Source organism: Nonlabens sp. Ci31 (genome assembly GCF_012974865.1).
Lineage (GTDB): Bacteria > Bacteroidota > Bacteroidia > Flavobacteriales > Flavobacteriaceae > Nonlabens.
This window is the reverse complement of sequence record NZ_CP043633.1, coordinates 346,030-461,372: the sequence shown is the minus strand read 5'-3', so window position 1 is coordinate 461,372 and position 115,343 is coordinate 346,030. Positions and strand designations below refer to the sequence as shown.

Here is a 115,343-nt window from a genome sequence, read left to right as displayed (position 1 = left end):
GTATGGACGCTACATAAACTAACATCGTATACCAGCCGTATAAAGCAAGTGCTCTTCCATCAGTCCATCCCAAACCTGGATTGTCAGAAACAGTCTCACTTGTTAAATACAAAACCAGTATGGCACGCATTCCATAATAAGAAAAGCGCTCCCACATTTCTGTAAGAAATAGAATGTACAAACCTACCGGATGACCGAATAGTTGTTTTTGTTGAATTGCAGTTGACATATAATTAGGGTTAGTTGGTGGTTGTGATTATAAATTCTCTTTGATGAAATTGGTCATCTTGTTGTACAAGTGGATTCTAGTGTTACCACCGTAAATCCCATGATTTTTGTCTGGGTAGATAGCCCATTCAAATTGCTTGTTAGCTTGTACCAATGCTTCTACCATTCTCATGGTATTTTGAACGTGTACATTATCATCAGCACTACCGTGAACTAAAAGATACTTTCCTTTTAATTTATCCACGTGATTGATCGGGCTGTTTTCATCATAACCACTGGCATTCTCCTGTGGAGTCGTCATGTAGCGCTCTGTGTAAATAGAATCATAAAATCTCCAGTTGGTTACCGGTGCCACAGCTATTGCCATGCTAAAAGTATCATTCCCTTTTAATAAGCAATTAGAACTCATAAAACCACCATAACTCCAGCCCCAAATTCCTACGCGGCTCGCATCGATGTAATTCATAGCACCTAATTTCTTAGCAGCTGCGATTTGATCTTCTACTTCATATTTCCCCAATTCTTTTTGTGTCACTTTTTTAAAATCGGCTCCTTTGAATCCAGTTCCGCGTCCATCTATACAAACGACTATGTAACCTTGGTTTGCCAGCATGCTGTACCAAAAGTCATTTGCACCATACCAACTGTTAGCTACAGATTGTGAGCCAGGACCGCTGTATTGTGTCATGAATAACGGATAGGTTTTGTTAGGATCAAAGTCTTGAGGCTTCATGGTCCACATGTTCAAGTCATTGCCATTGATGTTAATGGTAGAAAATTCTTTTTGAGCTACTATATAATCGTTCAATTTGAGTTGAAGATTATTGTTGTTTTTAATTTCACGTACTGACGTACCATCCTTTGCATTGTTCAACGTATACACTGGTGGAGTAGTAGCACTGGAGAAGGTATTGATATAATAGGTAAAGTTTTTACTAAATGAAGCACTATTTGTACCTGTTTGAGAAGAAAGCTTTTTCTTTTTCTTTCCTTTTAAAGAAATGGAATAAATGCTTCTGTTGATAGAGCCATCTTCTGTACTTTGAAAGTAAACGCGTTTTGACTTGTCGTCATAACCATAATAAGAAGTAACGTCCCAGTTCCCTTTCGTGATTTGGCGTTTTTCTTTACCATCTGCATCGTATAAATAAATATGTCTCCAGTTGTCTTTTTCACTGGTCCATAAAAAGCTGCCATCACTTAAGAAAGTAAGGTCGTCTGTAACATCTACATACGCCATGTCAGTTTCAGTAAAAGCAATTTTTGACATTCCATCAGGCTCCACATAAAAGAAATTCAAAACATCTTGGTGTCTGTTCAATAACTGAGCAGCAAGTTTACCATTAGGCGAGTAATTGATTCGTGCTATATAAAATTCTTCATTACGTCCCAAAGAAACTTCTTGTCTTGTTCCCGTAGCTAAAGTAAATTGGTGCAGTGCAACAATGGCATTCTTTTCTCCAGCTTTTGGATATTTAAATACTTCAGGGTACTGGTATAAGTCTTTTCCATAAATATCCATAGAGAATTCAGGAACATCACTTTCGTCAAAAGAGATAAAAGCAATCTGCTCGCTATTTGGACTCCATTCATAGGCCTTTACAAAGGCAAATTCTTCTTCATACACCCAGTCTGTAACTCCATTAATCAATTTATTAGTCACTCCATCAGTAGTTACTTGGATTAAGGCTTCAGTGGTCAAGTCTTTATAATAGATGTCGTTTTCAAAAACATAGGCTACTTTTTCACCATCTGGGGAGAAAGAAGGGCTTCTGACAAACTCGTCGCTTAAAGAGGTTAACCTATTAGTTTCTAAATCAAGAATATGCACTTTATCGTACGTACTACGTCTGAAGATTTGGTTGCTTTCAGAAATGATCATCATTTGCTTTTCATCGCTACTTAAAATATAATTACTTATAGGAAGGTTGATGTCAGCGCTGTTAACCAGGGTTGCTGTTTTTTCTCCAGTGAGATAACTGTATTTATCTATGGTTTGTGTCCGATCACTGTTGTAGTTAAGAACTAAATATTCAGTTCCGTTGTTTAATGAGGCTAAAGATTGAAGACCTTCTGTGCGGAATTCTCCTTTATAAATATCTTCAACACTAATGTTTTTCTGAGCGGTAATGCTTTGACTTACAAATATAAAAGCCAATAAAAGCATGCAGTTTTTAATCATTCCTTAGTTTTAATTACGTGTGACCTCAATTCTACTAAAAATATCCCAATAAAGCTACGGTTTAGGCGATTATCCTGTTGCAGTAAATTCTCCTTAACCGATTGTATCTTTGTCGCTCAATTTTTATATGTATGCAACTGTTTACTGGATTTTCAAAACTTTCTAAATCTCAAAAAATAGATTGGCTGGTAGAGCAGCATCTTAATAATAGCCCTACTGCCAGAGAAACGCTTACTCAATATTGGAATGAAGATCAAAAATTACAGGACTTGCACGACGGTTTTAGTGAGAACACGGTAACTAATTTTTACTTTCCATTTGGATTGGCGCCTAATTTTTTGATCGATGACCAGTTGGTCACGATTCCTATGGCAATTGAGGAAAGTAGTGTGGTGGCTGCAGCTAGTAAAGCAGCTAAGTTTTGGATGGATCGAGGTGGTTTTAAAACACAGATCAAAGGCACTCTTAAATCGGGACAAGTACATTTGATGTATCATGGTTTGGGCAGTGAGATGGATGCTTTTTACGCTTTCGCGAAAGCGGAATTATTACAATCCCTCGAACAGATCAACGCCTCGATGAAAAAACGTGGTGGCGGTATTCAAGAATTGATATTAGTAGATAAAACCAAAAGCCTAGAAGGATATTACCAGTTGCATGCGACCTTTGAAACAAGGGACGCCATGGGTGCTAACTTTATCAACACCACACTTGAGCAACTCGCGACCACTTTAAAATTAAAAGCTTCTGAATTTCAAGGCTTTTCTAGCGATGTGCCAGAAGTAATCATGAGTATCTTGAGCAATTATGTCCCAGAATGTGTCGTAAACGTATCTGTTTCTTGTAAAATTGACGAGATAGGAACTGTAAATGGAGTAACAGGAGCAGAGTTTGTCAGAAAATTTGTGCGCGCCGTAGACATTGCCACCGTAGAACCTTATCGAGCGGTCACCCATAATAAAGGAATCATGAATGGTATTGATGCGGTAGTCATTGCTACAGGAAATGATTTTAGAGCGGTGGAGGCTGGGGTACATGCTTTTGCTTCTAGAGATGGACAATACCGAAGTCTTACTCGTGCGCGAATAATGAACGACAGCTTTATCTTTGAAGCAGATTTTCCACTAGCACTAGGAACCGTAGGAGGACTTACTTCTTTACACCCGCTTTCTAAATTAGCGATGCAAATTCTAGGCAACCCAACTGCTGAAAAGCTAATGAAGGTAACAGCCGTTGCAGGACTCGCTCAAAATTTTGCGGCATTACATTCTTTAGTTACTACAGGAATACAAGTAGGACACATGAAAATGCACTTGGTCAACATGCTGGAACAAATAGGAGCTACAGACGAAGAAAAGAACGTGTTGCGTAAAGAGTACAGCGATAAAACACCTAGCTTCTCTAGCTTGAGAGAGAGTTTGGAGAAAATTCGAATTTGAACTTGAACTTGAACTCGATCGTTTGGGGTTTTGTTAAGTCGTTGCAAGACTTGTCTTTTTAATTGTCAAGCTGTCGCAGGAAGGCTTTGTTATCAAAGTATCTCGATTTGTAACTCATTGATTTTCCATTAGAGTAAAAAAATCAAAAATCGTTCCTCCTATTTCTTGGATCCATATGGAGTATTTAAATGACTTTTACTTCTTAAAACCTGTCAAGTTGCCCGACAGTTTTTATCTTTTAATTTCAAGCTTTCTTCTATTGGGCGAAACCTTAAAGGTCGCTCCATCGCTTGTGCTTTCTCAACTTGTCAATCCGTTGCAAAACAACTTCCCTGTAATAGGATCTCAATTTGTAATCTATCAACTTTCCAATGGAGTAGAAAAATCAAAAATCGTTCCTCATTGATGGATATTTGATATGCAGAAAGTCAATCGTCGGTCGTTAACCAATCGGCTGTCTATTTTTTTTATATCCAGTCCAGTTGTTCTTTAGTAATTTCATGTTGTACATCTCCAGTGTGTTTGATCACTGCAGGTTCAAATAGCATGATATGAACTTTTTCGTGAGCGATAGGTTTGTGTTCCACACCGCGTGGTACGATGTAAAGGTCCCCTTCATTTAAGGTGATGGTTTTATCACGCAGCTCAATAATAAGCTGGCCTTTAATCACATAAAACAATTCATCTTCGTCCTTATGATCGTGCCATACAAACTCGCCCTGAAGCTTGGCCAGTTTTACCTGTTGACCATTGAGTTCTCCTATTATTTTAGGAGTCCACTGCTCCTTAAATAAACTCAGCTTTTCTTTAAGATTGACGGCGTTCATAGTTTTTCGGATATTTTATTGGGATGGGTGTAATAAATACGATCTGTTTGCGGAATTTTTGACTTGAAGTTTTCTAGTATTTTATCGTAAATCTTTAGTTCTGGATGTATGGCAATACCGCGTTCTTCCATGGAAAGACGTTGCAGACTGATGAGCATTTTTTCTTTCTCAGGAATGTGATCGTAGGATGATAACCGATCTATAGGTTCATTAATTACTAGATAACCACTTTTTGATTTGCCAGAATAAAGCATCATGCTCAAGTTCTCTGGAATCCATATGATTTGGGAAAGTCCTGGTAACAGCCAAAAGAAAACTCCTAAAACAACCATAATCGTTTGAGCAGAACCTATTCTAAATGTGGATAAAGCACTTTTTCTAAACAGGTAAATTAAGGTCACGATCATCAAGAAATTCCACGGCATTACGATCGTGTTCCAATCCAGTTTCCAAGGTCCTAGTTTCCAAATAATAACAGTGTGCAGCAGTAGGAGTGGGATGCAAGCAAGTTTTCGCGTAAGCGGTAGTAGCAGTAATAATCCAGCAACTATTTCTATGATAGCAAACCCATATCCTATGACATCATTGTAATTAAAGGGTAAGGAATAAAACCAAAATTGTGGCGCAATATCTTTTACAAAACCTATGTTGAGTTTGTGTAAACCACTAAATATATAAATCCCAGATGCGATGATCAATAATGCGGTGTACAGAATGCTGGAGTCGTATTTGAGTAAAATTAGTGCAGCAAATACGCCTAGATAAGCGATCATGTATGGGGTCAATCTGTGCAGGTCAAAGACAATAAGAACTACATACAAAAAGGCGGAACTAAGAAGCAGCCATTTGGCAATCCTAACATTAATAAATAGTCCTGTAACTGGTGATAAGAACATCATTACAGCCAGTAAAAAAGTCAAGGCGTCTGGAATTTGATAGTCAAACAAAGAAACTGTCAGTAAATCATGAGATTTAAAAAAACCATTAAAGCCTATCATAGCCGTAGCTAGCCAGCAAACAATGAGTGTGGCGTTGAGCACATAGCGATTTGAAAAGTGAAGGTTCAAGTTGGTTAATTTATATTCAATATATAAAAAAAACGAGGAATATGAATTCCTCGTCTTAAATTATAAAATTGTAGGTACTAGTTATCGTACGAATGTTTGTATTCTTGACCAGTAACAATCTTTAACATGTCTTTTTCTAGAGATTCTCTAGGTCGTTCTACATAGCGGCCTATTTCTGCTCCGTTGCGGTAAAAGATAAAAGTAGGTACGCGCTGGATGTTATAGTCAGAAACTAATTTTACAGGTTTTTTTTTAGAACGATCCACAGTGATCATGGTAAGTTGATCCATATCAAAATAGGCCGCCTCAAGGATATTATAAAATTGAGGAGTTTCTCTTTTTGAATCACCACACCAAGTACCCATATAAGCTCTTATTTCTACATCTACCAAGGCTAATTTAAGAGCATCGATTGTTTCTTGATCTGCCTCATATGTTGCTATACTGCTATTGAACCAAGAGTTATAAGGTGCTTGCATAAAAGCATCTTTTTGAACGATTCCAGTTAGGTTTCCAGAGGCATCTTTTGCATAAGAAGCACCTATATCCAGGGTACCATCTATTTGATTAGCAGCATTTATTTTATCTTCCATTGTGGTTGGAGTCGTGGTCGCCGTTTTATCTGTAGAAGCCTTTTGAGTCCCACAAGCAGTAAGTGTCACTGCGGCAATGAGTATATATATCTTTTTCATACTACTAAATTAATGATTTTTGCGTCATTTCACTTGGTTGTTGTACTCCTATTAACTTTAATACAGTAGGAGCAATCTCACCTAGAATCCCGTCTTTTACTTGTTTAATATCCTTATCGACTATAATAATCGGAACAGGATTAGTGGTGTGTGCTGTATTTACAGAGCCATCTGTATTGAGCATTACCTCGCAATTCCCATGGTCTGCGATGACTATCACTGTGTAATCGTTTTTGATGGCAGCAATGATGACTTCTTTTGCTGCGGCATCTACAGCTTCACATGCTTTTACCGCTGCTTCCATAGAGCCGGTATGTCCTACCATATCTGGATTGGCAAAATTGAGGCATATAAAATCGGCTGCTTTTTTATGGATCTCTGGAATGATACTGCTAGAAACACAATCTATAGACATTTCTGGTTGCAAGTCATAAGTGGCTACTTTAGGAGAGTTACACATCAACCTGCTTTCACCTTGAAAAGGTTCTTCTTGACCACCATTAAAGAAAAAGGTCACATGTGGATACTTCTCTGTTTCGGCAATACGTATCTGTGTCTTCCCTGCTGCAGAGAGCACTTCGCCTAGAGTGTTTTTAAGATTGTCTTTTTCAAAGATGATTTTTATGTTTTTGTAGCTTTCATCATATTTGGTCATGGTGACATAGTAAAGATCCAGCGCATGTGTGTTTTGCTCATGAAAATCTTTTTGGGATAACATTTGAGTTAGTTCACGGCCTCTGTCTGTTCTATAATTAAAGAAAATAACGACATCGCCTTCTTCTACTAAAGCTGCAGGTTCAGTACCGTTGAGCACCACTATAGGTTCTATAAATTCATCAGTAACCCCATTTTTATAATTCTCCTTTATCGCTGCAACAGGATCGTGTGTAGGAAGACCCATACCGTGTACTATTACATCATAAGCTTTCTTTACACGTTCCCAGCGTTGGTCTCTGTCCATCGCAAAATAACGTCCAGTAACAGATGCTAACTGTGCATTGGTACCGCTTATATAATTCATCAAATCTTCTACATGACCAGCGCCAGATTTAGGATCTACATCGCGGCCATCAGTAAATGCGTGGATAAAAACCTGTTCCACTTCACGATCGCTCGCCACATCTAGCAATGCTTTTAAATGATTGATGTGGGCATGAACGCCACCATCAGATAACAATCCTAAGAAATGTACTTTTTTAGAATTCGCTTTCGCGAAATCGAGAGCATCCACCAGCACTTTCTCTTCTTTGAGCGTGTCGTCTTTTATGGCTTTATTGATTTTGGCAAGATCTTGATAGACGATTCTACCCGCGCCGAGGTTCATATGACCTACCTCGCTATTTCCCATTTGTCCTTCAGGTAGTCCTACGTGTTCACCGTCGGTGCGCAAAGTGGCATGAGGGTATTTCTTATATAGGCTGTCTATAAAAGGAGTGTTTGCTTGCGCAATAGCACTTACTTTTGGGTCCTGGGTGATTCCCCAACCATCGAGAATCATTAAAATCGTTTTCTTGTTCAATGTATAAAAATTTGAACTCCTAAATTACGGAAATCGTAGGTTTTTAAGTCTAAATAAGCGAGTTGATTCATTCTTTTTCTACGAAAGCGATTGCGAAATTTTAGTTTACAGCATCAGTCTCAGCGTTCCATAGAGAAATGCCACTAAAGAATAGTGTACAAAAGCGGTAAAATTTATAAGCACATTTTTTCTCTTTATAAACACATAAAAATCGCTTTGACTTTTTTTTTAAAAAAGTCAAAGCGATTTTGCCTACTGCCTACTGCCTACTGCCTACTGCCTACTGCCTACTGCCTACTGCCTACTGCCTACTGCCTACTGCCTACTGCCTACTGCCTACTGCCTACTGCCTACTGCCTACTGCCTACTGCCTACTACCTACTACCTACTGCCTACTGCCTACTGCCTATTGCCTACTGCCTATTGCCTACTGCCTATTGCCTATTGCCTACTGCCTACTGCCTATTGCCTATTGCCTATTGCCCTCGCAATGATCCAGCCACCCGTCCAGGCGTTTTGAAAATTAAAGCCGCCGGTAATGGCATCTATATTTAGGATTTCTCCTGCAAGATACAAGTTATCTTGTTTTTTGGAAGAAAAAGACTTGAAATTGACCTCTTTTAAATCTACACCACCAGCGGTTACAAATTCTTCTTTAAAAGTGCTTTTTCCATTGATAGCAAATGTGCTTGCTGTTAATACTGTCGCTAGATTTTGAAGGTCGGTATTGGAACAATCTGCCCAGTTTTTTTCTGTGAGCTGAATGCTTTCTACTACGTATTTCCAAAGTCGTTTAGGAAGATCAAACAACCACTCGTTACCGACTTGTTTTTTACTATTTTTTCTTCTTTCAAAAAGACTTTCTAAACATTCTTGATGCGATAGGTAATTCAGCCAGTTGATAACCAAATCAAATTTATAATCTGATGAGTTCAGTTCTATGGCGCCCCAAGCGCTCATTTTTAAAATGGCTGGTCCAGAAAAGCCCCAATGCGTGATGAGTAAAGGTCCTTGAGATTCTAACTTTAATTGGGGTATTTCTACTCGAGCTTCTAAGGCTATTCCTGCCAACTCGGTTATTTTTTTATCAACTATATTAAAGGTGAAAAGGGAAGGAACTGCGTTTACAATCGTATGATCTAGTTGACGCATCATTTCCCAAACTTTAGGGCTGCTTCCTGCGGTTATTACAAGATGTTCACAAGTAAAAATATCTGTTTTAGTATGTAATTTCCAAGACTCTGTTTTCTCGATTGAGGCCACATTATGGCTGGTAAGAATGTCTATGTGGTGTTTTCGCGTAAGCGAGATAAAGCAGTCGATAATGGTCTGTGAAGAATTAGAAACCGGAAACATACGTCCATCCTCTTCAATTTTTAATTCTACGCCACGTTCTTCAAACCAAGCGATGGTGTCACCCGTCATAAAGCTGTGAAATGGCCCGAGCAATTCTTTCTCTCCACGCGGGTAATTAAGGGATAAAGGTTTGGGTTCAAACTCTGCATGAGTGACATTGCATCTTCCACCGCCTGAAATACGCACTTTTTGAAGTACGTCTTTTCCACGTTCCAATATCGCAATAGAATGATCGCTGGTCTGCTCTGCCAGATTGATAGCGGTAAAAAATCCAGCTGCGCCGCCGCCTATGATTATGGTGTTGTAGTTAGTTTTGTTCAAAAGTAGGAGTGAAAGAGGTGTTTAACTGATAAGCTCTATGAGCGGCAACAAAGTTAATGGAATCATCAAACAATTCTAGAACAAAGTCACGATCTATAAATGTGGCTAAATCATCTAAAATTTCATTGTAAGAAGACCAAGGGTAACTAATGATGTCTTCTACAAATCCATCCTTAACTGGATTGCAATGAACATATAAAATAACATTTTTCAAATAGGTTTCTGATGCTATAAGTTTCCTCTTAAAAGGCTTTTTAAATAAACTTCCCGAACGATTATATGCTTTGTTATATGCTTTTGCATAACCTATAAATAAATTTGCAAAGGCTCTTGAAATTTGAGTTTCTTCTATTTTTTTTGTTTTAACAACGAGATGAAAATGGTTTTTCATCAAACAAAAAGCGATAATCTCGCAAACTGGTGACAGGTGTTTTTCCATTTTATCGATAAAGAAAGGATAGTTGCGAGATTCCTTAAAAATATCAATCATGCCATTTGCTTGATTAAAAATATGGTAATATTTATCTCCTTCGATTCTATCGTTCATAATAACAAGGTAAGAACATCTTTCAAGTCAACCAAACATGCCAAGAAGAATACTTGGCCTGTTAGTTTCTAATTTAAAAGAAATTGTCGAAACCCGACATGCCAACTATTCGTGTTGGCATCGTCTGGATCAGGTCGGGGAGCTGATTTAAAAAAAGGGTTATTTTAAATCTTGAAACCGTGTACGAGATTATTTTTAGGCTTTTCGATGTCAACTAAACATGCCAAGAAGAATACTTGGCATGTTAGTTTCTAATTTAAAAGAAATTGTCGAAACCCGACATGCCAACTATTCGTGTTGGCATCGTCTGGAATGGTGACTTGACCTTTCAACTATTCGTGTTGGCATCGTCTGGAATAGAAAATGGACCTTTCAACTATTCGAGTTAGCATCTTCTGGATCAGGTTGGGGAGTTGATTTTAAAAAGGGTTATTTTAAATTTTGAAACCGTGTACGAGATTATTTTCAGGCTTTTCGATGTCAACTAAACATGCCAAGAAGAATACTTGTTATGTTAGTTTCTAATTTAAAAGAAATTGTCGAAACCCGACATGCCAACTATTGGTGTTGGCATCGTCTAGAATAGAAAATTGACCTTTCAACTATTCGTGTTGGCATCTTCTGAATCAGGTCGGGGAGTTGATTTTAAAAAAGGGTTATTTTAAATCTTGAAACCGTGTACGAGATTATTTTTAGGCTTTTCGATGTCAACTAAACATGCCAAGAAGAATACTTGGCCTGTTAGTTTCTAATTTAAAAGAAATTGTCGAAACCCGACATGCCAACTATTGGTGTTGGCATCGTCTGGAATGGTGACTTGACCTTTCAACTATTCGAGTTAGCATCTTCTGGATCAGGTCGGAGAGCTGATTTTAAAAAAGGGTTATTTTAAATTTTGAAACCGTGTACGAGATTATTTTCAGGCTTTTCGATGTCAACTAAACATGCCAAGAAGAATACTTGGCCTGTTAGTTTCTAATTTAAAAGAAATTGTCGAAACCCGACATGCCAACTATTCGAGTTGGCATCGTCTGGAATGGTGACTTGACCTTTCAACTATTCGAGTTAGCATCTTCTGGATCAGGTCGGGGAGCTGATTTAAAAAAAGGGTTATTTTAAATTTTGAAACCGTGTACGAGATTATTTTTAGGCTTTTCGATGTCAACTAAACATGCCAAGAAGAATACTTGTTATGTTAGTTTCTAATTTAAAAGAAATTGTCGAAACCCGACATGCCAACTATTGGTGTTGGCATCGTCTAGAATAGAAAATGGACCTTTCAACTATTCGAGTTAGCATCTTCTGGATCAGGTCGGAGAGCTGATTTTAAAAAGGGTTATTTTAAATCTTGAAAACGTGTACGAGATTATTTTTAGGCTTTTCGATGTCAACTAAACATGCCAAGAAGAATACTTGGCCTGTTAGTTTCTAATTTAAAAGAAATTGTCGAAACCCGACATGCCAACTATTGGTGTTGGCATCGTCTAGAATAGAAAATTGACCTTTCAACTATTCGTGTTGGCATTGTCTGGATCAGGTCGGGGTTTTAATACTCAATACAAATGTTCTTAGGTTCGGTAAAGAAGTCCAAAGCTTCAAAACCGCCTTCTCGTCCTACGCCGCTGTCTTTAACGCCGCCAAAAGGGGTGCGCAAATCTCTATTCAACCAGGTGTTGACCCATACGATTCCGGCTTCGATTTCTTGCGTCATTCTCATGGTTCTGGATAAATCGTTGGTCCATAAAGTGGCGCTTAATCCGTATTTGGTGCCGTTTGCTAGTTCTAGCGCGTGGGCTTCGTCTGTAAATGGCATGATGGTCACCACCGGTCCGAAGATCTCTTCTTGATTCAGTTTGCAATCGTTGGAGGATACTTCGATCACGGTGGGTTCTAGGTAATAACCGTTTTCATATTCTTTTACGATGACACGGTTTCCGCCAGTTAAGATGCGGTAGTTTTCTGGTTCCGCTTTCGCGAAAGCGAGGTACTCCTCAATCTTCTCTCTATGACCAGCACTGACCACTGCACCAACTTTGGTGCTAGATTGGTCTGGATGACCTACTCTCAGGTTCTTTACACGATCAACAAAGTCTGTTTTGAAGCGCTCGTAAATCTCTTGTTGCACAAAAATACGGCTGCCGCAAAGACAGATCTGACCTTGGTTGGCAAAGGAAGATCGTACGGTAGTGTCCAGCATTTTATCATAATCACAATCGGTAAAAATAAGATTGGGATTTTTACCTCCCAACTCCAGAGAAAGTTTCTTAAACATGGGTGCAGCCGTTCTCGCGATGTGCGCGCCAGTAGTTGTGCCACCAGTAAAACTAATGGCTTTGATATGTGGATGCGCGACAATTGCTTGGCCACAGATCGCGCCGTTGCCATGAATAATGTTGAGCACTCCAGCTGGTAATCCAGCCTTTTTAACAATCTTACCGAGTAAATATGCAGTCGCAGGAGTGACTTCGCTAGGTTTTGCTACCACGCAATTTCCAGCAGCAATCGCTGGAGCAATTTTCCAAGTAAATAAATACAAAGGCAAGTTCCATGGTGAGATACAACCTACTACCCCTATGGGTTTGCGTATCGTATAATTCATGGTGTTTTTACCTATGCTTTCGTGCGCTTTACTTGCGTATTGAGTAATGGCATGACCATAAAATCTAAAGTTAGAGGACGCTCGCGGTATGTCCACTGCCTGGGCTAGCCATACTGGTTTTCCATTATCACGAGACTCTGCTGCTGCGAGTTGTTCTAAGTTCTCTTCTATCAGGTCTGCGATGCGCAGCATGATTTTAGAACGTTCGTCAATGCTGGTATTGGACCAAGTAGGAAAAGCAGTTTTTGCTGCTTGATATGCTTTCTCGACATCATCTTCGTTAGAGTTAGGGATTTCTCCATAAACCGCACCAGAAGCAGGTTCATAATTATCCAGCCAAAAACCTGTTGAAGGAATGTGCTCTTCGTTATTGATGAAGTTTTTTATGTCCATTTTGTTCGTTTCTTTATTTATAGATTGGTTAAGGCAGCCTAGATATTTAATTTCATCGTGTTTACCTTTCCGGCCAAAACTCGCTACCGCTCATTTTGCCCACATTTCCTAAAATAGGGAAGGAGCTTATTGGTATTCTAATGTTTGAGAACACCTCTTGCAATTTTTTTAAAGGTATGATTAAATGTATCGTGATTTCCTTGAATCCATTTTCCGTTTTTGAAAAGGAAGGGAACTTCGCCACTTTGGTGTTCCTTTGTTTTAAAAGTTAGCTTGCCGCCTTCATTAGGCTGGCATTGGTAATCAAAACAATTCCTGCTATTTAAAGGTTTGATTATAAAATGTTTATTAAAGGCAATATCTAATTCTCTATCGGGCATTCTCATTTCGCCAAAGAGGATTTGTTCATTAATTTTTGCATTTTTTAGTGACCGGATCAATATGAATTTTGGCTGATTCTCTCGCGGAATTTCCACTCTTTTAGGATTGCCACGTTCTATTAAATAACTAATAGGATCTCTAAACTCGATATCTGCGCAGGTGGAAAATAAGAAGTGGTCTGTTATTTTGCAAATACTTTAGTTTTGAAATATATTTAACTGTAGCGTTAGAAACTGATTTCTTGTTTGTATAGAGCTAGATTTTAAAAGATCAAAATTCCATCCGTAATATAAAGTTACAAAACCGAATATTGATAATCCAATTTTAGGACTTATTCTAAATTGAGAATCTTCAAATGTAGTAAGGTAGTCAGCTGCTATTTGGGCTGCAAATATGGCAAAGCTCTCTTCATAAGAAGCTTTAAAGCCTAAAACATTTTTATTACCTAGTCTTAAATACTCTAAGCCTAACCCAGCATATTGCACTCTCATAACCATTGCGCCATATCCTGGTTCTTGTTTTGGATAAGATGTGACTAAATAGGAAACTTCGGCTTCGTAATCTTTTATAAAATTTGAGCTGACTCTAATCGCGTTGATATCTTCCCAGGGATCTAAATCAAAGCCTTTCTTTTCTCTTTCTTGAGCAATAGAAAGACAGCTTGAAAATAAAGCAAGGAGAAAAAGTATTTTAAATTTCACTTTGTTCATGAAAATAATTTTTGACTACTTTACCGTAATCTCATCCACAAAAATCCAAGCCTTACCATCATAAGGATACCCTAAATGCCATTCCGGTAATGTACCGTACGTTACGGCTGTCATTTTTACAAAACGTATGTTTTTTGCAGTTGTTTTTAATTGCACATCATGAATAGTAACGACTTCTTCTTTGCCTGTTTTTGGTAGCCTTTGAGAAAGGGTTTTGATCAGTTTTTTACTTTCGTCATACAATTCAAACCTCACACTTTTAGGATAAAAAATCCAGCTGCGTTGGTCTTTTAAGAAACTGGTACTGATTTGGTTGAGGTCTTTAGAACTACCTAAGTCTACCATGGCGATCACATCTTCTTTTAGTGTTCCTTGCCAGGAACCAGATCTAAAATCTTCTGTTCCTTTCATTCCGTCTATCAAGGCGTCGTTTCCACCAGCGCTGTATTCGTTTGCATAATCATGCGCTAACACTATAGACATATTTTTGTCGTATTTGTAAAAGTCGGTAGTAAGAGTGCGACTTATTTTGTCATCCTTTACCGCATTAACGGAGAGTTTTATAGGTTCTGAAATAGGTATAGGGCTCTCGTACAATTCAAAATCGCTGCCATTGATACTGTAAAATATTTCGGCCTCTGGGTCTATGGTGTTCAACGTAATTGTGGTCGTGTCAGAAAAGGAGATATTTCCTGATTCTATATAAGGAACTGCCGTGATTAATTCTTCAGTAATAGCGCTTACTGGTCGGTCCTCCATTGCTGTTGCCCATGCTGTGGGTTCTTTGCTCATTTCAAAAACAAGTGTTCCCCCTCGCGCAATCATATCATGTGTTATAAATGATTTGGAATATTTTTCATATTTAGGTTCCTGTTTAGCAGACATGGTTGGAATGTATTTGTTCCATTTAATTCCAGAAATATACTTTCCTGTTCCATTTGTAATTACTGTAAATTTTCTGTTATTTTCTAAATTGATCGTCGCCTTATGAAATAAAGGTGTTCCAATAATATATTCATTGCTTCCTGGAGTGACCGGATAAAAACCTAGCGAACTCAAAATATACCAAGCGCTCATCTGTCCACAATCTTCATTTCCAGAAATACCGTCTGGAACGTTGTGGTACAAAGTGGTTAAGATTTCATGAACTTTTTCTTGCGTTTTATGAGGTTTGCCTATAAAATTATACAAATAGGCTATGTGATGCGATGGCTCATTTCCATGGGCATATTGACCTATCAATCCCGTAATATCGGCTTGATGACGGCCGGAAGTTCTCGTTTTTGCAGTAAACATATTATCGAGGTGTTTTTCATAAGCCTCGTTACCTCCCATTAAATTGATATGTCCAGAAATATCTTGTGGTGTGTACAAACTGTATTGCCATGCATTTGCCTCGGTATAATTAAAGTTGACCTCTTCTGGTTTAAAAGGTGCAAACCAGGTATTGCGGTAACGACCCTGCAAAAACCCAGTAGCTGGATTATACATATTCTTATAATTTTGTGCTCTACGAGTATAGGCTATGTATTTCTCTTCGTTGTCCATCGCTTTAGCCATCTGTGCAATGGTCCAGTCATCATAGGCATATTCTAATGTTTTAGAAACGGATTCACTTTCTAGTTCTACGGGGATAAACCCATATTTCTTATAGGATTCTAGGCCCAATTTGTCTTGATTCGCACTGTGCATCATGGCTTCAAAAGCTTTTTCTATATCGTAATCTCTGATTCCTTTTAAATAGGCATCTGCTATGATGGGAACCCCGTGATAACCGATCATGCAACCGGTATAATTGCCGCTTAAATCCCAAATAGGAAGGATGCCGCCTTCATCGTATTTGGCGGTTAGTGTATTGATAAAATCATTAGTGCGTTTTTGCTCGATAATCGTGTATAAAGGATGCGCTGCTCTATAGGTATCCCACATAGAGAAAACAGTGTAATAATCAAAGTCTTTATTTTTATGAATTTCTAGGTCCATACCACGATAACGTCCATCCACATCTTGGTATAAATTAGGTGCCATCATGGTATGGTACAAAGCGCTGTAAAAGTTGACTTTGTTATCCTGATTTTCGTCTTCTATCAGGATTTTATTCAGCTGCTTTTCCCAAGTAGCGTTGGCAGCTTTTTTAATGGTTTCAAAATCTTTGTTTCCTATTTCGGTTTCAAGGTTTTGCTTTGCACCAGCTTCATCTACAGGGCTAATTCCTATTTTCATAGTGACTGGTTGGTTGTCAGGGTTTTCAAAATCTAGAGCTATTTTTTTAGGCGTCACCTCATATTTTGTATTCCAGTTTTTAATAGGATGCGATGTTTTGATATAGAAAAACAACATTTGATTGGTCGCCCAAGCGCTAGAAAAACGCTTTCCAGTAATTTCAGTATCTGATGTAAATTGTAAATCGTGCACCAACAATTTATCTCTGTGCTCTAAATCTAGAATCACATATTGATCCTCTGATGAAGGGAATTTATATTCATGCATTCCTGCTCGTTCGGTAACCGTTAACCTTACGTCTATGTCCGTATCCTCTAGATGTACTTCATAATATCCCGGGCTGGCTTTTTCATTATCGTGAGAGAATTTTGAGGAGTAGCCTTCCTTGCCATCGGCGCCGTTGTTTACGATAGGCTTATTAGTCGGCATGAATAGAATATCTCCATAATCGCTCACTCCAGTACCACTTAAATGAGTGTGCGAAAATCCGTAAATCACATCGTCACTATAGTGGTAACCGCTACAGCCATCCCAACCATCAAGACGCGTGTCAGGACTTAATTGCATCATGCCAAAAGGCATGGTTGCTCCAGGATAGGTATGCCCATGGCCTCCTGTTCCTATAAAAGTATTTACATATTCGGTTAATGGTCGGTCTGCAGCGGCAGGCGAGAAGTCGACTTTAGAGTCTTCTTTGCAGCTAGAAATTGTCGCTGCTATTACCATTAAAAAGGAATAAAATCTAGTTTTCATGTGGCTGTCAAGGTATAAAGCTTAAAGATATGGAAAAGGTTTTTTGTAAGCTTGCTTTCGCGAAAGCGGAACCACTATAAAAGCTTAATAAGTATAAGATTTAAAGATATGGAAAAGCTTTTTGCAAAATAGCTGAAGCGTTTACTGGGCCATACTTCTGTTCTGAATGTGCCGAAGTATCGAAATGCGAAAGCAGTATAACTTTAACTCTTAATTAAGCTATGAACTTTATCTTTGTAAAATGCTTACACCACTATCAGAACAGGAATTACATCAACTAGCGATGAATATCGTAGGGAAAGAAATGGAAGAGTTGGGATTTGAGTTTTTATCCATCAATTCTAAGCCTAAAAAAGATCCGCAGTTTGTGGCCTTAAAAGATAAATTTTTACATTTTGTAGTGGTGCGTGCGGTGACCTATCCTGCTAATCCAGTGCATTATGATGAGAAATTGCTTGATATGATGCGCAATCATGGAGATAAATATAAAGCCACTACCTATTATGCTGGGGTAGGTCTAGCTAATTCTCGAGATTATGAAATGCCAGTGCACCACGAAGATGATTACGTGGTGAATTTTGCCGGATTGATAGAAATCAAGTAGGCTTGCGGCATAGAATAAAGACGGTTTACTTCGACAGTCTTTTGTTGCGCACAAGTCACATAAAGAATAGAGAATACATGCTTTTACGAGTTGGTAAAGAAGGTGTTCTTAGAAAATTAAATACATACAATATGAGATTTTGTTTAGTTATTGCAATCACCCTTTTGTTTTTTTCCTGTAAAGAAAAAGAGACTGAGGTCTCTGTTCCAGAAGCACAACAGTTTGTGGGCAGTGCGATAGGAACAACGTATGCTATAAAGTTATTTGCAGAAGAAGAAATGCAAGTAAAACAAGAAGTGGATAGTATTATTGATATGTTTAATAATTCTATGAGTACTTGGGTAAAAGGCTCGTTGATCAATAGAATCAATGCCGGAGAAGATCGTGTTCTCGTAGGCAAACCTTTTAAAGAAGTTTTTGAACAAGCACAAGAAGTATATCGCAAGACAGACGGTTATTTTGACCCAACTGTTGGAAATCTGGTGAATGCTTATGGTTTTGGCGCTGATGGAAAACAAGAACGAATTCCTTCTCAAAAGCAAATCGATAGCCTCAAGCAATTGGTAGGTTTTTACAAAATGCAATTGGTCCCTTCTCAAGTAAAAGATTCTTTTTACATTACATCTGATCAAAAGGGAATGTACCTAGAGTTTAATGCGATCGCAAAAGGAACTTTGGTCGATTACATGGCCAGATTGTTAGATCAAAAGGGAGTGGAAAATTATTTGGTAGAAGTAGGCGGAGAAGTAGTTACCAAAGGAATGAATCTAGAGCGCAACGGAAAATGGTCTGTCGGAATAGACGACCCAAATCAAAAACCCATGCAACGCCAGTACATTACTGTGGTGGAATTATCTGATAAAGCTATGGCTGGAAGCGGTAATTACCGCAAGTTCAAAATAGATCCAGAAAGCGGTCAAGAATTTGTGCACACGGTAAACCCGCTGACTGGCAAGGCCCAACCCAGCGAAGTTCTAGGCGTTAATGTGATCGCAAATAATTGCACGCTAGCAGACGGTTTTGCAACTGCTTTTATGGCTATGCCTTTAGAGAAGTCTCGAGAGTTGCTGAAGAATTTGCCAGACTTAGAGGTACTTATTATGTATACAGATAGGAGTGGTTTATTGCGTTTTGAAACGACACCAGGTTTCCAAGGGTATGTGAAGCAGGCTGGGTGATATACTTTTACTAAGTTTATAATGGTTGATTGCCGCCTTAGGTTCTCCAAAGGGTAGAATTAATTCTACCCTTTGGAAAATGAGACCTAGATCGATTTTAAATCAATCTTGCAGCTCCATATCTACAGTTCCTTTCTGATGATATTCTTTCTGATTTTTTATGTACGTAGAAATATAATTCACGTCTTTTTTACTTACAGTAAAAGCAGTATAACCTCTAGAGCATTCAAAAAAATCACACTGTGTTATTTCAATTAAAAATCGAGAACTGGGAGCTTTTAAGTTTTTAGAAACTGAAGAAATGCTTATAATCGCTGGAATTTTTAGAAGCAAATGAACATGATCTTGCATTCCATTAATTACTAATGGAATTAATTCTAACTCTAAGAATTTATTCCATAAAAACTGATGTAGTTGTATCTCTACTTTATCTGTAATTAGGTAATCGCGATACTTAGTTGCGAATACAAGATGAATGTATAATTGTAAATTATTTCTAGACATGAAATAAAATTACAGATTATTTTCTAACGTATGGGTATGAGTTGATTGCCGCCTTAGGTTCTCCAAAGGGTAGAATTAATTCTACCCTTTGGAAAATAGGCTGGCATGTATATAAAAATATTGTGAAGTACTAATTTTTACTAACCACAGGAATCAACTCACCAGTGGCAAGTCGGTAACGATCTACTTGTTTAGCACCTAGTTCTTTTGTGTAATCGACGGCATTTACTGTAAAACCTACTTTCTCTAATCGTTCAAAATAATCCGTTCCATAAACTCGCACATGGTCGTATTGTCCAAAAATACGCGCACGTTCCTTAGGATCGGTAATAGAATCATCTTCAAAAGTTACCTCGCGATCATTTTCTAATGGTATTTGTAGAATCGCAGTTCCGCCGGGTTTAAGAACTCGGTAGATTTCTTGCATGGCCTTAAAATCGTCTGGAATATGTTCTAAGACGTGATTGCAAAGAATAAAATCAAATTCATTATCAGCAAATGGCAGGTGACAAATATCGGCAGACACATCAGCTAGTGGTGAGTTGAGGTCTGTTGTGGTGTAGTTGAGGGTCTCGCTTTCGCGAAAGCGTTTATAAAAACATTGCTCTGGTGCAAAGTGCAACAACTTTTGAGGCTTGTTAAGTAAATCGGTTTTGTGTTGCAAGTATAGCCATAACAATCGATGGCGTTCTAAGGAAAGAGTCGATGGAGAAAGTACGTTTTCCCGTACCTTTTCATAACCATAAGGCAAGAAACTTTTAAACGTCTTTCCATCAATAGGGTCTTCATAGTGATCCCCGCGGTACCACCAAGCGATCAATGGACGCACATAATAACTCGCGCTAATAAGCCAAGGTCTTGGGATGAGGTTGAGGAAGAATTTGAATAAACGTTTCATAATTGATTTGATCATTCCGCACTTGATGCGAAATCTGTTGGTATTATCGCAATTAGAGTTAATTCCCAAGCAAAACCTTACCCCAACCCTAAAGGGTGAGGTTTCTATAAATTAGGGAGCGACCTTTTGATTTTGATTTTACTTTTCATTTTATTTTTAAACCTAATCTTTCCATCTATAAGGATCTTCTTCATTAGAAGTTATCCCTAAAACTTCATACACATAATCAAAGGTGCTTAACAATCGAGGCTCGCCATCTACTATAGCGATATTGTGTTCAAAATGTGCGCTGGGTTTATTGTCTTTGGTTTTGATCGTCCAGCCATCAGGAAAGTGCTTGATGTTCTTAGTTCCTAAGTTGATCATAGGTTCTATCGCCACTGTCATTCCTTCTACAAATTTCTTACCGCGACCACGTTTGCCGTAATTGGGCATTTGTGGGTCTTCATGCATCACTCTTCCTAGTCCATGACCTACGAGTTCCCGTACGACTCCGTAACCGAAAGATTCACAATACTCCTGTATCGCATAACCTACATCGCCCACACGTTTTCCAGTTCTAAATTGCTCGATTCCTACGTATAAAGAGTTTTTTGTTCTGTCCAGAAGATCGATTGTTTCTTGAGGTACTTCTCCTACCGCAAACGTATAGGCATGATCACCATAAAAACCATCTACTATAGCGCCGCAATCTATGGAAAGTACATCACCTTCTTTGATCGCTACTTCTTTTGGGATTCCGTGAACTACTTCTTCATTTGGCGAAATAAGCAACGTGCTTGGACAGTCATACAAGCCTTTGAAACCCGGGATAGCACCATTGTCACGTATGTATTGTTCTGCTAGGGTATCTAGTCTTAGTGTAGTAACTCCTGGCTTGATTTCGGCAGCAATCATTCCTAAGGTTTTACTTACCATTAACGCCGCACGACGCATGATTTCTAGCTCTTCTTTATTCTTTGTTACGATCATATTTTATAGAAAGTGGCAAAGGTAGTCATTCCATAAAATCTGATTCTATAAATGGAATGGAAAGAGGATGCCTGTTCCGATTTATCTGGAACCTGAGGGAACCGCTTATGGCTCTATTTCAGTTTGTCATTCGGCTGCAGAGCAGAATCGGTTAATAGTATCTCGATAGATTTTCGGAAAGACTTTACCACTGGAGAAGCGTCTACCGGACAATAGAGCTTGCGAACAGTAAAAAAACGAAAAATATTAGGAGCCAACCCCAAAGGTTTTTGAAACCTTTGGGGTTGGCTGCATCTTACAAGGATGATTTTTCCTAAATTAGCCACATGAATATCAACTTAAAAGACAAAACAGCCCTCGTTTGTGGAAGCAGCACAGGAATAGGAAGAGCAACGGCAATACAGTTTGCTCAGGCAGGTGCTCGAGTGATTTTACTGGCTCGCAATCCTAATAAATTACAGAAAGTTCTCAATGAATTAGATAGAAGCCAGCGTGATGACCATACGTATTTAGTCGCCGATTTTTCTGATTATAAAGAGGTGGAAGATGTGGTTTCCGCTTTCGCGAAAGCGAATCCTATACATATAATAGTCAACAATACAGGCGGCCCTGCGCCAGGATTCTTAATAGATGCAGAAGTTGATGCTTTAGAACAAGCTTTTACACAACATGTAAAATGCAATCAGGTATTGATCCAGGCTTGTACTCCGGGAATGAAAGAAGCCGGTTATGGAAGGGTGATCAATGTGATCTCCACCAGCGTAAAAGCACCTATCGAATTCTTAGGTGTTTCTAACGTGATACGTGGCGCAGTTGCCAGCTGGGCAAAAACACTAGCGACCGAGTTAGGACCTCACGGCATTACCGTAAATAACATATTACCTGGTTTTACGGCAACCGATAGATTGGATAAAATCATCTCAGGAAAAGCATCTAGAGCTGAGCAGAGTGAAGAACAAGCTGCCGAAATAATGAAAAGCCATGTTCCCGCAAGAAGATTTGCCGAGCCAGAAGAAGTAGCAAATGCGATTACTTTTCTTGCTAGTGACAAAGCAGGTTATATTAATGGGATTAATTTACCTGTTGATGGTGGAAGGACGAAGAGTCTTTAGAAATTGAATTTGAACTTGAAAAAAAAAGAGTTAATTCTTCCCTTTGGAAATATAACTGACCGGCGCTGAGCCTGTGGAAGTAAGTACAGCTGAGATGGAACTTATTTCCATATTCATAAACCTGAAAACAAATAAAACTCTTTCAAAATAAGTTACATCAAATTAAGTCTTTGTACTTTGTACGCTATACTTAATACTAACTAAGTACTTAAAAATGAACAAAAAACTGCGTATCAACGGTCACTCACATTTACTTCCTTATCCGGAGCAAATTCCTGATTTTATGCGAGAAAAAGGTATTTTTTGGGTAGACCCCGAGCGCAAAAACATGTTACAAAAAGACTGGTCACGTCCAGTAACTGATTCTAGTTTCTTTCTAGATGAAAAGTTGGAGTGGATGGATAGGTATAAAATAGATCATGCTGTTGTTCTCAATTTGAGCCAATTGTACGGAAACGGCTTGCGACTGGAGGAGATGAAACAGGCTTTGCGTTTTCAGAATGACTTTAACGCTGGAGTGCAACGGGATCACCCTTCAAAATTTACCTGTGGTTTTGTAGTACATCCAGGCTATGTGCGTGGAGCCTTATGGGAAATGGAACGATGTGTTAAGGTATTAGGAATGAAACTACTTTGCCTGCCGACCCATTATATGGATACGATAGGTCAATGGCGGTGCATTTTTGATGAAGAAAACGAGCCTATTTTTGAGTTGGCCAGCGAGCTAAATCTCGCTGTAGAAATACATCCTTATGATGGAGAGAAATTTATTAAACTTCAAAACACTTCTTGGCGTTTTCACTTGATCTGGATGCTGGCTCAATGTGCAGACGCCTACCACTTTCTAACGTTGAACGGCTACGCTCAAAAATATCCAGGAATGCGGGTGTGCTTTGCGCATGGAGGACAACTAGCACAAATGAATTTAGGACGTCGAATCCAAGGCTTTGATGGGCGACCAGATTTATTTGAAGGGAAAACACATCCTAGAAAATCAGTGGGACACCCTAACATTTTCTTTGACACGCTGGTTCATGATACGGGTTCTTTACATCTTTTGGTTGAGAATCAAGGTGCAAAACAGGTTCTTGTTGGTCTCGATGACCCCTACCCGCTAGGAGAGATGGATAGTGAAAAACAGAGCAGTTACCCTGGTAAAATAATAGACCTTGCTATGGAGCGCGGCATTATTAATTCAGAGCAGGCAGATGATATGTGGGATGAAAATGTGGTGCAATGGCTTTTCGGAAATGATCAAGCGGCAAAAAAGACTTTTTATGAACGTGTGAGGTCTTAGATTTAGGGATCTAGAAGAATTCTCCATGTTTTGTGATGTTTGTTTGCCGCACCAATTAGGCTTTGGAATACGTTCATCCATTTATATTCAAGTAATCAGCGTAGCTAAACTCGGTGTAAGTCATTGTTACATCAAATTGGAACTTTAAAAAACATCAGAAATGAGAATAATTAAAATATTCTAGGAGATTAAGAGATATTTTTAATTCATACACTTCTAAAATCCTATTTTTGCAGACTAATTAGGTTACATGAATTACGCAGAAAATATATTAGGTACTATAGGTGATACGCCACTTGTTAAAATGAACAAGTTGGTAGAAGATATTCCAGCTTTAGTACTCGCAAAATACGAGACTTTTAATCCAGGTAACTCTGTAAAGGATCGAATGGCATTAACGATGATTGAAGATGCTGAGGCAGACGGTCGTTTGAAACCTGGTGGAACAATCATTGAAGGAACCAGTGGTAATACTGGAATGGGACTTGCTCTTGCTGCAATCATTAAAGGCTATAAGTTAATCTGTGTACTGAGTGATAAACAGTCCAATGAAAAAATGGATATTCTTAGAGCTGTAGGTGCTAAGGTTTATGTATGTCCTACTGACGTAGCTCCTGACGATCCGCAATCTTATTATTCAACAAGCAAGCGGTTGAGTGAAGAAATACCTAATTCTTGGTATGTGAATCAATACGATAACCCTTCCAATTGTAAAGCGCACTTCCAAAGTACTGGTCCTGAAATATGGGAACAGACAGAAGGAAAGATCACCCATTTTGTGGTAGGTGTAGGAACTGGGGGAACCATCTCTGGTGTAGGTTCTTATCTGAAAATGAAGAATCCTAACGTTAAAATTTGGGGAATTGATACTTATGGTTCTGTATTTAAAAAATACCATGAGACCGGCATTTTTGATGAGAATGAGATCCATTCTTATGTGACAGAAGGGATAGGAGAAGATATTTTGCCGCTTAATGTTCGTTTTGAAATCATCGATGGGTTTACAAAAGTAACCGATAAAGATGCTGCGGTTTACACTCGTAGACTGGCAAAAGAAGAAGGAATGTTTTTAGGAAACAGTGCTGGGGCCGCCATCAAAGGATTAAAACAAATTCACGAGGAAGTAGGCTTTACAAAAGACGACGTGGTCGTGATCCTGTATCACGATCATGGAAGTCGCTATGTAGGAAAGTTTTTTAATGATGAGTGGATGCGTTCCAAAGGATGGTTAAATGAAGATGGAACCTATCTTCCAGACGATAAATAGATGATGTGCCTAATGCATTCCGTTTATTAGTACCTCAAAGAATACAGCAATTATTGCTGATCTAAAACCTCAAAAGCGATAAGCTTTTGAGGTTTTTTTCTGTACCATTTAGGAATTGATGTGAGCCAAGTAGAAGCTTGCAGGAATTTAGTCGGAAAGATGAAACAATGTCGGAAGTGAAAAAGGGAGCTGATCTTGGGCTTTTTGTTCTTCTATTTTAAACATCATAATGCGCAGAAAGAATTTTGATTCTAAGGATGTTAGATTTTATTTCTATCTTTCCCTATGCGAGAAGATTTTATACATTATCTCTGGAAATTTAAAAAGTTAAGCGGTCAGGAACTGCTTACTACGGAGGGTAAGCGGGTAAAAATAAAAGCTCTGGGAATACATAATTTCTTTTCTGGGCCAGACTTCTTTAACGGTCGAGTAGAAATTGATGGTCAGGATTGGGCTGGGAATATTGAGATGCATATCAAAGCAAGTGACTGGTACCTTCACGGTCATGACGACGATCCAGCCTATGATAACGTTATTCTTCATGTCGTCTGGATGCATGATGCAGAAATCACAAGAAGAGATGGTATCAATATTCCTGTACTGGAAGTATCGCAGTATGTTGCTCCCGATTTAGTGCAATCCTACAACCAGCTTTTTGCCGTAAAAAACAACCAATTCATCAATTGTGAAAAGCAGTTTTCAGGCGTAGATTCTTTTAAGCGAGACCAGTGGTTAGAAAAGCTATTTTTTGAAAGATTAGCACAGAAGTCTGATCGTATAAAACACATGTTAGATCAAAATAATAACGATTGGGAAGCGGCCTTCTTTCAGTTACTGGCGAGAGGTTTTGGAACAAAAACAAATGCCGATGCGTTTGAACAGCTCGCCAGTAGTATGGACCAAGCCGTGGTGCGCAAATTAGCAAAAGATGCGTTTCAATTAGAAGCCGCTTTGTTAGGTCAGGCAGGCTTGTTGCAGGAAAGTAAAAAAGATCCTTATTATAAAGAGCTGGTGGATGAGTACGCTTTCGCGAAAGCGAAACACCAATTGCAACCATCTTTAACCCCCATGAAATTCTTTAGGTTGCGTCCGGCTAATTATCCTACGATCAGGATTTCACAGCTCGCGAGATTGTATCAAAGAAACCCAGTGCTTTTTGGAGCCCTTCTTCTTGCTAAAACCAGAAAAGAAATCCATCAGCTTTTTGAAGTAAAAGCAGCTAAGTATTGGGATACGCATCATGTATTTGATAAAAAGACAGAAGAAAGAGAAAAAGTACTTACTGCAGATTTTATCGATTTACTAATTATCAACTGCATCGTACCTATAAAATTTATGCATGCAAGAGCTATAGCAAAAGATATAACAGAAGAATTACTGGAGTTGATGTACCAATTGAAGCCAGAGAAGAATAGCATTACAGCGGGTTTTAAAAAGCTTTTTATGGTAGAAAATGCTTTGCAAACACAGTCTTTATTGCAATTAAAGCCCAACTACTGTGATGTGAATAAATGTTTGAGCTGCGATATAGGAGTCGCATTACTGCGCCCTTAATCGAGTCTCTTTCTAAATCTTGCGTAAGACCTATAAAGTATCAAAGCTATTGCCTAAATTTACGCCATGGGAATAGTTACATACTTGCGCACTATCATGGAGAAATACGGTTTCTACGTATCCACTCGTGTGGCTGAAAAACTAGGGATGAAAGCTCGCAGTGTGCGCATCACTTTTATCTACTTTACCTTTGCGACTTTAGGGGCTGGTTTTGCAGTGTATTTGATCATGGCATTTTGGATCAAAATCATGGATCTTGTTTATACAAAACGCAGCTCTGTTTTTGACCTTTAACTTTATAATCTGTGCTTAGTAAACTTAGAATAGCGATTGCTTTATTGTTTCTCGTGCTTTTTGCGGGAGTTTTGGGTTTTAAATTATCCATGGAGCTATCCTGGGTAGACGCCTTGTATATGACAGTAATTACGATTACTACTGTAGGCTATAGGGAGATAGGTAATCCTTCTCCAGTAGCTAAGTTGTTCATTGTTTTCTTTATTCTTATTAGTGTTATTGTCGTAGGTTACGCAGTATCTGCTATTTCAGAATATTTATTACTTCGTAATAATCCGGCAGAACTCAAGAAGAAAAGAAAAATTAAACATTTAGAATCTATGGAAAATCACATTATCGTTTGTGGATATGGTCGTAATGGAAAGCAAGCTATTCAAAAATTGCAAGATTATAATAGAGAATTTATTATTATAGAAAAAGATCAACAGGTTATAGATGACGCGCCTCTGGACGAGCAAAACTTTTTTAGAGGGAATGCAAATGAAGATGATGTTTTAATAAGTGCGGGTGTAGAAAGAGCTTCTACTCTGATCACCGCATTACCAGAAGATGCAGATAATTTATTTGTAGTTCTCAGCGCAAGACAACTCAATAAGGGTCTTAAGATCATCTCTCGTGCCAGTGAAGAGAACTCTTATAAGAAATTAAAGCTCGCTGGAGCTGATAATGTAATTCTTCCAGATACCATAGGTGGACAGCATATGGCTTCCTTAATTGTGAGTCCAGATTTGATTGAATTCTGGGACAATCTTAGTTATGGAGGTAGTGAAGGAGTGAATTTAGAACAGATTTCTTACGAGCAAATGTTTGACGAAGTAAGAGAATGCAACATTATAGACCTTAATTTAAGACAGGAAACTGGATGCACGATTATAGGTTACAAAGCACCCGACGGTAATTATACGGTAAATCCAGATCCTACATTGCAGCTAGCACCAGGCTCTAAGATCATTGTTGTTGGGAATACAAAGCAAATACAAAAGTTGCAAAGAGTTTACAGAATTAACAATGAGATTACATAAATAGTCTCAAAGCTTTCAAAAAGCAAGATTTTTGTGCATCTTGCCGCCTTAACATAAAACCAAATAATAATTGATGAAAAATCTAAACAGAATTTTCTTGTCATTGCTGGCTATAATGCTATCAACAGCTGTTTTTGCACAAGAGCAAAAGGATGAAAAAGGAATAGATGAAAAGATAGACGATGCCTTCGGTTGGGCTACTGGTGACTACGTTAGCGGCGTTTTTTATCAAATCCCTTTTGGATCCGTTGAAGATGACATGACGATCGAGTTAGATGTTTTTGACCGATTGGCTATTCTAGATGTAGATGACCCTGATGCTATTCCGACTTATAATTCTGATAACGGAATTCAGTATGAATTGGTACAAGACAGTTTAAGGGTAAGTAGTATTTCTCTTCCAGGGCAACAAGTGGCGGAAGAGCTAAAATTTAAAGCTCCAAATAATAAAATCATCGTTAATGGAGGTATTTTTAAGATAGCAAAAGCTGATGTATCCTTTGGGGATAAAGTTGAAGTAACTGCTTATGCTCCTTTTACAAGAATCTACTGGGTATTATTTCCATTAATCTTAGGAGCTTTATTCTTTACCATATATTTTAAATTCATCAACTTTTCAGGAATATGGAGAGCTATCCAAGTGGTACGCGGCAAATATGAAGATATAGAAAAGCACGGTGCCGAAATGCTATACGGTGAAGATGGTATTGCAAATGGTGTCGACATTAATAAAATAGACAGTATAGAAGATCACATCGATGAAGTTAGTGATGAAATTACTATTGATGGTGACATCAAGGATACCATTAGAGATGAAAGCTCTGAAGGAGAGGTGACTCACTTTCAAGCATTGACTGCAGCACTTTCTGCTACGGTAGGATTAGGTAATATCGCTGGTGTTGCTATTGCAGTTTCTGTAGGTGGTGCAGGAGCAACGTTCTGGATGATCATTGCAGGGTTCTTAGGAATGGCCTCTAAATTTGTAGAATGTACGCTAGGTGTAAAGTATCGCGATGTAGGTCCTGATGGGACTATTTACGGAGGCCCTATGTACTACCTTACCAAAGGACTTAAGTCTATGGGTCTGGCTGGTCTAGGTAAAGTTCTTGCTGTTGTGTTTGCGATCATGTGTATAGGTGGTTCCTTTGGAGGTGGTAACATGTTCCAAGCTAATCAGGCTGCTCAAATGGTAGAAAATATAACTGGAGGAACGGATTCCTTTATGTACGGTTACCGTTGGGTCTTTGGACTTTTGATGGCCATCTTTGTTGGAATTGTTATTATAGGAGGTATTAAATCTATTGCTAAGGTTACCGATAAAATCGTTCCTTTTATGGTAGTGACTTATGTAGGAGCAGCCATTTGGGTGATTATTGCAAGATATGATATGATAGGTGATGCCTTTATGCAAATCATTGATGGAGCATTTAGTCCAGAAGGAGTTGCCGGTGGTGCGATAGGAGTTTTAGTACAAGGTTTTAGAAGAGCAGCATTCTCAAATGAGGCTGGTGTTGGATCTGCATCCATTGCACACTCTGCTGTACGTACCAAATACCCTGCAAGTGAAGGCTTGGTAGCATTGCTCGAGCCATTCATTGATACGGTAGTGGTTTGTACCATGACCGCAGTAGTTTTAATTATTACAGGAAACGTGAATCCAGAAAATGCTGGACTTGCTGATGCTGATGCCATCCTTTTAACATCTGATGCTTTTGCATCAGTGATTAGCTGGTTCCCTTATGTACTTACTCTTGCAGTGGTATTATTTGCTTTTTCAACTATGATTTCTTGGTCTTATTATGGATACCAAGCTTGGGCTTACCTATTTGGAAGAACAACTAGAACCGAGTACACTTACAAGATCTTGTTCTGTATATTTGTGGTGATAGGATCTGCAGCTAGTTTAGGAAACGTGATCGGATTCTCTGATGCGATGATCTTTTCCATGATGGTTCCTAACATGATAGGTATTGTACTTCTTGCGCCTAAGGTCAAGAAAGAAATGACTAAATATATGAACGCAATCAAATTGAAACGAGAAGCTATCGATTAAGTAAGTCTTATGAAAAATTTTAAATCCCTCTTTGCATTTGACAGGAAACAGCAAAGAGGGATTTTTGTGTTAATGTTATTTTTAATTGTCGTGCTAGCGTGTTTTTTCTATGTAAAACAAATGCCTAAAAAAGCCTTGGTTTTAGAAAATACAGCAGTTTATCAGCGTAAAGTAGATTCTCTTATAGCCTCACAACAAAGTAAAAGAGATACCATTTACCCCTTTAATCCCAATTATATTACTGATTATAGAGGTTATAAACTAGGACTTAGTGTAGAAGAATTAGATCGATTACACCGCTTTCGCGAAAGCGGGAAATTTATCAATTCAAAGAAAGATTTCCAGCAAGTCACACATGTAAGTAGCCAGTGGTTAGATAGTATAGCTCCTTATTTTAAATTTCCAGATTGGGTGACCAACCCTAAGAGCTCTTATACAAACAACTACACAAAGCTTAAAGATCGCAAAGTGGTAGCAAAAGATATCAATGTGGCAAGTCGGGAGGAACTTAAAAAAGTATACGGGATAGGCCCGGCGCTATCTAACAGAATCATACAAGAAAGGGAACGCCTCAAAGGCTTTGTTGATATTTCACAGGTAACAGCTGTTTATGGACTTACGGATTCTACCATGATGCAGTTGAAGAAGCTTTTCTATGTGGCGCCGCGATTAGATTTTTCTAAAATAGCATTGAATACGGCTACAGAAGAAGAGTTGTTATCTATTCCATATTTTGACGACTATCTAGTAGAAAAGCTCGTGGAGCAGAGAACCTTAAGGGATGGTTTTAAAAGTTGGGATAAAGTCATGTTAACATCTAGGTTCCCGCAGGAAAAATTAGCTTTAATTCAGCTATATTTGTCATTAGATTAATAAATTCAGTCGTAACTGAGAATTTCGCATTTAAAAACTATTTTAAATGTTTTTCAATAATTATATTGTAACAACTATATGTATTCAAAATATTTTACTGAGGAGCATGAAGCCTTCAGACAAAGTTTTAGAGATTTCTTAAATAAAGAAGCTGTTCCTCATATTGAAAGATGGGAAGAAACTGGTCATATAGATCGGGAGATTTTTCAGAAAATGGGAGAGATGGGTTATTTCGGTCTCTATTATCCTGAGGAGTATGGCGGTCTTGATTTAGATTTTTTCTACACCGTTATTTTTCTAGAGGAAATGCAGCGTATCAATTCTGGTGGCTTTGCGGCTGCAATGTGGGTGCAGGCATTTTTAGGAGCTCAACATTTATTGAAAGAAGGAGATGAGCGCATCAAGCAAGAATACTTAGTTCCTACACTTACGGGTGAGAAAATAGGATGTCTTGGTATTACGGAGCCTTTCGGAGGTAGTGATGTAGCTGGAATGAGAACTACAGCTGTAAAAGACGGAGATCATTACATTATTAATGGTTCAAAGACCTTCATAACAAATGGTGTTTACAGTGATTACTTAGTGATAGCTGCAAAAACAGACTTGGAAGCAAAAGGTAGAGGGATCTCTATTTTTGTAATGGATCGTGAGACACCAGGTATCAGTGCGACTAAGTTGAATAAACTAGGATGGAGAGCAAGTGATACAGGAGAAATAGGATTTGATAATGTACGCATCCCTGCTGAGAATTTGATGGGAGAAGAAGGGAAAGGTTTTCCTTACATCATGCAACATTTTGCTTTAGAGCGTTTGATCATGGGAATTAATTCTCATGCGCGTGCGGAGTATGCTCTTGAATACACCATAGGTTATATGAAAGACCGTACTGCATTTGGTAAGTCATTAGACACTTATCAAGCCTTACGTCATAATCTTGCAGATATGATGAGCGAGGTAGAAATGTCAAAATGCTTTAATTATGCCATTGCAGAAGAGCTGGATAAAGGTCTTTATCCTGTAAAAGAGGCAAGTATGTCTAAACTTCTTTCTACAAAAATTGCAGACGAAGTGATTTATAAGTGCCTTCAGTATTTAGGGGGTTACGGTTATATAGAAGAATACCCGCTGGCTAGAATGTCACGTGATAGTCGTTTAGGTCCTATAGGTGGTGGTACGAGTGAGATTATGCGGGAGATTATTGCAAAAATGACTTTGGACGGTAAGGATTATAAACCTGCTGCAAAGTAGGCGTAGCGTTTTGCTTTTCTGCCTGCCGACAGGCATGGAGCGAAAGTGAAAATAATACAAATATCAAATCAAATAAATATCTTTGAGATTGTAAAATAATATGTATTTTTGCGATCCCAAAGAAAGGAGGTGATGACACTATGTTAATAATACCAGTAAAAGACGGAGAAAATATCGACAGAGCTCTAAAGCGTTTCAAAAGAAAATTTGATCGTACAGGAAAAATGCGAGAACTACGTAGAAGACAGCAGTTTACTAAACCATCTGTTGCAAAACGTGCTCAAAACATTAAAGCTTCTTACATTCAAGGACTTCGTGACGCAGAGAATATCTAGAGAATTTTTCCTTTAGAATATCATACCGCTAGTTGTAAATTTATACATTTACAATTAGCGGTTTTTTTATGGATCTTACTTCGTATATAGAATATCTTCAATTAGAGAAAAATTATTCTTCTCATACCATCTTAGCTTATGAGAAGGATTTAAATCAATTTAATTTTTTCCTGAGAGAAGAAGGGGTCTTAGGTATAAATGAGGTGAACTACAGTTTGATTAGAGGTTGGGTCACCAGCTTGCTAGAGAATGGAGGTTCTAATCGCACAGTGAATAGAAAGATGTCTTCGTTAAAGTCTTATTTTAAATTTCTTCTTAAAGTAGGAGAGATAACCTCAAGTCCAGCGGCCTCGTATAAAAGCCTTAAAGTTTCTAAAAAGATTCAAATACCTTTCTCAACAGAGGAGGTGTTGAAATTGCTGGATTCTTCCTACGATAGCACAAACTTTGTAGAGTCACGAGATTTTTTAATTATTGAGCTCTTTTATGCGACAGGCATAAGAAGAGAAGAGTTGATCAATATAAAGCTCAAGGATGTTGATCTGGTGGGTCAGACGATTAAAGTTTTGGGTAAAAGGAATAAGGAGAGAATCATACCCTTAGTATATTCCATTAAAAGTCATATAGAACAGTATGTAGTATTGCGCCAGTCTAAAGTTCAACCGTTAACTGATGAATTATTTACAACCTCCAAAGGAGTTAAAATGTATCCAAGTCTTGTTTATCGAGTGATAAAATCATATTTTAGTAAGGTTTCTTTGAAGGTTAAAATAAGTCCCCACGTATTGAGGCATACGTTTGCAACTCATTTGCTAGATCGTGGTGCAGATTTAAACGCTGTAAAAGAATTACTAGGTCATGCTAGTTTATCATCAACACAAATTTATACGCACTCTAGTATGGCGACGTTAAAAGGTGTTTATGGTAATGCACACCCTAGGTCTAAAAAATAATTAATCTAAAACTATGTATTATGAAGGTAAACATGCAAGCAGTCAATTTTGATGCCGATTTAAAACTGATCAATTTTTCTCAAAACAAATTAGATAAGTTGGAACAGTTCTACAGCAAAATCATCAACGCAGATGTGTATTTAAAGGTGCAAAAGACCTCTGCTCCAGAAAATAAAATAGCTGAAATAAGACTTTTTGTTCCTGGAGATGATATGGTAGTAAAGAAGACTTGTAAAACTTTTGAGCAGTGTATAGATGAATGTGTGGCTTCTTTAGAGCGTCAATTGAAAAAAAGAAAAGAAAAGTTAGCCGCACACTAAAAAAAATATTAAAAAAGATTTTGGTAATTAAAAAATAGGCTTACATTTGCAGTCCGTTAGAAATAGCGGGCTTTTTTTATGGCTAAAAAAGTATAAAAGCCGATGTAGCTCAGCTGGCTAGAGCAGCTGATTTGTAATCAGCAGGTCGTGGGTTCGAGTCCCTCCATCGGCTCTTTAAAATAGTAAGGTCTTAATAGACTTTTTGGGGAGATACTCAAGCGGCCAACGAGGACGGACTGTAACTCCGTTGGGAAACCTTCGCAGGTTCGAATCCTGCTCTCCCCACTTGATTTTATCTGGGAAGATAATTTGAAATAATGAAAACCTTTTAGTTGTAAAACTAATAAATGCGAGAGTAGCTCAGTTGGTAGAGCGTCAGCCTTCCAAGCTGAATGTCGCCAGTTCGAACCTGGTCTCTCGCTCTAAATTAAACTCTATTTTTATTGGGTTTAAAGTCATGTTGTCCATTTCCTTAATAATAGGGGTTTTGCCGGTGTAGCTCAGGGGTAGAGCGTTTCCTTGGTAAGGAAGAGGTCATGAGTTCAAATCTCATCATTGGCTCTTTTAAATAAAAATAGGTCTCAAAAGAGGCCATTACTAGTATAGACTGATTTGGTTTTAGCTCCGTGTCTGTCTTTTTAAAAATTGAACACTAATATAAACTAAGATTATAAATTATGGCTAAAGAAACGTACGATCGTTCGAAACCCCACCTTAATGTAGGAACTATTGGTCACGTTGACCACGGTAAAACTACTCTTACTGCAGCAATTACAAAAGTGCTTGCTGATGCTGGTTTCTCTAAAGCGACAAGTTTTGATCAAATTGACAACGCTCCTGAAGAAAAAGAGCGTGGTATTACTATTAATTCCTCACACGTTGAGTATCAAACTGCCAATAGACACTACGCGCACGTAGATTGTCCTGGTCACGCCGATTATGTTAAGAACATGGTTACTGGTGCTGCCCAAATGGATGGTGCTATTCTTGTCGTTGCCGCTACTGATGGTCCTATGCCACAAACACGTGAGCACATCCTTCTTGGACGTCAGGTAGGTATTCCTCGTATCGTTGTATTCCTTAACAAAGTGGATATGGTAGATGATGAAGAGCTACTTGAATTAGTTGATATGGAAGTGCGTGATCTTTTAAGTTTCTATGAATATGATGGTGACAACGGTCCTGTTATTTCTGGTTCTGCTCTTGGAGCACTTAATGGTGAACAAAAATGGGTTGATTCGGTACTTGAATTGATGGCTGCTGTTGATACTTGGATTGAAGAGCCTGTCCGCGATATGGATAAGCCTTTCTTGATGCCTATAGAAGATGTTTTCTCTATTACAGGTCGTGGTACTGTTGCAACTGGTCGTATTGAGACTGGTGTAGCTAACACTGGAGATCCTGTGGAGATTATCGGTATGGGTGCACAGAAGTTGACTTCTACCATCACAGGTATTGAAATGTTCCGTCAGATCCTTGATAGAGGTGAAGCAGGAGATAACGCAGGTATCTTGTTAAGAGGTATTGAAAAGTCTCAAATTTCACGTGGTATGGTAATTACTAAGCCGGGTTCTGTAACTCCTCATGCTAAGTTTAAAGCAGAGGTTTATATCCTTAAAAAAGAAGAAGGTGGACGTCACACTCCATTTCACAATAACTACCGTCCTCAGTTTTATGTACGTACAACTGATGTAACAGGTAACATTTCACTTCCTGATGGAGTTGAGATGGTAATGCCAGGTGATAACTTGACAATTAATGTTGATCTTATCCAGCCTATCGCATTGAACCTAGGTCTTCGTTTTGCTATCCGTGAAGGTGGTAGAACTGTTGGAGCCGGTCAGGTTACTGAGATTTTAGATTAATTTCTAATTGATTATATTAAGTATCCTATCTATTTTTAGATGGGATACTTTCCCTTTATATAGGGAAGGCAATAAATTGTTCATTTAAGAGTGATTTTTTTGCGGGCTTAGCTCAGTTGGTAGAGCACTGGTCTCCAAAACCAGGTGTCGTGAGTTCGAGTCTCTCAGCCCGTGCATTATAAATATAGTTTACTTGAAACGATACTGGTTTATTGTTGATGTTTTAGGTTAGACGTTTAGAACATTACTATTATGAGTTTGATAACATACGTAAAAGAGTCTTATAATGAGTTAACGAATCACGTGACTTGGCCTACATGGGCTGAAACACAAAAGTTAACAGTCACAGTTGCCGTATTCTCCATTATCTTCGCGCTTATTGTAGCTGGTATTGATTATGTTTTCAGTGCTGCTATTGAGAATTATTTTAGTTGGATTAAGCAAAATTAATATTCGATATGTCAGAAGAGAAGGATTTGATGAAGTGGTATGTTGTTCGTTCGGTAAGCGGTCAAGAAAATAAGATCAAGGATTATATAGAGTCAGAAATAGCTCATCATGATCTTGGAGATTATTTAAAAGAAATACTTGTTCCTACGGAGAAAGTGGTGCAGATAAGAGATGGTAAGAAATATAATAAGGAACGTGTTTACTTTCCTGGTTATATTATGGTAAATGCCCGATTAGAGGGGGAAGTCCCACACATTATTAAATCTGTTAACGGGGTTATTGGCTTTTTAGGTGAAACTAAAGGCGGAGAACCGGTGCCTTTAAGAAGGGCTGAAGTAAATAGAATGCTAGGTAAAGTGGATGAACTTGCAGAGCAAACTGATAATATTGCTATTCCTTTTAAGGGTGGTGAGACAGTAAAAGTAGTAGACGGTCCGTTTAATGGATTTAATGGTACTATTGAAAAAGTAAATGAAGAAAAGCGTAAGCTAGAAGTTATGGTTAAAATATTTGGCCGTAAAACTCCTTTGGAGCTTAGTTATATGCAAGTAGAAAAAGTATAAATGTTACAATTTATAAGTGATAAATAAGGCTTCCACTTTATTATCATTAAATAAGTGAAATTAATTAGAAATGGCTAAAGAAGTATCTAAGGTTGTAAAATTACAAGTTAGAGGTGGCGCAGCAAACCCATCTCCACCTGTAGGACCTGCACTTGGTGCGGCTGGTGTGAATATCATGGAGTTTTGTAAGCAGTTTAATGCTAGGACTCAGGATAAAACGGGTAAAATATTACCTGTATCGATTACAGTATTCAAGGATAAGTCCTTTGATTTTGTGATCAAAACACCTCCAGCAGCAGTACAAATCCTTGAAGCATTAAAGCTCAAGGGTGGAAGTGGAGAACCTAACCGTAAGAAAGTTGGAACTGTCAGTTGGGATCAGATTCGTTTGATCGCAGAAGATAAGATGCCAGACCTCAATGCATTTACAGTAGATAGCGCTATGCGAATGGTAGCTGGTACTGCTAGATCAATGGGTGTGAACGTTAAGGGTGGAAACGCTCCTGCTTAAAACTTGTAACAATGGCAAAATTAACAAAAAATCAAAAAGAGAATCAAGCTAAAATAGATAGGTTAAAAACTTATTCTGTTGCTGATGCCTCTAAATTAGTAAAGGATGTTACAAGCACGAAGTTTGATGCTTCTGTAGATTTAGCCGTAAGGTTAAATGTAGATCCACGTAAAGCTAACCAAATGGTTAGAGGTGTAGTTACATTACCGCACGGTACAGGTAAGGACGTTAAAGTGCTTGCATTAGTAACACCAGATAAGGAAGCTGAGGCTATAGAAGCTGGAGCTGACTATGTTGGTCTTGATGAATACTTGGATAAGATCAAAGGTGGATGGACTGATGTAGATGTAATTATTACCATGCCTAGTGTTATGGGAAAATTAGGTCCCTTAGGTCGTATACTAGGTCCTAGAGGTCTAATGCCTAACCCTAAAACTGGTACAGTTACTATGGATGTAGCAAAAGCAGTTTCGGAAGTTAAGGCTGGTAAAATTGACTTTAAAGTCGATAAGACTGGTATCATACATGCAGCAGTTGGAAAAGCATCTTTTGATGCTGAGAAAATTGCAGGTAACGCAAGAGAATTAATCAATACACTAGTTAAATTAAAACCGACAACGTCTAAAGGTATTTATATCAAAAGTATCTTCATGTCTAGTACGATGAGTCCTAGTATTGAGATAGACACTAAACGTTTTGCAGAAGACTAAAAATCTAGATCATGACAAGAGAACAAAAAGCAAATGTTATTCAAGATTTGACTGCTACGTTAGGTGAGAATTCAACTATATATCTAGCAGACATATCTGGCTTAAATGCATCGGATACAACAAATTTACGTAGAGCTTGTTTCAAAGCTAATATAACCATGTCGGTAGTTAAGAATACCCTTCTTGCTAAGGCTATGGATGCTTCAGATAAAGACTTTGGTGAGTTACCAGATTTATTAAAAGGTAATACATCTATCATGCTTGCTGAAGTTGCAAATGCACCAGCTAAGGTTATTGAAAACTTCAGAAAGAAGTCTGATAAGCCGTTGCTTAAAGGAGCTTATATTGAGGAAGCAATTTATGTAGGTGATGATAAGATCAGTGCATTAAGTAATATCAAGTCTAAAGAAGAAATGATCGGACAAATTATCGGTCTACTTCAAAGTCCTGCTAAAAATGTGATATCAGCACTTCAATCAGGTGGTGGTAAACTCGCAGGAATACTTAAAACTCTATCTGAAAGATAGAACCCAATTTAGTACGCAATTAATTATTTATAAATTTTATTAAAACGATAGAAAAATGGCAGATTTAAAAGATTTCGCTGAGCAGTTAGTTAACTTAACTGTTAAAGAAGTAAACGAATTAGCAGACATCCTTAAGGATGAGTATGGTATTGAACCAGCAGCAGCGGCAGTTGCTATGGTTGGACCAGCTGCAGGCGGCGGAGACGCTGTCGAAGAGCAAACAGAATTTGATGTAATCCTTAAAGCTGCAGGTGGTGCTAAACTAGCTGTTGTTAAACTTGTAAAAGAACTTACAGGAGCAGGATTGAAAGATGCTAAGGCACTTGTTGACGATGCGCCATCTCCAATTAAGGAAGGTGTTTCTAAAGATGAAGCTGAAGCACTTAAAGCTCAGCTGGAAGCAGCTGGTGCTGAGGTTGAGTTGAAGTAATTCTTCTTACCTAAACATTATCGGTTTAGACCTGTGAGCGGCGCTCACAGGCCTAGACCATTTTGCGTATAAAGATGAGACGTCGTCGATAACGCTTTTTTTAATCACTTAATACCGTGCATTGATGCTAGCAACAAACACAGAAAGAATTAATTTTTCAACGGTAACTAATAAGGCAGAATACCCTGACCTGCTGGATATCCAAATAAAATCCTTTCAGGACTTTTTTCAGTTAGAGACTAAATCGGACAAAAGAGAAGTAGAAGGCCTTTATAATACCTTCATGGAAAATTTTCCTATCACTGATACTCGTAATCAGTTCGTATTGGAATTTCTTGATTACTTCGTAGATCCACCTCGTTATTCTATTCAAGAATGTATAGAACGTGGACTTACTTACAGCGTGCCTCTTAAATCGCGCTTGAAATTATATTGTACTGATCCAGAACATGAAGATTTTGAAACCATCGTTCAAGATGTATATCTTGGTACTATTCCTTACATGACTCCATCCGGTACTTTTTGTATCAATGGTGCAGAGCGTGTGGTAGTATCTCAATTACACAGATCTCCTGGTGTCTTTTTTGGACAGTCATTCCATGCAAATGGAACTAAATTATACTCTGCCCGTGTTATTCCTTTTAAGGGATCATGGATAGAATTTGCGACAGATATTAACAGTGTCATGTATGCTTATATCGATCGTAAAAAGAAATTACCTGTAACAACACTTTTCCGTGCTATCGGTTTTGAAAGAGATAAGGATATCCTTGGAATCTTTGATCTTGCCGAAGAAGTTAAAGCTAGTAAAACAGGACTTAAAAAGTACTTAGGACGCAAGCTCGCTGCTCGTGTACTAAGAACATGGCATGAAGATTTTGTTGATGAAGATACTGGTGAAGTTGTTTCTATCGAACGTAATGAAATCGTTCTTGATCGCGATACCATTCTTGAAAAAGAACATATCGATGAGATTCTTGAATCTCAAGCTAAGACCATACTTCTTCATAAAGAAGATAATATGTCTGCTGATTATGCCATCATCCACAATACATTACAAAAGGATCCTACCAATTCTGAAAAGGAAGCCGTAGAACATATATACAGACAATTACGTAATGCTGAGCCGCCTGATGAAGAAACAGCTCGTGGAATTATAGATAAATTATTTTTCTCTGATCAGAGATATAATTTAGGCGAGGTAGGTCGTTACCGTATGAATAAAAAACTAGGTCTTGATATTCCTATGGATAAGCAAGTGCTTACCAAAGAAGATATCATTACCATTATTAAGCACTTGATTATGTTGATCAACTCTAAAGCAGAGATTGATGATATTGATCACTTGTCTAACCGTCGCGTACGTACCGTTGGTGAGCAGTTGTCTCAACAATTTGGTGTGGGACTTGCCCGTATGGCTCGTACTATTCGTGAGCGTATGAACGTAAGAGATAACGAGGTATTTACACCTATTGACCTTATTAATGCAAAGACGCTGTCTTCCGTTATTAATTCTTTCTTTGGTACCAACCAGTTGTCTCAGTTTATGGATCAAACAAATCCATTAGCAGAGATTACGCACAAACGTAGATTATCAGCACTAGGACCTGGTGGACTTTCAAGAGAAAGAGCAGGATTTGAGGTACGAGATGTACATTATACACACTACGGAAGACTTTGCCCAATTGAAACACCTGAAGGGCCGAATATCGGTTTGATCTCTTCACTTGCAGTATTTGCAAAAGTGAATGGAATGGGATTCATTGAGACTCCTTATAGAAAAGTTACTAATGGTGTTGTAAACTTAGAAGATGAGCCTACTTATCTAAGTGCTGAAGAAGAAGAAGGACTTCACATTGCACAAGCTAACTTACCTCTTACTAATGGTAGGATAGATCAAGAAAAGGTAATTGCACGTATGGAAGGCGACTTCCCGGTAATTGATGCTACTGAAGTTGTTTATGCTGACGTTGCTCCTAATCAGATCGCATCCATTTCAGCATCCTTAATTCCTTTCTTGGAACATGATGATGCCAACCGTGCACTGATGGGATCTAACATGATGCGTCAGGCAGTGCCGCTACTTAGAGTAGACGCTCCTATTGTAGGAACCGGTCTAGAAAGACAAGTTGCTTCAGATTCAAGAGTATTGATCAATGCAGAAGGTGATGGTGTTGTTGTGTATGTAGATTCACAAAAAGTAGTGATCAGATATGATCGCACAGAACGTGAGGCTTTGGTGAGTTTTGAGCCAGAGGACACTTCTTATAACTTGATAAAATTCCGTAAGACGAATCAAGGTACAAGTATCACATTGAAGCCTATCGTTCAAAAAGGCGACCGAGTTGATAAAGGACAAGTACTTTGCCAAGGTTATGCAACTGAAGCAGGAGAACTTGCTTTAGGTCGCAACATGAAAGTGGCATTTATGCCATGGAAAGGTTACAACTTTGAGGATGCAATCGTAATTTCTGAAAAAGTAGTTCGTGAAGATATCTTTACATCTATTCACGTAGATGAGTATTCTCTTGAAGTTAGAGATACTAAATTAGGTAATGAAGAACTTACTGCAGATATTCCTAACGTAAGTGAAGAAGCTACTGCTGACCTTGATGAACACGGAATGATACGTGTCGGAGCAGAAGTGAAGCCTGGAGATATATTAATAGGTAAAATTACTCCTAAAGGAGAAAGTGACCCTACTCCAGAAGAAAAACTTCTTAGAGCTATTTTCGGTGATAAAGCTGGTGATGTAAAAGATGCTTCTTTAAAAGCTTCTCCATCACTAAGAGGTGTAGTTATCGATAAGAAACTATTCTCCCGTGCTGTAAAAGATAAGAGAAAGAGAGCACAAGACAAAGAAGATATTGCGCGACTAGAACAAGAATATCAAGGAAAATTTGATGGTCTTCAGGAGCGTTTAATTGAAAAATTATTTGAAATTGTAAGTGGTAAAACATCGCAAGGTGTATTTAATGATCTTGGAGAAGAAGTTCTTCCAAAAGGTAAAAAATACACACTTAAAATGTTGAACTCTGTAGATGACTTTACTCATTTAACTTCAGGAACTTGGACTACAGGTGGTGAGGTGAATGATATGGTTGCCGACTTACTTCACAATTATAAGATTAAAGAAAATGATCTTCAAGGATCATTGCGTCGTGAGAAGTTTACGATCTCTGTAGGAGATGAGCTTCCGGCTGGTATTATCAAACTTGCTAAAGTTTACATCGCTAAGAAGCGTAAACTTAAAGTAGGAGATAAGATGGCAGGACGTCACGGTAACAAAGGTATCGTTGCACGTATTGTACGTCAGGAAGATATGCCTTTCCTTGAAGATGGAACTCCAGTAGATATCGTATTGAATCCGCTTGGTGTACCTTCTCGTATGAACATTGGACAGATTTATGAAACCGTACTAGGTTGGGCAGGAGAGAAATTAGGTAAGAAATTTGCCACTCCTATCTTTGATGGTGCGACATTAGATCAGATCAACGGTTATACAGATGAGGCAGGTATTCCACGTTTCGGACATACGTATCTATTTGACGGTGGTACTGGTGAGCGTTTTGATCAACCTGCAACAGTAGGTATTATCTATATGCTTAAACTAGGTCACATGGTAGATGATAAGATGCACGCGCGTTCTATCGGTCCATATTCATTGATTACACAGCAGCCACTTGGTGGTAAAGCACAATTTGGTGGTCAGCGATTTGGAGAGATGGAGGTATGGGCACTGGAAGCATATGGTGCTTCTAGTACTTTACGCGAAATCTTAACTGTAAAATCAGATGACGTTATAGGACGTGCCAAAACTTACGAAGCTATCGTAAAAGGTGAGCCTATGCCAGAACCTGGTCTTCCAGAATCATTTAATGTATTGATGCATGAGTTGAAAGGTCTAGGATTAGATCTAAGACTGGAGGATTAATTTTTCTGTGAGGTTGGATGTTTGTTTCGCTTTCGCGAAAGCGCAATAATCAAACAACCTCGCTACTTTAACTTAAAATAGTACCATTATTATGGCTAGACATAAAGACAACCCAACACAAAAGAAATTTTCAAAAATTTCAATCGGTCTTGCATCTCCAGAATCTATTCTTGCTGAGTCAAGAGGTGAGGTGTTAAAACCAGAAACGATTAACTATCGTACGCACAAACCTGAAAGGGATGGGCTTTTTTGTGAGCGTATATTCGGTCCTGTAAAGGATTATGAATGTGCTTGTGGAAAATATAAGCGTATACGATACAAAGGAATCGTTTGTGATCGATGTGGTGTAGAGGTTACAGAGAAAAAAGTAAGACGTGATCGTATAGGACATATCAATCTTGTGGTGCCAGTGGCGCACATTTGGTATTTCCGTAGTTTGCCTAACAAAATTGGGTACCTACTAGGGCTTCCTTCAAAGAAGCTGGATATGATCATCTATTACGAAAGATATGTGGTGATTCAACCAGGTATCGCAAAGAATGCTGAAGGTGAAGAAGTTCATAATTTAGATTTCCTTACAGAAGAAGAATACTTAGATATCTTAGATACGCTTCCACAGGAAAATATGTATTTAGAAGATTCAGATCCTAATAAATTCATCGCTAAGATGGGTGCGGAGTGTTTGATCGATTTACTGAAACGTATCGATTTAGATGCTTTATCATATGACCTGAGACACAAAGCAAATAATGAGACGTCTAAACAACGTAAAACTGAGGCTTTAAAGCGTCTTCAAGTAGTTGAGGCTCTTAAGGATTCTAATGAAAGACGTGAAAACAAACCAGAATGGATGATCATGAAAGTGGTTCCAGTAATTCCACCAGAATTACGTCCATTAGTACCGCTAGACGGTGGTCGTTTTGCAACGTCTGATTTAAATGATTTATACCGTCGTGTGATCATACGTAACAACCGTTTGAAGCGATTGATGGAGATTAAAGCTCCTGAGGTAATCCTTCGTAACGAGAAACGTATGCTGCAAGAAGCAGTAGATTCACTACTTGATAATACAAGAAAATCTAGTGCGGTAAAGACGGACTCTAACAGACCGTTGAAATCCCTTTCTGATTCCTTAAAAGGAAAGCAAGGACGTTTCCGTCAGAACTTACTCGGTAAGCGTGTGGATTATTCTGCTCGTTCGGTAATTGTTGTAGGACCAGAGCTTAAATTATACGAGTGTGGAATTCCTAAGGACATGGCTGCAGAGCTTTATAAGCCTTTTGTTATCCGTAAACTTATTGAGCGCGGTATCGTTAAGACAGTTAAGTCTGCTAAGAAAATTATAGATAAGAAGGAACCAGTGGTTTGGGATATTCTGGAAAACGTTCTTAAGGGACACCCAGTAATGTTGAACCGTGCTCCTACGCTTCACAGATTAGGTATACAAGCATTTCAACCTAAACTTATCGAAGGAAAAGCGATCCAGTTACACCCATTAGTATGTACGGCATTTAATGCCGATTTTGATGGAGACCAGATGGCCGTTCACCTTCCGTTAGGTCCTGAAGCTATACTAGAATGTCAGTTATTAATGCTGGCTTCACACAATATTCTGAACCCTGCAAACGGTAGCCCAATTGCGGTGCCTTCACAGGATATGGTATTGGGTCTGTATTACATGACCAAACTTCGTAGATCTGAACCTGGACATATTGTTAAAGGTGAAGGACTTACTTTTTATGGGCCTGAAGAATTAGTGATTGCTTTTAATGAAAAGCGCGTAGATATTAATGCTCCTGTAAAATGTAGAATCAATCTTCTTCAAGAAGACGGTTCTTACAAAACGCAGATCATTGAAACTACTGCAGGCCGTGTTATTTTTAATCAAAAGGTACCAGATGAAGCTGGATACATCAATGAAGTATTAACTAAGAAAGCTCTTAGAGATATTATCGGAGATATATTAAAGGTTACAGATGTTCCAAGAACAGCTGCTTTCCTTGACGAAATTAAGGACTTAGGTTATGGATTTGCATTCCGTGGCGGATTATCATTCTCCCTTGGAGATATCATGATTCCTGTAGAAAAGCAATCGATGATCGATGCAGCAAATACTAAAGTAGATGCTATACGTGGTAACTACAGTATGGGTCTTATTACTCAAAACGAAAGATATAATCAAGTAATTGATGTGTGGACTGCGACTAACGCGCAGCTTACTGAATTGTCAATGAAAAACATTAGGGAAGACCAACAAGGTTTCAACTCGGTGTTTATGATGCTTGATTCTGGAGCCCGTGGATCTAAAGAACAGATCAGACAACTTACCGGTATGCGTGGACTTATGGCAAAGCCTAAGAAATCGAATGACGGTGGTGGAGCAATTATTGAAAACCCAATTCTTTCTAATTTTAAAGAAGGACTTTCAATTCTTGAATACTTTATCTCCACTCACGGTGCGCGTAAAGGACTTGCAGATACCGCCCTTAAAACGGCAGATGCTGGTTACTTAACACGTCGTTTGCACGATGTTGCTCAAGACGTGATCGTAAATCATGAAGATTGTGAAACCTTAAGAGGTATTGAAGTTTCGGCATTGAAGAAGAACGAAGAAGTAATGGAGAAACTTGGAGCGAGAGTTCTAGGGCGTACTGCACTACATGACGTTATTGATCCTGCCACTCAAGAAGTAATTGTTGCTGCTGGTGAATTAATTGTAGAAAAAATCGCTGATATCATCGAAGCTTCTGATCTGGAATCAGTAGAAGTAAGATCTGCTCTTACTTGTGAAGCTGCAAAAGGTGTTTGTACTAAATGCTACGGACGTAACCTTGCTACTAACCGTCTTGTTATGAGAGGTGAAGCTGTAGGTGTAATTGCTGCACAATCAATTGGAGAACCAGGGACACAGCTTACGTTGAGAACTTTCCACGTAGGTGGAGTTGCAGGTAACGTGTCTGAAGATAGTTCTATTGTTGCAAAGAATGATGGTATTCTTGAGATTGAAGATCTTAAAACAGTAAAAAGTGAAGACAGTGAAGGTAAAGCAGTAGAGATAGTTATATCTCGTACAGCAGAATCTAAATTACTTCATGAAAAAACTGGAATGCTGTTGAATTCAAACAACATCCCTTACGGTTGTGAACTTTATGTGAAGCCAGGAACTAAGGTTAAAAAAGGAGATCTTCTTGCGAAGTGGGACCCTTTTAACGGTGTTATTATTTCTGAATTTGCAGGTAAGATCAAATTTGAAAATATCATACAAGGTGTGACTTTCCAAGTAGAAAGTGATGAACAAACTGGATACGAAGAGAAAGTAATTTCTGACTCTAGAGATAAGAAATTGATTCCAACGCTGCATATTTTAGACAACAAAGGAGACAATGTTATTTCTTATAACTTACCAGTAGGTGCTCACTTGATGATCAACGATGACGAGAAGATCAAAGTCGGTAAAGTATTGGTTAAGATTCCACGTAAATCTGCTAAAGCAGGTGATATTACTGGAGGTCTTCCACGTGTAACAGAATTGTTTGAAGCACGTAACCCTTCTAATCCTGCTGTAGTAAGTGAGATTGATGGTGTTGTTTCTTTCGGTAAAATCAAACGTGGTAACCGTGAAATCATAGTAACTTCTAAAACGGATGAAGTGAAGAAGTACCTAGTAAAACTATCTAATCAAATTCTTGTACAAGAAAATGATTACGTAAGAGCTGGTATGCCATTATCTGACGGGTCTATAACTCCTAAAGATATTCTTGCAATTAAAGGACCAAGTGCTGTACAACAGTACTTAGTAAATGAAGTACAAGAGGTATACAGATTACAGGGTGTAAAGATTAACGACAAGCACTTTGAAGTGGTAGTTCGTCAAATGATGAGAAAGGTGAGAATCGTTGATTCTGGTGATGGTATGTTCTTAGAGAATCAATTGGTTCATAAAGAAGATTTCATTCTTCAAAACGACAGACTTTATGGTAAAAAAGTAGTAGAAAGTGCTGGAGATTCTGTAAACTTAAAAGAAGGACAAATTATTACTTCTAGAGAGTTAAGAGATGAAAACTCTATATTACGTAGAGAAGATAAAGCGCTAGCAACTGCTCGTGAAGTAATGCCTGCAACTGCCGAACCGGTTCTTCAAGGTATTACTCGTGCATCGCTTCAAACGAAGTCATTCATTAGTGCAGCTTCTTTCCAAGAGACTACTAAAGTATTGAACGAGGCCGCAGTAGCAGGTAAGGTAGATACATTAGAAGGTCTTAAAGAAAATGTAATTGTAGGTCATAGAATACCTGCAGGTACTGGAATGCGTAACTATGAAGATATCATTGTTGGTTCTAAAGAAGAATTTGAAAAACTTCTTCACCAAAAAGAAGAGCCTAAAGTAAATTATAACTAATAGTAATGGCAAAAGATCAAAATCCTGACCATAAAATCAATATTGAAATTGATGGTGAAGTCGCAGAGGGACAATATAGTAACCTTGCAATCATCAACCATTCTGTTTCTGAGTTTGTTGTAGACTTTGTAAATATTATGCCTGGTAACCCTAAGTCAAAGGTGAAATCCAGAATAATATTAACTCCTCAACATGCTAAGCGGCTGGCCAAAGCACTACATGAAAATGTAAAAAAGTTTGAGCAAGCTCATGGAGATATCAAGGATTATGAACAACCGCCCGTTCCTTTAAACTTTGGCCCAACAGGTCAAGCATAATATGAAAGCCTGATGATTTATCATCAGGCTTTTTTTATTTTAAAAAATTACAATGGCCTTACGACGAAGATATCAAGCGGTGTTCCACTCATAGGAGCTTTCTAAGTATTCATCTCATAATAGTTTTTCTCTGAAGCACTATTATGCTTTTCTTTTGTCTGAAATAGCGTTACAGCCCATTTCAAAACGCGCTAGGTTCCAAGAAATTAAATACAAACGATATAACCTATAGCCTCTGGTTCAACAGCTATATGAAACCATCTAAAATACGAATTGACGCAACAAGTGCTTACAATCCAAGTATACAGGACTCCACGTTGAATCTAATAAAGGTTGGAATGGATAGAGGGATTCTTCATCATTACTTTATCTTCAATAAATTAAAATTTAACAGCCCTTCTGATCTTTAGTAAAATTGAGTTTTATAGCTGTCGAACGTTTATTATACGAGTGCTGCACAGATTTTCAGTACTGTTGAAGTAGTTTTATAACCGAAGTAAAATGAAATGATTTGCATCAGGCGGTTCATCTCTAAGTATAGAATATAGGTATGGTCAACATCAGACCATCAAGAAAGCTGTATTTTTATATATTAACCGATTATAACTCAAGTTTTACCTTTAAGACAGAACCTGTTAGCAATAATTTCTTGCATGAAGAAACTAGTAAGTTGTTTATTATTTTTCGCTTTCGCGAAAGCGGTAACCGCACAACAAGATCCACAGTACAGTCAGTATATGTACAATCCTATAGTGGTGAATCCTGCCTATGCGGGAAATAGAGGAGTGGCAAGTATTGTTGGTCTTCACAGAAGTCAATGGGTGGGACTTGATGGTGCGCCACGTACTCAAACCTTGTCTTTCCATACACCTCTTTCCAATAGTCGGGTAGGTGTAGGACTTAGTATAGTGAACGATCAAATAGGCCCTTCAGATGAGACTTACGTCGCTGCAGACTTTAGTTATACCCTACCAATGGGAGATGAGGCTCGATTGAGTTTTGGATTTAAAGGGGGTGTTCATGTTTTAAATGTAGATTATAGAAGGTTAAACCCTTTTGTTCCCGGAGATCCTAGATTGTCAGATAATGTAGATAATAAACTTGCTCCTACCCTAGGTTTGGGCTTGTTTTACCATACAGATAAACTTTATTTGGGATTAAGTAGCCCCAATCTGTTACAGACGGATCACTTTGATGGTACTGAAAATAACAGTAATACTACTTATATAGCACAGGAACGGGCGCACTTATTTGCAACTGCTGGTTATGTATTTGATTTAAATGAGGATGTTAAGTTCAAGCCAGCTGCGATGTTGAAGCTCGTTCAAGGGGCTCCACTACAAATAGATCTTACAGCAAATTTTTTATTCAATGATAAATTAACCTTAGGACTAGCTTACCGATGGAGTGCCGCGGTGACGGGTCTTTTAGGGTTTCAGATAAGTGATCAAATGATGATAGGATTTGCATATGATCGGGAGACTACCGCACTAGGAAAAACTATTTTTAATGACGGGAGTTATGAATTATTTCTAAGATTTGAATTAGTTAACAATTACGAACGTATCATCACCCCACGTTTCTTCTAATAATCAATATAGAATTTTAACATGTTTAAAAGGCTTATCATATTTATTCTTCTGGTCTCCTCTTTTTTGGGACATGCGCAGACCTATCAGGTAGAAAGAGGAAACAGTAAATACAATGTCTTTGCCTTTATTGAGGCTCAAAAGATTTACTTGAAATTAGTGGAGGATGGTTATGTTACTGCTGAGATACTTGCAAAACTAGGAGATACTTACTATTTTAATGACGATTTAAAGGAAGCTCAACAATGGTACAGAAAGCTTTTTGTAAAATATGAGGATAGTGTAACTCCAGAATATTTTTTCAGATATGCGCAATCATTAAAAGCAGTGAATAGATACGATGAGTCAGATCGATTAATGGCTAAGTTCAGTAGTTTTAAAGGTTTTGACATGAGATCAAAAAGGTATGATGAAGCACTTGGTTACCTTCAACGCATAGACTTTCAATCAGGTAGGTTTGAAATTGCAAACACTAAGGAGATCAACTCCTATACAGCTGATTTTGGGCCTGCATTTTATACTTCAAACAATCAAGTGGTTTATGCAACTGCAAGGGATTCTGGATCAATACTAAGGGAAAGACATTCGTGGAATAACCAGCCATTTTTGCAATTATATACCGCTGACGCTGATGATAAGGGTATGTTAAGCAACCCTAAGCGCATGTCTAGTTCAATCAATACTAAATATCATGAAAGTACACCTGTCTTTACTGCCGATGGACAGACCATGTATTTTACGCGCAATAACTATGATAATGGCGTGTATCGTCAGGATAAAGAAGGTACTAATAAATTAAAAATATTCAGGTCTTATAAGAACAAAGGCAAATGGTCGAGGCCAGAACAACTTCCTTTTAATAACGACGAATATTCCGTTGCGCACCCAGCTTTAAGCCCAGATGGTAAAAAATTATATTTTTCCAGCGATATGCCTGGAAGTATGGGGTACGATCTAGAAAATGAATTTACAGGCTCAGATATATGGGCGGTAGATATCATGGATGATGGAACATTTAGTGCGCCTAGAAACCTTAAAACCATCAACACTCCAGGTAGAGAAACTTTTCCTTTTATTAGCAAATCAAACATTTTGTATTTTTCTTCCTCAGGCCATCAAGGATTAGGAGGATTGGACGTTTTTGCCAGTGTTATAAGCCCTGATGGTAGCATGGGCAAGGTGGTTAACATAGGTAAGCCGATCAACACAACATACGATGATTTTGGTTTTATTGTAAACGATGATACTAAAATAGGATACTTCAGTTCCAACAGACCTGGTGGTAGGGGAGATGATGATATTTATAGATTCCTGCAGTTAGAAGATCTTAGGGAGAAATGTCAAGCACTGGTCCTGGGTAATGTATCTGATCAGAAAACCGGTGAGCCTATTAAGGACGCAACAGTAGTGCTTATGGATGTTGATAATAATAAGATCGATCAACGAGTTACTAGTGGTGATGGATCTTATACTTTTACATTAAATTGCGATCAACCATATATCCTGCGAGTAGAAAAGGAAGACCATACCTCAGATGAAGAAGTCATTACTACGACGACGACTTCGGGAATTATGCATATCTCGCTAGAAATAGAAATCAATCGCATCCCTGTGGCAGATTGTGACGACATAGGGCCATTACTAGATATTAAGCAAATATATTTTGATTTTGATAGGTTTAATATTAGGTCTGATGCAGCCTATGAGCTTTCCAAAATCCAAGCTTTTATGGAGTTATACCCTCAAGTTAGCGTTGAGATACGCTCTCATACCGATAGTAGGGCTCCAGATCAATACAACCAAATACTTTCAGATAGAAGAGCACAGAGCACACGCAACTGGCTGATCTCAAAAGGCATTGATGCTGCTCGTTTAACCGCAAAAGGTTATGGGGAAAGAAGATTGCTCAATCAGTGTACTAACGCTGTGGCATGTTCTAGTGAGGAACACCAGTTGAACCGCAGATCAGAGTTTATTGTTTCTAGTTTAGAGAAGTTCAAGGATTGCGATTGATACATTATTAAAAAAGTCACCTCAATCTAATGGAGGTGAAGTGACTTTTTTAATGTACTTAAGGTTATTTTTTAAAACCGTATGAGTAAGATGAAAAATAGGTTTGTTCAAGACAAATAAAGAATCATAAGCTTCCGAAAAACCTTTGTTTTCCACCCAAATCTGAGAGTTGAAAAAATCATAACGGCAGTTTAAACGCAAGGTGTTTAAAGTAATTCTGCTCTCTTAACTACCAGAAGCTAAGTCGTGAAAGCAAAACAATTATCATACAGCTGCAGTTGCAGCAGGCTCAAATTCTGAAATAAAATGAAACTTGATACTCGGGTATTTTTGTTGTGTCATTTGCAAGGAAAAGGAGGAGTCAGCGAGAAATACCAACTGTCCTCTTTTATCTTTGCATAAAAACTTAGATTTCACTCTTTTAAAGTCCGTAAACTCCTCTGGTTTTGCTACAGATTCATCTACCCAACAAGCTTTGTGTACATTGAGATTTTCATAAGAACACTTTGCTCCATATTCATGTTCCAGTCGGTATTGGATCACTTCAAACTGAAGCGCACCGACCGTACCTATTACCTTGCGACCATTGAGCTCCAAAGTAAATAGTTGCGCAACACCTTCATCCATTAGCTGATCGATACCTTTTGCCAGCTGTTTAGACTTCATAGGGTCTGCATTGTTGATATACCTAAAATACTCTGGTGAAAAGGCAGGAATTCCTTTGTAATGAAGTTCCTCCCCTGAGGTTAGCGTATCGCCTATTTTAAAATTACCCGTATCGTGTAATCCTACAATATCTCCTGGGAATGACTCGTCAACTATTTCCTTTTTCTCTGCAAAAAAGGCATTTGGACTAGAGAACTTTAAATTCTTATCCAACCTTACGTGCTTGTAGGCTTTATTACGTTCAAATACACCGCTCACCACCTTTATAAATGCCAGTCTATCTCTATGTCTAGGATCCATATTGGCATGAATTTTAAACACAAAACCACTGAAATCTTTTTCCTCTGGTTTTACAAGGCGCTCTTCGGCTTTCTTAGGACGAGGAGCAGGAGCGATTTCTATAAAACCGTCCAGCAGCTCCTTCACTCCAAAATTATGCAGCGCACTACCAAAAAATATAGGTTGCAACTCGCCATTTAAATATTCCTGTCTATTAAACTCGGGATAAATTCCAGTGACCAGTTCCAGTTCTTCTCTAAGAGTGGTTGCCGCCTTGTTTCCTACAAGTTCATCCAGCTTAGCGTCTGACAAATCTGTGATAGCGGTAGTGTTGTGTATGTCCTTAGAAGAGGCACCGGTAAAAAGATTGATGTTCTTTTTGTGAATGTTATATATCCCTTTGAGATCATAACCCATTCCTATAGGAAAGCTCAATGGCGTCACTCGCAGCTCCAGTTTTTGCTCTATTTCATCCATAAGATCAAAGGCGTCTTTACCTTCACGATCCATTTTATTGATAAAAACTATAATAGGAATTTGACGCATTCTACAAACTTTTACCAGCTTTTCAGTCTGTTCCTCTACACCTTTTGCAACATCGACTACAACGATCACACTATCTACTGCGGTAAGTGTTCTAAACGTGTCTTCAGCAAAATCTTTGTGTCCAGGAGTATCGAGAATATTAATCTTATTGCCCTTATATTCAAATGCCAGAACAGACGTTGCCACAGATATACCGCGCTGGCGTTCTATTTCCATAAAATCACTTGCGGCTCCTTTTTTAATCTTATTGCTTTTTACAGCCCCAGCTTCTTGAATAGCTCCACCATATAACAATAGTTTCTCTGTCAGTGTTGTTTTTCCTGCATCTGGATGCGATACAATACCGAAGGTCCTTCTCCTTGCGATCTCTTCTGTAAATTTCATGTGTCTAATTAATCAGGTTGCAAAAATAGAACAATGTATTTACTATAGAATAGAATTTTGCATATCAGGTTGTTAAATCACTGTATGGACGGGATAATTTGCTTGGTATCTAGTCAAGAAGTTTGTTTTAATCCTAAAACCACCTGCTAAGTTAATGGAGGGGCTGACTTGAGTAAGTCAAGTACAATGACTTCTGTTATTTTCTCGCTTTCTGATTTATTTTAAAACAAACGTTTTCACAGGACGTGATTCCGTATGAAAGCGGAACAGCCATTCAACCTCCTCTTAATAGAGTTCTTTTCATTAGGTAGCAATTATTAAATTATTTATTGAAAAACAAAGTTTTAAAAGTCGGTCAGTAATGACTAAATTGCTTTTATTATAAAGAGATTCAAGCATAGGTTTGTAAATCTTATCATTTGATCCACTTTTAAACAATAAAATATGATTACGCTTAAAGATCTTGCAGCTACACTTGGAGTATCTGTTTCTACCGTGTCTAAAGCATTAAAGGACAGTCCAGAGATAAGTAAGGATACCATTGCGCGTGTCAAAGAAATTGCAAAAGAGCTTAATTACAGACCTAACACTCTAGCCTTAAGCCTTAAGAATAGAAAGACTAAAACAATAGGTGTTATTATTCCAGATATATTGAACGCATTTTTTGCTCGTATACTTTACGGAATAGAGCAAGAATCAACCGCATTAGGTTATAACATCATCACTTGTTTGTCAAATGAATCTTTTGAAAAGGAAAATAACAGCCTAAATTTATTAGCAAACGGCAGCGTGGACGGATTTATCATGTCCATTGCTGAGGAAACCCAATCTAACGGTGAAGTAAAACACTTAAAAGAAACCATTAATCAAGATGTGCCTATTGTTATGTTCGATCGAGTGGCAAATGATGTAGAATGTGATAAAGTGATTATTGATGATTTTAATGCTGCTTATAAAGGAACAGAGGTTTTGATAAAAGAAGGTCGTAAGAAAATTGTTTTGATCAATAGCTTGGGAGGGTTAAGCGTAGGTAAACTCAGAGTACTGGGTTACAAAAAAGCATTAGAACAACACGACTCCTACAAAGGGGAAGCCTTAGTTATCAATATAGATAGTAATGAGGCATTGTTAAACGATCAACTAGAAAAAATATTTACAGAGCATAAAGACATGGACGGACTTCTTTGTATCGATAATGTTTCTGGAATAATGTCTGTCAATATTGCACAACGTTTAGGAAGAAAAGTCCCTAAAGACTTATCTGTTTTAGGGTTCAGCTCAGATGAGATTTCACATCTATCCTATCCACAACTCTCCACAGTAACTCAACATGCCGAAGAGATTGGTCAACAATCGGTACGCATGCTTGTGGAGCGCCTAGAAAATAAAACCAAAGGTCATACGACTACTGCCACTGTAGATTTCTCCATAGAACTAAGAGGAACCACCTTACCTAACTAATATTTCAAAAGTACATTTCTAAGGAAATAAAGCTGTGCAAAAGCAATCCCTGCTGGATCATTTTGTAATGAATGATGCTATTAAACTACTTAGTAAATGTTTAAGGAATCAATTGTTTTCCTTTTGTACTTTTGTTGAATAAATTATATAAATTATCGAACAAGTAATCTTAGTAAATGAGAACGATGAGCAAGTCGGTCTTATGGAAAAAATTGAAGCTCACGAAAAGGCATTATTGCACCGGGCGTTTTCTGTTTTTGTAGTAAACGACAAAAATGAAATTATGCTACAGCAGCGAGCCTTGGGAAAATATCATTCCCCTGGTTTATGGACCAATACTTGTTGCAGTCATCAACGAGATGGAGAAACTAACATCGCAGCAGGAAAGCGCAGACTCATGGAAGAAATGGGATTTGTAACCGAGCTTAAAGAACTATTCCATTTCATTTATATAGCTCCTTTCGATAATGGACTTACAGAGCATGAATTTGATCATGTGATGATAGGTCATTTCAACGGCGCTCCGCAAATCAACCCAGAAGAAGTTGCTTCTTATAAATGGATGACCGCTCAAGATATCAAAGAAGATATGATACAGCAACCAGAAATTTATACGGAGTGGTTCAAAATTATTTTTGAAAAATTTTATACCCATATATCATGAGACTAACCGCATATAGAAAGGCCCATTTTAATGCCGCTCACCGTTTACACCGCAAGGACTGGAGTGATGAGAAAAACGCACAAATTTTCGGTTTGTGTAACAACCCTTATTTTCATGGTCATAATTATGATCTAGAAGTAGGCGTTACTGGAGAAGTAGATCCTGAGACGGGTTATTTGATTGATCTTAAAATCCTTAAAGACATCATCAAAGAAGAGGTAGAAAATGCCTTTGATCATAAGAACTTGAATGAACAAGTTCCAGAATTTGCTAACCTAAATCCCACGGCAGAAAACATAGCTTTTGTTATTTATAATAAGATTAAAGCAAAATTGGATCCCAAATACGATCTAGAGATCAAACTTTTTGAGACAGAACGCAATTTTGTTCTATACAAAGGGGAATAGCTTAAAGTAGTTTGCGGTAATTTTATTTTTTACAAAACAAGAATGCAGTTGCTCTTGTAGCTAAGTGGAATTTGATAAAACTGCTCTAATTTTAAAGCCCAAAGCTTTCTAATATATATCTATGTGAATGAATAAGGCTTTTATTCACTATTTTTGCAATAAATTAAAATTATTATGGCAAGTATTAAAGATCTTAAACAAGACATTAATTTCGTATTAGGAGATATCATTGAAGCAGCACTTATTTCTCAAGCAGTTAACCCAGAGAAAACAGCTGAATCTGAAAAAATCGTAGACGACTCTATAGCAACTTTTGATGAGTTGATTTCGAGAGTAAACAACCGCAAAGTAGAAAGTCGCAAAACACACCTTAAAGCAGTGAAAGCTGATTTAGAAACTAAAGGAAAAGGACTTATAGATAGAGTAAACGCTCTATAAGTTACTCTTATAACTTTTAATTAATTCAGACAGTTGTTTTCCATAAACAGTTGTCTGAATTTTTTTTGGCATTTTTTGATAGACACTATCTAATAAAATAGGATTAGCCTCGCTAGCTTCACTAATTAATATATAAGGAGCCACTTCCTTTTCTTTATGTAATTGTGCATAGTTAATAGCATACAATACTTTTTTCCTTAAATACTTGTCATAAGCAGTATTGATAGAATCAGATATTGCAACTGTTCGTGTCTCATCAGTAAGAGACATGCTTCTTTTTACCAAGTCCGTGTACACTTTATTAAGCCTATTACTATTCTTCTTATAAACGGTATAAATATCTTGATTTTTAGAGCCACTAATAACTGCGTCTTTTTCAAATTTATCCCAAGAAGAATTAATGGTCATAGTGGTGTCTTCTGCAAAGAATAATACTCGGTCATTAAACTCAGTACCATCTTTAACATCTAGATGCAAGTACATGATTTCTGTTTGATCTAGTCTGGTCATTAAGGTATAATCAGAGTTTCCATTAAACATGGCAGAATCTACATCTATTAAAACAGAATCTTGTAGCCGCTGTAAGTAAATTTTACCAACCTTTATCCCGTCGACTGTTCCAGAGACAGAGAAATTATTGGAATTAGAATTGCTACAAGCGATAATAAATGTGAGGCCTATAAGAAGGAAAAGCACTTTTTTCATGGTAAAAATTTAATGGTTGCAAATATGCATCATAAGTTTAACATACGGCAATAAAACCAGCTAGGAAGTGGCTGCTAGTTGCATTAAAAGGGTGCATGCAATGGCACCTATAGTGCCGACTACATAGCCAAAAACAGCCAGTAAAACTCCTACAGTTGTTAAAGACGGATGGAACTCTGCTGCTACCACAGGGGCACTCGCTGCTCCACCTACGTTAGCCTGACTTCCCACAGCAAGGAAAAAATAAGGTGCTTTGATCAATTTTGCTACTAGTATTAAAAGTCCCGCATGAATAGCCATCCATACCAAACCAACCCCTAATAACCACGGGTTATCTACTACTTGCCTGAGGTCCATCTTCATTCCTATGGTCGCGACTAAAATATAGATAAAAATACTACCTATACGGCTGGCACCAGTCCCCTCATATTTTTTCAAAGGTGTAAAGGAGCATATAATCCCTAAAACGGTAGCTATAGAAATAAGCCAAAAGAACTGACTGGTCAAGAAACTTAAATAAATATTACCTGCAATAGCCTTATGTCCATCTAATGATGCCGAAATAAAATCAGCTCCAAAATGAGCGACTCCTACAGCTCCAAAACCAATACCTAGCATCACCAGCATATCTGTAAAAGTAGCTTCTCTTTTGACGCTTTCTGAATATTCAGAGACCGTCTTTTTAAGCTTTTCGATAGAACTTGAATCTGCACCAAACCATTTGTCAAATTTTGCGCTCGATCCTATTCCTAGAAGTAATAGGGCCATCCATAAGTTAGCAACGACTATGTCAACCAGTAACATTCCTCCGTATTTGGATGGATCAAATTGGTATACTTCTAGCATGGCAGTCTGATTTGCACCGCCACCTATCCAGCTCCCAGCTATGGTAGAAAGTCCTCGCCAAACCGCACTGTAATCTTCACCACCTACGGTCTCTGGAGAAATAGTTCCTATAACTAAAATAGCTATAGGACCACCTATAATAATTCCTACAGAACCAGTTAAAAACATGATCAAGGCTTTGGGACCAAGATTAAAAACCGCTTTTAAATCAATAGAGAGTGTCATGAGTACCAGCGCGGCTGGCAACAAATATCGAGAAGCCATAAAGTATAAGGAGGAACTTGATTTAGTAACGGTACCATCTTCAGTTACGGTAGTCCAGTCAGGAGAAATTAAGCCTGTAGAGCTTAAAATAGACGGAATCAAATAGCACATTAAAAGTGCGGGAATGAACTTATAAAACACAGACCAGAATCCTTCCTTTTGAGATGATGTATAAAAAACTGCAGCTAACGAAATCATTAGTAAACCAAAAACTACCGTATCCTGAGTGATAAAGGGCGTGGTGTCTTTTACTGTTTCTACTGCATCTTGAAAAATCATAAAGGGAATATTTAACAGCTGCAAAATACAATTTTATGTGAAGTTGTTGGAGATCATTTCTCTTTCTTACCTGCTGGGCGCAACAGCACTTAAGCGATTTAGAAATAATCAAATAGTAGGGACTAAATCAGCTCTTTACAAAATCAGTTATCAGCTTTACTAACTGACTGCTCAAAGGAAAATTAGGATCTATATAGCTTTTTGAAGCCACAATTTCATCTTCTCCCACTATTTTAAAAACGTGATTCATATCCTCTATGAGCTCTAGTTGAGCATGAGGAACGGCTTCTTTCAATAAAGCTGCTTCAGAGGGATCTACTTGTCTGTTTTTTGAGCCATTGATAATCAAAATAGGAATTTGTAGTTTTTTAATTTCATCAGTAGGATCGTATTGCATCCATGATTTCATAAAAGCTTGGATTTGTGGACCTATGACAGTGTATAAATCTCGCTCAATAGCCTCAATAGGCTCTTTAGAGTTTTTTACTTTTTCAAAAGTTGCCGCAGCTACTTTATCCAGTCCAGGGATTTCTTTTGCAATTTGTTGTACGATTAATGCATCTATGGATTGTGCAGCTCCGTGGAGTGATATAAAACCATCGACATCTTTATCTACAGCCAGCATTCCTACTAAAGAACCTTGCCCGTGACCAGCGATAAAAATTTTAGAAAATCGGCTGTCATCTTTAAAGAATAAAACGCTTTGTTTTGCATCTATAACGTAATCACTAAAAAGTGTTTTGTCACTAGGTTTTCGATTTTTTATTTGCGTTAAAATACGTTTGTCGTATCTATAAGTCGCGATTCCTTTAGAAAGAAGTGAGTCGGCGAGTTGCTGGTAAGAATTACTTCTAGTTCTGCGTTCGTTACCGTTGCGGTCCATCGCACCTTGATCGGACAAGATAATGACAAGTGGTATTTTTTCAACAGTATCAGGGGTGAGTAGCGTACCCTGAATATTTTCATTGATGTTTACCTCAGTAAGATCTTTAGCAGGTTGCTGTGCTTTCTTTTTAGAAAAAGCATCTTGGGCAATACTTGCGAGAGGTAAAAACAATAAAAGGAAGAGTAACTTTTTCATGATTTGATATAGAACTATTTAAGAACGTTCAAATCTAGGCAATAGGTATGCCATTGTAAAATAAAGTGATTCATTTCAAATGACTAAATCATTTAATAGCAAAATAAAATAGGACAACTCAGAATCTGGAATGATACTAGGACTGGTCTTTATTCTTCTGTTTTACAGCGCTAGCCTTCTTAAGTCTTTTTTACCTTTTAGCAATCTTGTTCCCAGTAGAGCGTTGCATAGTACATTTAAAGCGACTCATTTCAGGATCTCTTTGTGCGCGATGCTTTGTGGAGCGGCCTTGAACGCGCGCTCTCCACATTCTAAAACTGCTTTCTTTCATCTCGCTGCGCATGATCTTGATGACTTGACTTTCTGTAACACCAAACTGTGCCTCAATCGCGTCAAAAGGGGTGCGGTCTTCCCAGCCCATTTCTACGATGCGGTCTATTGCGCGTTCATCAAGATTTTTAAGAATGTCTTTTGCTTTTGCCATAAGTATAAAGTCGTTCTATTTTCGAAGGATTACAAAAGGTAGGGAATAACAACTGCATTTTATACAACTCTTAACAAATACAGCAGGAATAAAAAAAGCAATTTCAGATGTGACAGGCTAATTATTTTTAATGATAAGGTCTAAATTATGCCATTCATCTATATCTTATTCAGATCGCAACCTCAATTCAGAATCAACTTGCCTGCTGCTTATTAAACCACCTTTCTAAAAGTCAAATTAATCCGCAAATCGATGGCTCTTTTTGTTTTAGCGATTTGATGTTTATAAGTATGTTGTGTATGATCTTTCATAAGAAGAAGGCTGCCATGTTCTAGTAAGAACTTAAATCGCCAGTCTTTATTAGTGTTGTGTTTTAAATGAAAGAAGCGTTCTTGTCCTAAACTAATGGAAGCGATGACAGGATTCTTACCCAGTTCGGCTTCATTATCGGCATGCCAGCCATTGGAGTCTCGTCCATCGCGGTATTGATTGATCAGACAAATGTTAAAGGTGGTTCCTGCTGCTTTTTCGACATCGGCTTTGATCTGTTTTAAAGTTTCTGTCCATGGTAAGGCTTTAAAATTAATACCGCTGTAGCCGTATGCGATATCTGGATCTCCATATAATTGGGTGAGCCTCGGCTCGTCGTGCACCTTGCCAAACAGCTGGATTTTATTTTGTCTCCACGGGGTTTGTTCTAGTAATGTGGCTTTTAGATGTTCCGCTTTCGCGAAAGCGTAAAAGGCAGCCTCATAATGTACCGTAGCATCTGGGATATCTGGAAATGGATCTGGAAATAACTTATTATGCATGCATATCAAATTATGATGTAACGCTAGCAAGATACTAAGGCTGTCACTTATCTTGCGCACAATTAAAATTAATTTATGTATACTTCTCGCATAACCGGAATGGGTAAATATGTTCCGGAGAACGTTGTGACTAATGACGACCTTTCTAAAATTATGGATACTAATGACGCCTGGATTCAGGAACGTACGGGTATCAAAGAACGTCGTCATATCAAAAAAGGTGATGGCAATTCTACTGCGGTTATGGGTGTTAAAGCTGCTGAAATTGCTCTAGAACGCGCTAATGTTTCCAAAGACGATATAGAATTAATTGTTTTTGCGACCCTATCACCAGATTATTATTTCCCTGGTTGTGGCGTGCAAGTGCAGGATTTAATGGGTATTCATACCTGTCCAGCACTGGATGTAAGAAATCAATGTAGTGGTTTTATCTACGCTCTTTCTGTTGCAGATCAGTTTATAAAAACGGGTATGTATAAAAATGTTTTGGTCATAGGATCAGAAAATCACAGTGGCGGACTTGACTTTACCACTCGTGGTAGAAATGTGTCAGTCATTTTTGGAGATGGAGCAGGAGCAGCGGTAGTTTCTAGATCTGAAAAAGAAGGTCACGGAATTCTCTCTACTCATTTACACAGTGAAGGAAAACACGCATTAGAATTGTCCTTAAAAGGCCCTTCAACCAACCACTGGGTTCCACAATTAATAGAGGAGAATCCACAAGAAGATATCCCTTATTATCCTTATATGAATGGACAGTTTGTGTTTAAGAATGCCGTCGTTCGTTTTTCTGAAGTCATCATGGAAGGTCTTAAAACCAATGGTCTTGAAGTAAGCGATATCGATATGCTTGTACCACACCAAGCCAATTTGCGTATCTCTCAATTTATTCAAAGAAAATTCCAATTGGCTGACGATAAGGTGTATAACAACATCCAGAAATACGGTAATACTACAGCAGCTTCTATTCCTATTGCGCTTTGTGAAGCATGGGAAGAAGGTAAAATTAAAGAAGGTGACACAATTGTTCTCGCCGCTTTTGGTAGTGGTTTTACTTGGGGTAGTGCTGTTATAAAGTGGTAATTTAATAATGGGGTAGGGAGGAGTCTTTCTAAAATATTTGTACAGTTTTAAAACCTCACCCTTTAGGACTGAGTAAAAGGTTTTGATAAAAAGATAAATTCAAAGGTGCAGACTTCAGTCCGCACCTTTGAATTTTAAGAAATGTTATGTCTCCCTAGTATGAAAAGTAAACGGTATTGGGCTATAAAGAGTTTGATTTTTGGAGTTACTTGCATTCTAAGTGCTTTTTATTTTGCAGCTCCTACGTTATTTACTTTTGAAAACGCTCTGATTTTAAAAACAGGGAAAATAAAGAAAGTAGAAACTTACTATAAAAAAAATAACGAACGACAGAAGATTTCATACAACAAAGATCACAAAATCTCAATTACAATTACAGATTACAGGTCAGACACAGGTATTTTTACTATCTAAAAATATTGGGTATGATTCCCGTAATGCAGCATATGAAGGTATAAAAGTAACTTTAGCAGATCAAAAAAAAGTGAACTTTTGGATTAAAGGAGCAGAATCGGAAAAATGGAATCCGACCATATTTCAGATAGCAAAAGAAGATGGAACCATAATTTATAGTATCAACGACACTTCATCTGAGGTATATTTTCTTTTCCCCTTATGAACAGTGCTGTGGCTCTTTTCTTCGAGTATATTTTTGCTACATAAATACCCAAATAGGGCTACAGGAATAACTAGCTTCTTGAAGCCTGGCTAATTAGTTTTGATCAAAATGGTTTATTTGATTTATTTGGTAAACTAGTGTGACCAATAAAAGGGTATTAATTTTTACCATGATTTGGTTGATAGCTCTTACTATAATAATTCTTGCAGCAGCTGATTTGTTTACCAAGAGCCAGCTAGACAATGGCTATATCCCTATTTTTTATATACTCTGTTACCTTTGCTTACTGCAGTGGGTGCAGCAATTTTATAGGTGTATACAGGTTAGAAGTTATTTAAAATAGGAAGGGGTGATTTACAGTTGCTCCAATGAGGATTGTAAATTTAGGTTATAGAAAAGCTTTTCTTAGAACGACAAATTCCCAAAGCTTAGAATAGATTCTATCCTTTGGGAATTTAATTTGGTATAAAGGAATCAATTTAAAACCTCCCCTTTAAGTTCGGGAAAAAGGTTTTGCTAAAAATATTTTATAACCAGTTAGAATTGTTAGCTAGGTATTAGTTACAAGTAAGTGGTATTTCAACATCATTGTTATCAAATAATTTTATCTCTAAAAGGTATACATGGTCACGGTCATCATTACTCGATACTACTTTAAGATGATCAGTTATTGAATTCAAAGTCATGGTTAAAATATGATCATTACCAGAACTAGTTACGGTGCTATTAGGCAAAGTACCATTTTCTGTATCAACATTTTGCCCAGTTTGAACACCATTTAACTCTGGACTGACATCAAGTCCAAGTCTAAACCCGCCACCATTAGCTGGTCTTTGACTATCATTAAAATACAAGCGAATTTTATAACCAACAGGGAGATTTTCCGAAAAATCAAACGCTACATTATCCTTATCGGTCTTGTGCATTTCTAATTTATCTCTTTCATTATTGGTTTGAGCTGCCAATACGGTGTTACCGTCAATTAAAAGTGCTGGAGTATCGTCAGAGTTATTACCGCTTTCCATGTGGTTCTCGTCAGTAATCGTGGTGGTAAGGTCAATACACGCTGGGGGTGCATTTACATCTCTACAGCTGTTATCAAGTGATTTCCATGCAACACCATTATAATAATAAATGGAACCAGTCCCATTTTGACAACAATCAGTACAATATATGGTTAAACCTGATGGAACAGGGTTTCCGGTAGCCGCAGCAGCCGCAGTTATAGCATCTCTGTCAGCTATACTAAGTCTTGGAAACAATACACCCTTGTCGGTACTCTCTATCTGAAGTATGGCATAAGGATCTATGGTGTCGGTATTAATGCCTACTTGTGCAGATCCAAAATAAGGAGATAACATTAAAAATATAAACAGGTATAAGGAAGTTTTTAAAATAAACCAATTGATACTGCTGTTACGAAATGAAGTTATAAAACAAAGTAATCTTTTATTCATTTTTTTAAAATATTTTCTATTTATTGCTAGATATGCCGTAAAAATAAATACTTTATGCTTGCTAAAATATTTTCTCATGTAAATAAGATTATTTTTCGTTTAAACAGAAATTAAAAGGTTTAACGGTATTTTTTTTTAACTTTTATCTAGTATTATTCATTTTAAAATCATAGGAGTAGATGATTTTTTAAGAGTTTATTAAAGTTTAAAATTGTCCTTCATCTTTATAGAACACTAAGTTGTCTGATTTCAATATGCATAAAATAGTGGGTTTTCCAAAAGATTATTAGAGAGAATAAAGCCTTTTATGTTATTTGTTTTCAAAGGGATTATTATTTGTTTTAAATATTTTTATAAGTTGAAAACGAGCAGTCTAAAACAGTTTTTCAGTACAATACATTTGAATTTGTTAAGTTATTTCCCTTATTAATAAGGATTCAAAAATTTTAAGAATAGTAATGTGTAATTCATAGGTGCAGCCCTCAGCAAGTAACTAGGAATAGAAATAGGTATGAAACACAAAATCCCGAGCCTGCAAGCTCGGGATTTCTAAATCGTATAATAACACTAACCATTAATTATGAATTATACGATGATGTTCGTCTTTTAAGAATCTAATTTTAAAAATTTTAAAGACTTTAATCTGTGAATTTCTCTTTTTCATAAAAAATCAATAAACCAAATAAATTAGAAGTCTTTATCAGGCCCTTTGTTTAAAAGACGATGATTTTCGTATATTGTTACACGTAAAGTCATAAAAAATGTCCAAAAAAACTTTAGTATTAGGAGCATCGCTCAAAGAAGAACGTTATTCTAACGTCGCTATTTATAGATTGCGCAAGTTCAATAACGATACGGTAGCTATAGGAATGCGAGAAGGAATGGTAGACGATGTAAAAATTTACAAAGAGCTGGTCCCATTTCAGGGAGTCCATACAGTGACTCTTTATTTGAATACTAAAAGACAGAGCGCGTATTACGATTACATCATAAGCCTCCATCCAGAACGGGTCATTTTTAATCCAGGAACAGAGAACCCAGAGTTTTATAAGCTTTTAAAGGAGAACAATATCAAAAGCGAAGTGGCTTGCACGCTAGTCTTGTTGGGTACGAATCAATATTGATCTAATCCTGATGGCTAAAAATGGATGCAATGAGCAAGCCTAAAAAGGTGATGAACCCATTGAGAAGCAGCACAAAAAAGCCGAATTCGAATTCGAAAAAGTAGTTGGCTGCTGAGCTGATTCCGAAAGCTATAAATGGAGATATGATGGCGATGATAGGAGTGGCATGATGCTGTACTTTTATTTTGGTTAAAATCCCAAAAGCAAACAACCCCAGCAAAGGTCCATAGGTATATCCAGCAAATACAAACAGTTTATTGATCACACTAGCGTCTTGGATCAAATATTCAAAACTTACAATCACTATAATTAAGAGTAGTGAAAATCCAACATGAACCAGCTTGCGGATCCAGTTTTGTTTCTTCTCTTCATAGTTTTGTTCTAATCGCAAAATATCTACAGAGAAAGAAGTGGTTAAAGAAGTAAGCGCACTGTCTGCACTCGAATAGGCCGCTGCTACGAGTCCTAGTATAAACACCAGTCCAATTCCTATTCCCAGATTGCTGTCTAGTGCTATGGCGGCAAACAACTTGTCTTTAGTAGCTGTTAAGTCTTCCGCTTTCGCGAAAGCGGTTAATAAAACACCCAATCCTAAGAATACCAGATTCACAAAGGTCAGCACAATCGTAAACCAAAACATGTTCTTTTGAGCATCACCAAGACTGCGACAGGTCAAGTTTTTTTGCATCATATCTTGATCCAACCCCGTCATCACAATGGCGATGAAGGCTCCGGCAAAAAACTGTTTAAAGAAATATTGACCGCTTTTCCAGTCGTCAAAAAAGAAGATTTGGGAAAGCTCACTATCGGATATAAAACCAGTAATCTCGCCAATACCGTTAAGATTTAAGCTGTCAGAAATATAGTATATACTTACTCCTACGGCAATCAACATAAATAAGGTCTGTAAGGTATCTGTCCAAACGATAGTTTTGATTCCCGATTTAAAAGTGTACAACCAGATAAGAATTACAGTAAGTGTTACCGTTTGCCAAAACTCCACACCCATACTTTCAAAGACAAATTCTTGCAATACTCCCGCCACTAAATACAGTCTAAAACTGGCACCTACCACACGAGAAAGAATAAAGAAACTAGAGCCTGTGTACTGTGCTGCACTGCCATATCTATCGTTGAGGTAGGAGTAAATCGAAGTGAGGTTCATCCGGTAATAGAGCGGTAAAAGTACCGTTCCTATCACCAAATAGCCAACTATATAACCGAGTACCACTTGAAAGTAATTCATCGCACCTTCTTCTACCGCTCCAGGAACGGAGATAAAAGTCACTCCACTAAGAGACGCGCCTATCATTCCAAAAGCCACAATAAACCAAGGGGAAGAACGATTGCCTCTAAAAAAAGTAGCGCTGTCGCTCGTACGCCCCACTATAAAGGATATAGCGACAAGAACAGCAAAATAACAGGCTATGGTAATGAGAATTTGGGTGGAAGTCAAGGCTCTTAATTTTTGAGGCTAAGGTAAGGAAGCACAGATGAATTTAAACTTGAACTTGAATTCAAATGTGAAAAGTGAAAATAGATTTGAAAGTCAAAACCAGAACTAGAACCAGAATCAAATTTTGAGGTGAATAGGAATTTATAAAAGTAAGTATTTGGAGGTGCAAAATGCAAATGTCAGTTCGAGCAAGAGTCGAGAACGCTTATAATAGAAAGTTTGTAAGGAGTTTTAAACTTTAACATCATGGAGCGGCCACCAGTAGATTCTAGACAAAATTGGTAGGTAAGCTTGCCATTAGTATTTGTTTAATTCTGTTAATTTTTTCTGGACTGACAATGATGCTTGGCCTATCATTACCGGTGCGTCGAGATACATCGTGAGAAACTCAATGAGCACCTGAGCAACCTAAAAGATATGTTCCCAGAGGTGGGCGATCGTGGCAAGGGAGTTTTTTATAGTTTGCTTTTAAATTCACTTATAAATTGATGATCAACACTTGATGCGGCCTACGTTTTTTATTTTTATCCTGTCACTAAGCGACATTCACGGCACGGGATCATAACCTTTTCCACCCCAAGGATGACAGCTAAAAATACGTTTCAATGCCAACCAGCCGCCTTTAAAAGCACCGTGTTTAACAAGAGCTTCTTTAGAATATTGAGAACAAGTAGGAGAGTAGCGGCAACTAGCAGGTGTAAAAGGGGATATCACTGTTTGATAAACCTTGATCAACAACAAAAACGGATAGGCTAGTATTTTTTTCATATAGTTTAAAACCAGTTAACTAAAATTGTCATCCTGTTCCAGATAAATTCTTAAAAGCTCGGCCTAATAAAACACAAACGGTGTTCTAAAGAATTTTCTGGAATGACAAATTTTGGTGATTTAAATAAATTTTGAACAGCAAATTTATTCAGGATCTCATTATTCTATCGATTGCCTTTTGAATTATTCTATTCTAAAAATTGTTTGAAATCTTTTTTTACAATTAAAACACTTAAAATGATTCCCAAGGTGTTCAATAACAAATGCCTCAAGGGAAAGTGCCCACCATCAATATTAAATTTGATTGCGTATACTAAGTAAAAGGTAAGTATCAGGCCGCTTATTTGATTAAAAATTAAGGACATAACACTTTTGAAGTTCACAAAGCGATTTACTAAAGCTATCAGGTTAATGAAAGCAGTTGATGCAAAAATGATAGAGCCATAAGCAATAGTAGCAGTCTCGTGATTCTTCATGGAAATATGACCATGAGAGCCAGCACCAATCGTTACAAGGGCAGTAAAACAAATAAAAATTAGTAAGCCTGCTTGTATAATTCTCATAATAAAATTGTCAACACAACAGGGTCCGATACAAATTTAAATTCAAATGAAATCTTCTATCATAGATGGCATAATAAATTCCGCCCCTTAGAATTTATTTTTGTAACCTATCGGCGTTCTTTTTATTTAGTTTTATAATTCGACGAGCTCAGCACAAGTAAATTAAGCTTTTTTCTTGCCAAAGGATTTTAGAATTTCAATTTTTCCTAATTCCTAATTCCTAATTCCTAATTCCTAATTCAAAAAGACTACTCCACACTATAAATGGTCCCATCAGCGCCATCCTTTAATTGGATTCCAGCAGCAATGAGCTCGTCGCGTATTTTATCGCTCGTACTCCAGTCCTTATTAGCTCTGGCAGTAGCTCTTAAATCAATAATAAGTTTCATCGCGCCGTCCAGTCCTTTGTTTAAGGAACTGCTTCCTTCTTCTTTGGTATTTTGTAATCCCAAAACATCAAAGAAAAAGCCATTCATCGTTTCTTGAAGTTCTTCAAGATCCTTTGCTGTAATCGTTGCGTTTCCATCATGTATAGAGTGGATCATTTTTACAGCATCAAAAAGCGCTGCAATAAGAATAGGCGTATTGAAATCGTCATTCATTGCAGCATAGCATTTTGCTTTCCAAGAAGCGAGGTCAATAGAAGAGGTTTTAGAAACAGCTAGTTTCTCCATTACTTTCATAGCTTCGGTAAGTCGGTTAAAACCTTTTTCGGCAGCTAGAATGGCATCGTTACTAAAATCTAAAATTGATCGATAATGCGCCTGCATCATAAAGAAACGTACCACGCTAGGAGCAAAAGCCTTTTGCATAAAATCATTATTTCCTGTAAAAAGTTCTACAGGCAGAATGCTGTTTCCAGTAGATTTAGACATTTTCTGACCGTTTAAAGTCAGCATATTTGCGTGCAACCAGTAATTTACTGGACTGTGACCATGCGCTGCTTCTCCTTGTGCAATTTCACACTCGTGGTGTGGGAATTTAAGATCCATACCACCACCGTGTATGTCAAAAGTCTCCCCTAGGTATTTAGAACTCATCACGGTACATTCTAAGTGCCATCCTGGAAAACCATCACCCCAAGGACTAGGCCATCTCATGATGTGTTGTGGGCTCGCTTTTTTCCACAGCGCAAAGTCGGCTGGATTTGCCTTATCACTTTGTGCAGCCAGTTCCCGAGAATTGGCCATCATGTCTTCTAGGTTGCGACCGCTCAGTTTACCGTAGTGATGATCTTCATTAAATTTTACGACATCAAAATAAATAGAGCCGTTCTTTTCATAGGCATATCCATTATTTAAAATGGTTTTTATGATCTCGATTTGCTCTACAATATGTCCAGTAGCCGTAGGTTCAATACTGGGTGGAAATGCATTGAACTGACTCATGACCGTATGAAAATCCAGGGTGTATTTCTGCACCACTTCCATAGGCTCTATTTTTTCAAGTCTGGCTTTTTTAGAAATTTTATCTTCTCCTTCATCAGTGTCGTCAGTAAGGTGTCCAGCATCTGTAATATTACGTACATAGCGTACTTTATATCCCAAATGTTTTAGATACCTAAATATCATGTCAAAACTGATAAACGTACGGCAGTTTCCTAAATGCACATTACTATAAACGGTAGGTCCACACACATACATTCCTATACGCCCCTCTACAATAGAGGTAAAAACTTCCTTTTCTCCTTTTATAGAGTTGTAGATGTTCAGTTCATTATCTTGATATCTAGCCATGATTTAATTTTGTGGTATGCTATGCTATTGGTTTCATTTGTTGGTGTTGATCTCGCTTTCGCGAAAGCGGAACATCCTTCCATATCCTCTTCAAAAATAGAGTTTAATAATTCAATGAAGCGAGCTGCTAGTTGAGATTTTGCTATTTCATAAAGATGCAGAGTAGAAATCTAGAATTTAGTCTTCATCTGTATGTAATCGAGAAATTCTCTTTTTACAATTGGGTCCTTAAATTTACCGCCAAATTCTCCAGTCACCGTGCTGCTCTCTATATCTCTGATACCACGACTGTTCACGCATAAGTGTTTTGCATCAATGATACAGGCCACGTCTTTTGTATTCATCACTTTTTGTAATTCACGTACGATCTGAATATTTAAACGTTCTTGAACTTGAGGGCGTTTTGCATAATAATCTACGATGCGATTCATCTTTGAAAGTCCCACCACGTTACCGTTAGAAATATAAGCCACGTGCGCTCGGCCTACTATAGGCAACAAATGATGCTCACAGGTGGAGTAAACAACGATGTCTTTCTCTACCAGCATTTCATTGTACTTGTACTTATTTTCAAAAGTACTGGCTCTAGGTTTTTTATCGGGACGCAAACCGCCAAAAATCTCTTTGACAAACATTTTTGCCACTCGATTAGGCGTTCCTTTAAGACTGTCGTCTGTCATGTCCATTCCTAGAGTTTCTAGAATGTGATGCACGTCTCTTTTAATAGACTCGATTTTATCAGCATCGCTTAATTCAAATGCATCTGATCGTAAAGGGGTTTGCTCGTTAGAAGACAAGTGATCGTTATCTTCTATATTTTCTAAGATATCTTCAATTTTCATATAAGTACTACGATTAGTAGGGGCAATTTAATTTGCGTGCAAATTTACAAACTGTAAGCGATAACTGCATTGTTTTGTATGAATTAGACAGAAAATTGGCATAATACGTTAAGTAAGAGTTAACAAATTTCCTCATATTTGTTAATTAGAATATAGCTCTTACTATTAAAAACTAAAATAATGAAAAGATTCCTCGCACTCCTATTCATTCTCGTCTCTTATTTATCAGTAGGCCAGGTCAATATAAACATGATAGGTAGTGGCGCTGCTAACCCTACAAGGTACACTGGTTGTGCAACCTCTACATTCAATGATGACGGTGGTAATGTCAATTATTCTGACAATTTTAATGGCGTCGCTACCTTTTGCCCAATTGTGTCAACTGATCGCATGATTTTAGATTTTGTAGTCATGGATGTAGCGGTAAACGATGTGCTGACTATTTATGACGGTGACAGTACAGCCGCACCTTTGTTAGCAACAATTACAAACACTAATGTTCCTCCGGGAGTTTTTCAAGCGAGTGCAGGAAATCCCACAGGTTGCCTTACAGTGCAATTTATCTCCAATGGTTCAGGTAATGCTGCTGGATGGAGAGCGGCCAGAAGATGCTTTGATCCATGCCAGTCAATTGTTACAAATATCACTACAACGCCACCTATCGATGCAGATGGAATCCTTAGGATTTGCCAAGGTGATACAGTTACTTTTGATGGTCAAGCTACTTTTGGAGTTGATGGTACAGGGGCGACTTATCAATGGGATCTAGCAAACGGTGCCGGATTTAATTCTGGCCAAGTGCAAATGGAAACCTACAATACAACCGGTATTTATCAGACTAAATTAAGAGTGACAGATGCAGTAGGTTGTTCTGATAGAGAGGAAATAGATCTGGTTGTACAGGTGTCTTCAGATCCTGATTTTACCGGTACAATGGCAGCAGATACGCAGTTGTGTTTTGGAGAATCCACTACGTTAACAGGAGTTGCGACTACTCAAGAATTTTTGATCCCAGTATCTCCACCAGTAACAGGTTTAACGTTTTTACCGGACGGAAGTGGTGTAAGTTATACAACTTGCATAAATGTGGATCTTTTTGCACCAGGCACTGTAATAACTAGTGCAACTGATATAGTAAATATTTTTGTGAATATGGAGCACTCTTATTTAGGCGACTTACAACTCACTATAACCGCTCCTAACGGTTCTGAAGTAGATTTACACCAGTACCCTAGTGGTGGTGGTACTTTTCTAGGTATACCCATAGATGATGATGCCAATAGAAACCCAGGTACTGGGTTTGATTATGTTTTTACAGAAACAGCGGCACAGACTTGGACACAATATAATAATACAAATCCCGGAGGAACAATTCCAGCTGGGAACTATTTGCCTGTGGATCCTTACAGTACATTCATTGGCTCTCCTATAAACGGACAGTGGTGTATAAGTATAACGGATAACTTAGGGTCTGATAACGGTTATATCTTTTTTTGGGGGCTTAATTTTAATCCAGCAATTATTCCTTCGGAACTTTCTTTTACACCAGTAATTGTTACCGAAGCATGGCAGGCGAGTCCTGATATAGCTGTGAATATAGGTAATGTAGTTTCGGTAACGCCCTCCGTGGCAGGACAGAATTGTTATGTTTATGAATTGACAGATAACCATGGATGTACCTACACAGAACAGGTATGTATAGACGTGGCTCCAGAAATAGTAGCTGCTGCCCCTAACGATATTATTGTTTGTATTATTGGGGCAACTACAGCAGATTTAACTCAAAATGATTCTGTGGTATTAAACGGGCTTCCTGCTGGAGATCATGTGGTCACTTACCACACATCTCAAACAGATGCTGAGAATGGATTAGGAGCGATAAGTAACCCAACAACTTATCCTATAAATATGCCGCCTATGACTGTTTTTTCTGCTATTACCAATACCACTTCAAATTGCATAGTGGTAGATAGTTTTGTAATTGATGTGATCGACTTTAATATTTTTATTATTCCTAATTTTGAGCAATGCGGCCCTATAATAAACTTTAATCTTGATGCCTACGTATCGGCGGCTCTAAGTAGCAGCGGTTTTGGAGGTTCTGGAGGTTCTGGAGGTTCTAGCTTTACGATAACGTACTACACCAGTTTAATGGATGCTCAAAACGGGACCAACCCTATTATGGATCCAACTATGTTCGATCTTTCAGTGGGTACAGTTACCATTTATGTAAGAATAGTAAGTACAGCAGATACTGGTTGTAGTTCTATAAATCCATTTTCACTTACCGCAGCACCTATTCCTATAGCAAACACTCCTATGGATATAGTGACTTGTGATGATTTAGGTAATGATGGTTCAGAGGTGTTTGTATTGAGTGATCAAGATGCGGCTATCTTAAACGGGCAGACGGCTACAGTGACTTATCATCTTACTCAGCTAGACGCAATCAATGGTGTAGCACCTTTAAATGCAGCTGGTTATTCTAATATCGCTAATCCGCAAACTGTTTATGCACGGGTAACTGATAATACTGGTTTAATGTGTTCTTCTACCACTTCCAACGCTATGTTTGATCTGATAGTGAATCGACGAGCAGTATTTATAGCAGCAAATGATATTGTGGTTTGTGACGATGTAAGTAATGATGGATTTGATATATTTGATCTCACCAGTCAAAACGCCGCTATCTTAGGTGCTCAAAGTGATGCTGATAATACTATTACCTTTTACAACTCCCCAACAGATGCAGATACTGGTATCAATGCTATCGTAAACCCCAACGCTTATACCAATACTACGGCAGGTATGGAAACTGTATTTGTAAGAATCGAAAATAATACGGCAACAGATTGTTATGATACAGGCTCTTTTGATCTCATTATCGACGCTGCTCCTATTGCAAATCCAGTCGCAGAAGTGATCCTTTGTGACGACCCTAGTAATGATGAGGAAGATGTATTTACTTTTAGTAGCTACTCTTCTCAAGTGCTACTCGCGCAAGATCCTTTGTTATATACGGTTTCTTACCACGATTCTCAGTCAAATGCAGCTGCAGGGACAAATCCTTTAGACACCACTGCTTATACAAATACGTCAAATCCACAGACGATTTATGTGCGTATTGAAAATGTGAATAACATGAGTTGTTTTAACACAACGACTTTTAATCTGACCATTAATGAGACTCCGGGGATAACCACGGCTCCTAATCTAACCTTATGTGATGATTCTAATGGAGATGGAGTGGAATCATTTGATTTGACTCAAAATGATGCAATCATTTTAAATGGATTAAATCCAGCAGATTATACCATCGTTTATAGCAATGCAACAGGTGTCATCGCATCTCCTTATTTCAACACCGCAAGTCTAGAAACGATTACAGTAAGTATTGAAAATAATACTACCAACTGTTCTGATACAACTACTTTTGATTTGATCTTAAATCCAGTACCGGCCTCTGTTCCATCTTTTACTGTGGAAGAGTGCGATGAAGATGGTGATGGTGTTGCTTCTTTTACCTTAGGAGATGCAAATGCACAGGTTATTAATGGGCAAACAGGAACTACAGTGAGCTACTACGATTCACCAACTGATGCACTTGCGGGCTCCAACCCATTGGATACTACTAGCTATGATAATACAACTGCTCCACAAACTATCTATTACAGACTAGAGTTTACAAATTCTGGGTGTTTCTCTACAGGAGACTTCGTGATTCAGCCAGTAGATGCGCCTATAGCAGTCACTCCTACGGCTTTAGAGTCTTGCGACGATGGTTCTGGTAATGCCACTATAGATGTGAGTATTGCCGATGCAGAAGTAACAACTGGGCAAACAGGGACAACAGTGGTATATTATCTAAATCAAACGGATGCAGATGGTCAAGTGAATGGTATTACAAATGATTTTACCTATTCCTCAAATACCACTTTAATTGCTAGAGTAGATGACAATAATACAGACTGTTTTAGCTTTACGACTTTAGAGGTAGTTATTAATAACTTACCTACACCTTCTTTGTTAGATCAGTACATTCTATGTCTCGATGAAAACGATAATCTAGTGAATGGTCCAGTAACTTTAGATACAGGTCTCAATGACACAGAGTATTCTTATGAATGGACGTTGAATGGTGCTTTGATACCTGCTTCAACAGCTTCTATAGACGTTGCAGAAGGCGGTGATTATGAAATGACGGCGACTAGAATTTCTACAGGTTGTTTTATTTCGATAACCACCAATGTGAGGGTTTCCAGTGTGCCAGAAGTGTACGATATAGACATTACAACAGATCCGTTTGATATAGAACACCAAGTAATTGTAACGGCCCAAGGGCCGGATCAATATTGGTACCGTCTAGATGATGGGCCTTATGTGAACAATGGAACCTTTAACGACGTTACTCCTGGTGTGCATACAGTAACTATTGCAGAGAGAAGTGGTTGTGGAGAGATTGTTGTAGATATATTTGTTTTTGGCTACCCAGATTATTTTACCCCTAACGCAGATGGTATTCACGATACTTGGAACATTATAGGCGGTGATCGTTTACCAGGAACAACGCTTTATATATTTGACCGATATGGAAAACTCATTAAGCAACTCGATGTTGGTGGAGCTGGATGGGATGGAACTTATAATGGACAGTCGTTGCCAAGCAGTGACTACTGGTTCAGGATAGAATATGCTTTTGATGGTCAGCAAAGAGAAGCTTCGGGCCACTTTGCTATGAAGAGATAAAAATTTAATGATACCTTTAGACTAAAGCACACCTTAATCGGTGTGCTTTTTTTGTTCAATAATCAAAATGGATGGGATTGCTTCTATAAAATACAGACAGCTTTATAAACTGTTTTACTACACGACTCCTTTATGGTATGCTGTAATTTATAGTTACATTTAAATATGATGATACCACTGGCAAGTGCTGATTGTACTTGTCTATTGATACAAAAGAATAGCTTTCACAATATACAGGTTTGGAGTGTTTTAGATTTGATTTATAGGCGATTTGTCCTTTTTTTATGGGAATGTAGCGTTTAGCCTATCTTTTTCCCTATCAATAACATGATTATATAGCAAAGCACCTACCGAAGTAAGTGCTTTGTGGTGTTTTTGCTTTCGCGAAAGCGAGATAAGCAACCATTTTTATTATTTAAAAAAAGGTCTTAAATAACAGTATTTATAAAGGGTCTAGGGATCTATAAAATATTGGAGTTTTGAGTTGCTAAAAAACGATCAACTAGTTTTTTAGAGGTTAAAACCTAAAGTAAATACAATGTTATCCATCTCGTTAAAAACTCCTGCTGAGGTATTGAGGCCAGTATCAAACAATTGTTGCGAATAATTTCTTTCTGAATGATCGTAGGAGATGTCTAGAATGGTTTTTCCCCAAGTATAGCCAAATCCTAAACTGTAACCTGTTAGGTCATCCATGATGTTTTTATTTGCGTAGGGAGATTCTTCCATTCGGTAACCTGCTCTAAGTGTCCAGTTTTGAACACGGTATTCTCCACCTATTCTGATACTCGCAGCTCTTTCTAAACTTTCATTTATGATTTGATTATTATCTCTAAAAAGATCATTGTTATCTGGACTAAACTGAAGCTGACTGTAATTTCTAGACGTATAATCCAGGCTTAATAATCCGTTTTTACCAAAAATATAAGCAATGCTACCTGTTACACTTCCTGGCGATCTTAGTTGATAAGGAGCAAATATGTTGAGTACATTAGGTGTTACTCTTGCAATTTCAGTACTGTTGGTTCCTCTAGTAATGATTTCTTGAATTTGTGATTCTTCAATGGTGTACCAAGTAGGCGATTCATACGTAGCACCTATTCTTAAATTTTCAGTAAGTTTTCCAATGAGCCCTAACTGTAAAGAGAAGCCGTTAGCTTCGGTAAAGAGGGTGTTGTCAAACCTTACGTCTGTAATACTTGCGTCTGCATTAGAATTGTTTTCCTCTAGACGCGTGAACCGCTCCATACTGATCACGTGCGAATTCAGATTAATTCCTAAATTCCATTTCTTATGGAGTTCTATAGCACCATTAAAACTAAATTTACTGCTGTAGCCAGAAGTTTGTACAAGATAATCTTGATTAAAACTTCCAGTACCTGTATTGCTCATGTAATTGGTGTTGGTAAGATCGCTATCGTCGGTAGAATCTAAAAGAAAAGATTCATAGCCTAAAAAACCCTGCTGTGCTCCAAAACCAAGGTCTTGCCCTAAAAATTGATAGAGATCACTGGCTGTCTCGCCATCTCCCGTCCTCACAATAAAATTATCTAAAGCTATTCCATTGGCATTATTCAGAAAATATTCAGAAACAGAAATAGGACTCGTTCCTCTAGCGTTGACAGAATTATCAAAATTTCTAGTCAAGTCGTAGTTCAAACTCAAAGCAAATTTAGAAACGGTTCTGTTTTCAGGACCTTCAAATACTAAAACGCCACCAGCCTGATTGATATTAACGTCAGAAGTTTCTGCTATGGTATTTGTTCCAAAATAATTAGAAGTATTATCGCTGCCTAGTATCCCTAGTGATACAGCAGCATAGTTATTAGCAAAAACTGTTGAGCTAGCAGGATTCGATCCTATAGCGCTTAAATCGCCTCCTAGCGCTCCAAAAGCACCACTTAAGCCTCTATAACGAGCTGTTCCTTTTAAATCTTGTCCTGTGTAAAGCAATCCGTCACTAACGGTTTGTGCGTTACTGAAAAGCGCGCTAGCAAATAGCGCGCTTAAAATTAAAATATTTTTCATTTTCAAAATGTATAATTGAATATTAACCTCTTCCACCTGAAGATCTACCCGATGATCTACCTGATGATCTTGAGCCAGATGATCTTGAACCTGATGAAGACCTTGATCCAGAGCTCGACCTCATAGTTCCAGAAGACCTAGAAGATGAAGATCCAGAAGATCTCATAGTACCAGATCTGTTATTTCCTCTAGATCCTGATCGTCTTGCATTTGAAGAAGACCTACGTGTTGTAGTTTCTCTTGTAGATCTCAATCTAGAAGAACTTCTTCCATTAGTAGCTCTAGTATTTCTGCCTAGTCTTCTGGTAGTTGCAGAAGATCTTCCGTTAACGCCATCAGTTCTTCCATAGTAAGAGCCTCTTCCGTTATCTACAGACCTTCCTCTTGTATTGTAATTAAGACTTTGTCCTCTTGAACTTCTTCCTGTATTCTGGTAAGCATAACCTCTTGTGTTATTTCGACCGTAGTTTCCTCTAAATTGGTTACCATAGTAGCCATTCGAACCCCAATTGTTCCATCCGAAACCATTTCCATAAAATCCGTTGTTCCATCCAAAGCCGTTATTCCATCCGAAACCATTGTTCCATCCGAAACCGTTGTTCCATCCGAAACCATTGTTCCATCCGAAGCCATTGTTCCATCCGAAACCGTTGTTCCATCCGAAGCCATTGTTCCATCCGAAACCATTACCGTAAAACCCGTTGTTCCATCCGAAACCACCGTTCCAACCCCCGTTATTCCATCCATTGTCATAGTAATTAATAGAAATTTCACTCGGGTTCGTACCCCAACCAGCTTCTCCACCGCCATAACTTGCAGTGTAATCTGGATCGGTTGTGTCATAACTACTAGAAGAGTAGGATTCTACATCTGTAAAGAGACTATCGGGGGTAAAATTATTTCCGTGACTTTTTGCTCCTTGTTGAAAAAGAGACTCGTAGTAAGCGGAAGAATCATCCGAGTAGGTAGCTTTTGGCTGAATTTCTTCAGCTTGATAGTTGTCTTGATTATCGCCATAGATACCGTCGTTGTATGAAACACTTTGATAAGAGCCGCAAGAAACAACTGCTGTAGCGATTATAACTAATGCTGCTATTTTATAAAAAGCAGGCTTTTTAAAGTTTATATTTTTCATGACGTATTTATTTGATAGCGTTTGATAAAAATAAGTAGTTTTGTCAAGCATTAAAAGCATTTAACAAACTTCTAATAAAGGAGCAAGTTTTATGCCAAACACATGATTATGGGCAAAAACCTTACAAGTAGAAGTGATGATTACTCTAAATGGTACAATGAACTCGTTGTACAAGCAGATCTAGCAGAAAATAGTGCTGTACGCGGCTGTATGGTTATCAAGCCTTATGGATATGCGATTTGGGAGAAAATGCAGGCAGAGTTAGACCGTATGTTTAAGGAAACCGGGCATCAAAATGCGTATTTTCCTTTATTAGTGCCTAAAAGTCTCTTTGAAGCAGAAGAAAAGAATGCAGAGGGATTTGCCAAAGAATGTGCTGTTGTAACTCATTACAGATTACAAAACGATCCTGATAATCCTGGAAAACTAAGAGTAGATCCTAATGCAAAACTAGAAGAAGAGCTCGTAGTACGCCCTACAAGCGAGGCGATTATATGGCATACCTATAAAGGCTGGATCCAGTCTTATAGAGATCTACCATTATTGATCAATCAATGGGCTAACGTGGTAAGATGGGAGATGAGGACCAGACTTTTCTTGCGCACCGCAGAGTTTTTGTGGCAAGAAGGTCATACCGCACACGCTACAAAGAAAGAAGCTTTAGCTGAGGCAGAACAGATGAATGATATTTATGCAGAGTTTGCTGAAAACTTTATGGCAATTCCGGTAATTAAAGGATTGAAAACCGAAAGTGAACGGTTTGCAGGTGCAGAAGAGACTTATTGTATTGAGGCATTAATGCAAGATGGTAAAGCATTGCAAGCAGGTACCAGTCACTTTTTAGGACAGAATTTTGCCAAAGCTTTTGATGTAAAATATACCTCAAAAGAAGGGAAGCAGGAATATGTATGGGCAACCTCTTGGGGTGTTTCTACACGTCTTATGGGGGCATTAATAATGACCCACAGTGATGATCAAGGTTTGGTGTTGCCTCCTAATCTTGCGCCCAATCAAGTAGTGATTGTTCCTATTTTTAAGACCGAAGAGCAACTAGAAGCAATAACGGAAGTCGTTAACGACATTATCAAGGAACTACGTACTCTAGGGGTTTTAGTAAAATTTGATTCACGAGACACGCTAAGGCCAGGGGCTAAGTTTGCTCAACATGAATTACAAGGAGTTCCATTAAGAATAGCCATAGGAGCTCGAGATCTAGAAAACGGAACGGTGGAACTTGCGCGTCGAGATACGCTGTCTAAAGAGACGACCTCAATAAATGGAATCGCAGGTAAAGTAAAAGACCTGTTGGAAGAGATTCAAAAATCATTACACGATAAGGCTATGAGCTATAGAGATGCTCATATTACGGAGGTCAACAGTTTTGAAGAATTTAAAGAAGTTTTAGAATCTAAGGGTGGATTCCTCTCTGCTCACTGGGATGGAACAGCAGAAACAGAAGATAAGATAAAGGAACTCACCAAAGCCAGCATTAGATGTATACCTATGGATGCGGTGGAAGAATATGGGAAGTGTGTTTTAACGGGTGAAAAGTCTAACAAGAGAGTGTTGTTTGCTAAGGCTTATTAATTTTTTTAATATTTTTTCTATTCTTTGTTGTAAAATTAAAAAAAGGGGTTATTTTTGCAACCGCTTAAACGAGCAAAAAAAATGGCCCGTTCGTCTATCGGCTAGGACGCATGGTTTTCATCCATGTAAGAGGGGTTCGATTCCCCTACGGGCTACAATTTAAATCGATCTTTAATCAGATCAAGTTTTACAAGATATGGCAAATCACAAAAGTGCTTTAAAGAGAATACGTAGAAACGAAGTTGCAAGGATTAGAAATAAATACCAGCACAAAACTACGCGTAATGCGATCAAAAAATTAAAGGAGACAGAAGACAAGTCTGCAGCTGAAAAGCTTCTTGTTGATGTGTACTCTATGATTGATAAGCTTGCTAAGAAAAATGTAATTCACTGGAATAAAGCAGGGAATTTGAAATCTAAATTAACTAAGCATGTGAATGCATTAGCATAATTAAGAATATCAAAGTATTTTAAAAGCCTTTCAGTAAACTGAAAGGCTTTTTTGTATTTGCTATTTTGATACTGTTGTATGGATCTTCCGCTTTTCTGCCGGCAGGCATGGTGAGAAAGCGAAATTATATCATTTTATAACTAATCTGGTATCAAAATAAAAAGCTCCTAGAAAACTAAGAGCTTTAAATTTTTTATATTGATCTACTATCTTAAACGTATACCAAATGACAAATACCTTTCTTGTAAAGGCGAGTCTTTAAAAATATCGTTAAGACCATAAGTTGCAAATAATTGAAAATTATCCCAACCCGCATAAGCGCTAAGGCCATAAAGGAAGCTATTTACTTCATAATCATTTGTTGTCGTTCGAGTAACGCCACGACCTTCTCTATCAAATTTAATGGCTTGTGAGGAGGTAGATACCAATCCGAGATAACCACCTACTCCAAAAACGAACGCTTCATCATCATAGTAGCGTTTTATTCCATCTTTAAAGGTCTTTAGTTCCCTACGGCCAAATTCTAAATGCAGAGGCGCTACGATGCTTACTTGAGTGAAGTAGGAGCGATCTACATCAAAGCCTAAAGGTTCTAAGGTAGTTATGTTATTATCAGTAACGAAGCCTTTATTGTCGTTGATGTGTAACGTATTGGTGCGCAGCGCTAATCCATAATTAAATCTAATGTTATCATTTTCTGGATGTAATCTAGTGGTGAACTCTAATCCAATCTCAAACATGCCAGATCCCCAGAATCTGTAGGAATCTCCTATACCGTTATCATCTCCTAAAGCTTGATTAAATCCAAATGCAAGAACCCAATTAGTAGAGGTTCTAATAAATTCCTTTTCTCTTCGATCGGAATCAAAAATATCTAAAAAATCAACTGGCGCTTTGTCCAGTTCTTCTGTTTCTTCTGTTTCTTGAGCATAGCAGAAATAGCTCATTAAAGTAAGTGTGATGAGAAGTAATCTTTTCATAATAGTTGTGTTTTTGTATTAAAAATAAAACAGTAATCAATTGAAAAATAAGTATTAACTACTTTTTAACCAAAAAAAGCTCTTGATTTCTCCAGAGCTCTTAAGGCTATTTCAAATAATTTTTATTGAAAGCGTATACCAAATGCGACATACTGCGCATCTACAGAATTAGATTTAAATACGGTATTCAAATTCATACGTCCAAATAAGGACCAAGAATCGAACCCTACATAAGCATCTAGTCCATAAACTAAAACTTCGTTATCAAAATTATTGACACGAGTTTCCTTAATCTCACGCCCATCTACTTCGTATTTTAATTTTAAACGAGAACTCATATTAAACCCAGCAAATCCACCTATACCAACTTTCCATTGATCATACTCTTGAAATCTAACACGTCCATCTTCGTATTCCTTACGTTTAGAACCTCCTATTTCAATATGGAGAGGAAACACTAACTGGTCCTGACGGAATTTTGCTTTTTCTACATTAAAACCGATATCTGTTATTTGTGCTTGATCTCCTTGGGATATAAATCGGTTGCCGTTTAGTTCGGTTCCATGAGATTGATATTCTATTCCGTAGGTAAGTCGGAATAGATTATGCTTATCTAGTCGTGTTTTCCATTGAAATCCTAAAGAGAAATAATTATTGTTTGGATAACTAAAGTCATTAATGTCTAATGCATTGCCATTCATAAAGTTATAAGCAAAACCAATTGTTAGCCCTGAATGCGTATTTTGATACTCTTGATATTCTCTGTCCTTATTGCGATTGCGATACCTGATAAATTGTTTAGTGCCTATTTCTAGCATAGCACCGCCTTCGTGAGAGTACCTCCCGTTCTTTCTAATATATTCTGCCTCTAGTGCAGCATACTGCTCATAATATTTAATATTTAATGCTGTACGTACAGCAGCAGTTTCTTTTAATTCTGCAGCTTTTTCTAAAGTGATTTCCTTCTCATCTAGTTTTTTATTGATAGCTTCAACCGTATATTTAAGAGCCTCCTTTTCATCACTAATATTTTGATCTTTATCTTTAATCAGATCTGCAATACGAGCGTTTATAGATATAGAGTCTTTAGGGATTTCATTTTGTGCCTGTGTAAAAGTCCCTATAAAGAGAGTGAAAATTAGGCCAGTGATAAGTAAACTTTTTTTCATAATAAGTGGTTTTTAGATATAATTAGGACTGTCCGTTTATGTAAACAGCTTGTTGTTAATGGATAAGGTGATGTGGATTATTTGTTTCCTCCTATAAGAGTATAGGCTTCTGATTTTAATTTACCGAGTTGATCAAAGATGATGTTATTTACTCTATTGCGTCGGTCTGCCTCGATGTCCCATTCTGTTTCTCGTAGTAATTGCTCTATATTTATGCCTTCTACAGCAACCTCATTTACACTAGCATTCTTAAGAGCTTTACTTAGAAGTAATTCCATTTCTTGCTCGGCAGTTAATGCTGGAGTTTTATTTTGAGTTACGGCATTTGCAATTGCTGGATCAACTGAATTGTCGTCTGGAATAGACCTGTTTATTGGTTTTTCCTTAGTGGTAGGGCCTAAATCTGCGGCTGCTATTTCTGAGCTGGTACTTATCTTGTTTTTAGTTGATTTTTCTTTAGGATGACTATAGTTGAAATTGTTTTTAGATGAAGTCTTTTTAGACAGGGTGCTTTTTTTAGTGTTCCAATTTTCTTCGAATGCGACTGGAGTCTCTTGATCTTTTATAGTTTCTTTATTTTTTATCACTACATCATTTTGAAAATCCAATGTTTCTATCGCAGTGTTGCTTTCTTCAACTACTATTTGGTTTTCTACGCTGTTTACATCGCTACTAAATAGTGGATATAGTACCAGTCCAAAAACAATTGCAGCAGCAATAGCGCCTAACCAATAAACGACTGGCTTCTTATTTTTTTTCTCTTCTTGATCTAAACGAGAAGCGAGTTGATCCCAAGCAGCTGCACTAGGCGCTATCTTGCGGTTTTCAAAAGAGTTTTTTATGTTATTAAGCTTCATGGCGTTGTTTTCTAATTTGTTGTACTTGTTCTTGTAGCATCAATCTTGCTTTGCGATATTGCGTTTTACTGGTATTCTCAGAGACATTTAATAATTGTGCTATTTCTTTATGTTTCATGCCGTCTAGAGTAAACAGGACAAAAACACTTTTATAGCCATTGGGTAAATTATCGATACATTTTTGTATCAGATCCAGCGGCAAGTCTGTCGCACCCTCTGTGTTTTGATCGCATTCTACTTTTTCTTCGTCGATCTCATTTTTAAATTTAAAAGGATCTTTTTTTCTCAAATAATCGATACATTCTCTTATCATGATCCTGCGCACCCAACCTTCAAAATTTCCTTCATGGGAAAAGCTGTCCAACTTTGTAAAAACTTTAAAGAAGCCATTTAAAAGGATTTCCTCAGCTGTTTCTACTGGCGAGATATACTGACGGCATACACTTAACATTTTGGGTGCGTGCTTATCAAAAAGATGCTTCTGCGACTTTCTATCGCCTTTAGCAGCCTTTTGAATCAGTTTTTTCTCGTTGGTATAAAGTGGTATCACTTTCACAATTTACATGCTTTCTATTGATATAGACGAGCCTGTTTTAAAAAGGTTGTCTGGGAATAAAATAAAATATAAAATATAGACAAGTTCTAAATCAAATGTTTGAAAATCAAAATCAAAAAGGAAAGAAAAAAAAATGACTGCTTGCGCTGTAAAACTATACTGAGTTTATCGCAGTGTCAATGTCTTACTCGAAGGAAGAATGCTGAAACTAATCAAGGAGTTGATTGCTGTTTATTATTTTGACAACAACATAGCTCATTACCGCTGTGCTCTAACATTGCAGACAAATTAACGCAGGACTATTTTGTAAAACAGGAAAATCGGCGTACAGGGAGTATTCATCTATGGAAATTATATGACGCTGATTTGTTCAGCATCCAGTAATCATTCTCGATGAAATTATAAACCTCAATACCTAATGCATCTCAGATAAATTTGGGAACAGACCACTTGCTTCAATCATATAATCCCTAAGCTAAATTTTCTGGGAGGACAAAAGCTGTTCTATCGCCACTAGATTTTTCGAAGGAGACGCAGGCCGTGTTTTCTCCGTTGTCGGTCATTAAGACATTTTCCAAATGGAAAGTGTGCTGTTTGTCGTAATTTGGCTTTCGTCACAGGGGTTTCTGAAAGAAACACTAGTAATCTTTTGTGTGCAGTCTGCCTTTGTTTCAAACTCAAAAAGCCACAGCTCACGGACTCACAAACTAATAAACTACTTGTTCTCCCCTTTATATCCAAAGCGTCTCAATTGCTTCTCATCACTACGCCAGTTTTTATTCACTTTTACATACAGTTCTATGTGCACTTGTTTGCCGAAGAATTTTTGTAAATCTTTACGAGCTTCCGTTCCTACGCGTTTTAAAGCAGTTCCTTTATGACCTATGATGATTCCTTTTTGCGTTTCCCGCTCTACCATAATCACAGAGCGGATTCTAATGATTTTTTCATCTTCAAAAAATTCTTCGGTATCTATTTCTACCGAATATGGAATCTCTTTTTTGTAGTGAATTAAGATTTTCTCTCGAATGCTTTCGTTTACAAAAAACCGTTCTGGCTTATCAGTTAACGTATCTTTAGGATAGAATGCCGGAGAGACAGGTAAGATTTCTACAATGCGTGATAATAATTCTGGCACTCCAAAATTCATCAACGCACTTACTGCAAAAATTTCTGCCTTAGGCAATCGTTCTTTCCAGTGAGCTACGGCCTCTTCAAGTTGGGCGGGATCTCCCTTATCTATTTTATTGATCAATACAAATACAGGAACTTCTGCAAAGGTCAAGCGTTTTTCAAAGGCCTCGTTTTTCAACTCTTTTTCACCCAGCTCTACCATGTAAAGAATACAATCTGCATCTTCAAAGGCATTTTTAACGAACTCCATCATACTTTCCTGAAGTTTGTATGCTGGTTTTATGATACCAGGAGTGTCGCTTATAACCGCTTGAAAATCGTCCCCATTGACAATTCCTAGAATACGGTGTCGAGTTGTTTGTGCTTTTGAAGTGATGATAGAAAGGCGTTCTCCTACTAGGGAGTTCATCAGCGTGCTTTTACCTACGTTAGGGTTACCTACTATGTTTACAAATCCTGCTTTATGTTCCATTTTACAAAGATAGTCTTTAGGCTCTCATCGAGGAATTCTCTTCCTTAGTTTTTAAGGAATAGAAGCTATGGTTTTGACTATGTGGAGCGTTTTTCAAGAATCGGATTTTTTTAAATCCATGAATAGACCTCAACTTGCTGATTCATGAACAGCTTTAATCGGGTGTGATTTCTTTATGGTTTCTTTTAAAAGGCCATGTTGATCCCTATAACTAGCATTTGAAAATTAGATATACCCTGCAAGTAAGATAAGGTTTGTTGAAATTCCGCTTTCGCGAAAGCGGAACACTTATATGCTAAAATAGAATCACAAGTTTAAAAGTTAAAAGTATTAAGTTTCAATTTTAAAACCCTTTTAAAGTAGCGATTAAATAGTTAAATATTGTTAATATGCGTGTGTAAAAACAGTTCGATTATTATTTTTGACCCTATGAAATCACTTCAACAAGCCGCACAAACTGCCCAAAACGCTGAAAAAAAAGCTGCTGAGTTACAAGATGGCAGTACACTAATTTTGGAACAACTGGCTAACTGGTATAATTCTTTTATCAAATTGTTACCTAACCTAGGTGTTGCTTTGGTCGTATTGATCATTGCGTATTTTATATCCAAGTATGTTGATAAAGGGGTGCGCAGGCTAATGGCCAATAAAACTCAAGCCAGTGTTAAACGTCTTGCAGGAAAGGCTGTAGCTACTATTGTAGTACTCGGTGGGATTTTTATCGCGATGAGTGTGCTGCAATTGAATGATGCGGTTCAAGGTATTATCGCTGGTGCTGGAATTTCTGGACTGGTGATAGGTCTTGCATTACAAGGATCACTTGCTAATATTATTAGTGGTGTGGTGCTTTCCTTTCGCTCGCAAGTAAAGGTAGGCGACTGGATTGAAACTTCAGATTATGCGGGTCACGTAATGGAAATACAATTGGATAAATTTATGCTTAAGGAGGCGGACAACAACATTGTCATTATTCCAAATAAAACCATTATCGATAATCCGCTTAAAAACTGGTCGCTCACACCACGTTCTCGAATTATACTTGATTGTGGAGTGGGATATGAGAGCGATCTAGAGATGGTAAAACAACTTTCTATAGATACCATAGGCGGTATGTTTGAACAACAAGGAGATGAGGAGGTTGAGTTTTTCTATAACGAATTTGGTGATAGTAGTATTAATTTTATGATTCGATTTTGGGCGGATGCTACAAAAGCTAAACAAAAACATCAAGCACTAAGCGATGCGGTAATAGGATTGAAGAAAGCATTTGACGCTAAGAATGTGAATATTCCGTTCCCAATAAGAACTTTGGAATTTAATAATAATTTACAGATGAAGAATATCACTGGTTCACAGAACTAGTGTAATTTTAAATCTATAAATAAAGCCATAAGAATTAATTTTCTTGAGGCTTTTTAAATTACAATCGATTACTATCACTCTTCTTTAGACCACAATTGGTACATTAATATAATGAGAAGTATTTCAAATACAGAATAAATAATGGCTCCTGGTAAAACTAAAATGATAGTTACTAAGCAAATTCCTACCATCAAGCCAGATAGACCTAACCATTTAGAAACTTTTCCTATTTGTTTTCTTTTCAGGAAATAACCTGCTCCTATAAATGTGTAAAGCAATCCAGATATAACTATGCGAGCAATTTGATAACCCTCGCGAGCATGTAATTCGTGTACATAAATAAATCCATCAATAGCACCCATAAGTAGCCATATTATAATAAAAGCAGTTGAGGTGATCAAGATAAGGGGACTCTTAAAGGCCTTTCCGATTAGAAAGGAGCCGTAAAAGAAAAAAGTTCCTGCTATAAGTGAAATGGATTTGATGACTGTATACAGAGACGCTGCAAACAGTTGCTCTTCCTCTATTGAATAACCTATGTCGGTAATTATTTCTAATGTACTGACAATAAAATAAATGATACCAGCAATAATGGCATATACTAGATAACCTTTGTTTAAATCAACTTGAGGATCCTGCAAATGACTTTCTTTTTTGAACACGTCATCAAAGGAACTGCCCAAAGCTTCTAAAATGTTTTTTACCGTATAACTACTCGGTGTTACTTCTCCTGCTTATATACGCTTTATGGTTCTTACATTTATATGGCATTTTTCTACAAGCTCTTCTTGAGTAAGTCCTTGCTCTTTTCTAAAATTAGAAATGTAATTCCCTAAGTCGGGATGATTCATAACTGTCGTTTTAAATGTATAGTGCAATAGTACTTCTTCATCAGAGGTATTTCAAAATATGTGAAGCTCCATATACCCGACATTTGCACGGCAAAGACTTGAATGGCCTTCAAAACTTAAAAAATCAACTATTCCACTGGCTGTCTTGTGGAGTGCATCAATTCTAATTTCCAGACGGAATCTTCTTTTACAGCGACCACACTTTCTAGCCAAGCCCTTTTGTAAGTGATCGTATCCTTCTTAAAGGTTCCATAATTATGATAGGCCAGCCATAATTTATCGCCGTTTCTACGAGCTTCTATACGCTCAAAATTATTGATACGCTGCACTTTTTGATCTTTAGTTTTGGCATTTTTACACCAGTCGGCAATAGTGTTGTTATTCCATACCTCACCATGTTCTAGCAATAAAAAGTCATTGGTTTGATAAGTAGTGATCGCAGTTTCATCATACCCAGCCCATACTTCATCAAATAAACTCTGTACTACTTCTTCAACGGCGGTGATAGCTTCTTCGTCTGTTTCACTGATCTCTGTTTTGGGCTCTTGACAGCTCGTAAAGAGGATAGATAAGAATAAAAGGTTAAAAATATATTTCATGACTTTGGGTTTTTGTTTTGCTTTTTTACTTCCAAATGCAGGTGGTCATTTTCTAATTTAGTGTAAATAATAAAGACTTACGGTTTTAAGTTAATGAATCTTTGATCACACTTTCCACCACTTCAGGATTTAGTAAAGTCGCAAATGTAGTTATAGTTAGGAGTAGGGCATGGGAATAGAGTAGGGCTGATCATAATGCCGCCAGTTTTGTCTGTAAACAAGTGTCTTTGATCGGTCTTTTCTTTCACCTATATTTCATGGTACTTGTGCCATTCTTTTTTGTTAACAGGTTCTCTCGCAGCACCTAAATTCTTTCAAATTTTGTAAGCTTCGCAGACTTTTTTATGTCTGCCAATGCTCTTTTAAGTGTTTGATAGGATAGTTACTCATAACAATAAATTTAAAATATAAATCGATACACAACTCATATGAGCAGGTTATAGCAGTATTATAATATTTTTTGGTTCGTAGCAAGTATTTAAGATTACTTTTGCCCACCTAAAATTGAAGTGTTGAATAGAATTGTCAGTCTGTTTTTTTTATTTTCTGTTGTTTTTAGTATGAATGCACAGGATACTTTCAATTCAAGCACAACTGGCGTCAAGAAAGGAGACTTTTACGTTTACTGGGGCTGGAATCTTTCGGATTACAGCAGCAGTGATATTACATTTAAAGGAGAAGGATATAACTTTACCCTAGATAATGTAATTGCTTATGACCGGCAAAGTGATTTTGAACCTGGAAAATACCTAAATCCTACCTCGATAACCATCCCTCAATACAATTTCAAAATGGGGTATTATTTCAAAGAAAATTACAGCTTATCATTAGGAGTGGACCATATGAAATACGTGGTCGCAGAAAATCAAACGGTTACTATCAACGGAGAGATCAACGGCACTAATTCCTTATATAATGGTGTTTATAATAATGATTCTATAGTTTTAGAACCTAGTTTCCTAAGCTTTGAACATACCGACGGACTCAATTATATCAATATAGGCTTAAGGCGTCATGATGATTTGTTACCATACAAGAGCTTCGAGTTAAGTACATTATTCGGTCTTGAATCTGGGTTTTTATTTCCTAAAACAAATACACGATTACTCGATAAACAGCGCTACGATGATTTTCATATTTCTGGTTACGGAATCAATGCCGTAGGTGGAATTCAGATCACTTTTCTTAAACATTTCTTTGTTCAAAGTGAGTTAAAAGGCGGTTATATAAATATGCCTAGCATAAGAACCACCATGGATGAAGCCGATTCTGCCAGTCAGAGTTTCTGGTTTTATCAGGTGAACATGGTTTTTGGAGTTCGTTTTAAGATTTTTTAATTGGATGTGTGTTTCGCTTTCGCGAAAGCGGAACGACAACAAACAATAATAGTCTTATAATTCTTACCCAATAAATACACCCATACAGTCGGAAGTTCCATGATACTCCAATTACCAGTATAATAAATCCCGCCCAGTTCATTGTTCCCGCACTCTTATTTACCCTTTTTAAGCGCAACAGGTTTGAGTTCTTTTGCTAGGTCTGAAAACTCCAAAGAAAATGGTACAAATCAAAAAAAAAGCTTAACGATGTAGATGAGCATCGTTAAGCCTTAAGTTATCAATTATCTGCACTTAATTATTTAGGATCAGTCAGAATTTATACTATTTGATTAGTAACTTAGTTCTGATTTTTCGACCGCTTTGATCGAGTTCAACCATATAAAGTCCGTTAGATAATGATGAAGCATTGACATTTATTTCATCATTAGGTGCGACAGTGGAGTTGTTTGTAAAAACATCCTGACCCAGCATATTGTATATTTTAATAGTAACAAATTGTCCAGCCAAACCAGTAGCATTGATAGTAAATTGCCCAGTATTTGTCGGGTTAGGATACAGGCTAAAGTCTTCACCAAAGTTGTTGTCTCCAATTCCTAATGTAGTGTAATCAAAATGTAAGCTGAATCTATTAGTTGCTATACTCTCTAGGACATTAGTATCAACTGTAAAGTCATATAAGGTATTTGTTACCAATTCAGTTTGGGTGTTTAGATAATTATCATATAAGCGCACCCTTAGGTCTTGCGGCTGATTGCCTAAATCAAAGATGAAGCTATAATTTGTAGTTGTGTAGTCTGTGGTATACAATTCAACTATATGACCATCAATAGGTAGGTCTTGTTGATCAATTGATTTGTGTCCATTGTTTGAAATGGCATAATTTTCATCAAGATTATATAGTTTAGTAGCATCTTCATCGCTTCCTAGTGTTGTAAAATTATTACTAAAGCGCAATCCTATGGCATCACTTTCCATAAGAGCATTCTGTAAATCTATTGATTTATACAATCGGGAGTTGATATAAAAATCTGTATGCGTATTGAAAATACTCACTTGAGACTGCGCAGTAGCTTTATCTACTTCTTCAAAGGTGATGCTTCCATTTCCTGCAGCCGTATTTTGAACAAAAAAGGCTTGTCCTGGGGCAATATACTTAGTGGCGTCTGAACTGCTTGGGCTAGGGACAATGCTATTTGAAGAAACTTCGACAGTTACATAACCTCCTCTACCAGTGGCGCCAGCAATGGAGGCGTCCCAAACATAAATAAAGTCGGTCAAATTAGAGGTAGTAAGACTGCCGTAATCTACTACAGCTTGATAAGGGTTACCTATAAAGCTAAACTCATCAGCTCCCAAAGCCATGGTAGAGGATACATTTACTGAGCCGATTTTTAAGTCACCAGTAGCTCGTAAGATAGTGTTAGTGGGCGTGCTTGTATTACTACTCAAGTCTATACTTCTGTCACCTCTTACCATTAAGCGATAAGGAGATCCCGCTTCAAGAGGGTTCACATCAGTATTTGCTATAGCTCCCCAAGTTTGTCCTGTAGGGTCATATGTAAATAACGACGGATTTCCAGAACCTGTCACATCAAAACCATTAGCTCCTGATAAGGATCCAGATATATGTGTCCCATAGCCTGGATTCGGATTTAAATTAGTAGTTGAAGTGTTATTTACTCCTTCTTGCCAGTTCATTTGAATGGAATTGCTGGTAGATACTGTCGAAGTAACCATTCTAAATGCTCGTTTGTTATTGTCTCCGGCAGGTATAAAACGTTCAACCGTGGCTGTACCTGAGCCAGAAATTGTTCCTGTAAACGTATCTAATTGGCCAGTCGAAGTAGCGTTACTTTTGAAAATGAGGTAACCATCATTATCGATATCACCATTGACATCCAAAACACCTTCTATATTTAAGGTTTTAAAGGGCAGTATGCTAAGGGTGTTGCTTATTGTTGTTCCTGTTAGCGTAGGTGAGCCATTTACGACGAGCACATTGTCTGCAGCAGTGGATACACCACTTGGGTTAGTAGGAGTCCAAGTATTATCGTAATAGACATAATCATCATAAATGACAACGGTGTAATCTTCTACCTCTCCGTATGTAGAGTTTCCACAAGGAGTAGTATTTGAAGTCCCGAAATTTGAATTATTCAAGCGCACTCGCATCGTAGTTTTACCTAAAGAGGCACTGGCAGGGACGGTAATATTTCCACCAAAAGGATAAATAATGAAGTCACCTTGAAATGATGCTGTTTCAATGACTTTTTCACCAGGGTCGGTAAATATGCCGTTTTTATTGTAATCAATCCAAACAATTACTTGGTCTCCAGTATACAATGTGTCACCACTTTCAAAAGTACTTAATGAGTACGTCTGACCTCGTGAAATAGGAGTGTCGATATTTTTATAATCTCTATAACCTGTATTAGCAGTTAAAGAGGTGTTGTCAATTGTATTAAATACTACCCTAGAAATATTTGGAAAACTTGGATTGGCTGCTCCTGCATCGCAATAGGTAGGAATAAATTCGACACCTATACTAAAGGCTTGTGAATTGATATCAAAAAATATATTATTGGAGGCTTTTACCATGATTCTAGCGCTAGTAGCTACGACATTGGGAACTGTAATATCTTGGGAGCCATCGTTTGGAGTATTGGTCAGCAATACAGTACTGTATGTTTCTCCACCATCAATAGACAGTAGGATATCAACATTTTGAGTATTCACGCCTGCTACATCATCTGTGTTAGCAACATCCCAGGTAACGGTTTTTGTGCTATTAGCAATCCAAGCGTCACCTGTTGCATTTTGAGAAGTAACCCTAAAGGGTCCTGCAGCATCGTTAACGGTTAGTGTTGTAGTTGCAGAAGACACCTGACCGCCTAACATATTATTATCTCTGACGATCACCCCAAAATCCAAAGTTCTACTAACAGTAGGTAAAACTTCCCAAGTGCTGGAATAAGAATTAGTTAGCAAAGTACTCATAGCAGGGAAATAACGAATTGGGCTAGTTGTAGGTAAAAAGGTTCTAAAGCTTGGCCCTCCGGTTGAGGTCGATTGTGGAGGCATGACTACCACTTCATTATCAAGCTGTTCCCAACTATAAGTCAACACATCGCCATTAGCATCTGTAGCATCTGCTTGCAGTAAAAACGGCGTGTTTTGAGGAATCACATAATCAGGTACCGCTTGTACAACGGGTTCTGCATTTACAATAGTAATTTCATCTGCACAGTTACCAGTATTATTGCTCGTACTTACAAAGTAATCGCTAATCTCTAAAATACTGATGTAGTGAAACATGGCATCACTATTTGTTTGAACATTAGGAGCACAAATTCCAGCATATCCCATAATGGTATTAGCTGAACCGGGTTCCATAGCTGTTGCTGCATTTCTATTACAATTATTATTTTGTGTATGATTGGCCCCAAACTGGTGACCTACCTCATGAGCAACGAAATCAATATCAAAAAAATCTCCTACAGGGTTAGCTTGACCTGTAACCCCTTGGGCTTTTGCAAAAGGATTACAAACCGAAGGTGTGCTAGCAATACCGCCGCCGCCTGTACTAAAAACATGGCCTATATCATAATTTCCACCACCTATTACATTATTAAATACTGTTTGATTTTCTCCTAGCATAGTGGCACCCGAATCATTGGTGTAGGGATCGGAATTAGGATTGCCTAAATAAATGACATCTAGGTTGTTAGGTATAAGTTCTAAGGTAACACCTAGATCTCTTTCATAAATTTGGTTAACACGATCAATAGACACTACAATTGCGGCCTGTACCGCATCTTTTTTATCAGGATTGGTATCACCTGCAGTAAGACCTGCCGCTAGCCAATGAAATTCAGAATACTCAACAGTGGTAGCTACTCCAATGAGGTATCTTCTTAGTATTCCTCCATCTATAAATTTCGGGGTTGCTATGGACGCTATAGGTCCATTTGTAGTATTATTTTCTACAACTTCACAACGGAAGGCTTGTATATTATTACTTGTAGCATCCTTTTTACTAAACACCATATAGACATTAGTATTCTTAGCAAAAGGGTTGATAAAGGTTTGTCCATATATAGAGCCTACTGTCATTCCAAAAAATCCTTGTGGGGTTATAGTGATTCTTAAGGCATGTGATTTGTTTGATACATTTCTACCGACGTAGCTTTTTACGTTTGGTAGACTTTCAGCTAATCCTTTTGACATGGTTTGTGTAGAGAAAACTTCAAAAGTATCTATTTCACCTTCTGGATTAGGTACAGCTAGCAGTGTAGTAGATCTTGATGCTTCATATCTATCTGGGGCATTTGATACAAAAGCCGACATGGAATCTTTATCTAATTTAAAATAAATAGGATCCTTAACACTGGCTGAATATTCAATGATATCTTCTTTTTTTATATCATCGATACCGGTTATTTCCCAGAAATTATTTTTTTGTGCAAATAGTAAAATGGGAAATAATAGTATTGATACGGTAATCAGAGCTTTTGAAGGCATAGTTGGAGGTTAAAATTATAAAAGCTGAAATATAGCTATAAAATCATTGATTTTATTTTTATATCATAAAACGAGACAGTCAGCATTCTGTATCTTTATATGTTGACACATTTTAATAGAACTATAAACTGTCTAACGGAATGATGAATAAACAAATGTTAATTACAAAGTTTCCTAAAAGATCACTCAGTTTCATTAAGTAGTATAGAAAATCGAATTTCACCAATTAATTAGAACATAAATAAAGGTTTTTCAAACCAGACGACTTCACAAATTACGTAGCTGTTTTCATCACACCGATTTTTTTGTTCAACTATTCAAGCTATTTTTATAGAACTCGTTTATATACTGTTAATATTATTATAATCAATTGATAAAGTAACGTTACTTTTGCTTTTTAATCAATTCTATTTCGTTAATTTAAATTGAATTAAACAAACATAACATTATGAAATTTATTAAATCAATCGGAATAGTTGCGATAACTGCATCTTTATTAATGGTATCATGTAAAGATGAAGCTAAAGAAAGAGAAGCTGCTGACATGAAAATGGAACAGGAAATGGCTGAGAAAAAAGCTGATTCTTTGAAGATGGTGGAAGACGAGAAAGTGAAAAGAGATGCTATGGCAATAAATATTAATGGTGCGATGATGTACCCTGATATGACTATCGTAGAAAACGCATCAACAAGTAAAGATCTTTCTACATTGGTAGCAGCGGTAAAAGCTGCAGGATTAGTAGAGACTTTAAATAGCGAAGGTCCATTTACGGTTTTTGCTCCAACAAATGATGCCTTTAGTGCTCTTCCAGAAGGAACAGTGGAAACACTTCTAAAACCTGAAAATAAAGCAACCTTAAGCAGTATTCTTAAATATCATGTGGTTTCTGGAAATATAATGGCTGGTGATCTTTTAAAAATGATAGAAGAAGGTAAAGGGAAGACTACTTTTGCTACAGTAAATGGAGCAACTTTAACTGCAATGGTGGTTGATGGAAAAGTAATGATCAAAGACGCTACAGGTGCAACAGCAACAGTAGCGATAGCTGATGTAAAGCAATCTAATGGAGTAGTGCACGTAATTGATAAAGTATTACTACCTTCTAAATAATTAGAAAATTGTAAGTTAAAAATGGCTTTCCTTTAAAGGAAAGCCATTTTTTTTTATCCTAAATATTATTTTTTAATTCAAAAGAATAGGCTTTCCAAAACCTAGTTTTTCTAGTTTATCGAATTGTGTTGCTTTATCCCCCACAATCAAGTAAATCATTTGTTCTGGATGTATATACTCTTGAGCCAGATTCTTCATGTTTTCCAAGCTCAGGTTTTTAACTTCTTTCTGTCTTTGTAATGCATAATCTACCGGTAGTTGATCTTCTTCGATATTAGAAAGCATTCTTAATTTAGCTCCTTGAGATTCAAAAGCTCTTGCGCTAGATTTGATCATATAGCTTTTAGTAATTTCTAAATCTTCTTCTGTAAAATTAGCGCCATAATTAGTTAGAATTTCTCTCACTAGAACAGTAGATTCATAAGTTACGTTAGAGCGTACTCCGCTACTTATATTAAATATACCAGCGATAGGAGAACCGCTATACCCAGATCTTATTCCATAAGTATAGCCTTTTCCCTCACGCAACTGCTGTGTCAATTGTGAAGCAAAACCACCACCGCCTAAACGATAATTCAACACCTCTACTTTATAAAAGTCTTGATGCGTCGATGGAATACTAGGATGGCCAAAACTCAATATAGATTGCTTTGCATTGGGAACATCATAGAAATAAACCTTCGAGGAAATAGGCATTTCTATGGGAGCTATTTTAGGAATAATGACTTCCTTTTTAGCCCATTTTTCATTTAATGTTTGAAGAGATGAATTCACATCTACTTTTGTGATGTCTCCCACTACTTTGAAACTTGCTAGCTGTGGCGAGAGATAATTGTTATAATAGGATTTGAGATCGTCAATAGTAATCTCTTCGACGCTTTGTGCAGTTCCTAAATTATTTTGAGCTAAGATGTGATCTTCCCCATAAACAAGCTTGTCAAATTGGTTGCCAGCTATAGCTCTTAAACTTGCTTTTTGTTGTTGGATCTGGCTCAAAGTTTGTTGTTTTATCAAGTCAAATTCACCTTTATCCCAACGAGGTTCTAACAATACCTCATTTACAAGTTTCATCACTTCATCATAATTACGAGATAAAGAACTTGCACTAATAGAAATACTTTGATTATTTGATCTTACATAGATAGACGCACCCAACTGGTCGATAGCCTCTTCTAATTCAGCAGCTGTTTTTGTTGCCGTCCCTTTATTCATTAAATCAGCTAGCATTCCAGAAACACCTATTTTGTCGGTGCTTTCTAATAACATACCACCTTTGATCTCCAATTGTAATTGTACTAAAGGCACTTCATTATCCTCTATCCCTAGTACCGTGATGCCAGAGCTTAATTTTTCTCGATACACTTCAGGAATAGCTAGGGTAGGTGTGGAGCCATATTCTGGTTCTATGGTTCTATCAAAACTGGATGGGGTACGTTCATATTGAGCTGTAACGCTAGCATCAAAAGATTCTTCAGCATTTTCTACAATTTGTTCTTCCACCACATCTGCTATTTGAGCGTCTGTTACCGCGAGAGCGGTACTTCCTTTAGGAACAAAACTGGTCATCACATAGTGCTGTCCTTTGATGTATTTTTTATAGACATTTTTTACATCTTCTACAGTGACTGCTTGCATATTTTTCACATCTTCAGTTAAAAATCCTGCATCACCAGCCAGAATTTGATATTGAGTCAATTGAAAACCTTTTCCTAACACACTGGAGAGTCCTTGGTAAAAATCAGTTTCTTCTCCAGTTTTAATACGGTCCAAATCATTTTGGGACATACCGTTTTTTTCAAATAGCGCCATTGCTTTCGTTACGCTGGTCAAAACACTGTCGAGATCAACGCCATCATATGCTCTAGCAACAATACTAAATTGGCCAGCAAGCTCTGAAGTATAATTATAGGCATAAGCTTGATCTGCCACTTGATCACCTTCAACAACTACTTCATTCAAAGGGGCTTTTTTACCGTTAGACAAATAAGTTCCTAAAATTTTAAGGGCATAAGAGTCTTTGTGGTAATTAGGAATTGTAGGCCAATTCATTCCTAGACGAGGGGTTTGTGCAAAATTATCTTCGTAGTAAAGGTTCTTATTACTCTTGAGTTGTACGAGTGCAACTTTAGTTTTTTCTACTTCTTTACCTCTTTTAATTTCGCCAAAATACTTTTCTACCCATTTTAGAGCTTGGTCTTTATCAAAGTCTCCTGCGATCGTAAGAACAGCATTGTTAGGTGTGTACCAGTCATTATAAAAATCTTTTACATCTTGAAGAGACGCGTTTTGTAAATCTTCTAAAGAACCTATCACTTGCCAATTGTATGGATGTCCTTCTGGATATAGGTTTTTACCAACTACGTATGACTCATGACCGTAAGCATTGTTATCTACGCTTTGTCTTTTTTCATTTTTCACAACTTGTTTTTCCTTTTCAAGCACTGGATCGGTCACAGTGTTTATAAAGTATCCGAGTTTATCAGCTTCGGCCCAGATCATTTTTTCTAAAGCATCTTTAGGAACGGTTTGGTAATAATTAGTCACATCGCGGCTGGTAGATCCATTTGCTCCAGCGCCACCTATTCTTGCACTCATAGCGTCTAGTCCACCTTTTCCTAAATTTTCTGATTCTAAGAATAATAGGTGTTCAAAAAGATGTGCAAAACCAGTTTTCCCTTCTTTTTCCCTTGCACTTCCTACATGAGCGGTAAGCGCTACAGCGACAACAGGATCTGATTTGTCTTCATGAAAAAGAACTGTTAAACCATTATCTAAAGTGTGCTTTTCAAATGGGATGGAGATTTCAGTGGTAGAGGCGTTTTTATCTGTTTGAGTTTCTTGCGAACTATTTTTACAAGAGATAAAAGCGGTTATTACAATCACCGAGGCTAGAAGCTTTACTACTTTCATAAGTACCTGTTTTGTTTTGTTAGACCAAGGTACTTATTGTAGTAAATCAGTAAATGTTAAAATTAGTTAAAACGATATTGTAAGGCATAAAAAAAACCGCTAAAAGAGCGGCTTTTATCCATCGCAAAATTTAAAGATGATGATCATGGGCAAAATCCGCTAAAGAGCTGATTTCATTTACTGTCAATTGCATTTCATCCTTTTGTGCTTCTAGTATAGAAATAATACTTGGAGGCATTTCTTTGTTATGTTCTAAAACTTTATGGTATTCTTGAATCGCATATTTCTCTCCGGTCAAACATTCCTCTGGTACAGCCTCATCTTTATGTAGGCTTAATGCTGCTTTGATATTCATCCATCCTCTGTGCGTATCTCCAGTAAAGGAGCCATCTAATTCTGGCGTGTTATTCATCCCTTTTATCTCTCTAAATAGTACAGCAGCAAATTCAGTGCGTCTTGCTCCTTGTTGTGCCAGCCATCTTTTTAATTGTACGTGGTTTATTACTTCAGCAGCATAGGCATAGCCACGTTGAGCATCGTAAGTTTTTTCTAATAAGTCGTTGAGGTATTTTTCAGTTCTCACCGTATCCATATTCTATATTTTAAAATGAAATAAGGATCTGCTATTTTGATTCTAAAAAAAAATTGTGAGTTGACAGAGGTTAACATATCTAAACACTTATACCACCACTAGGCAGCGGCGTAGATAAAATTTTACTTTCTTTTGAAAAAACTTATTGACCTATGATTTTGCGGTATCAGACTTTTAATTTGGGGTCGTTAGTACATCATGAGGACTTTTTTGCTCATGAGAAATTTTTGGCAGCGAGCTCTATTATGCTTTCTTATGTGAGCTTGTTAAGTTAAGAGGTTTGCAAAAAGAAGTTTAAAGAAGCGGAAAGAGGAGGTATTGCTTACTACTACAAAGTATAGAGGTTTAATGCCATAAAAAAAGCAACTATATTGATATAGTCGCTTTACAAAGGAATTATAACCAGGTTATTTTTCTCCTTTTAGCTTGGAGAGCTTATTGCGCTCGTCTTGAAGTTCTCTTCCTAGTTTTTGTACTTTTTCGATGGATTTGTGTCGTAAGTCCTCTAGCTCCTCCTCTATTGATTTAAGTTCTTGTTTGGCTGCTTTAGTAGTAGAATTACTACTTTTAAATCGCATGGTCATCAAGACAAATAAAAATCCTAAAACAGCAACTATAGCCCAAACGATCGTATTGTAAACGGCTTTGTTGGTTTGGATTCCAAGAAAATTCATAGAATTTCTCTCAGCTTTCACATTGGAAAGGGCGGTATTTGCGCCAGTAAGCTCTTTTTCTAAAGATAGAATTCTACTGTCTTTTGCGGTGATAGAAGTCTCTAATGAAGAGATGTTCTCGTTTAATTTTTGAATATGCTCGTTGGTATTCTTGCGCAACTCATTGATTTGTGCTTGCTTGATCACCTTGTAGTCTTGAAAGTTATTAGATTCCTCAATAAGGTTTTTGAACTGCACATCTATGGTGGTAGGCGTAGGTTCTGGATTTTGAGCTTGTGCGATAAAACAAGAGACAATGGTCAGTGATAAAAAAAGAGTTTTCATTTGATAAGGTATGTTAAAGGAACGATGAGAATTAGTACTCATTGTGTTATTTGTGATTTTTATTTATCTCAAATCTTTGTGGGCAGCGATCAGCAGGTTTTTATTTTTATTTTGTAACAGACAGTAAAGTTACTGTTTTCTATGTAGTTTATGGTAATTCCGCTTTCGCGGAAGCGAGAACAAAAAATGCCCCACTAAAAGTAGGGCATTATCATTTATATCATTACACTATTCATTCATAGTAGCAAGGAACTCCTCGTTATTACGAGTTTTCTTCATTTTTTGAGAGATGAATTCCATGGCTTCTACTGGATTCATATCTGCAAGATACTTGCGTAAAATCCACATGTGCTTCATGGTCTTTTCATCGAGCAATAAGTCATCGCGACGTGTGGAAGATGAGGTAAGGTCGATGGCAGGGAAAACACGACGGTTAGAGATGTTTCTATCCAGTTGTAATTCCATGTTACCGGTTCCTTTGAATTCTTCAAAGATTACTTCGTCCATTTTAGAGCCTGTTTCTGTCAGTGCTGTTGCAATGATAGATAGTGATCCACCACCTTCAATGTTACGAGCCGCTCCGAAGAAACGCTTAGGTTTGTGTAATGCATTTGCATCTACACCACCAGAAAGAACTTTACCACTTGCAGGTTGTACCGTGTTATAGGCACGCGCGAGTCTTGTAATAGAATCTAGTAAAATCACTACATCGTGACCACATTCTACCATACGCTTTGCTTTTTCAAGAACAATGTTAGCCACTTTTACATGGTCGTGTGCCTCTTTATCAAAGGTAGAGGCAATTACTTCTCCATCTACGTTACGTTGCATGTCAGTTACTTCTTCAGGACGTTCATCGATCAAAAGGATCAATTGGTACACTTCAGGATTATTTGCTGCGATTGCATTTGCAATATCCTTAAGTAACATTGTTTTACCTGTTTTAGGTTGTGCCACAATCATACCACGCTGTCCTTTACCTATAGGAGCAAAAAGATCCATAACACGAGTAGAAATACTAGCGCGTCTGTCGGCAAGGTTAAACTTCTCATCTGGGAAAAGAGGTGTCAAGTGTTCAAAAGACACGCGGTCTCTTATTACTTTAGGATCAAGTCCGTTGATTTGTGAAATTTTAATTAAAGGAAAATATTTTTCTCCTTCTTTAGGAGGGCGTACCATTCCTAAAACTGTATCACCTGTTTTTAAACCAAAAAGTCTGATTTGAGACTGAGATACATAAATGTCATCTGGACTAGCGAGGTAATTGTAGTCACTACTGCGTAGGAAACCATAACCATCTGGCATCATGTCTAGAACACCTTCACTTTCTATAATACCGTCAAATTCAAAATCTGGATCGCGGTAACGGTTGCGAGTATCCTTATTTCCTTTGGGTACGTTATTTTGGTTCGTGTTACTGGTACTACGCGGATTTTTCTGACGGTTGCTGTTATTACGGGTGTCATTTTTATCGCTGTTATCGTTGCGATTATCCTTACGGTTACCATTTTTGGTATCCTCTGACTCGTTGTTATCGTTATTATTGTCAGTTGTGTCGTTTTTCTCGTTACGAGGTCTACGCGGATTAGGCTTATTGTTTTCTTTCCTCGGTCTAGGTTCGCGAGGTTTTCTTTCCTTTTCATCCTTATCAGTCTCATTTGTCCCGGTAGTTTCATCTTTAGGAGCTTTCTCTTTGCGAGGTTTTGGCTCTCTTTTCTGAAGTGCTTTTTGGGGAGCATCGCTAGTGGAAGGAGTGTTGGTTTTATTATCTGAAGTTGCGGGAGCAGTAGTTGCCGCTGCAGTGATGACTTCAGGATCTAAGTTTTTTACTACTTCTGGATTGGAAGCTTGTAAGTCAAGAATTTTGTAAACTAGATCTAGTTTTCGCAATTGTTTAAATTTAGGAACATTTAGTCCTTTTGCGATATCCTGTAATTCAGGAAGTTTTTTAGATTTTAAATCAGCTATTTGAAACATGTATTGTATTGAAATGTAAAATTGTTATCAGGGGAAATTAAAGTTCAAAATTTATCAGAAAAATTTTTAAAACTGCTACATAACCTATAAAGAGCGGGTTACCTAATTAGCATTGCAATAATACATTAAATAATTAATATCTGTTGTTTTTTTAGCAGGTTATAGTAAATCAATTTCAAAATGCTTGATAACAAATAGGAATTATAGTTCTTTACAGACGAAGCGAAAGTCCAAGCATAGTAATTTGCGCAGCGCACTTTAGAAGTATAGTTGGGGTCGTGTTTTATCCCGTCATAAAAATAAATTTCTAATTTATTTGGTTTGATAATTGGAACTTTATTTAATATTAAGTTCTATTTTTGCTTTGCTTTTGAAAATAGCATTAATGATACAACGCATACAATCTGTTTATTTACTTCTTGCCGCGCTAGTATCTGGCGTACTCATTTGGGTCGTGGAGTATTTTTTAAATGGAGAAGGAAATGAGTTTGTAGGTATGGATGAAAGTCTGTATTTTAGTATCTTTATGGGAAGCGCATTAATGTCCGTAATAGCTTTGTTTCTTTTTAGAAATAGACAATTACAGACCGTTGTGAACCGTTTAAATTTGTTATTGAATCTTTTTATACTAGGAGTTTATGTATATCAATCGCTAATGATGTCTGGAGAAACGGCGGTTTCAGAGAAAGGCATTGGGATGTTCATTCCTATCCTATCTATCGTTTTAATCGTCTTGGCTAACAAGGCAATAAGAAAGGATGAACAACTCGTAAAATCTGCAGATCGATTGCGATAAACGCAATAATCTTAGTAATATTAGTGAAAAAACCTGCGAGGCGCCACCTCGCAGGTTTTTGTTTTTGGGCTGTTTTGCTTTCGCGAAAGCGGTTTTTAAATATCAACTGTAACTTATTTTAACAAAGGTTAAATATTTGCTAGCACATTACATATAATTTTTCTCGTTTAGTTTTACATTTGATTATAACTTATCAAAGTTTCAATCATGATAAAAACAATACATCTTTTTGCTCTCTTATTTATAGGATTGCGATAGGAAGTGCACAACAGAGCGATACTCCATCAATCAATGAAAAAGTGTCCAGTTCTGGGCCAACTAGGGCTGATCGATCTAACGGTGCATTAGGAGGATCACAAAATAATAATTTTGTAATTAACTCAGCACCTATATGGGGTGCTGGAGCATCCGTCGGTGCATCTGACGGAGAATTTGCAAATGGATTTGTTACAGCCACCAGCTACTCAGCTGTTGACAATACTAACAGTTGGACTGCTTTATCTGTTTTTGGCGCAAATGGTACCCCAGGTGCCGCCTACTGGACAAGAAGCCTGTTGGGTTATTCTCAAGGTGCTTACTGGAATGGAACCACACCTGTTGCTTCAACTAGTGCTGCAAATGGAGTAGCAATATTTGATTCTGATTTTATGGATAATGTAGGTACTCAAGGAGCTTTTGGTCTAGGGACTTCACCTTCTCCACACAAAGGTGAGCTTATTAGCCCGCGTATAGATCTTACAGGGTATTCCAACACGGCACTTTCAATTAATTTCTTTAGTTTTTTTAGGGATTTTGATACTACAGAACGTAGTGTGTCCATTTCAACCGATGATGGTACTTCTATGACAACCGTAGATTATCGTTCTCTTAGCAACAATTCGACCGAAGAGACAGTAACTGTAGTTTTTGCCACGGCTACCAGTGGTCTAAGTACTTTAACTCAGTGAAGAATTAAGTTTACTTTTGATGGTGATTATTATTCTTCTATAATTGACGATGTTACAATTGAAGATGCGGTAGCAAAAGATCTTACTATTGGTGTCATTGATGATTCCAATCTATTATCCAATGGAGATCAAGTACATATCACTGGTAATCGTTATTTTCCTTTAAACCAAATCGCTCCACATGCCGGTCACATATCGTTTGGAGCTAACGTTTTAAATTTTGGAGTAGAAACGGTTACTGTCGCAGAAGCTCCTACTCTAAATTTATTAATAGAAGTAAATGACGCTACAAATGGATGGACAAGTGTACATACACAAATTATAGCTGCTACTCAAGATATAGCACCTAGTTCTGGTGTTTCACTTACCGGTCTTCTTAATGACACAAGTTGGATGACAATTGGAAGCTATCGAGCAACTTATACAACTAGTTTTACGGGCACAGACGTTGATACCACTAATAACAGTGTCTCTCATTTGTTTGATTTAACAGCAAATAATTATGCTTCAAAAGTAGGTCTAGATACCTCAAATAATCCCGAGGCAACTCGTACGATCTTTCCCGGTGGTGGCCCGTTGAGTGCATGGGAGTTCGGCTCTGTATTCAATCTCAATAATACAACTAGTACGGGCTTAGAAATTAATGAAATAAAATTTAGTTATATGTTGAGAAATGGCTTTAACGGTGCTAGTTCTCAATCGTTATTTGTTATTGTATATTCGATCAATGATGTTAATACTAATGGAATTATTGATGATAATTCTGAACTTTTACAAGTAGGTTTGGGAGTTGCAACATTAAATGGTTTGGGTACAACCGTTGCTAGAGGAGTTTATAATACAGCATCTGTTACCAACATAGTAAATGCAAATACAGGAGCGCCATTAGGTACGCTTCCATCAGGAAAATATTTTATCTCCATACTTACACAGCCTAATTTAACTGGAGGAGCGGCGACTTTTGATGTTAATGACGTTCCATTGCTAGGAGCCAGCGAAAGTAAAAATTACAGTATGAATTATGGATTGATATCTAGTCCATCAAGTTTTGTTTTGAATCCATCTGCATTGACTATTACCGATGCTGCAGGTACAGCTTCATTTAACTTCATAGGTTTTGGTCCTGAAGTAATTCCTTCCATAGGTGTGTCATTTACACCTAATTTTAATACGACTATTACTAATGGTGATTTTAGTAATTCAAGCATTTGGATCAACGGAGCATTGCCAGCTGCAAATGAAGCAACAATTATTAATCACAATGTAACTGTTGCAAATGATTTAACAATAGATGCTGATGTATCTATCAATAATTCTAAGTCGCTTACCGTACAGTCTGGTGCCACCCTAAATTTAACAGGTAGTATCGATAATAATAATGATGGAGACTTGATTTTTAAAAGTGATGCGAGCGGAATAGGACAATTATTAACAAATTCAAGTAGTAATATTAATGGTCCTGCAACTGTTGAACGTTTTGTTCCAGCATTTGATAACACTAGACGTGCATATAGATTCATTACCTCTTCGGTAAATTCAACTGGAAGTATTTATGAAAACTGGCAAGAGAGTGGTAATTCTCCTGCTGGATTGGGTACACATATTACTGGAAGCATGACAGGAGCAAATGGTTTTGATGCAACTGCAACTGGAAATCCTTCTTTATTTACTTATGAACACCTACTTGATTCTTGGCAAGCGATTTCTAATACAGATACAGAAGTCCTAACTTCAGGAAGAGCCTATCGATTTTTTATACGTGGAGATAGAAATTTTGATCTCACTAACAGTACTCAACAACCAGTCAATAGTAATGTTACTTTAAGAGCAAAAGGAAGTTTAAGTTTGGGTGATGTGAACCTTGTAGGTAATGTATTAGGCGGTAACGATGCTGGAGCATTAAGCAGACAAGCAGGCGATTTCAGCTTTATAGGTAACCCTTATCAAGCTATAGTAGATTTTGAGAGTTTACCGAAATCAAATATTAATCCTAACTTTATGTACATATGGAATCCTAATTTGAGTACATCTGGGCTTTATGAGACCGTCGATGTTTCTGGAGCTCAAGATTCTCGTCAGTTTATCCAACCAGGGCAAGCATTTTTTGTTCTTACAGATACTAACGGAGATGCCTCATTAACATTCAACGAAGCTTCTAAAACTCCATCTCAATTTTCTAATTCCACTTTTAGTACGCCAACGAATCCTTATTCCATTGATTTGGCACTTTCTGATGATTCAAACCTAATATTGGATAGATTTAATCTGAAATTTGATGATCAAAATATTATCAATAGTCTTGATGCACCAAAGTTGTTTAATCAATATGAAAGTCTTTCTAGCTTAACTCAATCTGGAAATTATAGTATAAAGCATCGAGAGTTGCCTCAGGATAATGAAGTTTTGCAATTGCAATTGATAGGTCACAATAGATCAGACTATCAATTAACGTTAGAGGTAAACTTGCCTCAAGGTTATCACGCAGTGTTAGTAGATAATTATGTAAATAGTGCTACAATTATGTATTCAGGTTCAAATGTCTATGACTTTGATGTAATTGATTCTCAGACAGCGAGCAGTGATGCTAATCGTTTTCTAGTACAATTTGAAGTAGATCAAACTCTTTCAGTTAGTGAGATCAATGTAACCGTGTTTCCTAATCCATCTGAAAATGGGCAGCTTAATATCATTTCTCCATTATTTGAACAAGAAGATGTACAGATAAGTATTGTAAATATGCTAGGACAAGTATTATTGAATAAAGATTATAATAATCGTGGTCAAGGTCATCTTACTGTAAATACATCAGCGATTCCAGAAGGAGCATACATCTTGACTCTTAGTTCTCCGAGTTTCAATGTTTCTAAAAAGATCATTTTGAAGTAATTCTAAGAAAAACTATCAAATCAAAAGCTGTCTAATCATAAGATTAGGCAGCTTTTTTAGTTTTGAAAACTTAAGAATAGTGCGGTAATAATGATAGTTTGGTTTTTTAATTAATCGTGACCTACCAGTCTGTTAAATAACGTGAGAAATAAATATGAACAATGTGGTTACTAAAATTTGCATTTAATATAACAAATACTACCGATCCTTCTCAATAACCTCAAGGTTACTAATCTTTCCATCATTGATTTCAAATCGCAACATGGTGCGTTTTTTATGAAACCCGTGCATTCCTATCGCACCGGGATTCATGTGCAGGCAATTGATCTTTTTATCGTTGATCACTTTAAGAATATGAGAGTGGCCACAAATAAATAGATCTGGTGGGTTGTTGTAGATCTCAGACCGCACGCGCTGGTTATACCTCCCTGGATAACCGCCTATATGGGTGATCCAAATATCCATTCCTTCACAAATAAACCTATTGTTTAAAGGAAACTGCATTCTCGCTTGGCCATCATCAATATTGCCATAAACGGCTCGTAAAGGTTTTAAGGTAGCAATTTGATCAGTAACTTTTAAATCGCCTATATCTCCTGCGTGCCATACTTCATCGGCTTGGTTGATATATTTGATTATAAAATCATCTAGGTGACTGTGTGTGTCAGAGAGGAGCAATATTTTCATGATACAAAGGTACTTATAGTCTGCGAGTCTGTGAGCTTTGAGCGGTGAGTTTTTGAGTTTGAAATGACGACTGATGGCTCGATATTCCTTCGGGAACTCTCGTGACGAGAGACGACCGATAAAAGACGGTTTGCTTTTCTTACAGAAAATCTCGTGGCGATAGAACAGCTTTTTTTGTCCTCCCAGAAAATTTGATGGAGTAATTATATAATTAAGGCAAAGTGGTTGATTATAAAATCATCTAGGTGACTGTGTGTGTCAGAAAGGAGCAATATTTTCATGATACAAAGGTACTTATAGTCTATGAGTCTGTGAGCTTTGAGCTTTGAGCGGTGAGTTTTTGAGTAAGAAGCGACAACCGACTTCTTGCGTTCTCTTCGGGAACTCTCGTGACGACCGACGACTGGGAGAAGACGGCTCGTGTTTCCTTTGGAAGATCTCGTGGCGATAGAACAGCTTTTTTTGTCCTCCCAGAAAATTTGATGGAGGAATTATATAATTAAGGCAAAGTGGTTGATTATAAAATCATCCAGATGATTGTGTGTGTGTAAGAAAGGAGCAATATTTTCATGTTACAAAGCTACTTATAGTCTATGAGTCTATGAGTCTGTGAGCTTTGAGCGGTGAGTTTTTTAGTAAGAAGCGACAACCGACTTCTTGCGTTCCCTTCGGGAACTCTCGTGACGACCGACGACTGGGAGAAGACGGCTCGTGTTTCCTTTGGAAGATCTCGTGGCGATAGAACAGCTTTTTTTGTCCTCCCAGAAAATTTGATGGAGGAATTATATAATTAAGGCAAAGTGGATGATTATAAAATCATCCAGATGATTGTGTGTGTGTAAGAAAGGAGCAATATTTTCATGTTACAAAGCTACTTATAGTCTATGAGTCTATGAGTCTGTGAGCTTTGAGCGGTGAGTTTTTGAGTAAGAAGCGACAACCGACTTCTTGCGTTCCCTTCGGGAACTCTCGTGACGAGAGACGACCGATAAAAGACGGTTTGCTTTTCTTACAGAAAATCTCGTGGCGATAGAACAGCTTTTGTCCTCCCAGAAAATTTGATGGAGGAATTATATAATTAAGGCAAAGTGGTTGATTATAAAATCATCCAGATGATTGTGTGTGTGTAAGAAAGGAGCAATATTTTCATGTTACAAAGCTACTTATAGTCTATGAGTCTATGAGTCTATGAGTCTATGAGTCTGTGAGCTTTGAGCGGTGAGTTTTTGAGTTTGAAATGACGACTGATGGCTCGATATTCCTTCGGGAACTCTCGTGACGATAGACGACCGATAAAAGACGGTTTGCTTTTCTTACAGAAAATCTCGTGGCGATAGAACAGCTTTTTTTGTCCTCCCAGAAAATTTGATGGAGGAATTATATAATTAAGGCAAAGTGGTTGATTATGAAATCATCCAGATGATTGTGTGTGTGTCAGAAAGGAGCAATATTTTCATGTTACAAAGCTACTTATAGTCTATGAGTCTGTGAGCTTTGAGCTTTGAGCGGTGAGTTTTTGAGTAAGAAGCGACAACCGACTTCTTGCGTTCCCTTCGGGAACTCTCGTGACGACCGACGACTGGGAGAAGACGGCTCGTGTTTCCTTTGGAAGATCTCGTGGCGATAGAACATCTTTTGTCCTCCCAGAAAATTTGGCTTAGAGATCATATAATTGAAGCAAGGTGTCTGTTCCCAAATTTATCTGGGATCCATTATGTATCAGAATTTTAGTGATCATCAAGATGTTATTTGACAACCTGCAAATCTTGTTATATAGGTTATCCTTAGGGAAATGTCCGCAGGACAATGAGATAAAGGTGCTGGGTTTTATTATTGAGGTTTATAATTTCATCGAGAATGATTACTGGATGCTGAACAAATCAGCGTTGTATAATATCCATAGATGAATACTCTCTGCACACCGATTTTCCAGCAGCACAAAATAGTCCTTCGATAATTCGTCAGCAAAGTTAAAAGCGCCGCGATAACCGGCAAGTCTTTCGTCAAAAAGTCGTTTGTATTTCGTCAGCAAAGTTAAAAGCGCAGCGATATACGAGCCAGTCTGTCGTCAAAATCTCTACAAGAAAAAGACTGTTGTTTGTCGTCACGTGGTTTCTCGAAGGGAACGCGACAAGTCATTCGTCAGAATTTCCACATCAAATGAATCTATTTCCAGTTCGATTTCCAGTTCGATTTCAAATTCATTCCACTTATCTTTGTACCAATGCAAGAAAAATCAAGATATTTTATAGAGCTGGCTTACGACGGTACTGCCTATCATGGCTGGCAGAGACAGCCACAAAGTATTTCTGTGCAAGAAGTGCTGGAAGATGGCTTGCAAAAAATGTTACGTGAAAAAATAGTTGTTCAAGGTGCGGGAAGAACTGATGCTGGAGTTCATGCAGGACATATGGTCGCTCATTTTGATGTTGCAGGAGAAATTGATCTAAAACATTTAGTGTACCGATTGAACAGATGGATACCTAAAGACATCGCCGTTTACAATATCAAATCAGTGAAGGAAGATGCTCATGCGCGTTTTCATGCCTATAAACGTTCTTATGAATATCATTTTTTACTGCGACCAGATCCGTTTCAAGTACGACAGGCTTACGTGCTTTTTAGAAAGCCAGATTTTGAGCTGATGCAACAAGCAGCTGCAATTCTACCTCAATACAAAGATTTTGAATGTTTTTCTCGGACCAATACAGATGTAAAAACTTTTATATGTGATCTTACCGAAGCTCATTTTGAATTCCAAGAGCACAAAGTAATCTTTCATATTACCGCAAACCGATTCTTGCGCAATATGGTAAGGGCAATTGTAGGAACTCTATTAGATATAGGCTATGGTAAAAAGACCGTAGAAGACATGCATAAAATCATAGCTTCAAAAGATAGAGGTCAAGCTGGTGCAAGTGCTCCTGCTGAAGGTTTATTTTTGACTCAAATCCATTATCCTAATGAATTATTTTTATGACAGATAAGACCTTATTTCAAGAAACTCAAAAATTTGATCAGTGGTGGTTGTGGGTAATTATTCTGGGTCTATTATTAATCCCGGCATCATTTTTTAATTGGTCAGAAAGCTTTGTAGATCAATGGACTATTGATAAAATTATCACAAGTGTCCTAGTCGTTGGTATTTTGGTTTTATTTTTAGCCTCTAAAATGACCACAACCATCACCGATGAGAAAATAACCGTTTCTTTTTTCCCATTTGTAAGAAGAGAATTTTTTTGGGATGCTTTAAAACAGGCGCAAATCATCGATTATGGATTTGTAGGTGGCTGGGGTATTAGAATATGGACCAGTTACGGAACGGTTTATAATGTAAGAGGTTCTAAAGGAATACATATCAAAACTGCCGATAAGCAATATATTATCGGTACTCAAAAAGAAGAAGAATTGCGTTCTAAAATTGCGCATTTATTAAAATAATATGGCATCAACTTCAGGTAACGCTTTTAACTTGGGACTTTTTAAAAGGCTGCTGTCTTTTACTAAACCTTACCAACTCACCTATTACTTTGTAGCGCTCAGTGCTATTTTGATAGCTGTAGTGGCCATCGGAATGCCTTATTTAATTAAGGTTGCTATAGATAATCACATTATTCCTAAAGAGTTTAATGGGTTGAATACCATTTTGGGTATGGAATATGGCGGCTTTATAGGGCTCATGGGGTTGATGATTGCAGTCCTTATAGTAGAAGTATTGCTACAACTCAGTTTTATCTATTACGCTAACTGGCTGGGGCAGCAGGTGATTAGAGATTTGCGATTGAAGCTTTTCAAACACATGATGGGGTTCAAAATGCAGTATTTTGACAAAAGTGCGGTAGGAAAGTTAGTGACTAGAGCAGTAAGTGATATAGAAACCATCGCTAGTATATTTTCTCAGGGACTATTTGTTATCATTTCAGACTTGTTGAAAATGGTTGTAGTTCTTGCATTCATGGCTCTGTCTAGTTGGAAATTGACTCTAATTGCGCTAATTGTCATGCCATTTATTCTTTATGCTACTAGGGTTTTTCAAAAAGCGATGAAGGTGGCTTTTGAAGAAGTGCGTAGTCAAGTAAGTAATCTCAATTCTTTTGTTCAAGAACGAGTGACGGGAATGAAGATTGTGCAAATCTTTAATCGTGAAAAAATAGAGTACGAGCAGTTCAAAGAGATCAATAATAAACATAGAAATGCCTGGGTAAAGACGGTTTGGTACAACTCTATTTTCTTTCCTATTGCAGAGATGGCGTCTAGCATCACTATAGGTCTTATCGTTTATATAGGTGTGGTGATCAATATAGGCGGTGAAGTAAACATTGTAGAAATAGGTACGATCGTGATGTTTATCGATCTATCGCAAAAGCTTTTTAGACCTTTACGACAGATTGCCGATAAATTCAATACCCTACAAATGGGAATGGTAGCTGCAAATCGTGTTTTTGGAATTTTGGATACAACATCTCAAATAGAAGATAGTGGGGCGTTGATCGCTTCAGATCTTCAGGGGAACATCGAATTTAAAAATGTAGATTTTGGTTATGTAGAAAATGAGTTGGTCTTGAAAAACCTGAGTTTTAAGGTAGCCGCAGGAGAAACGGTCGCTATAGTTGGTGCCACCGGAGCAGGAAAATCTACGATTATCAATTTGTTATCGCGTTTCTATGAAATTAATAGTGGAGAGATTTTGATTGATTCCGCTTCCGCGAAAGCCTATCAATTAACATCACTTAGATCACAAATAGCTGTTGTGCTACAAGACGTTTTCTTGTTTGCAGACACTATATTAAACAACATTACACTTCAAAATCCAGAAATAACCGAAGAAGACGTGGTTGCAGCTGCAAAGAAAATTGGGGTTCACAAATTCATCATGGCTTTGCCTAATGGCTATCAATACAACGTTAAGGAAAGAGGAGTGATGCTGAGTTCTGGACAACGTCAGTTGATTGCTTTTCTAAGAGCTTATGTGTCTAATCCAAGCGTTTTAATTCTTGATGAAGCCACCAGTTCTGTAGATTCTTACAGTGAGCAATTGATTCAAGATGCCACGGATATCATTACAGAAGGACGTACCTCCATAGTCATCGCTCACCGACTGGCAACCATCAAAAAAGCAGATAAAATTATCGTGATGGACGCAGGGGAGATCGTAGAGATGGGTACACACAGCGAGCTTTTAGAAAAAGAAAACGGCTATTATAAAAATCTTTATGAAGTGCAGTTCTTAAAACAAGAAGTGGCTTAAATAACACTGGTTGCCTTAAGTAGTATACCAACCATAATTCCTATAATACCGGCGACTGTAATTACAGCTATAAATAAGCCCAATATCACAAAAAACGAAATCAACGTTTTTGAAATTATAGTCCGGTTGTGTAGCTTAAAGCATCTTTTATAACAATACATGTTATAGAGATACATCAATGGGAAACTTACAAATCCTAAATAGAGCACAGCGTTGGGGAATATCAAAATGATAAGTATCGTAAATGGGGTGGTGACAATTACAGAATGCCCATAGGTATACATGTAGAACAGCATTTGCTCTGTAAAATTAAAATACTTCTTACCCCAAAAGGTAATTCTAGCAGCTAATGCCAAAAATGGAATGGTGAGTAATAAAAAGAATCCTTGGAAATCAAAGACATATTTACCGAACTCCTCATTGATTTTTTTAGTCATTGCTAGTTGCTCAGCACTGTAGTTCATTTGCTCATAAGCAGCTTCTTGAGAAGCGAGGATGTTTTCAAAAGAACCTGTGTTTTTAAGAACAAAAGTATAGATACCTGTCACAAATAGAGCTAATAACAAATAGCGCATAGCGTCCATATAATTCACACGACGCCCATTCATATAACCCGTAATTACGGCTTCAGGCTTTTTAAAAAGATCCATAAATGTGCGCACAAATTTAGTGTCTATACCTAAGTAAAGGTCACTGAAGTCTTGAGTTACCTGCTTCATCGATATGCGATTCTCTAGCCATTTTGCGCCACAGCTAGAACAGAAATTCTTGCCAGCATAAATCATTTCGCTGCAGTTTTTACAGTGTCTTTCCATGATCAGTTATACCATTTTTACGTTAGAGAAAACTTGGGGTTGTATTAGATATAGGCCACTGATATAGCCGTTGATCACATCTTCAGGATAACGCAGTAAACCAAGGATGGTGATCAGAAAAACATTTTCAGTTCCCAAATAGCGTTCTGATAAATCTGTAGTGATTTTACGAGGTGTTGATCTATAATCTACCCATCTGGAACCGCAGTTGGGACAAAAGTGCTGTCCTGCATAAAGCATTTTACTACAGTTTTTAGAATGACGTTCCATTAAGCGAGATGGGATTTTATTTTGGCAGCAAGTTGTTTGGTATCGGTAAAGGTTTCAAATTCTCCTTCGTGAACTAAAGAAATTTGTCCTGTTTCTTCACTTACGATCAAAGCAATAGCACTGCTGCGTTCTGTAAGGCCTAAAGCTGCTCTGTGTCGCAGGCCAAAACGTTGAGGTATTTTTCTGTTTTCAGAAATTGGCAAAATGACTCGGGTTGCAGTGATTTTATTTCCTTCCACGATCATAGCTCCATCGTGAAGCGTGCTGTTTTTGTAAAAAATACTTTGTATGATAGAAGAGTTGACTAAAATATCTTGAACATCTCCAGTGTTTTTTACAAATTCTAAAGAACCATCTCTTTTAATACCTATCAAAGCCCCCGTTTTAGTAAGGCTCATTTTCTCACAAGCTTTTACTATTTCATTGACCACCATGTGGTTGTTATCCTGTTCTTCTTGAAAAATACGCAACTGTTTAAAAAACCGTTTTCGAGATGTGAATTTTGTAGAGCCCAACATCAATAAGAAGCGCCTTATTTCTTGTTGGAAAACAACAATTAATGCCACTACTCCAGCTCCGGTAACGGCACCCAATGCCTGACTCAACATTTCCATTTTCATAAAAACAGTCAGTTGGTAAATCAAATAGATGATAAATATCCCTATAAAAATATTGAGCGCCGCAGTTCCTTTAACTAGACGATATAAGTAGTATACCACTGCTGCTACCAGCAATATGTCTATCAAATCTATGATTCTAAATCCTGGAAGTTCCATAGAGCTAAAATAGAATTAATTTATTGGTATCTCATTATACAGTTGTATAGTTTCCACAGCTTCTTTTACATCGTGAACGCGTAATATCTTAGCGCCTTTTAATAAACACGCCATGTGAAGTGCGGTGGTGCCGTTTAAGGCTTCTTGGACAGTGATCTCTAAGGTTTTATAAATCATAGACTTACGGGATACTCCAGCGAGAATTGGTACCTGATGTGCATGTAGCAATTCTAAATCAGACAAGAGTTCAAAATTCTGTTCACGAGTTTTTGCAAAGCCAAAACCTGGATCAATCACAATATCGTTGATGCCGCAAGCTCGCGCGGCTGCAATGCGTTCAGAAAAATAATGATTGATTTCTATCACCATATCTTCATAACGAGTCATCGACTTCATCGTTTGTGGTGTGCCACGCATGTGCATCATGATGTAAGGAATCTTTGCCTTTCCAACTGTTTGAAGCATAGGTTCCGATAAAAGACCTGCGCTTATATCGTTCACAATACTGGCACCGTGTTGAATAGCTTTTTCTATCACGCTTTCGCGAAAGCTGTCACAACTCAACCCCTTAATCGTAAAACGAGCGGTAATCAAATCAAGAACAGGTAAAACTCTGGACAACTCTTCCTTTACAGAAATGTCAGTACCGTTAGGTCTAGAACTGTAGCCACCCACGTCTATAAAAGTAGCGCCTTCAGTTAGCATTTTCTCTACCTGATTCAATATAGCGGCATCGTTTTTAAGCTTTCCACCGTCGTAAAAAGAATCTGGTGTACAGTTGACAATGCCCATCACGTGAGGTGTAGAAAGGTCGATAAGTGTACCTGCACAATTTATAGTTGCCATGAAATGAAGGGATTTATACTTTTAATATGAAAGCGAAAATTAAACATTTTTTGTTCATTTGAAGTCTTTTTAAATCAGCATAGCACCGCTATGAGTTTTATAAAAGACAAAAAAGGGGCGGAAAAGGTTCATTTTTTAGTAAATAGTAAAAGTATAAATCACTTCAATGTGGATAATTGAGTTTTAAATGCGAAATTTACGCAAAATTTATAGCCCTTATGTCGCAAACCAGCCAGCAATATGATGTCGTGATCACACAATGTCGTGATTTGTTTTCTAATAAAATGAAAGATTACGGTAGTGCATGGCGCATCCTGCGTTTGCCATCACTTACAGATCAGATTTTTATAAAAGCGCAACGCATCAGAGGACTGCAAACTTTGGCAGAGTCAAAAGTAGACGAAGGACAAGAAAGCGAATTTATTGGAATTATCAACTATTCCATCATGGCTCTAGTGCAACTAGATAAAGGAGTTGTAGAGCAGCCTGATTTATCACTAGAAGAGTCTCTAGCTCAATACGATCATCATGTGGCGGTAACCAAACAATTAATGATGGATAAAAATCATGATTATGGCGAGGCGTGGAGAGACATGCGAGTAAGTTCGTTGACCGATTTGATTTTACAAAAACTATTGCGAGTAAAGCAAATAGAAAACAATCAAGGAAAAACCATTGTGTCAGAAGGGCTGGATGCTAATTA

Annotated in this window: 94 protein-coding genes and 6 tRNA genes (2 of these 100 only partly in view); 53 read left to right on the top strand and 47 right to left on the bottom strand. The window is 37.5% G+C overall.

What is annotated here, in order from left to right:
• Nucleotides 1-229: the beginning of a peptide MFS transporter gene (locus F0365_RS02115; RefSeq protein WP_169932135.1), read on the bottom strand. It extends 1,316 nt beyond the left edge of the window; the window shows 229 of its 1,545 coding nt (coding positions 1-229); it begins with the start codon at nt 227-229; its stop codon lies beyond the left edge, outside the window.
• Between the two features lie 27 nt (nt 230-256).
• Entirely contained in the window at nt 257-2,410 is a 2,154-nt protein-coding gene (locus tag F0365_RS02110) for a S9 family peptidase (RefSeq protein ID WP_169932134.1), read from the bottom strand.
• A gap of 131 nt (nt 2,411-2,541) precedes the next feature.
• Here F0365_RS02110 and F0365_RS02105 point away from each other — a divergent pair, with 131 nt between their 5' ends.
• On the top strand, nt 2,542-3,849 hold the full coding sequence (locus F0365_RS02105) for a hydroxymethylglutaryl-CoA reductase, degradative (RefSeq protein WP_169932133.1): 1,308 nt from the start codon (nt 2,542-2,544) through the stop codon (nt 3,847-3,849).
• A 467-nt stretch (nt 3,850-4,316) separates the two neighbouring features.
• Here F0365_RS02105 and F0365_RS02100 read toward each other — a convergent pair whose 3' ends face one another.
• The 10 genes from F0365_RS02100 to F0365_RS02055 form a co-directional block, all read right to left on the bottom strand.
• Complete coding sequence (locus F0365_RS02100; protein WP_169932132.1) at nt 4,317-4,676, bottom strand: cupin domain-containing protein; 360 nt, start codon at nt 4,674-4,676, stop codon at nt 4,317-4,319.
• Nucleotides 4,673-5,743 carry a MauE/DoxX family redox-associated membrane protein gene (locus tag F0365_RS02095; protein ID WP_169932131.1) on the bottom strand — a complete coding sequence of 357 codons (1,071 nt, stop codon included), beginning with the start codon at nt 5,741-5,743 and terminating at the stop codon, nt 4,673-4,675. The genes F0365_RS02100 and F0365_RS02095 overlap by 4 nt, the downstream gene beginning before the upstream one ends.
• 77 nt (nt 5,744-5,820) lie before the next feature.
• Entirely contained in the window at nt 5,821-6,435 is a 615-nt protein-coding gene (locus F0365_RS02090; RefSeq protein WP_169932130.1) for a thioredoxin family protein, read from the bottom strand.
• Nucleotides 6,436-6,439: 4 nt separating this feature from the next.
• Entirely contained in the window at nt 6,440-7,954 is a 1,515-nt protein-coding gene (gene gpmI / locus F0365_RS02085; RefSeq protein WP_169932129.1) for a 2,3-bisphosphoglycerate-independent phosphoglycerate mutase, read from the bottom strand.
• A gap of 462 nt (nt 7,955-8,416) precedes the next feature.
• Complete coding sequence (locus F0365_RS02080; protein ID WP_169932128.1) at nt 8,417-9,631, bottom strand: NAD(P)/FAD-dependent oxidoreductase; 1,215 nt, start codon at nt 9,629-9,631, stop codon at nt 8,417-8,419.
• Nucleotides 9,618-10,178 (bottom strand): transposase, encoded by a 561-nt coding sequence (locus tag F0365_RS02075; protein ID WP_169932127.1) that lies wholly within the window; start codon nt 10,176-10,178, stop codon nt 9,618-9,620. The genes F0365_RS02080 and F0365_RS02075 overlap by 14 nt, the downstream gene beginning before the upstream one ends.
• Before the next feature lie 1,546 nt (nt 10,179-11,724).
• On the bottom strand, nt 11,725-13,170 hold the full coding sequence (locus F0365_RS02070; RefSeq protein ID WP_169932126.1) for an aldehyde dehydrogenase: 1,446 nt from the start codon (nt 13,168-13,170) through the stop codon (nt 11,725-11,727).
• Nucleotides 13,171-13,307: 137 nt separating this feature from the next.
• A complete protein-coding gene (locus tag F0365_RS02065; protein ID WP_169932125.1) occupies nt 13,308-13,646 on the bottom strand; it encodes a hypothetical protein in 339 nt (112 codons plus the stop codon).
• A gap of 102 nt (nt 13,647-13,748) precedes the next feature.
• On the bottom strand, nt 13,749-14,252 hold the full coding sequence (locus F0365_RS02060) for a hypothetical protein (protein WP_169932124.1): 504 nt from the start codon (nt 14,250-14,252) through the stop codon (nt 13,749-13,751).
• Between the two features lie 24 nt (nt 14,253-14,276).
• Nucleotides 14,277-17,237, bottom strand: a complete 2,961-nt coding sequence (locus tag F0365_RS02055) for a GH92 family glycosyl hydrolase (protein WP_169932123.1) — start codon at nt 17,235-17,237, stop codon at nt 14,277-14,279.
• Between the two features lie 241 nt (nt 17,238-17,478).
• Between F0365_RS02055 and F0365_RS02050 the strand changes: the two genes are divergently transcribed.
• Together F0365_RS02050 and F0365_RS02045 are read left to right on the top strand one after the other, a co-directional pair.
• On the top strand, nt 17,479-17,841 hold the full coding sequence (locus F0365_RS02050) for a Na(+)-translocating NADH-quinone reductase subunit F (protein ID WP_169932122.1): 363 nt from the start codon (nt 17,479-17,481) through the stop codon (nt 17,839-17,841).
• Nucleotides 17,842-17,972: 131 nt separating this feature from the next.
• A complete protein-coding gene (locus tag F0365_RS02045) occupies nt 17,973-19,019 on the top strand; it encodes an FAD:protein FMN transferase (protein ID WP_169932121.1) in 1,047 nt (348 codons plus the stop codon).
• A gap of 102 nt (nt 19,020-19,121) precedes the next feature.
• On the opposite strand, the gene tnpA is transcribed toward F0365_RS02045, so the two are convergent.
• The 3 genes from tnpA to map form a co-directional block, all read right to left on the bottom strand.
• Complete coding sequence (gene tnpA / locus F0365_RS02040) at nt 19,122-19,523, bottom strand: IS200/IS605 family transposase (protein WP_169932120.1); 402 nt, start codon at nt 19,521-19,523, stop codon at nt 19,122-19,124.
• A gap of 130 nt (nt 19,524-19,653) precedes the next feature.
• Nucleotides 19,654-20,421, bottom strand: a complete 768-nt coding sequence (locus F0365_RS02035) for a class I SAM-dependent methyltransferase (protein ID WP_169934724.1) — start codon at nt 20,419-20,421, stop codon at nt 19,654-19,656.
• Between the two features lie 162 nt (nt 20,422-20,583).
• A complete protein-coding gene (gene map / locus F0365_RS02030) occupies nt 20,584-21,393 on the bottom strand; it encodes a type I methionyl aminopeptidase (RefSeq protein WP_169932119.1) in 810 nt (269 codons plus the stop codon).
• 326 nt (nt 21,394-21,719) lie between these two features.
• On the opposite strand from map, the gene F0365_RS02025 reads away from it, so the two are divergent.
• From F0365_RS02025 to F0365_RS01885, 29 genes are all read left to right on the top strand, one after another.
• Nucleotides 21,720-22,505 carry an SDR family oxidoreductase gene (locus F0365_RS02025; RefSeq protein WP_169932118.1) on the top strand — a complete coding sequence of 262 codons (786 nt, stop codon included), beginning with the start codon at nt 21,720-21,722 and terminating at the stop codon, nt 22,503-22,505.
• Nucleotides 22,506-22,719: 214 nt separating this feature from the next.
• Nucleotides 22,720-23,802: an amidohydrolase family protein gene (locus tag F0365_RS02020; protein WP_169932117.1), complete on the top strand. Its 1,083-nt coding sequence runs from the start codon at nt 22,720-22,722 to the stop codon at nt 23,800-23,802.
• A 250-nt stretch (nt 23,803-24,052) separates the two neighbouring features.
• Nucleotides 24,053-25,069 carry a PLP-dependent cysteine synthase family protein gene (locus F0365_RS02015; RefSeq protein WP_169932116.1) on the top strand — a complete coding sequence of 339 codons (1,017 nt, stop codon included), beginning with the start codon at nt 24,053-24,055 and terminating at the stop codon, nt 25,067-25,069.
• Between the two features lie 285 nt (nt 25,070-25,354).
• Nucleotides 25,355-26,623, top strand: coding sequence for a DUF2851 family protein (locus F0365_RS02010; RefSeq protein WP_169932115.1), 1,269 nt, complete (start codon nt 25,355-25,357; stop codon nt 26,621-26,623).
• Nucleotides 26,624-26,689: 66 nt separating this feature from the next.
• Entirely contained in the window at nt 26,690-26,917 is a 228-nt protein-coding gene (locus F0365_RS02005; RefSeq protein ID WP_169932114.1) for a PspC domain-containing protein, read from the top strand.
• Nucleotides 26,918-26,928: 11 nt separating this feature from the next.
• On the top strand, nt 26,929-27,939 hold the full coding sequence (locus F0365_RS02000; protein WP_169932113.1) for a potassium channel family protein: 1,011 nt from the start codon (nt 26,929-26,931) through the stop codon (nt 27,937-27,939).
• Nucleotides 27,940-28,012: 73 nt separating this feature from the next.
• The gene (locus F0365_RS01995) at nt 28,013-29,992 is read left to right on the top strand and encodes an alanine/glycine:cation symporter family protein (RefSeq protein ID WP_240961819.1); all 1,980 of its coding nucleotides are present in this window, start codon (nt 28,013-28,015) and stop codon (nt 29,990-29,992) included.
• Nucleotides 29,993-30,001: 9 nt separating this feature from the next.
• Nucleotides 30,002-30,865 (top strand): ComEA family DNA-binding protein, encoded by an 864-nt coding sequence (locus F0365_RS01990; RefSeq protein ID WP_169932112.1) that lies wholly within the window; start codon nt 30,002-30,004, stop codon nt 30,863-30,865.
• Nucleotides 30,866-30,943: 78 nt separating this feature from the next.
• Nucleotides 30,944-32,113, top strand: a complete 1,170-nt coding sequence (locus F0365_RS01985; RefSeq protein ID WP_169932111.1) for an acyl-CoA dehydrogenase family protein — start codon at nt 30,944-30,946, stop codon at nt 32,111-32,113.
• Between the two features lie 140 nt (nt 32,114-32,253).
• Nucleotides 32,254-32,448 (top strand): 30S ribosomal protein S21, encoded by a 195-nt coding sequence (gene rpsU, locus F0365_RS01980; protein WP_169932110.1) that lies wholly within the window; start codon nt 32,254-32,256, stop codon nt 32,446-32,448.
• 68 nt (nt 32,449-32,516) lie between these two features.
• Entirely contained in the window at nt 32,517-33,401 is an 885-nt protein-coding gene (locus tag F0365_RS01975; protein ID WP_169932109.1) for a tyrosine-type recombinase/integrase, read from the top strand.
• A 20-nt stretch (nt 33,402-33,421) separates the two neighbouring features.
• Nucleotides 33,422-33,721, top strand: coding sequence for a ribosome hibernation-promoting factor, HPF/YfiA family (gene hpf, locus F0365_RS01970; protein ID WP_169932108.1), 300 nt, complete (start codon nt 33,422-33,424; stop codon nt 33,719-33,721).
• Nucleotides 33,722-33,819: 98 nt separating this feature from the next.
• A tRNA-Thr gene (locus F0365_RS01965) sits at nt 33,820-33,893 on the top strand.
• A 32-nt stretch (nt 33,894-33,925) separates the two neighbouring features.
• Nucleotides 33,926-34,006 (top strand) — tRNA-Tyr (locus F0365_RS01960).
• A gap of 64 nt (nt 34,007-34,070) precedes the next feature.
• Nucleotides 34,071-34,143 (top strand) — tRNA-Gly (locus F0365_RS01955).
• Nucleotides 34,144-34,210: 67 nt separating this feature from the next.
• Nucleotides 34,211-34,282, top strand: a tRNA-Thr gene (locus F0365_RS01950).
• A gap of 116 nt (nt 34,283-34,398) precedes the next feature.
• Nucleotides 34,399-35,586 (top strand): elongation factor Tu, encoded by a 1,188-nt coding sequence (tuf, locus tag F0365_RS01945; RefSeq protein WP_169932107.1) that lies wholly within the window; start codon nt 34,399-34,401, stop codon nt 35,584-35,586.
• 101 nt (nt 35,587-35,687) lie between these two features.
• A tRNA-Trp gene (locus F0365_RS01940) sits at nt 35,688-35,760 on the top strand.
• 78 nt (nt 35,761-35,838) lie between these two features.
• Nucleotides 35,839-36,036, top strand: a complete 198-nt coding sequence (gene secE / locus F0365_RS01935; protein WP_101012281.1) for a preprotein translocase subunit SecE — start codon at nt 35,839-35,841, stop codon at nt 36,034-36,036.
• 8 nt (nt 36,037-36,044) lie between these two features.
• Nucleotides 36,045-36,599: a transcription termination/antitermination protein NusG gene (gene nusG, locus F0365_RS01930; protein ID WP_169932106.1), complete on the top strand. Its 555-nt coding sequence runs from the start codon at nt 36,045-36,047 to the stop codon at nt 36,597-36,599.
• A gap of 70 nt (nt 36,600-36,669) precedes the next feature.
• Nucleotides 36,670-37,110 carry a 50S ribosomal protein L11 gene (gene rplK, locus F0365_RS01925; RefSeq protein WP_169932105.1) on the top strand — a complete coding sequence of 147 codons (441 nt, stop codon included), beginning with the start codon at nt 36,670-36,672 and terminating at the stop codon, nt 37,108-37,110.
• A gap of 11 nt (nt 37,111-37,121) precedes the next feature.
• Nucleotides 37,122-37,820, top strand: coding sequence for a 50S ribosomal protein L1 (gene rplA, locus F0365_RS01920; RefSeq protein WP_169932104.1), 699 nt, complete (start codon nt 37,122-37,124; stop codon nt 37,818-37,820).
• 11 nt (nt 37,821-37,831) lie between these two features.
• The gene (gene rplJ, locus F0365_RS01915) at nt 37,832-38,347 is read left to right on the top strand and encodes a 50S ribosomal protein L10 (RefSeq protein WP_169932103.1); all 516 of its coding nucleotides are present in this window, start codon (nt 37,832-37,834) and stop codon (nt 38,345-38,347) included.
• A 55-nt stretch (nt 38,348-38,402) separates the two neighbouring features.
• A complete protein-coding gene (rplL, locus tag F0365_RS01910; RefSeq protein WP_169932102.1) occupies nt 38,403-38,777 on the top strand; it encodes a 50S ribosomal protein L7/L12 in 375 nt (124 codons plus the stop codon).
• A gap of 124 nt (nt 38,778-38,901) precedes the next feature.
• A complete protein-coding gene (rpoB, locus tag F0365_RS01905; RefSeq protein ID WP_169932101.1) occupies nt 38,902-42,711 on the top strand; it encodes a DNA-directed RNA polymerase subunit beta in 3,810 nt (1,269 codons plus the stop codon).
• A gap of 91 nt (nt 42,712-42,802) precedes the next feature.
• Nucleotides 42,803-47,110: a DNA-directed RNA polymerase subunit beta' gene (rpoC, locus tag F0365_RS01900; RefSeq protein ID WP_169932100.1), complete on the top strand. Its 4,308-nt coding sequence runs from the start codon at nt 42,803-42,805 to the stop codon at nt 47,108-47,110.
• Between the two features lie 5 nt (nt 47,111-47,115).
• Nucleotides 47,116-47,427, top strand: a complete 312-nt coding sequence (locus F0365_RS01895; protein ID WP_169932099.1) for a DUF3467 domain-containing protein — start codon at nt 47,116-47,118, stop codon at nt 47,425-47,427.
• A 653-nt stretch (nt 47,428-48,080) separates the two neighbouring features.
• Nucleotides 48,081-49,016, top strand: coding sequence for a type IX secretion system membrane protein PorP/SprF (locus tag F0365_RS01890; RefSeq protein WP_169932098.1), 936 nt, complete (start codon nt 48,081-48,083; stop codon nt 49,014-49,016).
• 21 nt (nt 49,017-49,037) lie between these two features.
• Nucleotides 49,038-51,029 (top strand): OmpA family protein, encoded by a 1,992-nt coding sequence (locus tag F0365_RS01885; protein WP_169932097.1) that lies wholly within the window; start codon nt 49,038-49,040, stop codon nt 51,027-51,029.
• Between the two features lie 264 nt (nt 51,030-51,293).
• Here F0365_RS01885 and F0365_RS01880 read toward each other — a convergent pair whose 3' ends face one another.
• Entirely contained in the window at nt 51,294-52,904 is a 1,611-nt protein-coding gene (locus F0365_RS01880; RefSeq protein ID WP_169932096.1) for a peptide chain release factor 3, read from the bottom strand.
• A gap of 444 nt (nt 52,905-53,348) precedes the next feature.
• Between F0365_RS01880 and F0365_RS01875 the strand changes: the two genes are divergently transcribed.
• The 4 genes from F0365_RS01875 (at nt 53,349) to F0365_RS01860 (ending at nt 55,874) form a co-directional block, all read left to right on the top strand.
• Nucleotides 53,349-54,365: a LacI family DNA-binding transcriptional regulator gene (locus tag F0365_RS01875; RefSeq protein WP_169932095.1), complete on the top strand. Its 1,017-nt coding sequence runs from the start codon at nt 53,349-53,351 to the stop codon at nt 54,363-54,365.
• A gap of 151 nt (nt 54,366-54,516) precedes the next feature.
• On the top strand, nt 54,517-55,029 hold the full coding sequence (gene idi, locus F0365_RS01870) for an isopentenyl-diphosphate Delta-isomerase (RefSeq protein ID WP_206071319.1): 513 nt from the start codon (nt 54,517-54,519) through the stop codon (nt 55,027-55,029).
• A complete protein-coding gene (locus F0365_RS01865; RefSeq protein WP_169932093.1) occupies nt 55,026-55,436 on the top strand; it encodes a 6-pyruvoyl trahydropterin synthase family protein in 411 nt (136 codons plus the stop codon). Before idi ends, F0365_RS01865 begins: the two co-directional genes overlap by 4 nt.
• 174 nt (nt 55,437-55,610) lie before the next feature.
• Complete coding sequence (locus tag F0365_RS01860) at nt 55,611-55,874, top strand: hypothetical protein (RefSeq protein WP_169932092.1); 264 nt, start codon at nt 55,611-55,613, stop codon at nt 55,872-55,874.
• On the opposite strand, the gene F0365_RS01855 is transcribed toward F0365_RS01860, so the two are convergent.
• The 5 genes from F0365_RS01855 to F0365_RS01835 form a co-directional block, all read right to left on the bottom strand.
• Entirely contained in the window at nt 55,869-56,579 is a 711-nt protein-coding gene (locus tag F0365_RS01855; protein ID WP_169932091.1) for a DUF4369 domain-containing protein, read from the bottom strand. The genes F0365_RS01860 and F0365_RS01855 overlap by 6 nt on opposite strands.
• A gap of 60 nt (nt 56,580-56,639) precedes the next feature.
• Nucleotides 56,640-57,968, bottom strand: coding sequence for a DUF819 domain-containing protein (locus tag F0365_RS01850; RefSeq protein ID WP_169932090.1), 1,329 nt, complete (start codon nt 57,966-57,968; stop codon nt 56,640-56,642).
• A gap of 127 nt (nt 57,969-58,095) precedes the next feature.
• Entirely contained in the window at nt 58,096-59,049 is a 954-nt protein-coding gene (locus tag F0365_RS01845) for an alpha/beta hydrolase (protein WP_169932089.1), read from the bottom strand.
• Between the two features lie 190 nt (nt 59,050-59,239).
• A complete protein-coding gene (locus F0365_RS01840; RefSeq protein WP_169932088.1) occupies nt 59,240-59,533 on the bottom strand; it encodes a TIGR03643 family protein in 294 nt (97 codons plus the stop codon).
• Between the two features lie 212 nt (nt 59,534-59,745).
• Nucleotides 59,746-60,345: an alpha-ketoglutarate-dependent dioxygenase AlkB family protein gene (locus F0365_RS01835; protein ID WP_169932087.1), complete on the bottom strand. Its 600-nt coding sequence runs from the start codon at nt 60,343-60,345 to the stop codon at nt 59,746-59,748.
• A gap of 75 nt (nt 60,346-60,420) precedes the next feature.
• Between F0365_RS01835 and F0365_RS01830 the strand changes: the two genes are divergently transcribed.
• Nucleotides 60,421-61,428: a 3-oxoacyl-ACP synthase III family protein gene (locus F0365_RS01830; RefSeq protein WP_169932086.1), complete on the top strand. Its 1,008-nt coding sequence runs from the start codon at nt 60,421-60,423 to the stop codon at nt 61,426-61,428.
• A gap of 1,176 nt (nt 61,429-62,604) precedes the next feature.
• Here the strand turns inward: F0365_RS01830 and F0365_RS01825 are convergent.
• Nucleotides 62,605-63,504 (bottom strand): hypothetical protein, encoded by a 900-nt coding sequence (locus F0365_RS01825; protein ID WP_169932085.1) that lies wholly within the window; start codon nt 63,502-63,504, stop codon nt 62,605-62,607.
• 761 nt (nt 63,505-64,265) lie between these two features.
• Between F0365_RS01825 and F0365_RS01820 the strand changes: the two genes are divergently transcribed.
• On the top strand, nt 64,266-64,628 hold the full coding sequence (locus F0365_RS01820; RefSeq protein WP_169932084.1) for a CoA-binding protein: 363 nt from the start codon (nt 64,266-64,268) through the stop codon (nt 64,626-64,628).
• Nucleotide 64,629: 1 nt separating this feature from the next.
• Here the strand turns inward: F0365_RS01820 and F0365_RS01815 are convergent, their stop codons facing one another.
• From F0365_RS01815 to folE, 5 genes are all read right to left on the bottom strand, one after another.
• Complete coding sequence (locus F0365_RS01815) at nt 64,630-66,084, bottom strand: sodium:solute symporter (RefSeq protein WP_169932083.1); 1,455 nt, start codon at nt 66,082-66,084, stop codon at nt 64,630-64,632.
• 546 nt (nt 66,085-66,630) lie between these two features.
• Complete coding sequence (gene yidD / locus F0365_RS01810; RefSeq protein WP_169932082.1) at nt 66,631-66,852, bottom strand: membrane protein insertion efficiency factor YidD; 222 nt, start codon at nt 66,850-66,852, stop codon at nt 66,631-66,633.
• A gap of 188 nt (nt 66,853-67,040) precedes the next feature.
• Nucleotides 67,041-67,415, bottom strand: a complete 375-nt coding sequence (locus tag F0365_RS01805) for a hypothetical protein (RefSeq protein ID WP_169932081.1) — start codon at nt 67,413-67,415, stop codon at nt 67,041-67,043.
• Nucleotides 67,416-67,663: 248 nt separating this feature from the next.
• A complete protein-coding gene (gene cysS, locus F0365_RS01800) occupies nt 67,664-69,151 on the bottom strand; it encodes a cysteine--tRNA ligase (protein ID WP_169932080.1) in 1,488 nt (495 codons plus the stop codon).
• Between the two features lie 170 nt (nt 69,152-69,321).
• On the bottom strand, nt 69,322-69,993 hold the full coding sequence (gene folE / locus F0365_RS01795; protein ID WP_169932079.1) for a GTP cyclohydrolase I FolE: 672 nt from the start codon (nt 69,991-69,993) through the stop codon (nt 69,322-69,324).
• A gap of 180 nt (nt 69,994-70,173) precedes the next feature.
• Here folE and F0365_RS01790 point away from each other — a divergent pair, with 180 nt between their 5' ends.
• Nucleotides 70,174-74,739 (top strand): T9SS type B sorting domain-containing protein, encoded by a 4,566-nt coding sequence (locus F0365_RS01790; protein ID WP_240961817.1) that lies wholly within the window; start codon nt 70,174-70,176, stop codon nt 74,737-74,739.
• Between the two features lie 510 nt (nt 74,740-75,249).
• Here F0365_RS01790 and F0365_RS01785 read toward each other — a convergent pair.
• Both F0365_RS01785 and F0365_RS16490 read right to left on the bottom strand, forming a co-directional pair.
• Nucleotides 75,250-76,767, bottom strand: coding sequence for an OmpP1/FadL family transporter (locus tag F0365_RS01785; protein WP_169932078.1), 1,518 nt, complete (start codon nt 76,765-76,767; stop codon nt 75,250-75,252).
• A gap of 22 nt (nt 76,768-76,789) precedes the next feature.
• Nucleotides 76,790-77,902 carry a hypothetical protein gene (locus F0365_RS16490; RefSeq protein ID WP_240961813.1) on the bottom strand — a complete coding sequence of 371 codons (1,113 nt, stop codon included), beginning with the start codon at nt 77,900-77,902 and terminating at the stop codon, nt 76,790-76,792.
• A gap of 108 nt (nt 77,903-78,010) precedes the next feature.
• Here F0365_RS16490 and proS point away from each other — a divergent pair, with 108 nt between their 5' ends.
• From proS to rpsT, 3 genes are all read left to right on the top strand, one after another.
• A complete protein-coding gene (proS, locus tag F0365_RS01775; RefSeq protein WP_169932077.1) occupies nt 78,011-79,489 on the top strand; it encodes a proline--tRNA ligase in 1,479 nt (492 codons plus the stop codon).
• An 83-nt stretch (nt 79,490-79,572) separates the two neighbouring features.
• Nucleotides 79,573-79,644, top strand: a tRNA-Glu gene (locus F0365_RS01770).
• A gap of 41 nt (nt 79,645-79,685) precedes the next feature.
• On the top strand, nt 79,686-79,940 hold the full coding sequence (gene rpsT / locus F0365_RS01765) for a 30S ribosomal protein S20 (protein WP_169932076.1): 255 nt from the start codon (nt 79,686-79,688) through the stop codon (nt 79,938-79,940).
• A 206-nt stretch (nt 79,941-80,146) separates the two neighbouring features.
• Here the strand turns inward: rpsT and F0365_RS01760 are convergent, their stop codons facing one another.
• The 5 genes from F0365_RS01760 to era all read right to left on the bottom strand — a co-directional run bounded on the left by F0365_RS01760 (nt 80,147) and on the right by era (nt 85,108).
• Nucleotides 80,147-80,920 carry a hypothetical protein gene (locus F0365_RS01760; protein WP_169932075.1) on the bottom strand — a complete coding sequence of 258 codons (774 nt, stop codon included), beginning with the start codon at nt 80,918-80,920 and terminating at the stop codon, nt 80,147-80,149.
• 122 nt (nt 80,921-81,042) lie between these two features.
• Complete coding sequence (locus tag F0365_RS01755) at nt 81,043-82,089, bottom strand: hypothetical protein (RefSeq protein WP_169932074.1); 1,047 nt, start codon at nt 82,087-82,089, stop codon at nt 81,043-81,045.
• A gap of 77 nt (nt 82,090-82,166) precedes the next feature.
• The gene (locus tag F0365_RS01750) at nt 82,167-82,946 is read right to left on the bottom strand and encodes a hypothetical protein (protein ID WP_169932073.1); all 780 of its coding nucleotides are present in this window, start codon (nt 82,944-82,946) and stop codon (nt 82,167-82,169) included.
• On the bottom strand, nt 82,936-83,496 hold the full coding sequence (locus F0365_RS01745) for an RNA polymerase sigma factor (RefSeq protein WP_317169834.1): 561 nt from the start codon (nt 83,494-83,496) through the stop codon (nt 82,936-82,938). Before F0365_RS01745 ends, F0365_RS01750 begins: the two co-directional genes overlap by 11 nt.
• Before the next feature lie 721 nt (nt 83,497-84,217).
• Nucleotides 84,218-85,108, bottom strand: a complete 891-nt coding sequence (gene era, locus F0365_RS01740; RefSeq protein ID WP_169932071.1) for a GTPase Era — start codon at nt 85,106-85,108, stop codon at nt 84,218-84,220.
• Between the two features lie 429 nt (nt 85,109-85,537).
• Here era and F0365_RS01735 point away from each other — a divergent pair, with 429 nt between their 5' ends.
• A complete protein-coding gene (locus tag F0365_RS01735; protein ID WP_169932070.1) occupies nt 85,538-86,470 on the top strand; it encodes a mechanosensitive ion channel family protein in 933 nt (310 codons plus the stop codon).
• Between the two features lie 74 nt (nt 86,471-86,544).
• Here the strand turns inward: F0365_RS01735 and F0365_RS01730 are convergent, their stop codons facing one another.
• From F0365_RS01730 to F0365_RS01720, 3 genes are all read right to left on the bottom strand, one after another.
• Entirely contained in the window at nt 86,545-87,153 is a 609-nt protein-coding gene (locus F0365_RS01730) for a hypothetical protein (protein ID WP_169932069.1), read from the bottom strand.
• 51 nt (nt 87,154-87,204) lie between these two features.
• Nucleotides 87,205-87,321, bottom strand: a complete 117-nt coding sequence (locus tag F0365_RS01725; protein WP_169931749.1) for a helix-turn-helix domain-containing protein — start codon at nt 87,319-87,321, stop codon at nt 87,205-87,207.
• A 128-nt stretch (nt 87,322-87,449) separates the two neighbouring features.
• Nucleotides 87,450-87,920 (bottom strand): nuclear transport factor 2 family protein, encoded by a 471-nt coding sequence (locus F0365_RS01720; RefSeq protein WP_240961811.1) that lies wholly within the window; start codon nt 87,918-87,920, stop codon nt 87,450-87,452.
• 509 nt (nt 87,921-88,429) lie between these two features.
• On the opposite strand from F0365_RS01720, the gene F0365_RS01715 reads away from it, so the two are divergent.
• On the top strand, nt 88,430-89,257 hold the full coding sequence (locus F0365_RS01715; protein WP_410505467.1) for a hypothetical protein: 828 nt from the start codon (nt 88,430-88,432) through the stop codon (nt 89,255-89,257).
• Between the two features lie 324 nt (nt 89,258-89,581).
• Here the strand turns inward: F0365_RS01715 and F0365_RS01710 are convergent, their stop codons facing one another.
• Nucleotides 89,582-93,781, bottom strand: coding sequence for a reprolysin-like metallopeptidase (locus F0365_RS01710; protein WP_169932068.1), 4,200 nt, complete (start codon nt 93,779-93,781; stop codon nt 89,582-89,584).
• Between the two features lie 592 nt (nt 93,782-94,373).
• On the opposite strand from F0365_RS01710, the gene F0365_RS01705 reads away from it, so the two are divergent.
• On the top strand, nt 94,374-94,892 hold the full coding sequence (locus tag F0365_RS01705; protein WP_240961955.1) for a fasciclin domain-containing protein: 519 nt from the start codon (nt 94,374-94,376) through the stop codon (nt 94,890-94,892).
• Nucleotides 94,893-94,964: 72 nt separating this feature from the next.
• On the opposite strand, the gene F0365_RS01700 is transcribed toward F0365_RS01705, so the two are convergent.
• The 4 genes from F0365_RS01700 to rho all read right to left on the bottom strand — a co-directional run bounded on the left by F0365_RS01700 (nt 94,965) and on the right by rho (nt 101,369).
• On the bottom strand, nt 94,965-97,802 hold the full coding sequence (locus F0365_RS01700) for a M16 family metallopeptidase (RefSeq protein ID WP_169932066.1): 2,838 nt from the start codon (nt 97,800-97,802) through the stop codon (nt 94,965-94,967).
• A gap of 130 nt (nt 97,803-97,932) precedes the next feature.
• Nucleotides 97,933-98,394 (bottom strand): ferritin-like domain-containing protein, encoded by a 462-nt coding sequence (locus tag F0365_RS01695; protein ID WP_169932065.1) that lies wholly within the window; start codon nt 98,392-98,394, stop codon nt 97,933-97,935.
• Between the two features lie 407 nt (nt 98,395-98,801).
• Nucleotides 98,802-99,392 (bottom strand): hypothetical protein, encoded by a 591-nt coding sequence (locus tag F0365_RS01690; RefSeq protein WP_169932064.1) that lies wholly within the window; start codon nt 99,390-99,392, stop codon nt 98,802-98,804.
• Between the two features lie 228 nt (nt 99,393-99,620).
• Complete coding sequence (gene rho / locus F0365_RS01685) at nt 99,621-101,369, bottom strand: transcription termination factor Rho (protein ID WP_169932063.1); 1,749 nt, start codon at nt 101,367-101,369, stop codon at nt 99,621-99,623.
• A gap of 385 nt (nt 101,370-101,754) precedes the next feature.
• Between rho and F0365_RS01680 the strand changes: the two genes are divergently transcribed.
• The 3 genes from F0365_RS01680 to F0365_RS01670 all read left to right on the top strand — a co-directional run bounded on the left by F0365_RS01680 (nt 101,755) and on the right by F0365_RS01670 (nt 105,998).
• Nucleotides 101,755-102,165, top strand: coding sequence for a DUF4293 domain-containing protein (locus F0365_RS01680; RefSeq protein WP_169932062.1), 411 nt, complete (start codon nt 101,755-101,757; stop codon nt 102,163-102,165).
• A 179-nt stretch (nt 102,166-102,344) separates the two neighbouring features.
• On the top strand, nt 102,345-103,112 hold the full coding sequence (locus tag F0365_RS01675; protein ID WP_169932061.1) for a hypothetical protein: 768 nt from the start codon (nt 102,345-102,347) through the stop codon (nt 103,110-103,112).
• 393 nt (nt 103,113-103,505) lie between these two features.
• Entirely contained in the window at nt 103,506-105,998 is a 2,493-nt protein-coding gene (locus F0365_RS01670) for a T9SS type A sorting domain-containing protein (RefSeq protein WP_169932060.1), read from the top strand.
• A gap of 198 nt (nt 105,999-106,196) precedes the next feature.
• Here F0365_RS01670 and F0365_RS01665 read toward each other — a convergent pair whose 3' ends face one another.
• Nucleotides 106,197-106,688 (bottom strand): metallophosphoesterase family protein, encoded by a 492-nt coding sequence (locus F0365_RS01665; protein WP_206071318.1) that lies wholly within the window; start codon nt 106,686-106,688, stop codon nt 106,197-106,199.
• 620 nt (nt 106,689-107,308) lie between these two features.
• Here F0365_RS01665 and F0365_RS01660 point away from each other — a divergent pair.
• From F0365_RS01660 to F0365_RS01645, 4 genes are all read left to right on the top strand, one after another.
• Nucleotides 107,309-107,479 (top strand): hypothetical protein, encoded by a 171-nt coding sequence (locus tag F0365_RS01660; protein ID WP_169932058.1) that lies wholly within the window; start codon nt 107,309-107,311, stop codon nt 107,477-107,479.
• Nucleotides 107,480-108,909: 1,430 nt separating this feature from the next.
• The gene (gene truA / locus F0365_RS01655; RefSeq protein WP_169932057.1) at nt 108,910-109,665 is read left to right on the top strand and encodes a tRNA pseudouridine(38-40) synthase TruA; all 756 of its coding nucleotides are present in this window, start codon (nt 108,910-108,912) and stop codon (nt 109,663-109,665) included.
• Entirely contained in the window at nt 109,662-110,126 is a 465-nt protein-coding gene (locus F0365_RS01650; protein WP_169932056.1) for a hypothetical protein, read from the top strand. Before truA ends, F0365_RS01650 begins: the two co-directional genes overlap by 4 nt.
• Nucleotide 110,127: 1 nt before the next feature.
• Nucleotides 110,128-111,933 carry an ABC transporter ATP-binding protein gene (locus tag F0365_RS01645; RefSeq protein WP_169932055.1) on the top strand — a complete coding sequence of 602 codons (1,806 nt, stop codon included), beginning with the start codon at nt 110,128-110,130 and terminating at the stop codon, nt 111,931-111,933.
• Here F0365_RS01645 and F0365_RS01640 read toward each other — a convergent pair.
• The 4 genes from F0365_RS01640 to folP are packed head-to-tail and all read right to left on the bottom strand — an operon-like array spanning nt 111,930 to nt 114,640.
• Nucleotides 111,930-112,748 (bottom strand): DUF3667 domain-containing protein, encoded by an 819-nt coding sequence (locus tag F0365_RS01640; RefSeq protein ID WP_169932054.1) that lies wholly within the window; start codon nt 112,746-112,748, stop codon nt 111,930-111,932. The genes F0365_RS01645 and F0365_RS01640 overlap by 4 nt on opposite strands.
• A gap of 6 nt (nt 112,749-112,754) precedes the next feature.
• Nucleotides 112,755-113,018 (bottom strand): hypothetical protein, encoded by a 264-nt coding sequence (locus F0365_RS01635; RefSeq protein ID WP_169932053.1) that lies wholly within the window; start codon nt 113,016-113,018, stop codon nt 112,755-112,757.
• Nucleotides 113,018-113,794, bottom strand: a complete 777-nt coding sequence (gene cdaA, locus F0365_RS01630) for a diadenylate cyclase CdaA (protein ID WP_169932052.1) — start codon at nt 113,792-113,794, stop codon at nt 113,018-113,020. The genes F0365_RS01635 and cdaA overlap by 1 nt, the downstream gene beginning before the upstream one ends.
• 15 nt (nt 113,795-113,809) lie before the next feature.
• Nucleotides 113,810-114,640: a dihydropteroate synthase gene (folP, locus tag F0365_RS01625; protein WP_169932051.1), complete on the bottom strand. Its 831-nt coding sequence runs from the start codon at nt 114,638-114,640 to the stop codon at nt 113,810-113,812.
• A gap of 218 nt (nt 114,641-114,858) precedes the next feature.
• Here folP and F0365_RS01620 point away from each other — a divergent pair, with 218 nt between their 5' ends.
• Nucleotides 114,859-115,343, top strand: partial view of a DUF1599 domain-containing protein gene (locus F0365_RS01620; RefSeq protein WP_169932050.1) — the 5' portion only. It continues 52 nt past the right edge of the window; 485 of the gene's 537 nt are visible here — the first part of the coding sequence; the start codon lies at nt 114,859-114,861; its stop codon lies off the right edge, out of view.

Bases quoted from the DNA above. Each gene is read 5' to 3' on its own strand.
- F0365_RS02110 (WP_169932134.1), bottom strand. From the start codon at position 2,410: ATGATTAAAAACTGCATGCTTTTATTGGCTTTTATATTTGTAAGTCAA.
- F0365_RS02105 (WP_169932133.1), top strand. From the start codon at position 2,542: ATGCAACTGTTTACTGGATTTTCAAAACTTTCTAAATCTCAAAAAATA.
- F0365_RS02100 (WP_169932132.1), bottom strand. From the start codon at position 4,676: ATGAACGCCGTCAATCTTAAAGAAAAGCTGAGTTTATTTAAGGAGCAG.
- F0365_RS02090 (WP_169932130.1), bottom strand. From the start codon at position 6,435: ATGAAAAAGATATATATACTCATTGCCGCAGTGACACTTACTGCTTGT.
- F0365_RS02075 (WP_169932127.1), bottom strand. From the start codon at position 10,178: ATGAACGATAGAATCGAAGGAGATAAATATTACCATATTTTTAATCAA.
- F0365_RS02070 (WP_169932126.1), bottom strand. From the start codon at position 13,170: ATGGACATAAAAAACTTCATCAATAACGAAGAGCACATTCCTTCAACA.
- F0365_RS02055 (WP_169932123.1), bottom strand. From the start codon at position 17,237: ATGAAAACTAGATTTTATTCCTTTTTAATGGTAATAGCAGCGACAATT.
- F0365_RS02050 (WP_169932122.1), top strand. From the start codon at position 17,479: ATGCTTACACCACTATCAGAACAGGAATTACATCAACTAGCGATGAAT.
- F0365_RS02045 (WP_169932121.1), top strand. From the start codon at position 17,973: ATGAGATTTTGTTTAGTTATTGCAATCACCCTTTTGTTTTTTTCCTGT.
- tnpA (WP_169932120.1), bottom strand. From the start codon at position 19,523: ATGTCTAGAAATAATTTACAATTATACATTCATCTTGTATTCGCAACT.
- F0365_RS02035 (WP_169934724.1), bottom strand. From the start codon at position 20,421: ATGAAACGTTTATTCAAATTCTTCCTCAACCTCATCCCAAGACCTTGG.
- map (WP_169932119.1), bottom strand. From the start codon at position 21,393: ATGATCGTAACAAAGAATAAAGAAGAGCTAGAAATCATGCGTCGTGCG.
- F0365_RS02025 (WP_169932118.1), top strand. From the start codon at position 21,720: ATGAATATCAACTTAAAAGACAAAACAGCCCTCGTTTGTGGAAGCAGC.
- F0365_RS02020 (WP_169932117.1), top strand. From the start codon at position 22,720: ATGAACAAAAAACTGCGTATCAACGGTCACTCACATTTACTTCCTTAT.
- F0365_RS02015 (WP_169932116.1), top strand. From the start codon at position 24,053: ATGAATTACGCAGAAAATATATTAGGTACTATAGGTGATACGCCACTT.
- F0365_RS02010 (WP_169932115.1), top strand. From the start codon at position 25,355: ATGCGAGAAGATTTTATACATTATCTCTGGAAATTTAAAAAGTTAAGC.
- F0365_RS02005 (WP_169932114.1), top strand. From the start codon at position 26,690: ATGGGAATAGTTACATACTTGCGCACTATCATGGAGAAATACGGTTTC.
- F0365_RS01995 (WP_240961819.1), top strand. From the start codon at position 28,013: ATGAAAAATCTAAACAGAATTTTCTTGTCATTGCTGGCTATAATGCTA.
- F0365_RS01990 (WP_169932112.1), top strand. From the start codon at position 30,002: ATGAAAAATTTTAAATCCCTCTTTGCATTTGACAGGAAACAGCAAAGA.
- F0365_RS01985 (WP_169932111.1), top strand. From the start codon at position 30,944: ATGTATTCAAAATATTTTACTGAGGAGCATGAAGCCTTCAGACAAAGT.
- rpsU (WP_169932110.1), top strand. From the start codon at position 32,254: ATGTTAATAATACCAGTAAAAGACGGAGAAAATATCGACAGAGCTCTA.
- F0365_RS01975 (WP_169932109.1), top strand. From the start codon at position 32,517: ATGGATCTTACTTCGTATATAGAATATCTTCAATTAGAGAAAAATTAT.
- hpf (WP_169932108.1), top strand. From the start codon at position 33,422: ATGAAGGTAAACATGCAAGCAGTCAATTTTGATGCCGATTTAAAACTG.
- tuf (WP_169932107.1), top strand. From the start codon at position 34,399: ATGGCTAAAGAAACGTACGATCGTTCGAAACCCCACCTTAATGTAGGA.
- secE (WP_101012281.1), top strand. From the start codon at position 35,839: ATGAGTTTGATAACATACGTAAAAGAGTCTTATAATGAGTTAACGAAT.
- nusG (WP_169932106.1), top strand. From the start codon at position 36,045: ATGTCAGAAGAGAAGGATTTGATGAAGTGGTATGTTGTTCGTTCGGTA.
- rplK (WP_169932105.1), top strand. From the start codon at position 36,670: ATGGCTAAAGAAGTATCTAAGGTTGTAAAATTACAAGTTAGAGGTGGC.
- rplA (WP_169932104.1), top strand. From the start codon at position 37,122: ATGGCAAAATTAACAAAAAATCAAAAAGAGAATCAAGCTAAAATAGAT.
- rplJ (WP_169932103.1), top strand. From the start codon at position 37,832: ATGACAAGAGAACAAAAAGCAAATGTTATTCAAGATTTGACTGCTACG.
- rplL (WP_169932102.1), top strand. From the start codon at position 38,403: ATGGCAGATTTAAAAGATTTCGCTGAGCAGTTAGTTAACTTAACTGTT.
- rpoB (WP_169932101.1), top strand. From the start codon at position 38,902: ATGCTAGCAACAAACACAGAAAGAATTAATTTTTCAACGGTAACTAAT.
- rpoC (WP_169932100.1), top strand. From the start codon at position 42,803: ATGGCTAGACATAAAGACAACCCAACACAAAAGAAATTTTCAAAAATT.
- F0365_RS01895 (WP_169932099.1), top strand. From the start codon at position 47,116: ATGGCAAAAGATCAAAATCCTGACCATAAAATCAATATTGAAATTGAT.
- F0365_RS01890 (WP_169932098.1), top strand. From the start codon at position 48,081: ATGAAGAAACTAGTAAGTTGTTTATTATTTTTCGCTTTCGCGAAAGCG.
- F0365_RS01885 (WP_169932097.1), top strand. From the start codon at position 49,038: ATGTTTAAAAGGCTTATCATATTTATTCTTCTGGTCTCCTCTTTTTTG.
- F0365_RS01880 (WP_169932096.1), bottom strand. From the start codon at position 52,904: ATGAAATTTACAGAAGAGATCGCAAGGAGAAGGACCTTCGGTATTGTA.
- F0365_RS01875 (WP_169932095.1), top strand. From the start codon at position 53,349: ATGATTACGCTTAAAGATCTTGCAGCTACACTTGGAGTATCTGTTTCT.
- F0365_RS01865 (WP_169932093.1), top strand. From the start codon at position 55,026: ATGAGACTAACCGCATATAGAAAGGCCCATTTTAATGCCGCTCACCGT.
- F0365_RS01860 (WP_169932092.1), top strand. From the start codon at position 55,611: ATGGCAAGTATTAAAGATCTTAAACAAGACATTAATTTCGTATTAGGA.
- F0365_RS01855 (WP_169932091.1), bottom strand. From the start codon at position 56,579: ATGAAAAAAGTGCTTTTCCTTCTTATAGGCCTCACATTTATTATCGCT.
- F0365_RS01850 (WP_169932090.1), bottom strand. From the start codon at position 57,968: ATGATTTTTCAAGATGCAGTAGAAACAGTAAAAGACACCACGCCCTTT.
- F0365_RS01845 (WP_169932089.1), bottom strand. From the start codon at position 59,049: ATGAAAAAGTTACTCTTCCTTTTATTGTTTTTACCTCTCGCAAGTATT.
- F0365_RS01840 (WP_169932088.1), bottom strand. From the start codon at position 59,533: ATGGCAAAAGCAAAAGACATTCTTAAAAATCTTGATGAACGCGCAATA.
- F0365_RS01835 (WP_169932087.1), bottom strand. From the start codon at position 60,345: ATGCATAATAAGTTATTTCCAGATCCATTTCCAGATATCCCAGATGCT.
- F0365_RS01830 (WP_169932086.1), top strand. From the start codon at position 60,421: ATGTATACTTCTCGCATAACCGGAATGGGTAAATATGTTCCGGAGAAC.
- F0365_RS01825 (WP_169932085.1), bottom strand. From the start codon at position 63,504: ATGAATAAAAGATTACTTTGTTTTATAACTTCATTTCGTAACAGCAGT.
- F0365_RS01820 (WP_169932084.1), top strand. From the start codon at position 64,266: ATGTCCAAAAAAACTTTAGTATTAGGAGCATCGCTCAAAGAAGAACGT.
- yidD (WP_169932082.1), bottom strand. From the start codon at position 66,852: ATGAAAAAAATACTAGCCTATCCGTTTTTGTTGTTGATCAAGGTTTAT.
- F0365_RS01805 (WP_169932081.1), bottom strand. From the start codon at position 67,415: ATGAGAATTATACAAGCAGGCTTACTAATTTTTATTTGTTTTACTGCC.
- cysS (WP_169932080.1), bottom strand. From the start codon at position 69,151: ATGGCTAGATATCAAGATAATGAACTGAACATCTACAACTCTATAAAA.
- folE (WP_169932079.1), bottom strand. From the start codon at position 69,993: ATGAAAATTGAAGATATCTTAGAAAATATAGAAGATAACGATCACTTG.
- F0365_RS01790 (WP_240961817.1), top strand. From the start codon at position 70,174: ATGAAAAGATTCCTCGCACTCCTATTCATTCTCGTCTCTTATTTATCA.
- F0365_RS01785 (WP_169932078.1), bottom strand. From the start codon at position 76,767: ATGAAAAATATTTTAATTTTAAGCGCGCTATTTGCTAGCGCGCTTTTC.
- F0365_RS16490 (WP_240961813.1), bottom strand. From the start codon at position 77,902: ATGAAAAATATAAACTTTAAAAAGCCTGCTTTTTATAAAATAGCAGCA.
- proS (WP_169932077.1), top strand. From the start codon at position 78,011: ATGGGCAAAAACCTTACAAGTAGAAGTGATGATTACTCTAAATGGTAC.
- rpsT (WP_169932076.1), top strand. From the start codon at position 79,686: ATGGCAAATCACAAAAGTGCTTTAAAGAGAATACGTAGAAACGAAGTT.
- F0365_RS01760 (WP_169932075.1), bottom strand. From the start codon at position 80,920: ATGAAAAGATTACTTCTCATCACACTTACTTTAATGAGCTATTTCTGC.
- F0365_RS01755 (WP_169932074.1), bottom strand. From the start codon at position 82,089: ATGAAAAAAAGTTTACTTATCACTGGCCTAATTTTCACTCTCTTTATA.
- F0365_RS01750 (WP_169932073.1), bottom strand. From the start codon at position 82,946: ATGAAGCTTAATAACATAAAAAACTCTTTTGAAAACCGCAAGATAGCG.
- era (WP_169932071.1), bottom strand. From the start codon at position 85,108: ATGGAACATAAAGCAGGATTTGTAAACATAGTAGGTAACCCTAACGTA.
- F0365_RS01735 (WP_169932070.1), top strand. From the start codon at position 85,538: ATGAAATCACTTCAACAAGCCGCACAAACTGCCCAAAACGCTGAAAAA.
- F0365_RS01725 (WP_169931749.1), bottom strand. From the start codon at position 87,321: ATGAATCATCCCGACTTAGGGAATTACATTTCTAATTTTAGAAAAGAG.
- F0365_RS01720 (WP_240961811.1), bottom strand. From the start codon at position 87,920: ATGAAATATATTTTTAACCTTTTATTCTTATCTATCCTCTTTACGAGC.
- F0365_RS01710 (WP_169932068.1), bottom strand. From the start codon at position 93,781: ATGCCTTCAAAAGCTCTGATTACCGTATCAATACTATTATTTCCCATT.
- F0365_RS01705 (WP_240961955.1), top strand. From the start codon at position 94,374: ATGGTGGAAGACGAGAAAGTGAAAAGAGATGCTATGGCAATAAATATT.
- F0365_RS01700 (WP_169932066.1), bottom strand. From the start codon at position 97,802: ATGAAAGTAGTAAAGCTTCTAGCCTCGGTGATTGTAATAACCGCTTTT.
- F0365_RS01695 (WP_169932065.1), bottom strand. From the start codon at position 98,394: ATGGATACGGTGAGAACTGAAAAATACCTCAACGACTTATTAGAAAAA.
- F0365_RS01690 (WP_169932064.1), bottom strand. From the start codon at position 99,392: ATGAAAACTCTTTTTTTATCACTGACCATTGTCTCTTGTTTTATCGCA.
- rho (WP_169932063.1), bottom strand. From the start codon at position 101,369: ATGTTTCAAATAGCTGATTTAAAATCTAAAAAACTTCCTGAATTACAG.
- F0365_RS01680 (WP_169932062.1), top strand. From the start codon at position 101,755: ATGATACAACGCATACAATCTGTTTATTTACTTCTTGCCGCGCTAGTA.
- F0365_RS01670 (WP_169932060.1), top strand. From the start codon at position 103,506: ATGACAATTGGAAGCTATCGAGCAACTTATACAACTAGTTTTACGGGC.
- truA (WP_169932057.1), top strand. From the start codon at position 108,910: ATGCAAGAAAAATCAAGATATTTTATAGAGCTGGCTTACGACGGTACT.
- F0365_RS01650 (WP_169932056.1), top strand. From the start codon at position 109,662: ATGACAGATAAGACCTTATTTCAAGAAACTCAAAAATTTGATCAGTGG.
- F0365_RS01645 (WP_169932055.1), top strand. From the start codon at position 110,128: ATGGCATCAACTTCAGGTAACGCTTTTAACTTGGGACTTTTTAAAAGG.
- F0365_RS01640 (WP_169932054.1), bottom strand. From the start codon at position 112,748: ATGGAAAGACACTGTAAAAACTGCAGCGAAATGATTTATGCTGGCAAG.
- F0365_RS01635 (WP_169932053.1), bottom strand. From the start codon at position 113,018: ATGGAACGTCATTCTAAAAACTGTAGTAAAATGCTTTATGCAGGACAG.
- cdaA (WP_169932052.1), bottom strand. From the start codon at position 113,794: ATGGAACTTCCAGGATTTAGAATCATAGATTTGATAGACATATTGCTG.
- folP (WP_169932051.1), bottom strand. From the start codon at position 114,640: ATGGCAACTATAAATTGTGCAGGTACACTTATCGACCTTTCTACACCT.